Source organism: Acinetobacter genomosp. 33YU (genome assembly GCF_001990725.1).
Lineage (GTDB): Bacteria > Pseudomonadota > Gammaproteobacteria > Pseudomonadales > Moraxellaceae > Acinetobacter > Acinetobacter seifertii.
On the sequence record NZ_LFZQ01000004.1, the window covers coordinates 288,358 to 377,850 of the forward strand.

Genomic DNA, 89,493 nt, shown 5'->3' on the forward strand with positions numbered 1-89,493 from the left:
TAGAAATTATCTTGGATAGCTTGATCACATTTATTAAAAACTGTATTACGAATTTGCCCCTTTGAATCCAAAAATAGTACTTCGATATCCTTTAATGCTTCCCTATGGAAAAAAATTTTAACTCCATCTTTCTTAATCTGCCGAATAATTCGGGATAGCCCTGTTTCAAAAATCAAGTGAAAACGATCTTTAGCAAAAGCTTTTTTATTAATGAACTTGTAATATTGTCCATCAAGTAAATAATAATCTTTTAATCCGTCCCAGTATATTGAAGGAGCTTGTGCTAATTTATTCAAAGCAATCTCAAATTCAGCGGTACTAAAAACAGGTAAATCCACTGGCTTAAAATAAGCTGAACTAAAACTTAAACTTTCTTCGACTAATTTGATATAACTTTCAGTAGACTTAAGTTCACCACTCATATACAAAAAATCAATCACAGTTTGAGGCTGAGACTGTATCCATTCACGTAGTACATCATGAATCAGTTGGCGGCTATAGGTTTTAGCATCATCGGTAATTTGAGCACGTTCAATTTTGCCGCTCTCAAAAGCAAACTCACGTAATAGTTTTTGGCTAAAGCTATCGAGTGTTCCGACAAATAGCTCATCTAGCTGATCGATGACAAGCTTTAAACGTTCACAGGCATAGGCAATACGTGTCGCAAAATGCTTGAGAACATGTTGCAGTAATAAGTCAGATTCTTGCTCGGCCTGTAAAAGAATCTCTTTCTCAGTCAAGCTCCGCTTAGCATCTAAATAACGGTAGGTTTCGACTAAACGCGCACGAATTCGGCTTTTCAACTCGGCCGCAGCAGCACGGGTAAACGTGGTTGCAATGACTTGTCTAGGCAAATATTTCTCAAGAAAAATACGTACCATCAAACTCGACAGTGTATAGGTTTTCCCTGTGCCAGCCGAAGCTTCAATTAAATGCAATCCGCTAAATTCAATATCAGTAATAGGTTGATAAGACACCTGTACTCTTGAGTTCATGCCTTACTCCGAATATTGAAATTGAAAAACTGGATGATACAAATCATATGCAAACTCATCACAAGCGTGTTGAAGCAATGCTTGTGCATCTTGTTCTTGCAAAATAAAACGCCAGTCCTTATGTAACTTACACGCTTCATTTTGAGTCATATCGATAGCGGTAAATGAACCAGTTTCATTCCAGTATTTTAACAGCTCGGTATAGCTCTTCTCATCCAGTTTTATTTTTTCTGTCGGATTTGTTATTTCCCACTGATATGCCTTGGCTTTTTCCAGAGGCTTTAGCATCAAAGCTGCTGGTAGCACCAGTGGTTGCTGTTGAGCATAACGCCAGATCTTAAACCACGGTTGTAAATACTGCCGAGCTTGCTCAGAACTAATACCTTTACAGATTACGGTTTGGTCACTAAAAACCACTATACGGCGTCTTTCAGTTCCTGCACTTCCCTCATTTAAATAGGCCAACCAAAGCAGGTACTCTAACCAGACTTTTGCACGTCTTTTGGCCCGAGCACTTGATGCTTCCATACTGACCCAATCCTGAGTTTCAGATTTAGGCACTGTAATATTCATGTGCAGCTGTTTGGCAATTCGCCAGACTCGCTGCGTGGTTTGTGTCACGGCTGGTGCATAATGATGAAGACGTTCAAGCAAACATTCCTGTTCAAAAATACCCTGTTGCCATGCGCTGTATTGAACTTTGCCTACAGGTAATTGATCAAGTAGAGCCTCAGGCTGCGCCTGTTGTTCATTTTGCTGTAAAAAATGTCGAATGGTATAACGGCCTAAACCATCTAAAAGCAAAGGTTCATTTTGATCTAACTCCCCAACAGTTCCTAAGTTTTCTACACCTAAAGTTTTTAAATATAAGCGTGCGGGGAAAGTCACATCCTGTATCCACTGATGGCTATCTAAAACCAGCATGTCAGGTATTTCTAAAGGATAAGACGTATTCGCCCAAGGCTTAAGAACACCAGATGCTTGCTGAATTTGCATAGCTACATTAAACCAGTGATCTTGGTAGCGAATATAGTTGTTCTCGGCCACAAAACCCTTCGGGTCAAACGGCTGTAAATAATGTAAATGGTAGAGTTGTTTTAATTGAGACGGAATTTCAATGCCTTCAATGACTTCACGCTCAGGTGCATTTGGCTCCGGTTTTACAATAAGCGCAAGATGCTCACGGAACTCTTGAAGAATACTAGAAGGATCTCTCACCTCACCGTCATTGACATCAAAACCGTTATAAAACAGCCATAGATTTTCTTGGGCTAAAAGTAAGGCATCTAAGAAAGCGCCTTGGTCATCCTCAAGACGGGAACGATCACCTAATTGTTGACGTAAGGCATCCATCAAATCAAATGGTACATGCGTATCACGGTTTGGAAACTGCCCTGCATCCAGATTTAACATCACGATCAAGCGATAAGGTAAGGGGCGAATTTGTCCAATTTGGGCAAAAGTAATTTGTCCGGTCGGTTCAGCTTGAGCTGTCTGGTTTTCTAAAGTTCGCTGAATCTCATCCAGAATATAAGGCAAAGGCAAGGTAATTTTACGTAAGGTGCCTGTTTCTGCTTCGGCATAGTAACTTGCGAGCGTTAGCATACGCTCTTGTTTTTTTACAATTTCCCGAGCAGTTTTTAAAGCAGCCACACCAGCCTGTTCAAACTCGACTATATCTTGCGACAACACTTGCAGCCAGTATTCTACTGTATGTACTTTTCTTTGCTCGTGCATAATGAGCCAGTCACGGCGCTCATTTAAATCTTGGTAAATCTGAATGAGTGTACCAATCAGCTCAAAATCGCCCGGCTGAACCTTAGAGTAACTGAGTACCTGATTAAACGTAGCATGTTCAGGAATTGCAATGCCGAGTGCTAACCGTTCTAAAGCAAATTTAAAACTATACCGATAATCATCATCGCCGTCACATAGGCTACGTTTCAGATGCTCTGCATCAAGACCACGTTTAAACCCTGCATCGGCCAGTAATGCCAAAACTCGCTCTACTTGAGCATATTCAAGTGCATAGCGCTGCTGCGTCGCATGTAAACCAAGCCAGTCAGCGAAATCATCAAAGCTAAATCGCCCTTGCATAAGGTGAATACGCCCAATCACGGCACGCCATGCATTAAGTGCATCAAGTGAGGCAATACCTGCAATTTTTACGGGTAAATGCACACCTTGCTCAGTTGCCGTAGCTGGAAAAACACTTCGTATTAAAGGCTCAACTTCTGCCAAATTAGGCACTAAAACCAGAATATCATTTGGACGACGCGGCTGTTCATGCGGTTTAGCCAACCAGCCAATCAAATGCTCTTTCAAGACTTCAAGTTGGCGCAATGTTGAGTGGCAAACATGAATCTGGATAGAGTCATCTTTCAGTACAAGTTCATATTGCTTAGGCTGTGGTTCCACCAAATGCAGAATATCTGACTGAACTTTGCCAAGTAAACTTTCAGGAAAATCATCTACAAAGGCGTCCACCCACTTACCTTCCTCACCTGTAGACAGGTTCGAAAGTAATGAGAAGTGATCGCGGGCTTGTTTGCCCAGTCTTGTTAAAAGTGGATGCCTCGACTCACGCGCCTCAGCATTAAAGTTAAGCGTAAATTTATCAAAGAAATCGGCAATTTCAGCATCGGTCGCTTGAGGATTTTTCGCTATAAAACGCTCTTTCACACCCAAGTCATAACGCTGTTTCCACAGCGGATCGACACTATCGGCCCAATATTCCTGTGAAGGGTTATAGTGCAAAATCAAAACATCAATGTATTGCCCTAAACGGCGCAAAAATTGAAGCTGGCTAGGCGGTAAATCTAGCAAAGTAAAAACGACAATTTGCTCTGGCAAACGAGACAGTGCTTTCTTCTTACGCTCAGGATGATCTAATTCCTGCCAAAACAGCTCGTCAATTTGCTGCATTTGCATAAAATCATCATGAAAATGCTGCTGCCATAACCAGCGCTGCCAACGCTCTAGCTCTTGTGTTTGCTGCAAAGTAAATGCAGAAATTTCTTTATCTTTCTGCGCAATATACTTTTCGATATCAAGTGCTCTGCCTTGTCCCCACGCTGCTAACCAGTTATTTGGACAAGTACAGGTATTTTCACAACCATGTTGGCACTGTCCCCGATAGACCATGTAGTTACTAAATAAATCGGCAACCTGCTCGGCCACCCAATACAACATTTTTTGTTTTTTTAGCTGTTTCTCAATCCCTTGTTCAAGTCGATCTGCGCTGTCGTAAATACGCTGAACAATAGAGTGCAATGGATGTGAGTCATCTATACTCATTTCATCAGGCTGAATAAATTCTTGTAAGGCTTGATGTACACGCCATTTAAAAATCAAGCGTGGAATATTCGCTTTACGAACCTGTTCTTTATGCGCAGTAAGAACCTGTTGATAGGCGTACCACTGAAAACCGCGAACTCGTTGATGGAACTGGTAATTGGCCGTCATTCCTTGTTGTTCTGCAAGTTTTTGTATCAGCCACTGCTCAACTGCAGGACTAGGTACAATAAAATGCTGGGCTTTCAAAACCTGTAAAGGATGCGTAGAAGGTTGGGACGTAGACGCAAGTACGCCCTGCAACAACACATCAATACGTTGACTTTGAATAACATGGATGCCCATTTATTTCATACCCTACTCGCATAATTTATGCACAAAATCATAAACATTCATTACTATACAACTGAATCTGACTATGTCACGTTGGTTTAAACACAGCATAATCTAACTTTAGGTGTCACTTGCCTTGTGTTTGGAAGGCACCATTAAGGAACCCATTACAGGTAAACATTATGAAAATTGATAACATTCCTGACTATATTGATCCTAGCCTAAATCTGGAACAAATTCGCGATGAGTGCCACGATCTCATTCAGAAAAGAGCTTACGTGTCTGCTGGTGCAGCAATTGTACCGATTCCTTTTTTTGACGTGGTCGTAGATTTGGGAATTTTGACACAGCTTATTCCCGATATTAATGCTCGCTTTGGCTTAGCACCTGAACATGTCAGCGTCTATGATCCAAAAACAAAAACCATTCATTGGGATGAATTGCGTAAACGTGGCTTTCAATTTTCAGGTTTTATGGTCGCGCGTACAACCGTTAAAAAAACCTTTAATGGTTTCTTTGGCAAAATCGTCACTAAACAAGTAACCAAATTTATACCATTAGGCGGACAAATTGTTGCAGCAAGTTTAGGTTATTTTATGATGAAAAAAATAGCCCAAACTCATCTAAATGATAGCTACAACCTTGCTAAACGCATTCAACAAAAGGGAATCAACTCAACAGTACTTGAGAGTTAATACAATCCTATCGTAATTTTTTAAGGCACGTGACTGTGCCTTATTTTTTGCTTTTAAAATTTACACAATAAAACAAAAGATATGTTCAAAACTTTAATCTTCACTTATTTTTTTAAGTTTTACTAAAGTTTAAAAGTCTATTATTCAATCTACAATGCCAAATGAAATACGGAGAGTCATTGTGGAATATGGACAATCAACATCCCGTTTACGTGCCATTTTTAATGTAACCAGTGGTAACTTCCTAGAACAATATGACTTTTTCCTCTTCGGTTTATATGCAAAAGCGATAGGTGAAACTTTTTTTCATTCTGATAGCAGCTATGCCGCACTAATGAAAACTTTTTTGGTATTTGCCGTTAGCTTTCTGATGCGACCAATTGGCGCACTCGTGTTAGGTCCATATGTCGATCGAATTGGCCGCCGAAAAGGATTAATGGTCACCTTAAGTATTATGGCACTTGGTTCCTTGTTAATTGCATTAACACCCGGATATGCCACCATCGGCTTTACAGCCACTGTCTTAATATTTGTTGGTCGTCTAGCCCAAGGTTTCTCAGCTGGGGTTGAGTTAGGTGGTGTCTCCGTTTATTTATCTGAAATTGCTGAACCACATAACCGTGGGTTTATTACCAGTTGGCAATCTGCTAGCCAACAAGTTGCTGTAATTTTTGCTGCCACATTAGGCTATTTAGTCAGCCTAGCATTTACGAAAGCACAAGTTGATGCTTGGGCTTGGCGTATTCCATTTTTTGTCGGTTGTGCAATTATTCCGTTTATATTCTGGTTACGTAAATCTTTAGCCGAAACCGAAGCTTTTGCCTCTCGAAAAGAGCATCCAACTACTAAACAAATTATGTCAACGCTTGCAGCGAATTGGAAAATTGTAGTCGTTGGAATGTGTATGGTTGCAACAACTACAACCATGTTCTATTTCATTACAGTTTACACCCCAACTTATGGAAAAGAAGTTCTACATTTAACAACTGCAGAAAGCTTATTTGCAACGGTAATGGTCGGGGCAAGTAACTTTATTCTATTACCTATAGGTGGTTATTTATCAGATAAAATTGGTCGAAAACCATTATTGATTACCACAACAGTTTTAATTTTTGTAAGTGCTTATCCGCTATTAAGCTGGCTGACTCAAAACATTAGTTTGGCACACATGTTAATTTCACTACTTTGGCTATCTCTGCTCTATAGTTTCTATAACGGCGCATTGGTCGTTTCCCTCACTGAAATGATGCCAAGCTCTGTAAGAATTGCTGGGTTCTCTGTAGCGTATAGTCTTGCCACTTCTATATTTGGTGGGTTAACGCCTATGATTGCCACATATCTTGTACAAGAATCTGGCAGCAAAAGTATGCCTGCTTTCTGGTTAATGTTTGCCGCAATCATTAGTTTAATTGCAACGCTTGTTGAATTTCGCAATCGGAAAACTCTTGCTATAGAATCCCCATCAATCAAGGATCAACTTGCATAATCAAATAAGCACTAATATTTAAACAGTTAAAGGAGACCTTAGTCTGCCTTTAACTGTTTTAAAATCGCTCTTAATACCTCTAACCGAGCTGTATATTTGTCATCAGTCGCAACAATATGCCAAGGTGCATACTCAGTGCTCGTTCGTTCAAACATATCTGCCGCTGCTTTTAAATAGTCATCCCATTTATCACGATTACGCCAGTCTTCTGCGGTAATTTTAAAGCGTTTATGCGGTGTCTCTTCTCTGGCTTTAAAACGCTGTTCTTGCTCATCTTTACTAATCGCTAGCCAAATTTTCACAACAATGGTTTGACTATCAAACAAATCTTTTTCGAAGCGGTTAATCTCATCATATGCCCTTTGCCACTCTAAAAGTGACGCAAACTCTTCAACTCGCTCAACGAGTACGCGACCATACCATGTCCGGTCAAAAATCGTAATTTTTTCAGCTTCATTAATACGGTTCCAGAAACGCCATAAATAAGGATGTCTCGCTTCAAAACGTTCAGGGGCTCCAATACAGTGAATTTCATATTCACGCGGATCTAAATTTTTAACAATTCGTTTAATGGCACCACCTTTACCTGCGGCATCCATTCCTTCAAACGCAATCACCACATTTCGTTTATCAAAGCGCATGCTATCTGCAATTCTTTTGCTCAGTTTATCGAGCTCTTTTTTATATTCGGCTTTATCAAGCTTTTCCTGAGCAGGTTTTAACAAACTTTCAGGAATCTTTGCTTGCTGCCATTTTCCTTTGACTTCACTTTCATGCTCAGGTAAATCACGCATATTTTGCAAAAGATATTGGGCAAAAAACTGATCACGCTGTGTTTCATCTTCTCCATCAATAATGTACCAATCATCGGTAAAACGTCGGCGTAAATTTTGCAAAGTGTCATATTGTTTTTTATTACGCCAGTCTAAGCCGTGGAGTTTATGCCAGTGCTGTTCAGAAGGGTCTATTTTATCTAACCGTTTTTGCAATGATTTCCAAGAAAGATCAAACCAGACTTTAATCACATCGACATAATTATTTTTTAGGTCTTGCTCAAATGAACGCATATTTTCAACATAGGCATCAAAACGTGCTTCATCCAAAGGCTCTGCAACATGAGTTGCAGTAACCAACAAGTCGCTATACCAATTGCCAAACATCACCACAATTTGGCCTTCAGTTGGAATAAATTCTGAATAAAACTGCCAAAATGCTTCTGTATCGGTGAGCATACGTGGCGCATCTGCTTTTACGCGCAAATATCTCGGGTCTAACCATTCGCGAAGCTGCTTAACTGCTTCCCCCTTTCCAGCAAGCTCAATACCACTCATTAATATCAATGTACTTTTAGCATTAGGCTTACCTCGACTATCTTTTAAAGCATATTGTGCTTCAATCAAATCGACTGAAAGCTGTTCTTTATCTCGAATTTCGAATTTCGGTTGTTGTTTACTCATAGTCTGGAGCTCTAATCTTTTATTGTTTAATTTCGATGATCTTTAACTTATGCGCTTAAATGATGAATTGCTATACAAATTATGTCATTGCAGCAAGATTTCACTTAAAAATTGACGCATAAATCATTTTTTTTACATCTACTCGCCATAGTAGAAGGTTACAATGCCTCTTATGATTTTTTGTAAATAGCCCAATATTAGAGCCTTACATGTCTAAACTCGCTGCTTTTGATGATCTTTTACAACAATATAAAACATTTAATTATCATGATAATCCTGTGCTTGCCCAACGTTTGCAAGATGTACAAACATGGCTAAAAGAGCGGATGAAAGATACCCATCATGACTTTTTTAATTTGCCAGAGCATAAGCTCATGTCAGAGTATTTTTTAAACCGTTTATATGGTGGCCCAGAGTTCGATGCACTTGCTGCACAAATTGAACGTCTATTGAAATATGCCCATAAAGCCGAAAAAGTATTACCTGAAAATGCGATTAAAACCGGAACTAAATCGGTAAGTTTGGCTGTGCTTGCAACTCAACTTGATGAGCAAGTGGCCATGCAACTTCTCGCAGACCACCCAGCAGATACCGTACTCACCGACGAGATCATGCGCTTAACCTTAATCAAGCTTGATCAAGCAGAAGCCCGTTATCAACAGCTTGCTCTTCTTGACGATCTAGGGATCGCTTTAGATAAATACATGCGTTCATTTATGATGTTCACTGCATTTAAAATGTGTAAAGGAATTGCTCAAAAATATCATTTCGAATTGATGTATGATTTTATTCAAGATGGTTTTAGTGCGATGAAACCGTTAAAATCTGCCGAGAGCTTTATCAAGACTTTTACGGAAAAAGAACGCCAAATTGTTGAAAATGTACATTCAGGGCATCCGAATCCGTTTAGAGTGTGATAAGGTCGGCACATAGAAAAACTCAACCTCACGAAGTTGAGATTTTATTCATTATATTTGCATGATGATGCCTGTAAAAATAGACAAAATCTGTCATCATGCAGAACTTATTCCGTTTCACTTGAGTTTGAGTCTAGGAGAGACAATATGTCTAACGAAAACCAAAAGCCAACATCTCCAACTGAGCAGGCACAAAGTTCAGACAAAGTTAGCCCATTCCTAAGCTCACCTTTACCGCAAGGTACACCTCAAGGGCAACAACAATCTTTACAGCAAACACTAACAGATACACCTGTTAGTGGTTCTGTACCTAAATATAATTTACCACGTGGCGCGGGTAACACTGGCAACGTTGGTGAAACAACACACTTTGGTTACTCAACAGTTAGAACTGAAGATAAAGCTCAAAAAGTTGCTGAAGTTTTCCACTCGGTTGCAAGCAAATATGACTTGATGAATGACTTGATGTCATTTGGTATCCACCGTCTATGGAAGCGCTTTGCAATTAATATGTCTGGTGTTCGCCGTGGTCAACACGTATTAGACATTGCTGGCGGTACAGGTGACTTAGCAAAAGTATTTAGCCGTGAAGTAGGTCCTCAAGGTCATGTGGTACTTTCAGACATTAACGAGTCTATGCTGAATGTTGGTCGTGACCGTCTGATTGATGCAGGCTGTACCAATGTAGATTTCGTTCTTGCCAATGCAGAAACATTAGAGCCATTTGCAGACAACAGCTTTGATCTTGTTACTATTAGCTTTGGTTTACGTAACGTAACTGATAAAGATGCAGCACTTGCTTCTATGTTCCGTGTACTTAAGCCAGGTGGTCGTTTACTGATTCTTGAATTCTCTAAGCCTGTATTTGAGCCATTCTCAAAACTTTATGATCTTTATTCATTCACTGCTTTACCGATTATGGGTAAATTGGTTGCTAATGACTCAGAAAGCTATAAGTACTTAGCTGAATCAATTCGTATGCATCCAGACCAACGTACTTTAAAAGGTATGATGGAAAATGCTGGTTTCCAGAACTGTGACTATCACAACTTAACTGCTGGTATCGTTGCCGTTCACCGTGGCTTCAAACTGTAAGGTATAGCGATATGTGGTCGATTCTGGCACTTGGTGCAGTCGAACGTATCATTCATCATCTGATCGATCTGGATGCATTAACCCGCATTCAGCTCAATCAGTTACAGGGCAAAATGTTGCGTGTTGTCATCGATAGCCCGCAGCTTTCTGTCGATGTATTCTTTGACCAAGAAAAAGTACGTCTTGAACCTACTGCAACTGGGCATAGCGAAAAACCTTCTATTTTTGAACAACGCCCTTTTGATCCGCAATTCAAAATTTCTGAAGCAACAGCAACTTTGCATGTCAAAGATGTGGTTGAACTCATCAAACTATTGGTGAGTGATGCAGACCAGATTGGTAATATCCCACTAGAAGGTGACTATCACCTATTACAAGATATTCAAAAAATTATGCAGCAAGCTGAACCTGATTTAGCTGCGCATTTATCAAAATGGGTTGGTCCTCAACTCGCTCATGAAATTGGCAAGATTCAGCTTGCACCAAAGCATTTAAAACGTTCTCTTCAAAGCCATCTATTTTTTGCTGAAGATGCTTTAAAAGAAGACAGTGGTTTATTTGCCCCACGTTGGGAAATGGACAATTTAAATCAAGCTACGCGTAAGCTTAATCAAGATATTGACCGTCTAGAAGCTAAATTGCAGCAGCTCAATGCACAACTACAACCCACTCAAGATTAGGTAAGACTGTATATGATTCCGCACGTTTCACGTTTACTCGAACTTTGGCGTATTGCAGCGCACTATAGACTCGATACGTTATTCCCTGCGGATGAATTACCTGTTAAAGCTCAGCGTGCATTAAGTGTTATTAAAATGCATCCTGCTGCATGGTCGAGTCGCGAACGTAAAAATCCTTTAAAGCTCAAAGAAGCTTTAGAAGAGATGGGTCCACTTGCAATCAAACTTGGACAATTACTGTCAACTCGACGTGATTTAATTCCACCTGAAATACTCGCTCAACTGGTCTTACTTCAAGATCAAGTCAAACCTTTTGATAGCAATGTTGCCAAACAACGTATTCAAGAATCATTAAAAGCTGACGTAAATACCTTGTTTGCACGATTTGATGACCAGCCATTAGCTGCTGCTTCAATTGCACAAGTTCATACTGCTGCTTTGCACGATGGTCGAGAAGTCGTTGTTAAAGTGACTCGCCCCGACATTCGTAATCAAATTTTGCAAGACTTTGAGATTTTGGCATGGTTAGGCAACACACTAGAAAGTCGCCTTGAAGCTGCTCGTGCCTTACATCTCTCTGAAATTATTCAAGACTACCGCCAGATTATTTTAAATGAGCTGGACTTGAGTATCGAAGCAGACAACACTCGTCGTATGCGCCATTACTTTACTGGCTCAACCATGATGTACGTGCCTGAAGTCTACATGGATACCAAAGATGTCATGGTGGCTGAACGTATTACTGGTGTGCCTATTTCAGATACGGCAACCTTTGACCGTCTAGGCATGGATCGCGCACAACTTGCAGAAAAAGGACTAACCATTTTCTTTACGCAAGTATTCCGCGATAACTTTTTCCATGCTGACATGCATCCCGGCAATGTCTTTGTAGAAACAATTAACCCAAGCAATCCACGCTTTATTGCACTCGACTGTGCAATTATGGGTGAGTTATCTAAGCATGACCAGATGACCATTGCCCGCATGTTGCTTGCTGTAATGAACAGCAACTTTATGCAGCTCATTCAAATTGTGCATCAAGCTGGCTGGATTCCACCAGGTACAGACCAAGATGCGCTATCGCGTGAAATGCGTCGCACAGTTGGTCCAATGGTATCTAAACCAATGGATCAACTTGATTTTGCGGGCATCTTGATTCAAGTAATGGATATTGCTCGTCGCTTCCATTTAGAGATTCCACCACAGCTCATGCTGCTACTCAAAACTTTAGTGCATGTCGAAGGTCTAGGGACCGATCTTTACCCGCAGCTCGATATCTGGAAATTGGCAAAACCTATTTTGACTGAATGGGTCAAAGCCAACATGAACCCAGTCAAAAATATAAAAGAGTTAGGACAGCAACTACCTGACCTGCTTTTAGGTGCCCAAGATTTCCCAAGCTTAATTGTTGACAGTTTAAATGGTTTAAAAAATCAGTCTGCTTGGCAAGACCGTCAGTTACGCGAAATGCAACAACTTCGTTTGCAAATGGAACATCAACAACGCCGCAGTTGGATATTTGGCAGTACCATGCTGATTTTGCTCACCATCGCGATTATTAGCCCTTGGTTTGTTTCTATTATTTTAATTGTGCTGAGTAGTTTATTAGCGCTTTGGCGTATATTGAAATAATTAAAAAGGTTCTTAATTTATTCAAGTTTTTTTAAGACTTGAAAATAAATGATGTATATGATTTATTCAGTTCATATGCATCAGATTAAGAGAATGCCAAGTGCTTATTTCATCGGAATGGTTTAGCATCAATCAGATAGAATGTTCTCGCACAATTGCTTGCAATGATGCCTATCCACGTCATGTGCATGATGAATATGTAATTAGCGCTAATATTTCAGGAATTGAAGAAATTTGGCTAAATGGCAAACAAGATTCTGTAAAAGCAAAACAAGTTACTATATATAATCCTACATCAATACAATCTTCTCGATTTAGTAACAATCAAGTTGAATTTTTTAGTATTCATCTTCCCCAGTGCGCACTACGTGCTTTTGTATCTGAAAATAATATCTATAGCAGTAATACTGCTCCAGTATTAAAAGAAGGAATTATAAAAAATACTGAGTTATTCAATGCCATTATTTCATTTAATCAAAAAGATGACTCACCTTTTAATAAAGAACAACAGTTATTATTGCTTTTAGGCCAACTTGTTGAAGACAAAATTTATCTCGATGCTCAAGCCAAATCGGCAGTATTATTTATTCAAGAATATATGCGCGCGCATTTGACGGCAAAGCTGTCACTCGATGAACTTGCTCACATGAGTGGTTTAAGCAAATATTATTTCGTGCGTGCATTTAAACAACATGTTGGAATGCCACCACTGCAATATCACATGCAACTACGCTTAAATGCAGCAAGAAACTTACTAAGAAACAATATGAACTCTGTAGAAGCCGCCATGAGCCTTGGCTTTTATGATCAAAGCCATTTTATTCATGCTTTTAGAAAAACGATGGGGGTAACCCCCCACCATTATTTGACACAAATTAACTCAGGAAAGAATAAATTCTTTATAACCTGAATAAATCACATAAAATGAGAAATAAGCAAAAATCACAGCAGAAGCAATATAAGAATACTTTAAAATATTTTTGCCTAATATCTTACTGCCAAAGCCACCAACACCAGATAGTACTGCAGCCCAGAATATACCTGCTATAAAAAAACCTACCAGAAACCATGAGACTGCAAAAGAACCATTGTTTCCCATTCTAGAAATGAGTGCTCCACCTACTGTAGCAAACCATAAAATTGCTGTAGGAGAAGACATCGCTAATATCATCCCCTTACCAAAAGACTTAAAGGAAGTCTCCTCTTTAACAACTTTTTGTAGTTGAATCTCTTGTTTTTTTTGTAAGGCTTCTTTTAGCATTTTGATAGTAAACCAGATGAGTATTGCTCCACCACCAATCCATAATAACCATCGTATTGGTTCATATTGCAGTAGAATACTCATACCCGCCAAGGCTAAAACAGCATAAATCAGGTCACCGACACAGGTTCCGATACCTAGCCAAAGTCCTTGAAAATAGCCACGTTGCATTGCTAAATTAATAATCGCAATATTAGCAATACCAATATCTAAACAGAGTGACAAACTAAGAAGAAAACCATTTGAAAACGGTTCCATTAAGCGCACTCCTTAACTCTTTGACTATATTCAATTACATCTACTGTTTTACCAAGACGGATTATAATTTCTTCAGCATCTTTTTTATTATGATGAGGAGAGTATTTTTGAATGAACATCAATCCCTTTTCAATATCATCACTCAAAACAGTTTCACTCAACTCTTTTACTAACTTTTCAAAGGCAGGAATAAGAATATTAAGATTAATATTTATATGATTATTAGAAATATCAATAACTTTTTCTTCGATTAAATACTTTAATTGGATATAAGCAGAGCCAGCATCAGGAAAATCGCACGCTCCTCTTCTTAAATAACGGAATAATTCTAAAAGGTAAATTTTCCCTAAAATTTCTTTATCTAAATCAAGTTCATGTTTTGTATGTTCCGTTGTACACATTAAAAATCCAAAAAGATCTGCTAGAGATTCTTGAATTACCATTGATCCCCATCGATCCATTTTACTTAGCAGATCAAATCTCGTACAAGAACGAACAATAGAATGACCTAAATCATGCCCCCGAAACCATGCTATTAAATATCGAGAACATATACTAATATCAGGAATTTCTATTTTATCCCACCCAAATAATTTCGTCTCTTTACGAGAAAATTTTTCAAACATTGTTAGATATGTATTTGCAAATACCACTGTTCTTTTAACAGGTGAATATTTAATGCCTTCATCTTCTGGAAAGAAGTAAGCAAAATGTTTTGGGTAACCATTAGCCTCACCAGCGACTGCTAATAGATCAACTATTTTATAAGAGCAAAATGGTAGTGCTATAAGGTCCTCATTAATTGTATTTTTTAGCCAGCCAAGGTTTTTGTTGAACAATTTATCTACAGTGTCTGAAATATTCTGTAACTCATTATTAGGAATTCCAAACCATGCCGAATGATACTGGGATTTTGATTTTCCTATCCAAGTTGACATATATCCTATACCTTGAAGAAGCTCATTTTCATTAAGAGCAGCAATTCTTGGTAACAGTTCACTCTGTAATTTTTCATCTTGCAAAATTTCTGCTCTCATCATTAATGATTTTTTTGTGTCCTCATCATTAAATTCTTGTGTCAATCTCAAGCATATAAAAGCCAGCTTTTCTTTCATTATTTTAATTAAGCCATCATGATTTTCTTGATTAAGAGGTTGAATATTATTAATCGCATCACTAATACGAATTGCTTGATTTATTAGCTCTAGCGCCTTTGGAGAAAAATTATTTGGAAGAGGAATGTCCATCATATGGACATGGTAATGAGAAGATAAAGGCCAAAACTTAGTCGAGAACATGATTTGCTCCGTTGTATTAAATTATATTTTCAACTAAACCACGCCATGCCTTAATCTGTATTGGAAAAAATTGCCACACTACAAAGTTCAATTATCTACTCATTAAATACTCGGTGCTGTTCCTTTTGAAATGAAATAGAAATATAGAAAGAATTATTCCTAAACACAGCTTTCATACCGTAAACTATAGTCACCGTTTTTACGGTTCATTTTTACTCATATAACACTTTTGGTGATTCCTCATGAACAATACGCAATGGCTCGATGAAGTAAAATTTAACGAACAAGGTCTTATCCCTGCCATTGCTCAACATCATCAAACCGGACGTATTTTGATGGTAGCGTGGATGAACCGTGAATCACTTGCGCTCACAGCAGAAAAAAATCAGGCTGTATACTTCTCTCGCTCTCGCCAAAAACTCTGGCACAAGGGCGAAGAATCAGGCCATTTTCAAACAGTTTATGAAATTCGTTTAGACTGTGACGGCGACGTAATTATTCTACAAATTGAACAACACGGTGGTATCGCGTGCCATACAGGTCGTGAGTCTTGTTTCTACCGTAAACTTACCCCACAGGGTTGGGAAATTGTTGATGCACAATTAAAAGACCCTACTGCAATTTATGGTGACAAAGCTAAAACTGAAAGCCACGATCACGCTCATACCACTGAACAAGTTGATGTGCTTGCTCACTTAGGGCAATTAATGCAAGAGCGTAAGCAAGCAGAAGCAGACACTTCATATGTGGCAAGCCTCTACAAAAAAGGCATAAATAAAATCTTAGAAAAAGTCGGCGAAGAAAGCGTAGAAACTATTATTGCTGCGAAAGACTACGCTGCTCAAAATACAGAAAGCAATTTAAATGACTTGATTTATGAAACTGCCGATTTGTGGTTCCATAGCATTGTCATGTTGGGTTATTTCGATCTTAATCCACAACTTATTATTGACGAATTAGCTCGTCGTCAGGGTTTATCTGGTTTAGTTGAAAAAGCTAACCGTAACAAGGTTTAAAATCACTCAGTGTCGAATATCGAAAAACCTAAAGCCACCTATGAGCAAGCAATTGCCATAGATAATGGACGTCTTGGGCAATCATTTAAAGTGATTGCCTATGCGGGTACAGGTAAAACTACTACATTACAAATGATTAGCGATGCTATGCCTGAACGGCGTGGTATGTACCTAGCATTTAACAAAGCAATTGCTGGTGAAGCACAAAACAAATTTCATCGTAATGTAGATTGTCGTACTTTTCACTCACTCGCTTTTCGCAGTGTGCCACGCGGCGTAACTGATAAATTACGCTTGCCGCGCTTAAGTCCAAGCTTCATTGCAAAAGAATATCGACTAGAACCGATTACCTTACGACGCATGATGGGTGGGCGTTATGAAAAATACGTCTTAATGCCAAGTCGCCTCGCAAGTCTTGTCGCCAATGCGGTGAGTTATTTCTGTTCGACTAGCTCACAATACCCCGCTCCTCGACATATTCAGGCACCCAACTGGTTACATCCAGACGACATTACCGAGCTACAAACCCACCTTTACCCTGCTGTTGAACGGCGCTGGTTAGAGTCTATCGACCCGAACCATCAGGCCGGAATTGGTCACGATATTTATCTCAAGCTTTGGGCCTTGTCTGAACCTAACATTCCAGCCGATTATGTCTTATTTGATGAAGCCCAAGATGCCGATCCTTTAATGCTGGGGATTTTACTTCGTCAAAAAAGTACGCAAGTTATTTATGTAGGCGATGCACATCAGCAAATCTACGCGTGGCGCGGTGCAGTAAATGCCATGCAACAACTACCTTTGCCAGAGTCTCGTCTCACCACTTCTTTCCGTTTTGGAGAGGCAATTGCCGATGTTGCCAATGCTTTGCTAGGTGGCTTAAATGAGACAGTTCCTCTGCTTGGCAATCCGAATCAAAAATCAAGTGTCGTCAATAAGCCTCATACTAAAATGCGTGATGCAATTTTGTGTCGTACCAATGCTCGGGCAATGGAGCTTTTATTAGCTGGTTTAGTTCACGGTGATAAAGTAAGTTTGCAGGCAGATCATCAAAAACTAAACCGTTTTGTAGATGCTGCAAGCCTCTTGAAACAAGGAAAACGAGTTACTGACGTTCCCGAGTTGGCATGGTTTAACTCATGGCATGATGTTCATGAATATTGTGAAACCAATGAAGGAAGTGATATTAAACCCTTGGTTAAACTGGTAGATGATCACGGCACTGACCCACTGAAAAAAGCACTTGCAAAGATCACTCCACTTGAGCAGGCTGACTATGTCATCTCTACCGCCCATAAAGCAAAAGGACTAGAGTGGAATCGTGTCCATATTGAAGATGACTATCAATTTAAAATTAATGGCTTAGAGCATAAGATTACAGATGAAGAATTAAGATTACTTTACGTGGCCTGTACTCGTGCTAAAGTAAGTCTAAACATCCATCATCTTTATGATCTGATACAACAATTAAAAGTAAGGGCGCCTTTAAGTCTTCGAAAGTCGGTTGGTTGAAGCGCTCATAATTAGGTGAGCCTATGAGACTTGAATCTATCCAATTTAAACATGTTGCTCTGTTTCATGATCTAAAGATCCAGTTTGAATATGATAAACAACCAATTACTTTAATTTTAGGTGAACAGGCAACTGGAAAAAGTATGCTGCTTAAGCATATTTACAATGCCTTAACATGGTTTCCTGCTCGCTTGAAAGATGTCCGTACTCCGGGCGTGGTTATGCCTGATCAAGACATTACCCTTTCTCGTTTGCAGTCTAAAATAGAAGTCAGTATTCATATTCCTTCAGAGTTTGGTCAACTCCCTGAAACAACTTCAGCACAGCAGACTGACACATCACTTTGTAGCTGGAAACTGTTTAAGACCTTAAATTCGAGTGGAATAGGCATGAGTCAAGTCGAAACTCAACAACTCGATCAAGCCATTGCACTTTATCATCAAGTAACGAGAAAAGACCCACTTCAAGGTCTGCCCTTACTTGCCTATTATCCATCTGAGCGCTTTGTTAACGATATAAGTTTGCTCAACAAAAACCTACCGGGCATTACCCAATCTATTTCTGCTTACGATATTAGTTTAATTCCATTTACAACGTTTACTCGCTTTTTTGAATGGTTACGTGAAATTAGCGATATTGAAAATGCGCAAGCAGCTCATGTTGTGCAAAAAATTATTTCACAGCAATCAAATCCAGAAGATCAGGACGAACTTTTACGCCAACTTCAAATCGAATTGGCAGGACAACCAAAGCAACTCCCCTCTCCAAATTTATATGCACTCAAATCAGCGTTAAAAACTGTTTTTCCAGAGCTTTCTGAGCTCTATTTACAATATCACCCAAAGCTTCAACTTATGGCCCATTACCAAGGTGAGGTTTTAACGTTTCAGCAACTTTCAAATACCACAAAAACATGGATTGCTTTGGTAGGTGATATTGTTCGTAGACTTTGTCTACTCAATCCATTAAGTCTAAACCCTTGCCTTGAAGGCGAAGGAGTTTTGTTAATTGACCAGATTGATTCGCAATTAGATGCTCTGCATTGTTCTGAAATTTTAAATCGTCTGCATCAAGCCTTTCCGCGTTTACAAATTATAGTGACTGGAAGCCGTGAAGAATTACTTGAACATGCAGTTACCTACCAATGTCTTAAATTAGAACATGGCAAGGTTACTCAACTTGATTTAAATACCACTCAACAGCAGCTTGAGCACCTTTATACGCTATTGCAAAGAGATGAAACAGTTCCTCATGTCGATACGCTACCGCTTGATACTCAACCTTCAATAACTCAAATCGACAGTTTGTACCAACAAATCCAAAGCTTAAATGAACAGCAAAAAATTGAATTATTACGTATGATTCATACAGGAGATACTTCAGAAGAAACTTCTTCTCTTTAAAACGTTATTATTCATTTAGTGCAATTTTTATAATAAAAACCTCATTCGCTAAATATACGATGAAATCTGGTTTTTAAGCTGAAAAATCACTAGATGTTGTTACCGCATGTAATAACATCAGATTTTTAATGATTTTTTAGTGTACAATAAATTTCATTTTGCGTTTTTATTATTCAAGTTGCGCAATACAACTTGTTTCTCGCTTTATTTTTCTAATTTGGTCGGGTTTTCAGAATATAAGCTTTGGAAATCTCTTTGAATTCCTATCTATTCTGAAATGAAAATTTCACCTTTAGGCTTCGGTCTAAATTATATATGGATACGAGTGTGCTACCGATAATTATCTTATTACCGTTAATATTAGGCACCACCCTTGTTTCATTGCTTCAACGGTTTTCACGTGGAGTAACGGCTTTAGGGGCAATCGGAGTCAGTTTAACCAGTTTTGGTTTATTACTGACTCAAGCTAAAACAGTGCTTAGTGGTGCAAGCATTCAACAAAGTTGGGATTGGTTACCACAACTTGGGATTAATCTGAGCTTTAGACTTGATGCCCTTGGTTTATTATTTTCTCTTCTTATTACCGGTATCGGTACACTCATTTATATTTATGCCTATTACTATTTAGGCCCTAAAAATTCACTAAGTAAACTATATTTATTACTCATGCTGTTTATGGCAGCTATGTTGGGTATTTCTCTTTCCAATAATTTAATTATTTTATTAGTCTTTTGGGAACTTACCAGTATTTCATCCTTCTTATTAGTAGGTTACTGGAGTCATTACGAAGCAGCCCAGCGTGGCTCACGTATGGCACTTACCATCACAGGAATGGGTGGACTCGCTATGCTAGGTGGATTTGTCTTATTAGGACAAATCACAGGTACCTACGAAATTAATGACATTGTCGGAATGAAAGATCTCATTCAAAGTCATCATCTTTTCGTTCCAGCGCTTTTACTTATTTTACTCGGTGCTTTTACAAAAAGTGCGCAGTTCCCTTTCCATTTTTGGTTACCCAATGCAATGGCTGCACCCACTCCGGTGTCGGCTTATTTGCACTCAGCAACCATGGTTAAGGCTGGTATTTTCTTATTAGCTCGTCTTGCACCTATCTTTATTGGTGCCGCGCTTTATCACAACATCGTTACTTTTGTAGGCCTATTTACGCTCTGTATGGCCGCATGCTTTGCAATCTTTAAAGAAGATTTAAAAGGACTGTTAGCCTATTCAACCATTAGTCATTTAGGTCTGATTGTCTGCTTGCTTGGTATTGGCTCACCTTTAGCTGTTGCAGCAGCGGTTTTTCATATTATTAACCATGCAACATTTAAAGCTGCGCTGTTTATGATTGCAGGGATTATTGACCATGAAACTGGTACACGTGATCTTAGAAAGTTAAGTGGGGTATGGCAATTACTGCCGTTTACCGCAACACTTACCATGATTACTGCAGCATCAATGGCAGGTGTTCCGCTCACCAATGGCTTTATTTCGAAAGAAATGTTCTTTACCGAACTGTTAGCAAACCTTTCAGGTTCAACGGTTATCTTTGCCAGTATTATTGCGACTCTTGCAGGTATTTTTGCAGTGAGTTATTCAATCCGATTAGTACACGGCGTGTTCTTTGACGGTCCAATTGGTAAACAAGTACCAAATAAAAATGCGCATGAACCACCAATTGGCATGCGAGCACCAGCCATACTACTTGCAACACTCTGTATTTTAGTGGGTATTTTCCCATCCTTACTGGTCGAGCCTTTAGTTAACAGTGTGACACGCGCAAGTCTCATGCAGCCTGATTTTGCAGGAACTCATCTTGCGATCTGGCATGGATTCAATGCACCTTTAATCATGAGTATTATTGCCTTAGTGGGCGGTACACTTTTCTATTTTGCTTTAGCAAAAGACGGCATGATTCGTAAAATTGACCTCGATCCAAGACTTGGTCGCTTACAAGGTCGTATTTTATTTGATTTGTTTTTAAAACATTTATTATTAACTAGCCGTAAAATCAAACAAAAAACTGAGAATGGTTCCCTACAAAGTTACCTGTTCCTCATCATTGCTTTTAGCATCATCATGGTTACCCTGCCTTTAATCAATCAAGGACTTACAACAGGTACCCGTGAACTGACACATGCACCATGGATTGCTATTGTTCTTTGGCTAACATTATTCTCTGGTTGTTGGATGATGCTCTGGTTTCATCATGAACGTATCAAAGCAGTACTGATTAGCGGTGCAATTGGTCTTGTGGTTACCATGGTATTTGTCACCATGTCGGCACCAGACTTAGCGTTGACTCAAATTACAGTCGATGTAGTTACTACTGTATTACTGTTAATGAGTTTATCTCTACTTCCCCAACTTACACCGTATGAATCTCTTCGTTCTCGACGTTTAAGAGATGCAGCTTTAGCAATTATTGGTGGTTTAGGTATCGGCTGGATTACGTGGCTCATTTTAACTCGTGATCACAATTCAATTTCATGGTTCTTTGCGCAGCAGTCTTTACCACTAGGTGGTGGTTCAAACATTGTAAATGTCATTTTAGTCGACTTCCGTGGCTTCGATACCTTCGGTGAAATTACTGTACTCGGCATTGCTGCGATTGGAGCACTTTGCTTAATGGATGGTATGCGGGTACACGGTACCACCATGACACAAGGCCTCACCTATCGCTTTAACCCATCTCCGCTCATGTTCCGTATTACGGCATCATGGGTACTGCCTTTAGCACTTGTCGTAAGTGTCTACATCTTTATGCGTGGACATAATTATCCTGGCGGTGGCTTCATTGCAGGTCTAATTACCTCAATGGCACTCATTATTCAGTACATTGCTTTAGGTCAAGATCAAGCGGAACAAATGCTAAAAGCACAATCTGGTCGTCTATACGAAGTCTGGATTGGTTCGGGTTTAACAATTGCAGGCTTAACTGGTATTGCCGCATGGTTCTGGGCACGTCCATTCTTAACTAGTGCTCATGTCTATGTTGAGTTACCAGTTTTAGGAAAACTACATCTGGCTTCAGCAGCAAGCTTTGATTTGGGTGTGTATATCACAGTGGTAGGTGCCACGATGCTACTTATCTCTGTATTAGGGGACTCTCGCCACTCGAGTATGTCTGGTCCTGTACCTCATGGGGAGAAATCATCATGATCAGTTTAGAATTCTTACTGGCCTCTGCCATTGGGCTACTTGTTGCGACAGGCATTTATCTTATTTTACGTGCACGTACATTCCCTGTTGTATTGGGATTAGCCGTACTCGGTTATGCAGTTAACCTATTTTTGTTTGCGATGGGCCGCTTACAAGTGAGCTCACCTGCAATTTTAACTGAAACGACGAATATTACCGACCCACTTCCTCAAGCACTTGTTTTAACTGCGATTGTTATCGGCTTTGCGACTACAGCTTTTATTGTGCAACTAGCATTACGAAGCCGTTATGAATCAGGTAGTGATCATGTTGATGCTAAAGAAGATATTTCCCCAACATACGACCCACGTGAGGATGAGCCGTGATGTTTGATTTTTTATCTTTTTGGCAAGCAAATACACCTATTTTCAGCATCCTCATTCCTGCTTTTACTGGTTTTATCTTATTACTTTTAGGTAATCCTGGCGCTGGCGCATTGAAAGAAGATTGGCGACAACCTTGGCGTCGTGGCATTAGTTTAGTCTCAGCAGTTGCAGGCTTAGTCACTGCTGTTAATTATCTTATTGTTGCAAATACCGGACAAATTACGGTTTACCAGTTGAGTGAGTGGTCAGCTCCTTTTGGTATTGTCTTGGTACTCGACCGACTCTCTGCCTTTATGCTGGTTTTAACCTATGCATTAGCAGTTCCAGTTCTATGGTATGCCAGCGCAAATTGGGATACACGTGGACGCTATTTCCACGCCATATTTCATTTTCTTTTAATGGGGTTATGCGGAGCATTTCTCACAGGTGACTTATTCAACCTGTTTGTTTTCTTTGAAATTTTGCTTATGGCGTCTTATGTCCTGCTGCTACATGGACAAGGGAAGCCACGATTTCAACTTGGCGTACACTATGTCATTATCAATCTTTTAGCCTCTGCCCTATTCTTAATTGGCCTTGGTATGATTTATGGCAGTGTAGGCAGTCTAAATATGACTGATGTTTCACGCCTTCTTCCCACTTTAGATGCAGACCAGCATAAATTAGCAGTTGCTGGCGCCCTACTCTTATTTGTTGTATTTGGTATTAAAGCTGCCATGTTACCAGTGGGTTTTTGGCTACCAAAAACTTATGCCGTTGCAAGTACGCCCGTTGCAGCAATTTTTACCATTATGACCAAAGTGGGGATTTATGCCATTTTACGTGTCAATGGAACAGTATTTAACGATGTAATCAGTCAGGAAATCTTTAAAGGTTGGCTCCTTCCAATTGGTTTAGTCACTTCTTTATATGGTGTGATTGCAGCAATTGGTGCAGATCGTCTCAGACGTTTTGTTGGTTTTATGGTGCTGTCTTCGATTGGTACTCTATTGACCGCAATAGCAATGTCAAACACGCAAGCATGGTCAGGAGCATTGTTCTATCTCGTACACAGTACATTGATTGGCGCTGCGTTTTACCTGTTCTGTGGCTGGATGACTTCACAACGTGGTGACTTTAAAGATCACTTAAAGATTGCTCCAAGAATCAAGCAAGAAAAAGCAGCGATGCTGACTTATTTTTTAATTGCAATGATGCTTGCCGGGTTACCGCCTTTTAGTGGCTTCTTTGGGAAAGTATTTATTCTACAAGCGACTGTTGAAACTGCATATCAAGGCTGGATCATTGGAGTCGTGCTTGTTGTAAGTCTATTAAGCATTATTGCGTTAACACGTATCGGGTTTATTTTATTCTGGAGAGCTTCAGTACCAGAAGAAGACCCAAAAAATCCTGCTTACATGAGTTATCAAGCTCTACCTGTACAAGCACCACCACGTAATGACTCAGTCATTTATATTCTGCTTGCAGGCTTGATCACTTATGTAGTGTTTGCTTCACCCATATTGCACTACACCACTGGTACGGCTCAACAAATTCAAAACCATGCGCTCTATCAGCAGTCTATTCTTAAGATTGACCAAAATAGCGAAACTATTAGTGTTCAGCCTTATGACTCATCTTATTTACCAGAAACAAAGTATGGTGGAGAAGTTGAAGATCATAATGCCTATCTCGTTCCTGACATTATTTCTAAAGACACTTTTAACGGTGAGCATATTTCCGAATATAAGCGCCGCCAAATTCAGCAGCAAGAAAAATTGCTAACACCAACGATTGCTGATGAAAGTCAACTGAAACCTATGGAGCCTTAACAATGCAGCTATCTAAATTGCTTGAACGTTGGTTCCCACATCCATTTGTTTCTTTTTTGATTATTATTTTCTGGTTAATGCTCTCGCACAGTCTTGATGCCAGCGACCTACTTATGGCTGTAATTTTGGGTCTTGTGATTCCTCGTTTAGTTCGACCTTTTATTACCAGAACACCGCACATCCATTGGCAACCAGCAATAAAACTATTTTTTGTTGTACTTTGGGATATTGTTATTTCCAATTTTCGTGTTGCAAAACTGGTATTAGGGCCGCCTAAAAAATTACATCCTAAGTGGTACCGTGTGCCTTTAGAAACGGAACATGAACAGGTGAATTCATTACTGGCAATGATTATTACCACAACACCGGGAACTGTCTCAGCTGGTATTGATCAAGAGCGTGGTGATATTCTGGTGCACTCACTCAGTACAGAAAATACCGAAAGTGATGTGCAAGACATCAAACAACGCTATGAAGCTCCGCTCATGGAAATTTTTGATGTAAAAAGCAAATCGGAGGACAACATATGACCATCCTACCTTATGCTCTTGGTATTAGCATGATTGCTATCACAATCTCTATGCTGCTTTGCTTGTTTCGAATGGTGATGGGGCCATCAATTGTAGATCGTCTTTTGGCGCTCGATACGCTTTTTCTAAATGCAACTTGTCTGATTGTTGTATTAGGCATCTATTGGACAACCACCTCTTTATTTGAAGGGGCATTATTGGTTGCCATGCTAGGGTTTGTTTCGACAGCTGCTTTGGCACGCTATTTCACAACTGGTCATGTGATCGATTAAAGGGAGGTCAAAATGCAATTTACAATGGAAATTATTGTTTCGATCTTTCTGGTTTTCGGTGCATTCTTTATGTTAGTCGGATCGATCGGAATGGTACGCCTACCCGATCTATTCATGCGCTTACATGCACCTACCAAATCGAGCACGTTGGGTTTAGGTAGCTTTTTAATTGCTTCAATGATCTTTTTTGCTTTCCAAGGCCGCTTTGGTTTTGCCGAACTATTGATCACGCTTTTGGCTTTTATTACAGCTCCTGTTTCAGCCAATTTAATAGCACAAGCGGCACTACATCTACGCTTACGCTCACTCAGTGGCGAGGTTCCTGAAGCAATAGAACGTCCATTACCATGGGATCGATATAAAATCGGACAACGCTTTTCACAGAATAAACCTCCGATGGATCCACCTAAACATTAAGTAAAATGTTGAATAATAAAAAAGCCACCCCAAGGTGGCTTTTTTATTTTGAGTTTTAATTACTCTTGGTCATCTGACTTACGTTCCGGTAAATCTTGTACCGCTTTTTCAATAAGACCAAACATATAGTTACCATATGCGTTCGTCTTATCGTAATGGAAACGTAAACGAGGCGTAATACGAGTTTTGATACGACGGCTTAACTCATGACGCAAGAAACCAGAAGCTTTATTTAATACATCTAAAGTTTCTTTATTTGCTGCTTCACTTTGTTCATCACCTAGCTCACGTCCCATAACAGTAACGTAAACTTCAGCATATCCCATATCCGCACTGACTTTCACCGCAGAGATGGTCACTAGACCACCTAAGCGAGGATCTTTAAGCTCTTGACGGATTAGCTCAGACAACTCGCGTTGTACTGAATCCGCCATGCGCTTTAAGCGTTGGCTACCCGCCATTAAAGACTCCGTTTAATCAATTGAACATCGTATACTTCAATCTTGTCTTGTACTTTGATGTCTTTATAACCTTTCACTGCAAGACCACATTCCATACCGGCACGAACTTCCTCAACCACATCTTTATAACGACGTAATGATTCAAGTTCACCTTGGAACACAACCACGTCATCACGTAATACGCGAATCGGTTTATTACGATGTAATGTGCCTTCAAGTACCATACAGCCTGCTGCTGCACCAAACTTACTTGAGTGGAATACTTCACGTACTTCAGCAACACCCAAGATTGTTTCACGGTGTTCAGGAGCAAGTTTACCGCTCATGGCATCTTTCACATCATCAATTAATTCATAAATGATGCTGTAGTAACGAATATCGATACCGTCTTGGTCACTGCGTTGACGAGCAGCTGTATCAGCACGAACGTTAAAGCCTAACAATACAGCTTCTGAAGATTCAGCAAGAATCACATCAGACTCAGTAATCGCACCAACACCTGAACTAATTACACGAACTTTTACTTCATCAGTAGATAGTTCATATAAAGCTGCATTTAATGCTTCTAAAGTACCACGTACGTCAGTTCTTAAAACAACATTCACTGTAGGAACGTCTTTTTTGCCCATTGACGACATAATATTTTCAAGACGCATTGCACTTTGACGGTCAATACGTTTTTGACGTTCACGGTCAGCACGAGCATCAGCAACTTCACGTGCTTTCTTCTCGTCATTTACAACAAGAACTTCATCACCAGCCATTGGAGCATCTGGAAGACCCAGAATTTCTACTGGAATAGATGGTCCTGCTGATTTAATTGGCTTACCGTTTTCATCAGACATTGCACGGACACGACCATAAGATGAACCTGCAAGAACAAGGTCACCAATATTTAATGTACCGTTTTGAACAAGAATAGAAGTTACTGCACCACGGCCTTTATCAACACGTGCTTCAATAACAACACCTTGTGCAGCACCTTCAGCAGATGCTTTTAATTCCATCAATTCTGATTGAATAAGAATTAAATCAAGGAGTTCATCAATACCTTGTCCAGTATGTGCAGAAACCTTAGCAATCGGAACATCACCGCCCCATTCTTCTGGAACGATTTGTTTCGTTGTTAATTCATTTAACACACGGTCTGGATCAGCAGATTCTTTATCCATTTTGTTGATTGCAACAATAATTGGAGTACCTGCTGCACGAGCATGGTCAATTGCTTCTGCAGTTTGTGGCATTACACCGTCATCTGCCGCAACAACCAATACCACGATATCTGTCGCTTTAGCACCACGTGCACGCATTGAAGTAAACGCAGCATGTCCCGGTGTATCAAGGAATGTAATGATTCCTTTGTCTGTTTCAACGTGATACGCACCAATATGCTGGGTAATACCACCTGCTTCACCAGCCGCCACTTTTGAACGACGGATACGGTCAAGCAATGATGTTTTACCATGGTCAACGTGACCCATAATCGTAACAACTGGTGGACGAGTTGTTTGCTCACCACGTGCTTCTTCAGCCGCTTCAAGCAAGTTATCTTCCGCTTGTGTATCAGAAACTAGAACAGGGTTATGGCCCATTTCTTCTACAACAAGTGCTGCTGTATCTTGGTCAATCGCTTGATCTTGGTTAACCAACTCACCCATTTTCATAAGTGTTTTGATAACTTCACGTACTTTAATCGCCATTTTTTGAGCAAGATCGGCAACAACAATACTTGAACCGATTTCTACATCGTAGACTTGCTTTTTAACTGGCTTTTCAAATCCATGCTTATTTGCTTGGCTTGATTTTAAACCACGTTTGTTATGGTTAACGAAGCTTTGCTCTTCTTGACCACGACGACCGCCTTTCTTACCAGCACGCGGGTTAGTAGTTGCACCACCACGTTTAATTTCACGGTCTTCTTGCTTGAATGAATCTTCATAAGCTTGGCCAACAAGACCTGAAGCAAGTGGAGAATCATCAATTACGCGAATTGTTGTCGTTGTATCATCATTTGAATACTTAGACGCCATTTTGCGCATTTGTTCAAGTGTACGTTGTTGAGCTTCTTCAGCCGCTTTACGACGTGCAGCTTCTTCAGTTGCTTTTAACTGAGCTGTCTGTGCTTCGCGTGCTTTCTTTTGCTCTAGAGTTTCTGCTGGCTTTGGTGCAGGTTTTACTGTACCACCACCACGTTTTTTCACTACAACAGCAGCTTTAGGTGCTGACTGTGCAGCGCTATCTTGTTGGTGAGCAGCACGCATCGCATCTAAAGTTGCTTTTGCTTTTTGCTCTGTTTGAAGACGCGCTTTTTGCTCTGCAGTATCACGCGCTTGTTGATCTGCACGTGTTTTAGCTTCTGCTTCTGCACGCGCTTTAGCTTCTGCTGCAATTTGTTCTGGGTTTGGCTTAGCAAAAACCTGTTTTTTACGTACTTCTACGTTAATTGTTTTTGCTTTACCTGAAGTACTTGCAACTTTAGCGGTACTGGTTGTTTTACGTTTCAACGCAATTTTTCCTGTGTTACCACTTTCCTGACCATGTACTTTTTTCAAATGATTGACCAAAGTATCCTGTTGTTCAGTGGTAATAATGTCGTCTGCTGTACGTTGAGGCAAACCTGCTTCACGAGCCTGTTCTAGGAGCTTCTCAACAGGACGTCCTACAGTGAGAGCTAACTCTTTAATCGACTTGTCCGTCATATTTCATCTCCTAGTTAAACCATGATTCGCGAGCTTTCATGATCAATTGACCAGCTTTTTCATGATCAAGACCTTCAATATCAGAGATATCGTCAGTAGCCTGATCTGCCAAATCATCAACGGTAATAATACCGCGAGCGGCAAGCGAGTAAGCGATCTCAGAAGTCATGCCTTCCATAGTGAGGAGGTCTGCGCTCGGTTCTTGAATATTTTCTTGCTGTTTCAAAGCATCAGTAAGAGCTGCTTCTTTTGCACGACTTTGCAATAACTCAACCAATTCAGCGTCAAGCTCAATTTCGTCAAAAGTTTCAGCAGGCACATAAGCAATCTCTTCTAAAGAAGTGAAGCCCATTTCTACCAATGCCATTGCTAAATCTTCTTCAATATCTAAACGTGATACAAACATGTCAAGATACTGCTGAGCTTCATTTTGCTGACGAGCACGATACTCTTCTTCAAGCATCATGTCGAGTTTATAGCCAGTTAAATCAGAAGCCAAACGAACGTTTTGACCTTGTGAGCCAATCGCACGAGCCAATTGATCGCTGGTTGCAAAAATAATGTCGGCACTTCTTGCATCTTCATCAAGCACGATGCCTGAAACATCAGCTGGTTCTAATGCACTTGCAATGTATTGAGCTGGATCATCAGACCAAACCACTACATCAATACGTTCACCATTTAACTCTTGTTGCACAGCTTGGATACGCGTACCACGCATACCAATACACGCACCTACAGGGTCAATACGGTGATCATTTGTTTTCACTGCAATTTTAGCACGAACACCCGGTTGACGTGCTGCTGCTTTAATTTCAATGATTTCTTCAGAAATTTCAGGAATTTCTTTTTTCATTAAAGCAATTAACATTTCAGGCTTAGCGCGTGATAACAACAACTGAGCGCCACGACCTTCACGGTTAACATTATATAAAATAGCGTTTACACGTTGCTTTGGACGAAGAATTTCTTTAGGAATCATTTCTTCACGTGCAAGATAAGCTTCTGCGTTGTCGCCTAAGTCGATAATAAAGCCATCTTTGGTTTGTTTTTTCACTTCACCGTAAATCAACTCACCAACTTTAGACTCGTATGCATCAGCAACTAAAGCACGCTCAGCTTCACGAATTTTTTGTACGATAACTTGTTTTGCAATTTGTGCAGCAATACGACCAAACTCGATAGATTCCACTTCGAGCTCACGTACATCACCAATTGACCATTTAGATGGGTCAAGATCAGAAATCGCGTCTTGGCAAGCTGGCATTTCATGATCTTCATCTGCCACAACAGTCCATTGACGGAATGTACGGTAATCACCTGTTTTACGATCAATTTCTACACGAAGCTGAGCTTCTTCAGCATGTGTACCTTCGTAAAATCTTTTCTTCGTTGCAGCAACTAGAGCTTGTTCTAAAGCCTCGAAGATCGCTTCACGACTAACACCTTTTTCATTACTAACCGTTTCTACAACGGTAAGAATTTCGCGGCCCATAAGTCACCTACCGATTTCTTATATAATTTAAATAAATTTAATCTTGATAGATCAAGTTTGCTTTATCGATATTGTTGCTGTCGATATCAAGCACATGCTTTCCTTCAACTTCAACCTTAATCTCTTCATTTTCAAGGTCTACAGCAAGGAGTTTTGCTTGAAATTTACGGCGATTTTCTACTGCTGCAATTAAACGCAAAGCAACCTGTTGTCCAATGTAACTTTGCAACTGTTCGAGTTGAAAAAATGGGCGATCCCAACCTGGTGAAGAAACTTCTAATGAATACTCACCTGAAATCGGGTCATGAACATCTAACATTGCGCCGACTTGTTGTGTAACTCGTACACAATCTTGCACACCAATACCACGACCTTGTTCTACTTCACCATCTTCATTAATCACTGGTTCAGCATTTTCATCAACTGGTCTATCGATATAAATACGCAATAATGAACGTTTACCTTGTGGAAGGAATTCGATTCCCCACAGGTCAACACCACATGCTTGCACTGCTGGGGCAATCATGTCATACAATGCTTGGGATTTATTTGATAATTTCATTTACTCTCGTCATTCTCGTGCGATTCAATCGGTTGTTTTAACCGACACAGACCTACTATAGTGAAGCATGACTATTTGACCAATTGATGTCGACACTACACGATAGCGATACGATAACCAATAAAAAAGGGCGTTAATCGCCCCTATGTAGCACAGAAAACAATAGTCCACTGTGCAAAAAGGCCCACTTTTCTGTGAGCCTCTTTTAAGAAACTTGGTAGCGGGAGCTGGATTTGAACCAACGACCTTCGGGTTATGAGCCCGACGAGCTACCAGACTGCTCCATCCCGCATCAACGTGCAAAAATTATATACAAATATCAAAAAAAGTCAATGTAAACTTATCTAATATTCGCTTGATTAAGTTGCACCTTAATCAAATTGGTAGCGGGAGCTGGATTTGAACCAACGACCTTCGGGTTATGAGCCCGACGAGCTACCAGACTGCTCCATCCCGCATCAATAAACTGCTTGCACTCAACTTTCTGGTTCAAAGTTGGTGCGGAAGGGGGGACTTGAACCCCCACGCCCGAAGGCACTACCACCTCAAGGTAGCGTGTCTACCAATTCCACCACCACCGCAGCTTGTGGGACGCATTCTAGTCCTTCCAACTGCAAAAGGAAAGCCCTATTTCGAATTATTGACCCGTTTTTGGTGCATTTGGTGAAGTTTCAGGCGATGTTGTTTGAGCTGGTGCTGTTGTTTGTACAGTTTTCAAGCTATATGCTTCCGTCGTCTGTTTTTTCGCAAAAACAGCAAGAGTTAAACTCGTTACAAAGAACAATGCAGTTAAAACAGCAGTTAGACGAGTCAGGAAATTACCCGAACCCGATGCACCAAATACAGTTGCTGCACCGCCGCCGCCAAAAGAAGCACCAGCATCTGCGCCTTTACCGTGTTGCACTAAAATCAATGCAATCATCAGTACAGCTAAAATAATATGTACAACAAGTACAAAAGAGTGCATACCCTATCCTCGTTATTTGCTTTGCGCGAAGGCTTGTACAATTTGATAAAAAGATGCTGCATTTAATGAAGCACCGCCAACCAACGCACCATTAATGTCTGGACATGCAGCTAATTCAACAGCATTTTCAGCTTTTACACTACCACCATATAAAATAGCAATATCTGAACCCGCCGAAGTAAGCTGACATAAGCCTTCACGAATTTTAGCGTGCATCGCTTGTGCATCTTGTGGAGAAGCAGTTTTACCTGTACCAATTGCCCAGATAGGTTCATAAGCAATTACGACTTGGTTTTGCCATTGTTCAGCAGTTACTACAGGTGCAATATCACAAATTTGCTGTAAAACAACTTGCTCTGCCTGACCATTCTCACGCTGATCAAGACTTTCACCCACACAATAAATGACAGTCAAACCCGCATTTAATGCATTTTGGAGTTTCGCCTTCAAAATTTCAACGTTGTCGCCAAAAATATCACGGCGTTCAGAATGCCCGACCAATACGAAATTAATTTGGCTATCTTTTAATAATTCTGCACTAACTTCACCAGTATAAGCACCTGTACCCGCAACACGCGATACATCCTGCGCAACCGTATATACTGTTCTTACAGCATCCTGCAATTGCGACTGTACTGTTGTAAGTGCAATAGCAACAGGGGCAACGCCCACATGGCAGCTTTCATCTGCAATTTGGTTTTGTTGCAATAATTGTTTAAATTCTTCTATAAGTTGGTTGGCGTTAGCACGCATTGGATTCATTTTCCAGTTGCCAACTACCCAAGGCGTAATCGTCGTACCCGACATACTGCTCACCTTTCATCAAAAATGCAGCACATTCTACACGCATTTATACAAATTTCAGATACTTTTCTTTAATGGGATTACTTATATCTTTTCTACTCTTTGAAATTAAAAAAACTTTATAAGGGCTCAAACTTAAACATTCTAAAAATTAATCCATAAAAACTTCGACTGGTTCAAGCTTTAACAGTCTGAGTAGGACTAGAGCAACATTTTATAAGGTAGTAATTTTACATAACAAAAGTATAATTTTTCATATACCAATTATAAACACATTAGCATAGGCAGGCAGATGTCAGCATTACATACATCTCCAAAATTTACGGGGTTTTTTCGGCGTTTAGTCGAAGAAGAACATGTGTCGGCAGCGACCATGCAAAATGCATTAGATGCAGCAAAGAGAGCTAAGCAGGATACAGTCGCATATTTAATTGAAGAGGTTCATCTCTCCCCTTCTTTATTGGCTGAAACAATCTCTGCTGAGTTTGCTGAACCATATTTTGATCTTGATGTTTATGACACATCTCAGATTCCAAAAGATTTGGTCGATCAAAAACTGATTTTAAAACATCGGATTTTGCCACTTATTCAAAGAGGGCAAATTTTATATGTCGCAACCAGCAATCCAAGCAATATTGAAGCGATTGATGCGATCCGCTTTAACAGCAAACTGATGGTTGAGCCTGTCATTGTCGAGCATCATAAGCTGGAAAAAGTTTTAGGCCAGCATTTTGCAGAAGAAAGCAGTTTTGATTTTAATGATGAAGAGTTTGATCTTGACGTCAGCCTTGATAGCCCTGCCACTCAAGAAGATGAAGACGAAACACCTCAAGGTGATGAAGCTCCCATTGTTAAATATATTAATAAGTTGCTCATTGATGCAATTCGTATGGGGGCTTCAGATTTACATTTTGAACCGTATGAAAAGTCATATCGGGTTCGATATCGTGTCGACGGCGTGTTACGTCAAATTGCCAATCCTCCTTTACAATTGGCAAACCGTTTGGCTTCACGTTTAAAAGTAATGTCTCAAATGGATATTTCCGAAAAACGTGTCCCACAAGATGGTCGTATCAAACTTAAGCTCTCAAAAACTAAAGCAATTGATTTTCGTGTGAACTCACTTCCGACGTTGTTTGGTGAAAAGCTAGTTCTACGTATTCTTGACCCATCAAGTGCGATGCTGGGGATTGACGCATTAGGATACGAAGAAGAACAAAAAGCTTTATTTATGGAAGCTTTAGATAAACCACAAGGCATGCTTTTAATTACTGGACCAACAGGTTCCGGTAAAACTGTATCTTTATATACAGGTTTAAATATTTTAAATACTGAGAGCTCTAATATCTCTACTGCCGAAGACCCTGTAGAAATTAACCTTGAAGGGATTAATCAGGTTAACGTGAACCCAAAAGTAGGTCTCACTTTTGCTGCTGCACTTAAATCATTTTTACGACAAGACCCTGACATTATTATGGTGGGTGAGATTCGTGACTTGGAAACAGCAGAAATCGCGATTAAAGCTGCACAAACGGGTCACATGGTGATGTCAACACTGCATACCAACAGTGCACCAGAAACACTGACTCGCTTACGCAATATGGGGGTTCCTTCTTTCAATATTGCAACATCAGTCAACTTGGTTATTGCTCAGCGGTTAGCACGCCGCCTTTGCTCTCAATGTAAAATACCTACAGATGTTCCAAAACAAAGCCTATTGGAAATGGGCTTTACCGAACAGGACCTAGCACATCCAGACTTTCGCGTTTTTCAACCTGTGGGTTGTCCCGAATGTCGTGAAGGCTATAAAGGCCGTGTCGGTATTTATGAAGTAATGAAAGTTACACCTGAAATTTCCAAGATTATTATGGAAGATGGCAATGCTCTAGAAATCGCGGCCGCTTCTGAAAAATTGGGGTTTAATAATCTACGTCGTTCAGGTTTAAAAAAGGTAATGCAAGGGGTGACCTCTCTACAAGAAGTCAACCGTGTGACTAGTGAATAAGACACTATTTAAAATAAGGATAATCTAATGGCTGTCAAAAAGGCACAAATGATGCCGACTTTTGCTTATGAAGGGGTTGACCGTAAGGGCGTAAAAATTAAGGGGGAACTTCCAGCCAAAAATATGGCTTTAGCTAAAGTGACCTTACGCAAACAAGGAGTTACTGTTCGAACCATACGTGAGAAACGTAAAAATATTCTTGAAGGTTTATTCAAGAAAAAAGTATCAACGCTTGATATTACGATTTTTACCCGACAACTGGCGACCATGATGAAAGCTGGTGTACCTCTGGTACAAGGCTTTGAAATTGTAGCTGAAGGCTTAGAAAATCCAGCAATGCGAGAGGTGGTACTTGGTATTAAAGGTGAAGTTGAAGGTGGCAGCACTTTTGCCTCAGCTTTAAGAAAGTATCCTCAATATTTTGATAATTTGTTTTGTTCACTTGTTGAGTCTGGTGAACAATCAGGTGCACTCGAAACTATGCTAGACCGTGTGGCAATTTACAAAGAAAAAAGTGAATTGCTCAAGCAAAAAATCAAGAAAGCAATGAAATATCCTGCAACGGTTATTGTGGTAGCGATTGTGGTGACCATTATTTTGATGGTTAAAGTCGTACCCGTGTTTCAGGATCTATTTTCTTCTTTTGGAGCAAAGTTACCAGCCTTTACACAAATGGTCGTAGACATGTCGAAATGGATGCAAGAATACTGGTTTTTTATGATTATCGCGATTGGTGTAATAATTGCCGCTTTTTTAGAAGCTAAAAAACGTAGTAAGAAATTTCGTGATGGCTTAGATAAACTTGCGCTTAAATTACCTATTTTTGGGGACTTGGTCTATAAAGCAATTATTGCCCGTTATAGCCGTACGCTTGCGACCACATTCGCAGCGGGTGTTCCACTGATTGATGCACTTGAGTCAACCGCCGGTGCAACCAATAATATCATCTATGAACAAGCTGTGATGAAAATTCGTGAAGATGTCGCAACAGGACAACAACTTCAGTTTGCCATGCGTTTATCTAACCGTTTTCCTTCTATGGCTATACAAATGGTTGCAATTGGTGAAGAATCTGGGGCGCTAGACAGCATGCTCGATAAAGTTGCGACCTATTATGAAAATGAGGTTGATAATGCTGTTGATGGTTTAACTTCAATGATGGAACCTTTAATCATGGCGGTTTTAGGGGTGTTGGTAGGCGGTCTAGTTGTTGCCATGTATCTTCCAATTTTCCAAATGGGCTCAGTTGTATAATGCAGGACATCATCGCTTATTTTATTCAAAATTTAACTGCACTTTATATTGCAGTTGCACTCGTGAGCCTATGTATTGGTAGCTTTCTAAATGTAGTGATTTATCGCACTCCTAAAATGATGGAGCAAGACTGGCAACAAGAATGTCAAATGCTCCTAAATCCAGAGCAACCCATTATTGACCATGGGAAACTAACATTAAGCAAACCTGCTTCATCATGTCCAAAGTGCCATCAATCGATTCGTTGGTATCAAAATATTCCTGTCATAAGCTGGCTTGTGCTAAGAGGAAAATGTGGTCATTGCCAGCATCCGATTAGCATTCGTTATCCAGCAATTGAACTACTCACCATGCTATGCTCTGTAGTTGTGGTCATGTTTTTTGGCGCAACCATACAAATGCTTTTTGGACTCGTCTTGACTTGGGTCCTGATTGCCCTCACTTTCATAGACTTTGATACTCAGCTGCTACCTGACCGTTTTACCTTACCTTTAGCTGCGCTTGGTTTAGGTATTAACACCTTTAATATTTATACCTCACCCAACTCGGCCATTTGGGGTTATTTAATCGGCTTTTTATGTCTTTGGATTGTGTATTACTTATTTAAAGTGATTACTGGCAAAGAAGGTATGGGCTACGGTGACTTTAAATTGCTTGCCGCATTGGGTGCATGGATGGGGCCATTGATGCTGCCATTAATTGTGTTATTGTCATCTTTATTGGGTGCAATCATTGGCATCATCTTATTAAAGTTAAGAAATGACAATCAGCCTTTTGCTTTTGGGCCATATATTGCCATTGCGGGTTGGGTTGCCTTTTTATGGGGTGATCAGATTATGAAGATTTATTTAGGAGGTTAAGATGGCTTTTATTCTGGGAATCACAGGTGGTATTGGCAGTGGAAAATCTGCTGCAACACAATGGTTCGAGTCCCAAGGAATTCAAGTCGTCGATGCCGACATCGTTGCGCGTGAAGTCGTTGAAAAAGGCCAACCTACGCTTCAAAAAATCCAACAAACTTTTGGAGATTGGGTGCTTCAACCCGACGGCAATCTAGACCGCCGTGCACTACGTGAATATATTTTTCAAAACCCTGAAGCTAGACAAACGCTTGAGAAAATCACGCATCCAGCCATTCGCCAATCTATTATTCAACAGCTACAAAACCCAAAAAGTCCTTATGTGATTTTAGTTTCACCCCTACTTTTTGAAACCAACCAGCATGAATTGGTTAATCACACTCTATTAGTTGATGCGAGTGAACAAACTCAAATTCAGCGTGCAAGCCAGCGAGATGGGCAAAATCAGGAACAAATCCAGAAAATTATTGCTGCACAAATGCCACGCGAGCGTAAACGTGAGCTTGCCAATGACATTGTGTTTAATGACGGATTACTCGAACATTTATATCAGCAACTAGAGCCTTTACATCAAAGCTATTTGAAGCGCACCAACTAATCTTACATATTTTGCTGCTTAATTTTTTGTGTCAGGCTATCTTGTCTAAACCAGCGCCAAGGCTGTAAAGCGCCTATTCCCATACCTACTAAGCCCACAACAATTGATGGGCTTAATGACTCACCAAGTAAAGGTACAGCTAAAATAGCGGCAATGAACGGCGCCAAAGTGACAATACTTCCCGTTTTAAAAGCACCAAGACGTTGAATGGCAGCAACATAAGTCAAAGTTGCGATAATAACGACAAATACACCATGGAAAATGCCCTGTATCGCTAAATGAACAGGACTAACTTCCATGAAGTGCTTAGGCAAAAATAAAACATAGATGGGTAAATAAATAATTGCAGACCAAATCGCAACACTTGCCATAGAATGCCAAGCAGAGAGCTTCCACTGTTTAAGTAAAACAGTGAAGATACCCCACCAAATCGCACTAATAAAAAGGAGTATGTCTCCAACTCCAAACGCAGAGGTACTTGTACGTAGCATCAAAATGCTCATGAGTGCTAAGGCAGCGATCATGATTGCGAGACTCGCCCAAGTGTGTTTATCAAACGGCTGTCTAAACAAAATATAGGCAGCTATAGCAGTACAGATTGGTATGCAGCCATTTAAAAATATTGCAGCATGTGCGGCTGGAGCATAAAGAAAAGCTGTATAAACAGTCAGACAATAGATGACACCGCCAATGAGCGCCAAAATAACCGCATGCTTACTCCATAAAAAAGCGAGATCTTTTTTATAAATTAAGATAGGCATTAAAATTAGAAAAGCGATAGAGAAGCGCAGTGCGGCAATGTCCCAAGCACTGATGTGCCATTGTGCATTTAAACGAGCGAAAAGTGTAAACCCGCCCCAAATGCACATGGTCACCAATACAAAGAAATAACCTTGCTTACGGGGAGACATATGAAGACTGCTTAAAAACTAGAAAGGCAGCTCAATTATACCTCAGAACGCTGACGACAAGCCTCGTAAAGTGCCATACCTGTTGCCACGCTTACGTTTAGACTCTGTAAATTTCCAGACATCGGAATATAAACTTTGTGATCACACTGTGCCTGAGTAATTGGGCGCAAACCTGTATCTTCAGCTCCCATCACAATCACGACTGGGCCAGAGAAATCACACTTTTGGATTGGCATTGCACTTTCATCAAGCATAGTACCAATTACACGTATATGAGTTGTTTCTTTCAGATGAGCCAATGTACGAGCTAAATTTGTGACTTGAATAAATTTAACTTTTTCAGCTCCACCCGCCGCAACTTTACGAGCCGTTGGGGTTAAGCTTGCCGAACGATCACGAGGCACAATCACAGCTTGCACGCCCATTGCAGCAGCGGTACGGATACAAGCACCTAAGTTATGTGGATCTGTTACCTGATCTAATGCGAGCAATAAAGCATCTGGAGTTTCGGCCAAGATCTGATCTAGATCTTTTTCATTTAAAATCGGATGAGGACGCACCGCTGCTACTACACCCTGATGAAATGGCAAACCTGCAAGTTTTTCAAGACTGTCACGACTTGCCTTTTGTACACTAATTCCAAAAGGCTCTGCCAATTGCAAAATCTTTTGCAAACGTTGGTCATCCCGCCCTTTTAAAGTAAACAGGGTTAGCACACGTTCCGGCTCAAGTTCTAACAATGACTCCACTGAGTGAACGCCATAATAATATTCCGGTTTTGCCATGCTTGACCTCTAACAACGTTTGAGCAAAAAAATAAAAATCCTGCAAAGCCAACTTCACAGGATTTCTTTGAGCATAGTGTACCCGATTTAAACAGGAATTTCTTAGCCTTCTAAATGGCACACATAATCGAGCACTTCATCAGTCTCAATTTTAAAAACACTATTTCCAGGAACATAAAATGATTGACCAGCGCGGAACAATTCACTTTCATTGCTGTCTGCAATTTTCACGCGACATTCACCTGAAATAATTTCCATACGCTCAGGAACATGTGTTTCAAATGTTAAAGGCTGCTCAGTCGGCAAAATAACACCTAATGTTTTTTTCGTTCCATCTTCAAATTGCACGGTATGGCTGATACATGCTCCACCAAAATAAACATTTGACTTTTTGATGACCGTTACATGATCAAATTGGGTTGAACTCATGCACATTCTCCAGATAATGCAGCATTTATATAAATTATGTTGAATGTAGTTTAATTGTGCCTAAATAACTAATCAATCAGTTTTCATACGGATAGACTTGTAATTTCCACTGCTCGGCCTGAATTTTTTTGGCAAAAGTATAAGGTAAATTAATCTCAATATTTCGACTATTCGATACAATTGAATCATATCTACAAACTTCATCACTGTTTTCATCGAGTAAAACCCAATAAACTTTCTCTGCTGTTGGGTGAGTAACAGCAGTTATAATCATTGGTGAGCCATTATCCATGCCAACATGAAAATTATCTGGCTCATCTTGCATTGAAGCTGATTCATAAGCCGGAAAACTGACACTATTTTCATCAAATTGCTGGCTATCATGTACAAGCACACTTTGTTTTAAAGTTGGCCAAATACAATAACGCAGATAATGTTGATCTATAACTCGATTGTCCGCATACCTTCCAGTGGCAACATAATCCCTGATATGTGCTTCAATATTATGAAAATACTGATATATTTTTTACTCTTCAAAAATAAACTGGCAAGTAAAAAATATCTTTCTACACAATTAAATAAATGTATCTATGAATAATTCTGATAATTTTTGATATCGACGATTATTGCCAAATAATAAACGAACAAGAATCTTGGAGTTCTATAATTTCAGTTAGAATAATAGATCACTTGTAGCAAATTCAAAACTTCTCTATCTTTAACCCATAATTTGGCGCGTTGGATGCGTTTATGCTCACACATTTAACTTTAATTAATTTTGCATTAGCTGATCATTTAGCTATTGATATAGAACAAGGATTTAATGTTCTAACAGGTGAGACAGGTGCCGGAAAATCATTATTACTGGATGCACTTTCTGCCTGCTTAGGTGAACGTACAGATACAAATTATGTCCGCTATGGTTCGGACAAAGCGGATGTAACCGCTGTTTTTACTTATCAGGACAATAGCCCTGAAGCGAAATGGCTACAAGACCATGAACTAGATGATGATTCTGGGGAAATTCATTTACGACGTGTTATTTTCGCAACTGGTCGCAGTAAAGCATGGGTCAATGGACGTCCGAGCAGCCTCTCTGAGCTTAAAGAATTAGGACGTTTACTGGTTCAATTATATAGCCAGCACAGCCAACAACAGCTACTTGAGCCACCTTATCCAAAGCATTGGTTAGACCGTTATAACAATTTTTATGTAGAAGCGAATGATGTTCGTGAGGCCTATAGCACATGGCAACGCACAATTCGTTTACACCAAGCAGCTTTAGATGCTCAAGCAACCCGTCTACAACGTATTGCGACCTTAGAGCTGCAAATTGAAGAGCTTGAAGAGGTTATTCAAACTGATTACAAAGAAATCGAGCAAGAGTTCGATCGTCTAAGTCATCATGAACATATCATGCAAGATTGTAGCTATAGCCTGAATGCGCTTGATGAAGCTGAGCAAAACATTACTCAAGAAATGTCGTCGATCATTCGTCGTTTAGAATCTCATGCTGGACGTAGCGAACAGCTTTCTGAAATTTATAACTCATTATTAAATGCACAAAGTGAAATTGATGATGCCACATCAAATTTACGTCAGTTCATTGATCGTCAAAGTTTTGACCCTGAAAGAATGGAAGAACTAAATTCCAAGCTTGAAGTTTTTCATCGTCTGGCACGTAAGTACCGTACTCAGCCAGAGACGCTCAAAGAAGAATACGAAACTTGGCAAAATGAGCTTGAACAATTGCACCAACTTGAAGACCCAGAGACTCTGGCAGAGCAAGTAGAAAAGTCACATGAGGAATTTTTAGAGAAAGCTCAGCATTTAGACAATATTCGTCGTGAAGCTGCTGCTCCACTTGCAAAACAGTTAACCGAACAAGTGAAACCCTTAGCACTACCAGAAGCCCACTTTGAGTTTAAGTTTGAACCCCTAGAACAACCAGGTGCAGAAGGCTTAAGCTTTATTCAACTTTTATTTACGGCTAATAAAGGTATACCACCACAACCATTGGCTCGTGTGGCATCGGGTGGTGAACTGTCACGTATTGCACTCGTCATGCAAGTCATGAACGCGGAAAAAACAGAAGCAGAAGTTTTAGTGTTTGATGAAATTGATGTGGGGATTAGCGGTGGTACGGCTGAAGTGGTTGGGCGTTTACTTGCCGACTTAGCTCAACATGTCCAACTTTTATGTATTACTCACCAAGCACAGGTCGCTGCGCAATCTGATCAACATTTGTTAGTTAAAAAGCAGCAAACTAACCCAGCCAGTAGTACCATTGTACAACTTGATGAAAATCAGATTATTTCTGAATTAGCACGTATGTCTGGTGGTGTTGAAATTAATGAAACGACCTTACAGCATGCTAAACAATTACGACAACTTAAATTTCAGGCTTCTTCAAATTAATAAAGAAAATGAGAGAAAAAGATTGGCGAAATCCGATTAACTCTTGTATGTTGATAAAAAGAACCTATATAGATAAAAGGGTCGTGAGACCCTCTAGCGACATTTTTTGAGGGAGAACCGCTTAGGTGACCAAACAATACATGACTCACCGTTGTCTGATTGCCCCGCCAGAACTGGCAGATGACTTTTTTGCAAATACAGTAATTTATCTTGCCCGTCACGATGAAGAAGGTGCTCAAGGCATTATCATTAATCGTCCTGCTGGCATTCAAATTAAAGAACTCCTGAATGATTTAGATATTGATGCAGACAATGTAAATCCACATGAGGTTTTACAAGGTGGGCCTTTACGCCCAGAAGCTGGCTTTGTCCTTCATACTGGCCAACCAACTTGGCACTCTTCTATTGCTGTGGGTGAAAATGTCTGTATTACCACCAGTAAAGATATTCTTGATGCAATTGCACATAACGAAGGTGTGGGTCGCTACCAAATCGCACTAGGTTATGCGAGTTGGGGTAAAAATCAGTTAGAAGATGAAATCGCTCGTGGTGACTGGCTTATCTGTGATGCCGATATGGATCTAATTTTTAACTTACCATACGATGACCGTTGGGATGCAGCCTATAAAAAGATTGGTGTAGATCGCACATGGCTGGCTTCTGAAATCGGACATGCTTAATGACTGTGACACAATCCAAATCAATTATGGCGTTCGACTTTGGCACTCAAAAAATGGGGATGGCGATAGGTCAATCTGCAATTGAAAGTGCTAACCCACTACCGTTATTTGTAATGAAAGATGGAATTCCTAACTGGGACCAGCTTTTAAAAATTGTAAAAGAGTGGCAACCTGATTTGTTTATTGTTGGTCTTCCATTAAATATGGATGATAGTGAGTCAGAGCTTTCTACACGTGCCCGCAAATTTGCAAGACGTTTACGCCATCAAACCAATATTGAAACTTGGATGGTGGATGAGCGCTTAACGACGCGTGAAGCAAGAGAAGAGCTCGGCTTCTATCAAGAACAAGGACGCGCAAAGAAATTATCAGCAGATAGTTTTGCAGCAGCCTTGCTGATCCAGAGTTGGTATCGAAATCCAGTCGGCTTAACACCATAAAAATAAAAAAGCATGTTTTACACATGCTTTTTTATTGAGTAGAAAAACTTAAGCTTTTTATTTTTCAATAATATGTACTGTCGCAGTACGGCCAGAAACAAAAGCAAGCTGATTTTTTGGCGCTTCGTCTAACACAATTTTCACAGGTACGCGCTGCGCTAAACGAACCCAGCTAAAGGTTGGGTTTACGTTTGCAAGCAATTTAGAACTGCTTGAACGCTCACGGTCTTCAATACCCGATGCAATACCTTGTACATGACCTTTAATTTTCTGACTATCACCCATTAACTGTACACTCGCTTCATCGCCAATATGAATACGGTCTAATTTTGTCTCTTCAAAATACCCTACAACATAGAGTTGTTTACGGTCTAGTAATGCTGCAACTGCTTGTCCAACTTGAACATAATTACCAGGGCGCATATCAAAGTTAGAGAGTGTTCCATCTGCGGGTGCCACCACAGCAGCACGATGCATATTAAGTTCAGCTAAATGCAAGTTACTTGTCGCAGCTTCAACGAGTGCCTGTTGCTGCTTAATAGTTGCTTCTGCTTGTTCAATCGCAGCTTGAAGTTGTTCATGCTCTGCAAGGGATTGATCGCGAGTTGCAAAAACTTGATCTTGTTCTTGTTTAGAAATAGCGCCATCCATTAAGTTTGAATAACGGTTTGCGTTTTTCTCGGCTAACTTAATGTTCGTACTCGATTTAATTAAGTTTGCCTTCGCTTGTGCTAAACCTGCTTGTGCTTGAGCAAATGCTGCTTTTGCTTTTGCCAAATCAGACTTTGCTTGCTCTACATCTAAAGCTCGGCGAGAAACATCAATTTTAAAAAGTACCTGACCTTTTTTGACAGTCTGGTTATCTTGAACTAATACTTCCGTTACAAGCCCTGCTACATCTGAAGAAACTTGAATGACGTCACCACGAACGCGACCATCGCGTGTCCACGGCGCTGCATTATAGTAATTCCACAAATGCACAATGGTATAGACCGCAATCATTAATGCGACAATCAAAATCACTGGACGGATGACTTTTTTCAACTCCAATTGATTCATTTCACTCACCTAACTCAATCTTTAATCTGGCAATCATCTTTAAGCACCTAACCCAACAAAAACTTGGTGTATCACCAAAAGTAATAAAAGGTAAAAACACAAATTGAAAATGCTGGGCAATGCAATCCAGCCTTGTGCAATCCATTTGTTAGTTAAAGGGCTTAACAAGCGGAAACATATATATGCAAATAAGGCTTGGACGAGCAAAGCGGGCACGTAAATACCGTAAACATTAAACTCACCCATGCGCTGTGGCTCCTGTAAGCGTACGATCTGCATTCATTTGGTTTGATGAAACATGACACATGCTATAAGCAATATTATTTAGTGAAATAAATAATCTTTGGCGAATAGCCATATCTTCTATATTTGAAGCAAGCTGTTTTAGTTCAAACAAAGTCTGATGAATATGTTGTATTAATACATCTGCTTCATCTTTTTCATTCTCTTTAGCTCTAAATAGCTCATCTAAATCTTGTTGCAAACGCCCAATATGATGAGCCAGTTCTGAAGATGACTGAACCTGATTTGCTAACTCTTGCAAACGGGTTAAATCAACAATTGCACTTGATTCAACAAGTGCCTGATGAATTGATTTTTTAATCTCTTCTGACTGCACCATTTTAGTGTTTAAGACACCAACACGGTCTAACATACCTCTCAAATGAACTTTGAATTCAATACCATAAGGGATATAAATCGCTTGGCGCATCGCACGATAATGTAAAGCTAAAATACGATTTGCACTGGTATCGGGTGACATGGCACGTACCACATCTATCACAATGAGAGATACCAATACACCCATGACCATACCAAATGAACTGTCTAGGTAAGACACTGCATCCATGCTATAAGCATTGTGCAAGTTCAGACCCATCATGGTATTAATACCGAGCACCATACCTACAGGCATGAGTGCCTGATTTGCCATCATAGAAACCGCAAATAAGAACATCGGTAACAAAACGAGTCCCAGTTCCCAAAATGTGGTGACATGAGGAAAAACACCAAAAGCATAAATAAACACTAAAACAGCCGATGCCACACTGCCCCATATAAAAATACGCAAGACAGGAACAGGGTTATCTAAGGCTGTTAAAATACAAGCAGTTACTGCACCAATCTGTGCCATCATAAATCCAGCCTTCCAGCCAGACAGAATCCACACACCTGTCACAATAAATGTAATGAGTACCGCACTAATACCGCCTCTGACCGCTACCCCGTGATCTCGGTGTAAACTTGGGTAGGTCGTAGTCATTGGAGTAATGTTATCTGGTATCTCTTTATTACCCTGCTTAATGCGTTGCCATAAAACTTTTACAGCCAATACATTACTAATAAAGTGGCGGACATCCATTTTCATGGCAGCCAATAAAACTTGCTGATGTTCAGAAGCCGAGTCATTTAAGTTCAAAAAGTCATTTTCAAACTCGTCAGGTAACTGCAAAACATTTTCATCAGTCATCTGGTCTTTTTGTTCGAGAAAATGAATCACATGACCTGAAAGCTGTTTTAATTTATCCGCATGACTTTCAACAAAATTCAGTTCTTGTAACTGTTTAATTCGTTCAGACAAAGCAACCAAGTTTGCAACTACCATCGACATTTGATGGAGCATTTCTTGCAAAGGCTTGGTCATGCCATGCAATTCACCTTTTTCATAACTCAAGTGAACTGCCAAAGCATGAATATCAGTTGTATCACGAGTAATTGCGGCTAAAAGCTGTGTATTGTTTTGCTGCTGGTCTGCATTTAACAAATTTGCAAATAGGTTTTCTGTATCTTTGAGTGTTTTAGTTACACGCTGCTTAATGGCTGAACCAATATGCATAGGCAAAATAGTTGCGGAAACCACTGCACTTGAAATCACACCAATTGAAATCTCAAGTACACGCGCCAAAGCAATATCAAAAATATTGTACTGATCAATATAAGTAATCGCGTTGTACGCAATCATTGCAGTTGAATAACCCGCCAACATAAATGCATAACTGCGAGGCGTCCGGTCGAGTAAGGATACATAAAGCGCAAAGCCTACCCATAGTGATAACACCACCGTAAAGATCCACGGCGTATTAATCAGATGAGGCGTGATTGTTAACGCAACAATGGCGCCACCCACCGTCCCTAAAACACGATAGACACACTTAGACGACACCATACCCGAATAAGGGTTGGCGATAATCAAGACAGTACCGATCGACCACATTGGATTAATCAGGTCTAATTCAAACGAGACAAATAATGCCAACATGCCGGCAATAAATGTCTTTATTGCAAAAATTAGATCAAGCTTACTCGGGCGAAAAGCCAGTATTTGCTTTAATAACATGAACTCATCTCAAATACAGATTTGAACTGATGAGCATGCTCCTCAGCGTGCCCTTGCTTTTTAAAAAGACAACACGACTTTGTCATTTGCCTTATAGACAAATGAGTTAATGAGAGCATCCTTCAATACAATGATTTTTCCTACATCTTTGCATGATATGCCTAGATGATTTCAGTTTGACCGCTATTTAGGCGACCAAGCTTAGGAAAGGAGAGACATCGAGAAAGCTGGCAGAGTAAACCAATTTCTCGATTAGATATTTTGTTGCACAATTTTTTCAAATTAAAGTTATTTAGTCAACTAAAATATCTTTATTTGATAATTTGATATGTTTTTAGTTAATCATATATGATGTACGAATCAAGAGAACTTTTCTGATTCTGAGCGTAAAATATTTAAATCAGGTAGTTATCTTGCAATTGAGACAAAGCTTCAATTTTTCTGTTATAAGAACTCAAGTGCGACTCTTTATTAAGGATACGAATAAGACATCATGGCAATTTCAAGTTTTGGCAAAATTTTAACCGTACTGGATTTATTTTCAGTTTCACGACCAGTGATTAATGTCGATATTATTTGCGAAGAACTTGGCTTGTCTAAACCGACCAGCTACCGTTATTTGAAAGAACTCGTATCTGCTGACTTATTAAAACGTATTAATGGTACTTCTGGCGATTACACTTTAGGCTCAAAAATAGCAGTTCTTGACTATGTATCCAGAACAACCGATCCACTCGTCCAAATCAGTACGCCGTTTATGCGCAATATCGTTGAGCGCACTGAACTTTGCTGTTTACTCACCTATTTAAATGACGACTATTGTATTGATATTCATCATGAGATTTTTAAAGATACTGAATTACTTTCATATGGCCGAGGTTGCCCGCGTCCAATCTATGTTGGAGCTTCACCAAAAACAATGGTGTCACATTTAAGTAAACAGCGCATGCATGACTACTATGAACGTTTTCAGAATGAGCTATCGCAGTCAGGTTTTGCTCTAGACGAAACAAGCTTTATTCAACGCATGCGTAAAATAAAAAAACAAGGCTTCTATTTCTCACAAGGTGAGATTGACCCTAATGTTTCAGGCCTTGCCGTTCCCGTTCGTTTTTCGAGTAAAGAAGTTCCTTTGGCTTTAACATTAGTCGCATCAAAGAATCGTTTTGACTTTTTAAATATTCAAAAACTGATTGAAATTTTGCAAGAAAATGCTGGATTGATTGAGCAGCGGTTTATGGAACTCTCAGAAAAAGGTGAGATATAAAATAGTATTTTTGATAATTTAAAGTTTTTTTACATTTTTAAGCATTGAAAAAACCAAAATATTCTCATATTATGATTTTAGCACCTATTGATGATTCTTTTCATCAGCAGCTCATCAATAGAAGGCTCTCCCTCAGAGGAATAAGCTCATGCAGCCATCATGGGCTTTTTTCTTGCCTAATTTTTAGCAAAAACTTATGAAAATTTGAACTGACGGAATGTTAGATTAATACGTGGCTGTAAAATTTTTGTCGAACGATTTAAATGGTGTTGCCAATATTGTTGAGTTTCACCGCGCATCACAATAAGTTGCCCCGGCTGTAACCACATTTCAACTTTTTCTTTAGTGTGAATATGTCTAAAAGAGAACTTTCTGGTCGCTCCAAAACTTAAAGAAGCAATAGTGGTTGTTCTAGCTAAAGACACATCTGAGTCGCTATGCCAAGCCATACCTTGCGTTCCATCTTCATAAAGATTGGCTAAGCAAGAATTAAATTTTTCTGAAAGAATTTGTTCTACCTGCTGTTTCAACTTAGCAAGCGCTTTGTCCCACGGCAAAGAATCCCGAAAAACACCAGAATACTTATATCTATAATGCTCGTCACCATACCAAGCAACTTTGCGGGGAGTAATGAAGTGCTTGCCGTATAACTTCGCTTCATCATGTCGCCATGCTAAATGTTGATACAAATACTGAAAATATTGCTCGGCCTCTTCAGCACCTAAAATACATCCATAGTCCTGAACTTCGCCATCATAAGGTAATAAATTTTCACAAGGTTCCGGAGAAAATAAATCTAGAGTCATGCAATCTCCCCTTGCTGCTTAGCTATCTCTCAAGCTAACAATGCCAGTTTAGTGCCGTTTTGCCAATGGTATTTACTCCTCATACCAATTACGTGAGTTACGCTATTTTTGCGCTTTGCAATAAAAAAGCCTTTCTCAAGGAAAGGCTTTTTAGAATCTTATTTGGTTTTATGGCTGCTTTAGATATGGCCACGCGGCTTTTAAATAAATAAACATTGACCACAAAGTAAGAATGACTGCTGTATATAACAAAGCATAAGCCAACATTTCTAAAGGCTGCCAGTTGAGTAAGAACACACTAATCGCAATCATTTGAAATGCAGTTTTATATTTACCTACAGTTGACACTGCTACACTGGTTCGCGCACCCAGTTCTGCCATCCACTCACGTAGAGCAGAAACAGTAATTTCCCGTGAAATAATAACAATGGCTGCAAAAGCCATCGCAATGGTAGGTTTCCACTGTACTAAAACAATAAGTGCAGCTGCTACCATGAGTTTGTCTGCAACTGGGTCTAGAAATCGGCCAAATGCTGAAGTCTGGTTTAAAGATCGTGCCAAATAGCCATCAAACCAGTCGGTTATAGCAGCCAGCACAAAGATCGCAGTCAAGATAATATGACGAGTCATACTTCCTACGTGCTCACCAATACCTATTGCAGGCGGCCAATATGCAATCACCAAAAATACTGGAATAAGCGCGATACGCGCCAAAGTTAGGATATTTGGGATATTCAGGATTCGCCCTGTGGTCATAAACACCGCCAATTTAGTCTTCACGCATCTTTTAACAGACAAAGACACATACTTCAATATTGTATCTATCTGTAACAGCCACTTTATACGAAATATGTGAATCGAGAAAGTAGATTGCTTAGGTAAATACCGTAACAGTTTGCCTCAAAATTGCAATTAAATGATCACTTTGATCCCAAAGATATGCATATTCTGTCGAGTAACCTTCACTTGCATATTCCGTGACGACTTTATATTTAAACCAGTCACTCAATTGATGCTGGACTGGGTTCACATACGTAATGTGCCACGTTAAAGAACTTGCAGGTGCAACTTGCTTAAACATTGGCAATACACCCGGCGGCCAAATGTCCATGAGAACAATCAAATCAGGCAATGTTAGTTGACGATTTTCATGTTGCTCTGGTGAGAACCTTGACCAACCACCAAAGTCTGGATGCTCACTTGCTGTCACCGGATAATTACCCTCAGCCCAACACACTTCAAAGTGCTGAAAGCATTCAGGCATATGCTGACCAAAAGGAATGACAGATAAATTTTCAGGTTGTACATATGCAGGAGCAACGGGTTCTTGTTTAACCTCAATACTCGATGCACGAGATGCCCCAAAACTTGCAACCAAAATGGTTTGCACTGCGTCATCTTGCCATAAACGTGCCTCAAGCGTAGTGACTGACTTCCCCTCTCTTAAAACCTCAATAGTCAATCGGGCAGAACCTTGCTGTACAGGACCCACAAAAGTAACACTACAACTTAATAATCTTTTATTTGGATCTTGAATATGGGAGCATGCTTTTTGCATTAATAGCCCAGCAACAAGGCCACCAAAAACCGTACGGCCCTGTAACCACCCTGCGGGTATATCAATCCATTCATTTTGTTTTACATCTTCAAATAGCTGTAATAATGACATGCATATCCCTAAGTCATGTGCGTGATTAGAAAGTATCTTTCATTATTTTGACCATCATGTGAATGGTCATGATGCTATTAATTTATGAGTGCTTTTGTCACTCAAATTTTAAATACGTGGCTACTCATGCAAAATTTTATAAATCGTTCTTGCCATCACTTCCCCTAAGCCTGGCACGACTGTCAGTTCTTTTTCCGATGCTTTTAACACGCCTTGAATCCCACCAAAATGTGTTAACAAATCTCGACGGCGTTTAGGCCCTAAGCCTGGAATGGCCTCTAAAACTGAGGTACTACGGCGTTTATCACGCTTAGCGCGGTGTTTAGTAATCGCAAAACGGTGAGCTTCATCACGAACCTGTTGAATCAAATGTAGGGCTTTATGATTTTCAGGTAACTGAGTTTTTGTGCCGTCAGTAAAATGAAGCGTTTCAAGTCCCGGTTTACGCCCTTCACCTTTTGATACACCAATCATGAAAGCCTCAAGTCCAAGTTCTTGCATAACTTCCATTGCCATATGAAGTTGGCCTTTACCACCATCAATTAAAAGCAAATCAGGCAGCATTGCCTTTTTATAGCGACGCGTTAAAGCTTGTCGCATCGCAGCATAATCATCGCCCGCAGTAATATCTTGAATGGCAAATTGTCGGTAGTCACGTTTACGCGCACCGCCTTGGTCAAACACCACGCATGATGCGATCGGTGCTTCGCCCATGGTATGACTAATATCGAAACATTCGATACGATCAATTGGACGGCCAACCACCTGCTCAAGCTGGTGGAAACGCTCATTGAGTTCTAAATGGTTACTCAACTGCCCTTTAATTGCATGCTGAACGTTCATTTCAGCAAGCTCTAACCATTCAGCACGTGTTTCTCGCACATTGCTCTTAATCTGGACTTTCTTTCCAAACTGCTGTGCTAAGGCTTCTTCAAGCTCTTTATGGTCAGACAAAGCAGTATTTACAATCAGTTCACTTGGTACTTCATCAGCAACCTGAAAGTAAAAGTTTGCCATAAAGTCACTTAGCATTTGTCCGAGGTCATCACCCAACATATCAGGGAAATAACTTTTACCACCTAGCATACGTCCGTTACGTACATGCATAATCTGCACACATGTCACACCAGCCTGATAGGCAATGGCCAAAATGTCAGCTTCACCTTTCACTTTGAAAACAGCTTGTTGCGCTTGTACTTCACGAAGCAAAGACAATCGATCTCGATAAAAAACAGCTTTTTCAAATTCAAGATCTGCCGCAGCTTGCTCCATTTTCGCAATCAGCTCTTGGTTTAATTCTTTGGTATCACCTTGTAAGAACCGAATACTGTTATTCACATCTTCTTTGTAATCTTCAGGTGAAACCAAGCCTACACATGGGGCCGAACAGCGTTTGATTTGATATTGCAAACATGGACGTTTGCGCTGTGAGAAGTAACTGTTTTCACACTGGCGCACATTAAAAAGTTTTTGTAAAACCAGTAAAGTATCTCGGGCACTATAAGCGCTTGGATAAGGCCCAAAGAACTTCCCGATTTGATGCTTACCTTTGCCACGTCCACTGGCAATTCGCGGATATGGTTTATCTGCCGATACAAAAATATAGACATATGATTTGTCGTCTCGCAGCATGATGTTATAAGGCGGACGATGTTGTTTAATTAAGTTTTGTTCTAAAAGCAGCGCTTCTGTTTCTGAACGCGTGACGAGCGTTTCAATATCATAAATTCTGGCAACTAAAGCTTGAGTTTTCGGATGCTCAATGGTTTTGACAAAATAACTCGATACCCGATTTTTTAGGTTTTTTGCTTTGCCCACATATAACAACTCACCATCTTTCCCTAGCATTTTATAAACGCCTGGAAGCTGGGTCATATGGGCTAAAATTTTTTCAATATGAGGACGAGCGTTTTGATTCACTATTGGTATGCATGGCTTAATACTGAATACCTAATGTGATGTTTTCATCCTTACTTTTCAAGTGCTTTACTGTGCCAGAACCTAAATTTGACAAGCGATGACGAAGTAGACCGACAAAGTGTGTCGTACGTCTTTAGGAATCGAGACGATAGTAACTATATTTCACGTCTTTTTCTTTATAGACCGCATAGGTTTTTTGACGAAAATCTGAGAACCAGCCATTGCCAGTATAGCCAGCAATGTGTCCATAGGTATGGCCACTGGTACGTTCAATAATATAAATATCGCCTTCTTGAGGACGGTTGAATGCTGGTTTGATTTTCTTATAGCCGTTCTTTTCTAGAGTATGCCCCCAGTCAGATGCAGCTACTGGATGCTTTGAAACATCTGCGCCAGCCGCTTGTAAAGCAATCCGAATATTTTTGGCGCATTTTTCTTTACTGTGCTTTGCTGACATGCTTTCAAGTTTGCTTGAGAACTTATGCAGATCGATATTTTGGTCTTCTACCTTATGTCTTTTAGAAGTCGATCGGCTATGCTTTTTAGTCTCAGCCGAAGCTTTATTTAACATCGCTTTCGTTTTTAAGTCACCCTGAGAACTTTCTTCTTTTCTCAATTTAATGTGGTGAACATGTGCATGAGCTACGTGATGAGCATGAGCCATTTTGAAACCTACTTCCGCTAACCAGTCTTCGAAAAAACGGAGCAATTGTAGAATCAAAATTATGCGTTGGCTTTTAATAGTTGTAACAAATTCCTAGCATTGTGAAATGAGTCACAAAAAAAATTATCGAATTTATTCTATAGAAAATCCCTTTCGAGCTTACTATAGATTGGTCAATCCCATCTATTTCAACACGATTGACCAAGCACTTATAGAGGGTTTCAGATTAGTTTAAAATATTTAAATAAACCGTACGCTCTGCAGTTTTTTGAATAAAGCACTGGGTATATTGCATCTCTTGATTTTGCTTACGCATATCAGCAGTCCAATAATCGGATTGCTTCTGGTAAGTTTCTAAGTCCTTTTCAGGAATTTCTTCCACACTTTTTTGTGCCAGTACTTTACATTCAACATCACGTTTTTTAAACCAATCCGATTGATCTTGTTTAAATTGAGTTTTTTTATCGGCACTCAATTTATCCCAAGTCTGATTTAAGCGTTCCACTTGCTTCGCTTTGTCGCTATCCAATTCTTTTTTACGAACATCCATGGCTTCTTGAGCCAAAGCAGTCTGCTCTTCATTATTTTGTTCAGACATTTGTCGATTTTCTTCAATATTTTCGTCAATCAACTCATTTTCTTTAACATAAGCCGCATATTGCACAGCTTTAGTGGCAACGAAAACCAATCCTTCAATCACAGTGTTTTGACTTGGCAGATCAAACACCAACCCCTCTTTATCTGTTTTTGTGATGTTATAGAAAAATTCACCTTTCAATTGGTCATTTTCAAGAGTCAAAGATGATTCATTATCCGAAAAATAGTCATTAAGCGTTTGCGATTCTTCATTAGAGTGACGCAGTTCTTCAACATATGCTTTTTCCGCACGTTTTTGTAAACCTTTAGGAAATGAAACAACCAATTGGCTTTCACAGCTGAGTTGTGTATTTTTTTGGCTTTCATCTTCTAACGGTAAAGTACGAATATTTTTAATTTCAAATTTCAAACCTTGATTAATTTTATTAAGAATATCAGCATCAACCTGATATTGACTTTGTCTTAAGCTACGTTCGATTTGCTTCAAATATTCTTTTTTCAAAGAGGTTTGAATCTGATTTAAATTATCAGGGTGCGTACAGCTCCAATCCGAAATTGCCTCAACTTTTTCTGTTTTTGATTTTGGCTCTGGCTTGGATTTACCACATCCAGTTAATATTACTGCTGCACTAAATGTAGTTATTACTAAAGCTTGTTTCATCACCGTATTCATTTATGTTCCACGCAAATTTTTAAAATTTATTAAGTACAAGAAAGGTATATATTTACCAGCCGCATTATGATCCCAATAATTAATATAAAATTCACCTAAAATTTTAAATAAAATACTCCCTACGCTAATAATCAGCGTTTTAAATGCATAAAAATAAATCTAAATGATTTAAATAATCACAATAAAAAACGCCCTTTCGGGCGTTTTAATTAAAATACATATGGTCGCACAAAAATCAGGAAGAAAATTCCAAGCATGAGGAACCATTTTAAGAAGTAATATAATTTACGGTTTTTCGCTTTTAACGCTTTAGCTTTAATACGAATTTGGTACACATAACCAAAAGCTTTATTTAAACCACCCGTTTGGTCACCTGTTTCATTCGGTGAGCTTGCTGCAGTCATCACGTTACGGCCAAACCAATGGTTGAAACGTTCCATCCATTTCACTTTCATTGGACGCTCAACGTCCGCGAAGAAAATGATACGGTTTTGATCGGTCTTATTTTCAGCATAGTGAATATACGTTTCATCAAACACAACGCTTTGACCGTCACGCCAAGAGTATCTTTCACCGTCTACATCAATAAAACAACGATCATCATTCGGCGTAATTAAACCTAAGTGATAACGAAGTGAGCCTGCATAGGGGTCACGGTGTCTAACCAAGCGGCTATCAGGAGCAAGTTCGGTAAACATTGCCGCTTTAATGGTTGGTAATGTTTTGAGTAAAGCAGTGGTTTTCGGACAAAGCTCAGCAGCCGAAGGATGGCTTGACTCATACCATTTCAGGTAAAAACGCTTCCAACCTGTTTTAAAGAACGAGTTAAACCCTAAGTCATTGTAGGTACTTGATGCTTTAATCCCACCTTGGTCATATAAAGCTTTCGCTTCGTCTCGAATCATTTCCCAATTTTCATCTAACACTTTTAAATCTTTGAAGTGTTGAGTATCGATATAAGGCTGATTCGGTACCTTTGAAAAGATGTACATTAAAAAGTTAATCGGTGCGAGCAAGGTTGAATGGTCAAAAAATTGACGATAAAACGAGTGACGCACTTTGCCGCGATGTTGGATATACAATGCAGATATTACAAAAATCGCTAATACGATCCACTTAATCATATTGCTACTCTTTCAAAAGTTTAGGGCAACCTTACCTTAGTTTTCAAAGGTAATCGCAGCCGGAAGATTATTAATTGGCGCAAATTTTAACAAAATTGACTTATAAAAAGCGAATGTCAAAAAATTAAGTTAAATAGTAGACAGCCCTATTGTAATAAAAATTTAAAATATACTGTATTTTTCCATAACATCCAGAAGGTTAAAATTCATCACAATTGTTACTGTTATTTATAGACGATTCTACGAACAATTGACATTTTTGACAGAAAATTAACTTTTAAAAATTACTCATTTTTATATAAAAATTTCATAATCCTAATGCCTTATAAACAAAAATTTAAATTAAAACAAATATCTTTGATTAGAACCTATCTTTATGATTTCTTTTATGCATTTAATAAAGATGAATTGAATAATAAATAAGATGACCCTTGCGTCACGGCTTGATACAACTTGTCAGGTTTTTTTTAGATATAGTTATCGTAAGATTAGCGAAGCATAAATGTGTACCGAAGTTGTGCACACGCTTCATAACATCAACTTAGAAGTCCTCCAAAACTAAGGAGATCAGGCATGATCCACGCTGGCAATGCCATTACCGTCCAAATGCTTTCGGACGGAATTGCAGAATTCCGCTTTGACTTACAAGGTGAGTCGGTCAATAAATTTAACCGTGCAACAATTGAAGATTTCCAAGCAGCGATTGCTGCTGTAAAAGCCAATAACGATATTAAAGGCTTAGTTGTAACTTCGGGTAAATCTACATTTATTGTTGGTGCAGATATTACTGAATTTGGCGAAAACTTCGCCCAAGGCGAAAAAGCAATTGTTGACTGGCTTATGCCTGTTCACGAGATCTTCAATAGCTTTGAAGATTTAGACCTTCCGAAAGTTGCTGCTATTAATGGCATGGCTTTAGGTGGCGGTTTTGAAATGTGCTTAGTGTGTGACTATCGCGTGATGTCAGAAGCTGCACAAGTGGGCTTACCAGAAATCAAACTCGGTATTTATCCTGGTTTCGGTGGTAGCGTTCGTTTAAGCCGTGTTATCGGTATCGACAACGCAGTTGAATGGATGGCAATGGCTGTTCCTAAAAAACCGGCTGCTGCACTTAAAGATGGTGCTGTAGATGCGGTTGTAGCTGCTGACAAATTACTTGAAGCTGCAACTGACTTGGTTAAACAAGCAATTTCTGGTCGTTTAAACTGGAAAGCAAAACGCCAAGAAAAACTTGATGCTGTAAAATTGAACCCGCTTGAACAAATGATGGCGTTCAACACAGCAAAAGGCGCAGTACTTGCTAAAGCAAACCCTGCTCAATACCCTGCTCCAAAATTATTACTTGATTCATTACAAGCAGGTGCAAGCCTTGCACGTGATGAAGCGTTAAAAGTTGAAGCTGAAGGCTTTGCAAAAGCAGCAATTACACCACAAGCTGGTGCATTGATTGGTTTATTCCTCAATGACCAAGTTGTTAAGAAAACTGCTAAAAAACATGAAAAAGGTGCACACCCTGTAAACCAAGCAGCTGTACTTGGCGCTGGTATTATGGGTGGTGGTATTGCTTATCAAGCGGCAAGCAAAGGCACACCAATTATCATGAAAGATATTGGTAACCCACAACTTGCATTAGGTATGTCAGAAGCGAACAGCTTGTTAACTAAACAAGTTGAACGTAAGAAAATGAAACCTGCGCAAATGGGTGAAACTCTTGCACGTATCCGCCCTACTTTAAGCTACGACGAGTTTAAAGAAGTTGATATCGTAATCGAAGCAGTTACAGAAAATCCAAAAGTTAAAGAAATGGTACTTGCGGATACTGAAAAGAATGTCCGTGAAAATACGATCATTGCTTCTAATACGTCTACAATTTCAATCACACGTTTAGCGAAAGCATTACAACGTCCTGAAAACTTCGTTGGTATGCACTTCTTCAACCCAGTTCACATGATGCCGCTTGTAGAAGTTATTCGTGGTGAAAAAACTTCTGAAGAAGCGATTGCAACGACTGTAGTGCTTGCTCAAAAAATGGGTAAAACACCAATCGTTGTAAACGACTGCCCAGGATTCTTGGTTAACCGTGTATTGTTCCCTTACTTTGGTGCGTTTGACCTTCTTGTAAAAGACGGCGCAGACTTCCAACAAGTTGACAATGTAATGTCTAAGTTTGGCTGGCCAATGGGTCCTGCTTACCTCATCGACGTTGTTGGTATCGACACAGGTGTACATGGTGCAGAAGTCATGGCAGAAGGTTTCCCAGACCGTATGAAGCCAGACTACAAAGGTTCAATTCAAGCAATGTACGAAGCTAAACGTCTGGGTCAAAAGAATGACGTTGGTTTCTACAAGTACGTACTCGACAAGAAAGGCAAGAAAGCAAAAACTGTTGATCCAACAGCATATGAAATCATTGCTCCTTTCGTGACTGGTGAAAAACGCGAATTTGATAACCAAGAAATCATTGACCGTATGATGCTTGCTTTCTGTAACGAAACAGTTCGTTGCTTAGAAGACAATATCGTTGCAACTGCCGCTGAAGCAGACATGGCAATGATTATGGGTGTAGGTTTCCCTCCATTCCGTGGTGGTCCATGCCGTTACATCGACCAAACAGGTGTTGCTGAATACGTTGCGCTTTGCGACAAATATGCACACTTAGGTAAGGCTTATGAAGCGCCGCAAATGTTGCGCGACATGGCTGCTAACAACAAAAAATTCTACGGTTAAGGAGCGACGTGAATGGCTACTTTAAATCCACGTGACGTTGTGATTGTTGATGGCGTTCGTTCTGCCATGGGCAAATCTAAAAACGGTATGTTCCGTAATGTACGTGCCGACAGTTTATCTGCTGAACTTGTACGTGCGCTCGTTGCTCGTAACCAGTTTGATGTAAATGAAGTTGAAGATCTGATCTGGGGCTGTGTAAACCAGACTCTAGAACAAGGTATGAACATTGGCCGTAACATCGGTTTATTGGCTGACTTGCCTAAAACTGTTGCTGGTCAAACAGTGAACCGCCTTTGTGGTTCGTCTATGCAGGCAATCCACACTGCGGCAGCACAAATTGCGACTAACCAAGGTGATATTTTCATTATTGGTGGTGTAGAGCACATGGGCCACGTAGGTATGATGCACGGCATCGACCTTAACCCAGAAGCATCTAAACACTATGCGAAAGCATCTAACATGATGGGCTTAACTGCTGAAATGTTAGGTCGCATGAACGGCATTACTCGTGAAGAACAAGATGCGTTCGGCGTTGAATCTCACCGCCGTGCTTGGGCTGCAACTCAGGAAGGTCGCTTCAAAAACGAAATCGTTGGTGTTGAAGGACACGATGCAAATGGCTTTAAAATCCTTTGCGACATTGACGAAGTAATTCGTCCAGATGCAAACCTTGAAGCGTTCAAAGCATTAAAACCTGTATTTGACCCTAAAGGTGGTTCAGTAACAGCAGCAACTTCTTCTGCTCTTTCTGACGGTGCTTCTGCAATGTTGCTTATGTCTGCTGAACGTGCTCAAGCATTAGGTTTAAAACCACGTGCTGTCATTCGCTCTATGGCAGTTGCAGGCTGTGATGCAGCAATCATGGGTTACGGTCCAGTTCCAGCAACTCAAAAAGCACTTAAACGTGCTGGTTTAACGATGGCTGATATTCAAACTATCGAATTAAACGAAGCATTTGCTGCTCAAGGCTTGTCAGTAATGAAAGGCTTAGGCGTTTATGACAAACAGGACATCATTAACTTAAATGGTGGTGCGATTGCTTTGGGTCACCCACTAGGCTGTTCTGGTGCGCGTATTACCACTACGTTATTAAACGTAATGGAACAACAAGATACTCAAATTGGTCTTGCGACTATGTGTATCGGCCTTGGTCAAGGTATTGCAACGATTATCGAACGTGTTTAATTAACACCAAGATAAAAAAATCCCCGCTCAGTGCGGGGATTTTTATTTTAAGAAATATTTAGATACAAACTAATATCCGACACACTTAGTTTGTATCCTTTTTTTATCATCATTAGATGCTATATTTAGTATACAAATTTTTCTTAGAGTAAACTTATGCAGCATACGCTTCATAGCATGAATTGGAATGAGTTAAATCAAGTTCCTTGTGAAATCTTACAAGGGACGGATGCTAACAACAAACTTCATGAGCTTGGGCTTGATATTACGGATGAACTACAGCTTGCTTTTCGGTTGTCTAATAACGGATACGCAATTCGTAAGAAAAAGAACCCTGGTCGTGCTATGGGACGATGGGGTGATATCTGTGAACATGCAGATACGATCCTAGAACCATTCGGATGGACTTTAATTCGTAAGAACGGTCAACCCTGTCTTGTTAATTCTGAGAAAAATTTACAACTTATATTTATGTCTCCAAATGATGAAGCATTTGGAAATGAGTTAAATGTAATTACCTCAAAATGTCATAAAGGTCATGCAACTGAGTTAAAATTATTATCAAATAAATCTCATTATGCAGATGAAAATTTTTTCAGAACTTTTATTGTTTACTATCAACCAAGTAACCTAATCGATTCTGAAAATAGTAGTTTCTTACCATTTGAAATTGCATATGCTACTGGTGTTTATAAGGTATCTGCTGAGGATGAAAAAACTAAGTGCTACCCTATTAATCATACATTAAGATTAATTATGACTGAATCTCCAAATGCTCCAGAGGCATATAAAGCACCAATTCCGGATGAGAACAATCCTATTACCGAAGATGACTTCGGAGACTTACAAGCTATTTAACTTCAAAGAGTTAAATAATTTGCTTTAATGAGAATTTGTATGTACCAACTTGATCGTATCAAAGCCGCGCAAAATTTGCGCGGTTTTAGTCATTCGAGAACAGCTGAAGCTCTTGATATTCCCTTAGCCACTTTTAAAAAATACTTAAGTGGAGAAAGAAGTGTACCCCATGACTTTTGGAAAAAATTATCTCAGATTTTTAATGTCCCTTTGTCTTTTTTTTACGAAAAGAACTCTACACATTTCGGAATGTCAGAAGTCAATTTTAGAGCAAGAGCTAGAATCAAAGCATCTTATTCGAATTCTATCGCCGAATATATTTCTTTAGCAGAATCGATTAGCTCTTATTTTTCAAGAAATATTAAGAATCTTCCTGTCTTTAATATATTGGATGATTATAATCTTGATCCTGATAGTGATGACTCCCCTGAAATTACTGCTTTACGTATAAGAAGTGAATGGGGACTAGGTATACAACCTATTAATAATATAATTTCTTTAATGGAACTAAAGGGTATAAAGGTATTCTCTCTTCCATTAAATGTTAGAGAGGTAGATGCGCTTTCTATTTCACTTGATGGACAACCATTCGTATTATTAGATACTTTTAAATCTGCAGAACGATCAAGGTTTGATGCTGCGCATGAACTAGCCCATATTTTTTTGCATATTTATGATACACAAACACCAACCGACGATATTGATTACAAAAAACGTGAAAGTGAAGCTGATAGATTCGCTTCTTGTTTTTTAATGCCGAATGAAAGTTTCCGTGAGTTAGCGCCAAATGAAATGAGTATTGGCAATATGGTAAAATATAAAAGTTATTGGCGTGTTTCATTACAAGCGATCAATTATAAATCCCATAAACTTAATTTAATTACAGATTGGGTTTATAGAAGTAATTGTATGAAAATTAACTCATTGGGCTATCACAAAAATGAGCCTCAGCCAACTCACCACGATCAATCAATTCTTTATCTAAAATTATTAAAACTTTTAGATGCGAAAGGCAATTTTTCAATAAATGAAATGCTCAATGATATAGGTATCTCTTGGGAAGATTTTGATAACCTAACTTTTCGTTCACTCACCTTATTTACAGATTATAAAGAATCAAAAAGACCAAAATTGACTATTGTTAAATAAAGCTCTTCGGAGCTTTTTTATATTAATTTTTTGATTTTCTATATCCACAATTGGATTAAATTTGAATTCGAAAGCTTATTTTTAAATAAAAAAATCTTGCAAAACAATTATATTAAATGATAAATTTAAATAGATATCGGTGATTAGAAATTGAGTTGTGTATCACAACTTGCTGACTAATGTTAGCAGAACTGCTTAACTACGTACGACCTTTTAATGGTTGAACTTTGATAAATAACTGGTGTCGCCATTTGAGTTTTCACCGATATCACCTTTATATTTATGAATATTTTAAAATTTCCTATATCAAAATTAGCATTAGCAAGTGATAAAAAAGACTTATCAAATTTTTTAAACTATGATTACAAAGATTTCTGTTGGATTTTATATTCTCAGCCTATTCATATGAGATATAAATTAATTGAAATACCTAAAAAAAATGGGAAAATAAGGATAATTCATGCACCTGATTCACATTTAAAGCAGTTACAAAAAAATTTAGCAATTCAACTCAATAAAATTTTTGAGGAAAAAAATTTATATAAGCCTGCTTTTTCATTTGCTTTTAGAAAAAATAATAATAAACAGAAGTTTGGTATTTACTTTAATGCAAAAAGACATAGAAATCGTAAATTAGTTATTAATATTGACTTAAAAGACTTCTTTCATACAATTGAATTTAAAAGAATTGTTGGCTATTTTAAAAGAAATAAGTATTTTAATTTTCCTATTGATGTAGCGATAGGTATAGCCCAAATAGCATGCTATAAAGATCCTAAGACAGGAAAAACATTTCTACCACAAGGTAGTCCTGTTTCTCCTATTATTTCAAATCTAATAACAGAAATACTTGATGCAAAATTTACAAAGTTAGCAAAAAAATATAAATTTTATTATTCACGATATGCTGATGATCTGACTTTATCCTTTGATACAAATAATATCCCCTCTGAAGTTGTAAAGTATAATGAAAGTGATTATTCACTAGGTAGAGAAGTTATTAAAGCAATTAAAAGTAGTGGTTTCAATATTAATAATGATAAAGTGAGCTTTAGAACTAACTTTGATCGTCAACAAGTTACAGGATTAGTAGTAAATAAGAAGATAAATATACCTAGAAATTACTATGATTTTTCTAAAAGTATGGCCTACAATTATTGCCAATATGCTACATTTAAAAAGTCGTCTTACCATACTTTCGCTAAAAAAAATTCTAACCAAGGTGAATCAATTATAGGAATTCTGAACTATATTTATAATATAAAAATGGAGTACAAAAATAGAACAGCTGACAAACCACCTTATATTTATACTGAATTTAAAATAGACAAACCTAAATCACCTGAACAATTATTTTGGTCAAAAAATAGTTTTATTCGCCTATTATTACAAACTTATTTTCAGGAAAGTTTTGTTTATAGAAAAAAAATACATTTACTTTGTGAGGGTAAAACAGATCCTTTACATTTTAAAAATTACATTTCAACCTTACCCCCAGAAATTCAATCCTACTATGACTTTACAGCTTTCAAAGAAGAAAATTTAACGATTTTTCAAAAAGAATTAAATATTCGTTCTGGGACGCCAAATTTAAAACGTTTTATTGAGATTTATTCAACACTTTATATTTCAAAAATGATATTTGTAAATCCTACTATTTTAATAGTCGATAATGACAAAGCAGGAAATGAGGTTTTCCAATGTGCTACTGGTCGTTATAAAAAAACTAGCAAAAGTGATAAAGTTATAATAAATAGTATAGAAATAGAATATGCTTATATTTGCAAGAATCTTTTTATCATAAAACTTCCAAAGATTAACTCTGAAACTACTATTGAAGATTTATATGATACAACTCTAACTTCAACTATACTTAATGGAAAAAGCTTTACTAAAGATAATGTTTATGATCCCAATATTCATTATGGTAAAGTTGATTTTTTTAAAAATGTTATACGAAAAAATAGAGCTACTATTGATTACAAAAATTTTGAAGCCATAATTGAAATAATCAATAGGATTTTTCGCCTAAACTTTTACTTAAATTTAACCAATATTAATTAAAATTTTTAAGAATATATAAAAATAGCTCCCCGCTCAGTGCGGGGATTTTTATTTTATCGCCCTTTTAACCCATCTTGTATTTGCTGCTGTAATTTCATGAGGTCACTAATATTTACTTTCATCGTACCATCGCGATAAGCATCGACATTAGTTCGGTTAATGTTCAACGGCTTTAACATTTCAAAAAGACCATTGGTTGGGTCAGAAGATTGGATTCCACCTGCTACCGCTAAAATATATTGTTGTAAAAATGGGGAAAGTTGCGACAAATCAGGCTGCGGCATAACGGGCTGATAATCTACGGTCGTCATACCTTCTGGGACTAAAGCATTCTGTATATCGTTATGTATTTTATATTCATGGTGTTGTAGTGCTTGACGTACATTCTTATCTTCTTGAAACGGCACAAAGCCCACCTCGTCACGTAGCTCTGATTCAGCCATAACGCGAATAGTGGGTAAAGTCGTTACCTCTTCTGCCTGAACAGTTGGTAAACCCATAAAAGCAAATGCAGCGATTAAAGCTGATTGTTTTAGAAAGTTCATAACTAGCTCCAAAAAATCAGTCATCCTATTTCAATCAAAAGATGAAGATTCAAATAAAAGTCTCTATAAATAGGCTACAACAAACTGCTTTTTGATTCAGTAAGGCTCAGATAAACGGTAAATATAATTAAAATTTTTAATGTAATAGTAAGGAACTTTATTAATAGAAAGCCGAATAGAAAAACCACCCTATAAATTAAATATAATCATTTATAGAGTGAGATTTATCTTATAAATTTTTAGTCGTTCTCTAACATTTCTTTTAAAGAATTTACGACTTGCGGAAATGCCGTATAACCTTCCCGACCTAAAAAGTGCCCGCCATTAGGAACAGTAATGTACGGCGCATCAATATCCTTAGCTAATTGAACTGTCAGTTTTGGTGGAACCAAATCATCATTATCAGATAAATACACCAGCTTTTTCTTTATGTCTTTAAAGTAATTGGTGTCGACTTTGCTTTTTGCTATATAAGCATCGAGTGGAGAAATGTCTGAAAGTGGCCCAGAAAACCCAGATACTAAAATCATTCCTCCAATATTTTGATAACCATGTCTTTGCAAAAAGTGCAGCAAAGTAATCACACCCAAACTATGTGCCACAAAATAGGTATTTTCATTAACGTTAGGAATCTGTTCATCTAGTACCTTCTGCCAAGCATCTACATCGGGATGCTCAGAATCTGGAAATGGTATTAGGGTCACAGCCGTATGTTCATCTTCTATTTGATGTTTTAGGTCCAAAAACCAGTGATCATGTATAGAAGCTGAATAACCATGAAGTACAAATATTTGACGCATGTTCTTCTCCTGCAGTTCCAGTGTATTGGCATTTGCAACAAATGACATCAATCCGAATAACACCAATAAAATGAGTTTTCTGATCATTGAACAAGTACCATTTTGAAAGATAAAAGCATGCTAAACTATGACACCACTGTTAAGGTCAAGCCTATTTTATGAACCTCGCTAAAGTCGCCGAACTTACAAAAGTTAGTCCGCGTATGCTGCGTTATTATGAAAGTTTAGGGCTAATACAACCGCATCGCGCAAGTAATAACTATCGCAGTTATATGCAAAAAGACATTGAAAATATTAAGAAAATTAAAATATTAAATGATGCTGGTATGACGTTAAAAGATATCCAAGTGTTATTACCGTGTTTTGATTTAGATGAAAGGGTATTTATGCTCTGCCCTATTGTTCAAGAAAAGCTACAAACCGAACTGATGCATGTATGTGAGCAGTTAAACAAACTACAAACTTCTCAAAGTTTATTACAATCTTTCTTGATAAAAGGCAAAGCTGAGAGCACCAATACATAGTAGTTGATGCTCATGTTGTCATTATTCTTCTAGCTCATTTTCTAAAGCAGCCACGTTCTTTTTCTTAATACTTTCAATTTTTGCATTAAGCTTTAAAACATGCTGGTAAAGCTCGTTAAATTTTTTAACTTGGGCATTTTCATGAAAAAGAATCATATGATCTTTCTTTTGCCACGAATAATTTTTTAGAAGTTTAAACATTTCTTCTGCGTCATCTAAAATTTGTAACTCAATCACAAAAATTGCATGATCCTGATCAGCCTTTTGCTGAGTTCCCAATTTCATTTCAAGAAGTTGTCTCGTATCTGCATCAACAGATAATTCCTGAATTTTAGCGAGAAAAGTCTTATGAATTGATTCATATTCAGATTGATATTTATCTGAAGCTTTTCGAACATCTGCCAACATCTTTTCTGTTTCGGCATATTTTTGTTTTTTATCAATATCCAAACGGTCAACATTTAAAAAAGTGTCCCATTTCGCAGCTTTTAGTTCTCTTAAATATTCATTGCGCGCATTTACGTTTTGAACCCAATAATTTAAAAGAAACTCGGAGACTTGCTTGTAGTGTCCTGCAAGCCGTTTATCATGAATATCGAGTTGTACAGGTTTGGACCAATCTTGAGCCTGTTCATAAAGTTCACTCATTTTTTCACTCATCACCACATCGAACATTTCGCTACTGTCTTTAGCTTGTTGCTGTTTAATATGTTGATAGGAAAAAAAGACAATAGCTGCAATGACGACCAGACCTGCAATCGCAATCAAAATTCGGCGCATACGCACCTCCTATTTCCATTCTTATAGTTTTGCTCTTTATAGTTATAAAATAGAGCTCTTCGTTCTTTATATGCCATTTATTTCACAATACGCAACACTCTATTCGCTATTCAATGCTTTAAATCCTGATACATCACCCCTATTATGATGGGTAATTAAAATTTATGAGATTCTCCCATGCGTGTTGATGTTTGGTCTGATGTAGTTTGTCCTTTCTGTTACATCGGCAAAAAACGCCTTGAACATGTCGCGGCTGAAGCTGGTATTGAACTTGATATTCATTGGCATAGTTTCGAACTAGATCCAAATGCACCAGCAACACATGACACTTCAAATACTGAGCGTTTAGCGAAAAAATATGGCCGTACCTATGAAGAGATGGAAGAAATGGAGCGCAACATTGCGGCCATGGCTGCCTCTGAAGGAATCGACTTCCAATGGCAAAAAGCCAACTCGGGCAATAGCTTTAACGCTCACCGCATTATTCACTTAGCCCAAAGTAAAGGCTTAGGTAACCAAGCGAAAGAAGCCTTTTTCCATGCTTATATGACTGAAGGTTTAGCGATTGGTGAACGTGAAGTGGTAGAAGAAATTGCTTCTCGTATTGGCCTTGATAATGCCGAAGTTGAATTCGTATTAGATACAAATGAATTGGCTGATTTCGTTCGTCATGACGAAAAAATTGCGCACGAGCAACTCAACGTAACTGGCGTACCATTCTTTGTATTTGATCAAAGAGTTGCGCTTGCAGGTGCACAGCCTCGTGAAGTGTTTTTACAAGTGTTAGAACAAGCACAGCTCAAGGCAAATACTCAAGAAATCGAGCAAGATGATGCGGCTGTTTGTAATGATGAAACATGTGATATTCCACAAAATAAACAGTCTTAACTGTAAAATGTGAACAAATCGTATGTTTTATCACCGTTTTAGCAATAGAGCGTTCTAAAAAAAGAACTATTCAATTGTTTAAAATGCGTTTATGATTGCCACTTAGAATATTCGCGCTGTAATGTTCTGTTTTTTATGTGTTTAATGATCGGAATTTGAAGTTTCCCTGATCTAAAATCCCCCTAGTTTGGGGGATTTTTTTTGCTTAAAAATTCTCGCTACTAGCTTAAACTTTTTCATTTAATTCAAATATGTAAAAAAAGTTAAATTTACTTAACTTTTGTGTCGTCCTCTTGATTTTATTAGAAAAATCAACAAAAGTGACAATAACAACAAAACATAAAGATAGATATGAAAACATTTCACGTTATTACGTATCGGCAGCTTTTTGCACTTGTAACATTAGGATTTGGTTCAGTGTGCATGGCTCATGCAGAAATAAATTCTTCGTCAACTCAGCAAGTAGAGAGTTTGCCATCTGGAGCTCAAACTCAAGAAAATAAAGATGAAAATCTTTTAGACCAAATCCCAAGGTGGATTGATGCAACTCCAACGATTTTTCCTGAGCAGTCCAATCACCCTATTGTTCCACCAATGGAACAAACTGAAGACCAGACTTGGTTTGATCGCAAGCAAAAGAAAATCCGCAATTGGGCCGATCATACATCTGAAAAAATTGACAACTGGTTTGGTGAAGTCGACCCTCAAAAACCAGCAACAGCAACGATTCGTGTCATGGTTGATAACTATTGGAATGAGTACGATAACTTTGAAATCAAGCCCAGAATTCGCGGTAAGATCAAGCTTCCTACACTAGAGAAACGTTTGAGCGTAGTATTTGGTGATGACTCATTAGATAATGAATTTAATAACAGTCCAGCCAATATCAACCAGAATCCAAATCAAGATTCAAACAAGAAAATTGATGCTAAACGCACACGAGATGACAATAGTTCAATCGCGTTACGATGGTCAAATTTCTCTAAAAAATTACCGTTTGAAACAGATGCCGACTTGGGTATACGTTCTGGAGACGACGTGTATGTCCGTTTAAAAGCATCAAGAGATTGGCAACTCCGTAATGATTTTAAATTTTATGCAGAAGAAATTTATCGATATGGTATTCATAGCGAAAATTATTTACGTACTAACCTAGAACTCACCCATGCTCGTCCAAATCAGCCAATATTATCAAATCAGTTCAGCTTAACGTATGCCGATGATCAAGATGATGATTTAACATGGGAGAACCGACTTTTCCGTGAACATAGTTTCTTTGCAAACAACCGTTTTAACTACGGTATTTATACCGGCGGTTATTACAATAGTAACGATTTACGTTTAAATAGTTGGGGACCATTTGTCTCATGGCGCCAACCTCTTTTACGTGAATGGTTCTTTGTACAAGGCGACGTCAATTACTTTAATGACCACCGTGAAGATCGTAATCATTTCGTGAGTACTTTCTTGCGTTTAGAAGCGCTGTTCTAATTGCTACGGACCACCTTGGAGGTTGCCTCCAAGGTGGTGAAAAATAAAATACTTTTAAATAAAAATTTAAGCTTTTTCACTTACAATACTGAGCTAACTTTTGATTCCTGATTTTCAGAAAAATGAATCAATTCTCTTCTTTCCCATTTGAATATAAATCTAAAGCCTTACTTTGTATTTATAGTTTAGGTATGCTGGTTTTAATTCCTCATACGCAACTTTTCTCTACTTCTTTCAAGCATCCACGCTCTACAAGACGATCTCTACATTCTTCTACGCTATTTATCAAAACTCCAAGATTCTCAGCTTTTTCTACCCACTCGCCCTGTGAAGTAGAAACAAATAATGATTCAGATGCCGCACTGATTCAGGACTTAATGGCCGTATTTGGAAATGATACGTTATGGAATCGTGCAAGCCAACATAAGCATCCTTATAAAACCTTGGGTAAGAAAAAGAAGAAAGCTTCGACCCCTCGTATTTCAGTCAGTAATCCACTTACTGCAAGTTGGGATACGATTTCAACATGGATCCCTTTTGAAAATAATCTTGATTTAGGCTCAAACTCAGAAAACGATGTTTATGTACAATTTTTGGCAAAGAAAAAATGGAATTTGAGACATAATATGAGCTTAGATACAGAACAGGTATTTCGCTACGGTTCTACTAGCCGGAACTACACCGAAACAACGCTAAACTTAACGCAGAAAATGCAGGACAATACTCTTTTTGCTAGTAAATTTAATATTAATAAAAGTGAAAATGAAGACTATAGTTGGGGTAATTGGACTTTTCAGCAATACGAGTTTGTAAAAGATAATCGTCTCACTTACGGCGTTTATAGTGGTGGCGTATATGCTAAAAATGACATTCGAGTAAATAGCTGGGGGCCTTATATTTCATGGCGCCAACCTATATGGCGAGATTGGATTTTTATGCAAAATGATCTTAACTTTTTTAACCATATTGATGATGACCCTAAGCATCAATTGAGTGTGCAAATGAATCTAGAAGCTAGTTTTTAGCCAAAAATCATTAAGTTGTGGATAACTCTTTCTTTATCCACAAAAAAGCCCCTGACAGTTCAGAGGCTTTTTTATATCGAAAAATTATTTCAACAACAAGCTATTAATACGCTTCACATAAGCAGCTGGGTCTTCTGGTAAACCACCTTCAGCAATCACAGCCTGATCAAAAATCACGTTCGCCAAATCATCAAATTGTTCCGAGCCTTCAAGTTTTTTCACCAAAGGATGCTCAGGGTTAATTTCTAAAATTGGCTTGATTTCAGGAACAGCTTGACCTGCTTGTTTCAACATACGAATAAGTTGAGGAGACAATTCACCTTCACTTGTTACTAAACACGCTGGAGAGTCGACCAATCGGGTTGTTACACGTACTTCTTTAGTTTTGGCTTTCAATGAGTCACTTAGCTTTTCAACCACAGGCTTAAATTGTTCAGCCGCTTGCTCAAGTGCCTTTTTCTCTTCTGCATCTTGCAAGTCACCTAAATCAACTGCACCTTTAGAGACATTCTTCAATGGTGTACCGTCAAACTCTTGAACAAAGTTCATTGCCCATTCGTCAACACGCTCTGCCATTAACAATACTTCAATGCCTTTTTTCTTAAACAACTCAAGCTGTGGTGAGTTTTTAGCAGCAGCTAAGCTGTCAGCAGTCACATAATAAATAGCTTTTTGGCCTTCTTTCATGCGAGCTTTATAGTCTACAAAAGAAGTTACGACTTCATCATTTGTTGAAGTTGCATAACGTAATAATTTTAAAATACGTTCGCGATTACCAAAGTCTTCACCCAAACCTTCTTTAAGTACTGAGCCAAACTCAGTGTAGAACGCTTTGAACTTTTCTTGGTCTTTTTCATCTTCTGATTTAGCCAAACCATCAAGTACAGTCAATACACGGCGTGCATTACCTTCACGAATTGTTTTAACGTCACGGCTTTCTTGCAATAACTCACGGCTCACATTCAGCGGTAAATCTGCACTATCCACCACACCTTGTACAAAGCGTAAATAGTTTGGAATTAAGTTATCTGCATCATCCATAATGAAGACACGTTTTACATATAGCTTAATTCCCGCTTTTGCTTCACGTGTAAAAATGTCATGAGGGGCTTTGCTTGGAATATAAAGTAATTGGGTATATTCAGTACTACCCTCAACTCGGTTATGCGCCCAAGCGAGTGGTGCATCAAAGTCATGCGTTAAGTTTTTATAAAACTCAACATATTGCTCATCTGTCACTTCACTTTTGTTACGAGTCCATAAAGCACTTGCAGAGTTAATCGCTTCCCACTCGTCAGTTTTGACCATTTGGCCACCTTTAGGCTCTTCACCCTCAGCGACTTCCTCTTCTTGCCAAACTTCTTTTTGCATTTCAATTGGCAAACTAATGTGGTCAGAGTATTTGTTAACGATCTGCTTAACTTTATAAGATTCTAAATAATCAAGCGCGTCATCACGCAAGTGAAGAATAATGTCAGTACCACGTGAAGCTTTATCAATTTGCTGAACTTCAAACTCGCCAGTACCACCACTAATCCAACGTACACCTTCAGATGCATCTGAGCCTGCACGACGTGATTCAACCGTAATTTTGTCGGCAACAATAAAACCTGAGTAGAAACCAACACCAAACTGACCAATCAACTGAGCATCTGCTTTCTGGTCACCCGTCAATTTTGACATGAAGTCTTTAGTACCAGATTTTGCAATGGTACCCAAGTTATCAATTGCTTCTTGTTGGCTTAAACCAATACCGTTATCAGAGATCGTTAAGGTTTTATCTTCTTTATTTAAGCTGATTCGTACATGTAAATCTGGATCATTTTCATAATATTCAGGATGATTGATTCCTTCAAAACGTAACTTATCACATGCATCAGATGCATTAGAGATCAGCTCACGCAAGAAAATTTCAGGGTTAGAATAGAGAGAATGCGTCACTAAATGTAAAAGCTGTGCTACTTCTGCTTGGAAACTATAATTTTGTGATGCTTGTTCACTCATAAATCACTCCTTAAATTTTGAAGTCTGTTTGTTCTCGAATGCTTTATGAATGGAGTATTTCTAGAATTTTTCAATCCTGAATATTAAAAAATTTTACTTTAATTAAAATGGGCCATGGCTTAACACTCTATCTTGCAGGATAGAATCCAACTGTTGTTGTCTCTGCTGATAAGCTTTGGAAATACAACTAACGTTGGCAGCACAGGCATTTCTTTTTTTCAACCATTGTTGTTGAGTATCTTTTTGATTATCTCTGCCTCCCATCGGTAACGCATGTAAAACAATTTGATAGGTCGTTGCCATTTTCACATCTGCATCATTTAAAGAACGGTTTTTACAAATACTCAGTTCTGTCTTAGTTTTTGCAGCATTACACGAAAAACTAGCAGCCTGTACATTATGGGCAAAAGCCATACCACTAAAAAGTGCTAGAGCTATGGCAAATTTTCTATTCATGAGATTATTCCTTTAAAGATATATAAAAAATAGTTTAAAAATAAAAGGTGAAAGAATATGTAGAAAACTGTCTGTTTTATGCTTTTTTTTAGTGATATTAAAAATAAAAAACCTCACATAAAATCTATGTGAGGTGCCTGAGTCTAGGTTTGTTATTATATTCTTTCTATTTATTATTATGCTTAAAATCTATAGCTATAACCTAAAGTATAAACAAACGGATTAATATCTAAATCAAACTTAGCACCATTTGTTAAAGTAACTTCTGGACTAATATCGGCATAACGAACATCTACAAATACTCCCCAGTTTTTCGCATCAGCAGGCTGAAAGTTAAAACCAACTTGCCCTGCTACACCAAAATCTTCTTTTACTTTGTCAGCAACGCCTTGCTCATCCCAAGGAATAAATGCTGTCGCCCCGATACCAATATACGGTGTGAAACGAGTTGAATTTTTAAAATGATATTTTGCAGTAATTGTTGGTGGTAATTGTTTAATACGCGCAACATTCTTACCATCTAATAAAACATCATGATTGACTGGCGCTGCTAATAATAATTCAGCCGAAAAAGGAGATTCGCCAAAAAAGTATTCAACTGATGGTGTAAATGCATATTCATGATCAGCTTTTACTACACCTAAAGCAGTTGTTGTATCGTCAGATGGAGCAATAACACTACCACCAAATTTTACTTGCCAATTACCAGCAAAAGTAAATGAAGACATCCCCATTAATGCAATAACCAACGCTTTTTTGAACACTTTAATATCTCCAACCTTATTTATATTTATAATAAACATTTATTTTAAATTGATGCAACACCTATTATAAAATTATTTTTATATTTATTTTTAAATAACTGTTTTAAATAAAATTATATATTAACCAACTATTTTAATTGGTTTTTATTCCAACCTTATTAATCAGAATTATTTTATATAACCAACCTTTTTAATATACTTTTAATTCCGAGCATTTTAATATAATTTATTTTGAATACATGTTTTATTTATTCCATAAAAAAAGCCTTCTTAATGATCACCTTTAGATAATTATTAAGAAGGCTTTAAATTTAATATATTATGAAAAATTATAAAATCATAGCTGCAATCCAGCCAAAAATGAGTAGAGGGATATTAAAATGAATAAATGTTGGAATAACAGTATCCCAAATATGGTCATGTTGCCCATCAACACCTAAACCAGCTGTAGGCCCTAGCGTTGAATCAGAAGCTGGAGAGCCTGCATCACCTAAAGCCGCAGCTGTACCTATCAGTGCAATCGTTGCTAATGGTGAAAAACCAAACTGTACGCATAAAGGAACGTAAATCACTGCCAAGACAGGGACACTAGAGAAAGATGAACCAATACCAATCGTGACAAACAAACCAATACAAAGCATTAAGAAAGCAGCCAGGGCACGATTGTCCCCAATAATTTCAACCACACCTTTTACCAGTTGATTAATATCACCCGTATGCGTCATGACTGATGCAAAACCCGCAGCAGAGATCATAATAAAGCCGACTAGTGCCATCATTCGCATACCTTGTACGAACACATCATCTGCATCTTGCCATTTAAAAATGCCTGCTGTAGACAAAATTGCGAAGCCGACTAGGCCACCTAAAATCATTGAGCCAGAATAAAGCTGTGCAACTAAAGTGAGACCTATCGCCAGTAAAGCCATGAAAATTGTTTTTTTCGCAATGACAGGAGCTTGTTCTGCTTCATGTTTAAGTTCTTCTGCATCTGCTTTTAGATCTGCTGTTTCATCTTGTACTGTTGCACGTAGAGGTTTATCTAAATCAATCGTGGTTACAGGAGTAATAGCTCGATCAGCATAAATTCTTGGTTTACGGTAACTAATAAATACCGCAACTAAAGTGCCTAACACCATACCTAAAACTGGAATTGCCATACCAATTGGCATCATGCCTCGTTCTACATGTAAACCATAAGCAGCACCGATTTTGTTGATATTTCCCATCAAAATTTGTTCAAGGAAAATCGCACCAAAACCAACAGGTAGAAAAATATAGGTACCTACCAAGCCCAAAGTCAGAATACAAGCTGCTGCGCGGCGGTCTAGTTTCAAGTGATTCATGACTCGTAATAATGGCGGTACGAGTACAGGAATAAATGCGATATGAACCGGAATCAGGTTTTGAGAGAAAATCGCAGAAATAAGTAGAATACCTAAGAGTAAATATTTTACCTTGGTTTCACGGCTTTTCCCCGCTTCCATTCCTAATAAACCAATCAGCTTATGGGCAAGTAGGTCAGGTAAACCCGATTTAGAAAGAGCAAGTGCAAAGGCACCTAATACGGCATAAGCGAGCGCAACTTCAGCACCATCACCAAGGCCTGCATTAAAAGCATCAACCGTTTGAGAAAGACTTAAACCCGAGACAAGACCACCAACAATGGCAGAAACCACTAATGTCAATACGACAGAAACGCGTGCTAGTGAGAGTAAAAACATCACAGCAATCGCCACAACAACAGCATTCATCAACAAATTCAGAACAAAATAAAAGGCGATATTCTATCAGATTCGCATCTACGAAGCCGAAAATATCGCCAAATTAGCAGTTTTGTATATTAAACAGTCACTTATTTGCTTTGTGATTGAATAAACTGACGAATATGAGCTGCTACTTTCTCAGCTTGACTTAAAATAGCCCAATGGTTTGCTTCAAGCTCAACATACTCAAAGTTTTCAACCCATTTTGGCATCGCTTCCGTAATGTATTCAGGGCTCACAAAAGTATCGTATTTTAAAATAATTGCTTTAACTGGACACTGTGCATAACGCTGACGGGGTGCTGTTAAGCGAGGAATAAAATTAGCACGATATAAATTAATCCCGTATTTACCATCAGCAGAAATATTATTATTTAACGGTAAATTATCTTTTCGCTCTAAGTCTTTTAATATTTTACCCCACTTTTCTGGGCTAAAAAGAGACCATACGGTTGGCGCGACAAATGGTAAATGGAAGGCACCGATATACCATGATTTTGTTAAAATTTTTAAGATCTTTGCAGGAGACGTTTTAAATTTATCTCTTAAGAACAACGCAGCGTGATCTAAACAAGGACCAGAAATGGTTGTATAAGATAACAAGCGGCCTTTAAATTTAGGTTCAGTTGCAGACTCCCAAGACTGAATCGAACCCCAATCATGTGCAGCCATATGGAACTGTCGATTTGGCAGTACTTCATCGACGACTTCTTTTAAATCTAAAGATAAGCGCTCTAAACGATAATCGCGTATCCGTTTAGGAATAGATGACAAACCCGCTCCACGGACATCATAAGTAACGATATAAAAATCATTAATTAAATATTCAATGACCGATTCCCATACTTCCTGATTATCAGGATAACCATGTACTAAAACTAAAGGGGTCTTTTTCTCATCGCCCCAAGCCTTGGCACATAGGGTTTGTTGATCAGTTGTTGTTACTGTATAAATCTTTGGCTGCATAATCATTTCCTATTTTGTTTTTCAATTGATCATGTCGTTAATCGGATAAAGCATTGCCATCAATATAAAAAAGATGATACTTATCTAGTATGACCAGTGTTGCAATAAAAAAAATTGACTATTATGGCTATTTTAAAAAAACTTCAGAACATTCCTTCTATCTCTAAATTCTTATTTAATTATTATCCTCCCTACCGTGGTGCAGGGATTCATATTGAAATCATGAATTTAGAACTTTGCCACGTTCGAGTAAAAATGCCCCTTAGCTGGAAAAACCAAAATTTAGTGGGAACACATTTTGGCGGTAGTCTTTATTCAATGGTAGACCCGTTCTATATGCTTATTCTTATGCACCATCTAGGACCAAAATATATTGTTTGGGATAAAGCAGCTGAAATTAACTTTTTATCACCTGGACGAAGTACCGTTTACGCTGACATTCGAGTCGACTTAGCAGAGATTGAGCAGATTCGAGAACTCGCCGAGAACTATGCGCCAGTTCTTAGAACATATCATCTCAATATTTTTGATGAATCTGGAGTAAGAATTGCTGAAGTACAAAAGACTCTTTACATCCGCCGCAAAAAAGCTAAAGCTTTCCACCAATAAAATAAGCGCTCAAAAGCGCTTATTTTATTTCAATAAATTCTATCTTTTCTCTTCATAGGCTGCACCAGCACCACCGCCGAGTGCACCACCAATTGCAGCGCCCGTATCACCACCAAAAATTGCTTTACCTACGACAGACCCAATACCGGCACCAATTGCGCTGCTTGTTGTCGAACTTTTATTACTACCTTTAGCATTTGCCCCCACACCGGCGCCTGCTGCTGCACCAACACCCGCACCTAGACCACCACCTACATGGTTACCTACGCCACCACCCACAGCCCCGCCTAATGCAGCAGCACCAATACGCTGATCAGATGGGCTCATATTCTGACAGCCAGTAAACATAACCGCAGATAATACTAAAGTAGACACTAAACCAATTGTTTTCTTCATGACCATACTCACTCCATTGTGCTCTATTCCAAGCATAATCTTCTTTTATGAGGGATTTTATGAGTTTGTGTTAATACACTGTTGTGGACGATTGATATTTTGTAAAAGCCTTATAGAATCGATAATTAGTTCATCTTAATGCGCTTAAATTAAGCAAAAAAAGAAGCCCTTAAAAACCTAAGAGCTTCTAATTTAGATACGATCAACGTAACTTAGTACTTCCCTTTTTTTTCCTCATAAGCAGCTCCAGCACTACCACCAAGTGCGCCGCCAGCGGCAGCACCCGCCTCACCACCAATGACTGCTCCACCTAAAAGCGCCCCTACACCTGCGCCAATTGCACTATTACGCGTAGTTTTACTATTCGAACCTTTTGCATTTGCAGCTACACCTGCACCTAATGCGGCTCCTAAGCCTGCACCAAGGTTACCACCCAAGCTTTTACCCACTGCACCACCAGCACCACCACCAATCGCAGCAGAACCAATACGCTTACTTTCTGGACTTGCGTTTTGACAACCTACAAACAAAGTGCTCGACATTAAACCCACACCTACAATCATCATCATTTTTTTCATTCGATTTACTCCAGTTTTCATAAGTAGGTAGCCTAATTTGCTTATGTGGAGTCTTTATCCCGCTTAAGTAATAAAATATTTGCTCTTTAATATTCTTATGTAATTACAACTTAAAATTGTTAAATAACTTTAAATAAAAAAGGCACCCTGAGGTGCCTTTTTTAATGCCAATCTAAACTTAGAATTGTTCTGAGTTTAATGCTTGGCTAAATGCTTGGTCTACTTCACTGAAGTCATTATGAAGCTCATGTTCTGCAGCTTCTGCTTCTTGACGACGACGCTCTAAGTGGTACGCAAGACCAGTACCAGCTGGAATCAAGCGACCAACAACAACGTTTTCTTTCAAGCCACGTAAATCATCTTCTTTACCTGTTACAGCAGCTTCAGTTAACACACGAGTTGTTTCCTGGAACGATGCAGCAGAGATGAACGAGTCAGTAGAAAGCGATGCTTTCGTAATACCCATCAATTGACGTTCAAACTTAGCTGGGAACTTGTTCTGAGCCAATACAGCTTGGTTCTCTTGAACAACGCGGATGTAATCCACTTGCTCGCCTTTGATAAAGCTTGTATCGCCACCATCAGTGATATCAACTTTACGCAACATTTGACGTACGATAACTTCAATGTGCTTATCGTTGATTTTTACACCTTGGAGACGGTAAACGTCTTGAACTTCGTTCACGATGTAGTTTGTTAAAGCAACTTCACCTTTCAAACGTAAGATGTCATGCGGGTTTTGTGGACCATCAGAAATAGTTTCACCACGGTTCACATGCTCGCCTTCAAACACGTTGATTTGACGCCATTTTGGAATCAACTCTTCGTAAATTTCAGAGCCGTCATCTGGTGTAATCACTAAACGGTTCTTACCTTTAGTCTCTTTACCAAAGCTTACGATACCAGACACTTCTGCCAAGATTGCATGCTCTTTAGGTTTACGCGCTTCGAACAAGTCAGCAACACGCGGAAGACCACCGGTAATATCACGAGTACGCGATGTTTCTTGTGGTACACGACCGATAACGTCACCCACACCAATTGTTTCGCCATCACGGACAGTTACAATTGTATTTTGTGGTAAGAAGTAGAACTGTTCAGTGCCATCAGTCATATCTAATACGATTGCTGGACGTAAATCTTTACCAGAAGCAGGACGTGCTGTTACAGGTAAGATTTCAACAGTTGTCATACCAGTTGCATCATCAGTTTTCGATGTTGCAGTTACACCATCAGCAATTTGGCTGAAACGCGCTTTACCAGCAACTTCTGTTACTAATGGATGTGTATGCGGATCCCAAGTTGCAACGATACCACCAGCCTCAACCATTTCACCATCTTTCAACAAGATGCTTGCACCGTAAGGAAGTTTATAACGTTCGCGCTCACGACCTAGCTCATCAGCAATACCAATTTCACCTGAACGTGAAACTGAAACTAAATGACCTTTCGCATGTTGTACAGTTTTCACGTTGTGGAAACGTACAGTACCTTTGTTACGTACTTGAACACTGTTTGCAGCAGAAGTTCGGCTCGCAGCACCACCAACGTGGAAGGTACGCATCGTTAACTGTGTACCTGGCTCACCAATTGATTGCGCAGCCATTACACCTACTGATTCACCTGGGTTCACCAAGTGACCACGTGCAAGGTCACGACCATAACAACGAGCACATACACCGAATGTAGATTCACATGCGATTACTGAACGTACTTTAACTTCATCGACACCAGCTTCTTCAAGCTGAGCTGCGATTTTCTCGTCAATTAACGTACCGCGAGGTAATACAACTTCATCATCAGATGCACGACGTACGTCTTCAGCAGTTACACGACCTAATACGCGGTCACGTAATGGCTCGATGACATCACCACCTTGAATGAATGGAGTCATCACCAAACCACCCGCTGTACCACAGTCAGGCTCGGTAATTACTAAATCTTGCGCTACGTCTACAAGACGACGAGTCAAGTAACCAGAGTTCGCAGTTTTTAATGCTGTATCGGCCAAACCTTTACGCGCACCGTGTGTAGAAATAAAGTACTGAAGTACTGTTAAACCTTCACGGAAGTTCGCTTTAATCGGTGTCTCAATAATCGAGCCATCTGGTTTTGCCATCAAACCACGCATACCAGCAAGCTGACGAATCTGCGCCGCACTACCACGGGCACCAGAGTCAGACATCATGTAAATGCTGTTAAATGATTTTTGCTTCTCATCTTCACCTTGTTTGTTTTTAACAACAGTGTAAGACAAGTTATCCATCATCGCTTTCGCAACTTGGTCGTTTGTACGCGCCCAGATATCGACAACTTTGTTATAACGTTCACCAGCAGTTACGAAACCTTGTTCGAACTGTTGTTCGATTTCACGAACTTCTGTTTCCGCTTTATCAATAATTGTGTGTTTCGTAGGTGGAATAAGCATGTCTTCCATACCTACCGATACACCTGAACGAGTCGCTTGACGGAAGCCCAAGTACATTAACTGGTCAGCAAAGATAACTGTATCTTTCAAACCAAGTTTACGGTAGCAAGAGTTGATTAACTTAGAGATGTTCTTTTTAGTCATCTCAAGGTTGATCATATCAAAGCTTAAACCTTGTGGAACAACTTCCCAAAGTAAGCAACGACCTGGTGTCGTATCAACGATAATCGTTTGGTGTTCACGCTCACCATTTTCATTGATAACAGTTTGATGCACACGTACTTTAACACGCGCATGAATCGCAACTTGACCAGTTGCAAGTGCACGGTTTACTTCGTGAGTATCAGCGAACACCATGCCTTCACCTTTGGCATTTACTGCATCACGAGTGATGTAGTAAAGACCCAAGACAACGTCCTGAGAAGGAACAATGATTGGCTCACCGTTTGCTGGTGACAAGATGTTGTTTGTTGACATCATCAATGCACGAGCTTCTAACTGTGCTTCAAGTGTCAATGGAACGTGTACCGCCATTTGGTCACCGTCGAAGTCGGCGTTAAACGCAGCACAAACGAGTGGGTGAAGACGGATTGCCTTACCTTCAATAAGAATAGGTTCAAATGCTTGAAGACCTAAACGGTGAAGTGTTGGCGCACGGTTCAACATCACTGGATGTTGACGAATTACAGATGCAAGAACGTCCCAAACTTCTGGAGTTTCACGCTCAACCATTTTCTTCGCAGCTTTAATGGTTGTTGCCTGACCTGAAGCTTGTAGTTTCGCGAAAATAAATGGTTTGAATAATTCAAGTGCCATTTTCTTCGGAAGACCACATTGGTGAAGACGTAAAGTAGGACCTACAGTAATTACCGAACGACCAGAATAGTCAACACGCTTACCTAACAAGTTCTGACGGAAACGACCTTGCTTACCTTTGATCATGTCTGCCAAAGATTTTAATGGACGTTTGTTAGAACCAGTGATTGCACGACCACGACGACCGTTATCAAGCAATGCATCTACAGACTCTTGTAACATACGTTTTTCGTTACGTACGATAATGTCTGGTGCTGCAAGGTCAAGAAGACGCTTCAAACGGTTGTTACGGTTAATCACACGACGATATAAATCGTTCAAGTCAGAAGTCGCGAAACGACCACCTTCAAGTGGAACTAATGGACGTAAATCTGGTGGAAGCACCGGAAGTACATTCATTACCATCCATTCAGGCTTGTTGTTTGAATCTTTGAATGCTTCCATCAATTTCAAGCGTTTAGACGCTTTTTTCAACTTCGTTTCAGAAGTTGTTTGAGGAATTTCTTCACGTAAACGTGAAATTTCAGCTTCAAGATCGATGTCTTTCAACAAGTCTTGAACAGCTTCCGCACCCATTTTTGCAACAAATTCGTCACCGTGCTCTTCTAGAGCTGTAAAGTATTCTTCATCATTAAGAAGCTGATACTTTTCAAATGGCGTCATGCCAGGATCAGTAACAACGTATGATTCAAAATACAAAACGCGTTCGATATCACGAAGAGTCATATCAAGTAATAAACCGATACGGCTTGGTAACGATTTTAAGAACCAGATATGCGCAACTGGTGAAGCAAGTTCGATGTGACCCATACGTTCACGACGAACTTTCGCTGTAGTTACTTCAACGCCACATTTTTCACAAATGACGCCTTTATATTTCATACGCTTGTATTTACCACACAAGCATTCGTAATCTTTTACTGGACCAAAGATTTTGGCACAGAATAAACCATCACGTTCTGGTTTGAACGTACGGTAGTTAATTGTCTCAGGCTTTTTAACTTCACCATGAGACCATGACTTAATCATTTCTGGTGACGCAAGACCAATACGGATACGGTCGAACTCAATTGGTGCATGACCATCTGAATCCGTTTTCTTACGCATGATATCGAGCAAGTCTTTCAATTTTTTTCTCCGTGTGTCGGGAAGCCTCGCTTACCCGACTGGGTCACAAATATTGTTTTTTCCTAAAAAATCGTGAGTCTTACGACTTAGTCACCATTTTTCAGTTCAATGTTGATACCTAAAGAACGGATCTCTTTGGTCAATACGTTGAACGATTCAGGCATACCCGGATCCATATAATGGTTACCATCTACAATATTCTTATAGATGCGAGTACGTCCTTCAACGTCATCCGACTTCACTGTAAGCATTTCTTGAAGGGTATATGCTGCACCGTATGCTTCAAGTGCCCATACTTCCATCTCACCGAAACGCTGACCACCGAATTGTGCTTTACCACCAAGCGGCTGTTGTGTAACAAGTGAGTAAGAACCAGTTGAACGCGCATGCATCTTGTCATCAACCAAATGGTTCAACTTAAGCATGTACATGTAACCAACAGTTACTGGACGATCGAACTGTTCACCTGTACGTCCGTCAAACAATACTGTTTGACCTGTACGTGAAATGTCAGCTAATTCAAGTAAATCTTTAATTTGACTTTCTTCAGCACCATCAAATACCGGAGTAGCCAAAGGCACACCAGCGCGCAAGTTGCCTGAAAGTGCTAGGATTTCGTCATCCGTTAAGCTATCAAGATCTTCTTGCTCGCCACCGACTTTGTTATAAATCTTGTCTAAGAATTCACGTAGCTCTAAAACTGTACGTTGTTCTTTCAACATTTTTTCGATTTTGTCACCAAGCCCTCTAGCCGCCATACCCAAGTGAGTCTCAAGAATCTGACCCACGTTCATACGAGATGGTACACCCAGTGGGTTCAATACGATATCTACTGGCACACCGTTAGCATCGTGTGGCATGTCTTCAACAGGTAAGATGTTAGAAACAACACCCTTGTTCCCGTGACGACCAGCCATCTTATCACCAGGCTGAATACGACGTTTAACAGCTAGGTAAACCTTAACAACTTTCAATACACCAGTTGTTAACTCGTCACCTGTTGCAAGCTTACGTTTCTTCTCAGCAAATTTTTCATCGATTTCTGCGCTCTTCTCTTTCAAGAATACTTGAATTTGAGTTAAACGCTCAGCGATTGCTTCATCTGTTGGTTGGATTTCAAGTAAATCAACAAGCTCTAAACCAGATAATAAATCTTCAGAAAGTTTATCACCGCGTTTAGTTGAACCACCGCCATTAGACTCTTGGCCTTTAAGTAAACGAATTACACGTTCACGAGCCGCTTCTTCAAAGATTTTATATTCTTCTTTCAAGTCTTTACGGTAAGAATCAAGCTGTGCTTTTTCAATCGCTAATGCACGGTCATCTTTCTCTAAGCCATCACGAGTGAAGACTTGAACATCGATAACTGTACCTTTAGTACCAGATGGAACACGTAAAGATGAATCTTTAACGTCAGCAGCTTTTTCACCAAAGATTGCGCGAAGCAATTTTTCTTCAGGAGTTAACTGAGTTTCGCCTTTAGGCGTTACTTTACCAACTAAGATGTCACCAGCAGTAACTTCAGCACCGATATAAACGATACCTGATTCATCAAGTTTAGAAAGCGCAGCTTCACCTACGTTAGGAATATCGGCAGTAATTTCTTCTGCACCTAACTTAGTATCACGTGCTACACATGACAATTCTTGAATATGAATAGAAGTTAAACGGTCTTCTTGAAGAACACGCTCAGATAACAAGATCGAGTCTTCATAGTTGTAACCATTCCATGTCATGAACGCTACACGCATGTTTTGACCAAGCGCAAGTTCACCCATGTCTGTAGATGGACCGTCTGCCAAGATGTCACCACGAGCAACTTTGTCGCCCAAATTCACGATAACATTTTGGTTAATACAAGTATTTTGGTTTGAACGTGTATATTTGATGAGGTTATAGATATCTACACCCGCCTCACCAGCAACCATTTCATCTTCGTTTACACGAATAACGATACGAGAAGCATCTACAAATTCAATTGCACCACCACGGTTTGCGATTACACACACACCAGAGTCACGTGCTACGTTCGCTTCCATACCAGTACCAACAAGTGGCTTGTCAGCACGTAAAGTAGGAACAGCCTGACGTTGCATGTTCGAACCCATCAATGCACGGTTCGCGTCATCGTGTTCAAGGAATGGAATAAGTGATGCAGCAACAGATACAACCTGCTGTGCAGAAACGTCCATATGCGTCACTTTTTCAGGTGGCATACGTACGAATTCACCTTGGTGACGAACAGAAACGAAGTCTTCTGTTAAGTTGCCATCTTTATCTACAGCAGAATCGGCCTGTGCAATAACAGTGCCTACTTCTTCAATAGCAGATAAATATTCAACCGCATCAGTTACACGGCCATCTACAACTCGGCGGTAAGGTGTTTCCAAGAAACCGAAATCATTCGCTTTTGCATATACAGAAAGCGAGTTGATCAAACCAATGTTTGGACCTTCAGGAGTTTCAATTGGACAAACACGACCATAGTGAGTTTGATGTACGTCACGTACTTCAAAGCCAGCGCGCTCACGTGTTAAACCACCAGGACCAAGCGCAGATACACGACGCTTATGTGTAATCTCAGATAATGGGTTGTTTTGGTCCATGAACTGAGATAACTGGCTTGAACCAAAGAATTCTTTGATTGCCGCAGCAACTGGCTTAGCGTTAATCAAGTCTTGTGGAGACAAGTTATCTGTTTCTGCTTGGCTTAAACGTTCTTTAACAGCACGCTCAACACGAACTAAACCAACACGGAATTGGTTCTCTGTCATTTCACCAACAGAACGTACACGACGGTTACCTAAATGGTCGATATCGTCTACTTCGCCTTTACCGTTTCGGATTTCAACCAATGTACGTAATACATCGATGATATCTTCGTGCGACAAAATACCTTCAACTTCACGAGACTTCTGATCAGTACCAACTTCGTAAGGACGACCTAAACGACGGTTGAACTTCATACGACCTACTGGAGATAAGTCATAACGCTCAGAAGAGAAGAATAAGTTGTTGAATAAGTTTTCAGCAGCTTCTTTTGTTGGCGGCTCGCCTGGACGCATTACTTTATAAATTTCAACTAAAGCTTCTTCACGTCCTGCTGTTGTGTCTGCACGCAATGTATCAGCAACAAAAGAACCACGATCGATGTCGTTTGTGAACAGGATGTTAAATTGCTTAACACCACCTTCCGCTAACTTCACCATCACTTCATGGCTTAATAACGTATTTGCAGCAATTACTTCACCATCACGTAAAGTAATATCTTCAGCAGTAATACGCTCATATAAGTATTCATCAGGAACTGAAAGCTTAGTTAAACCTGAAGCTTCCATTTGACGTACATGGCGCGCGTTAATACGTTTACCTTGCTCAACAATGACTTTACCTTCATTGTCAGTAATATCAAATTGAGCCATTTCACCACGTAAACGCTCAGGAACAAGGTCAATTTGATAACTGCCCATGTCTAGGTACACAGGTACTTTTTCGTAGAACAAATTCAAGATTTGTTCATTGTTATAACCTAGTGCACGTAACACAACAGTAGCAAGTAATTTACGACGACGGTCAATACGTACGTAAACTAGATCTTTCGCATCGAACTCGAAGTCTAACCATGAACCACGGTAAGGAATGATACGTGCTGAATATAACACTTTACCACTTGAGTGAGTCTTACCTTTATCATGGTCGAAGAACACACCTGGTGAACGGTGTAATTGAGATACGATTACACGCTCAGTACCATTGATTACAAAGGTACCATTTTCAGTCATGAGTGGCATTTCACCCATGTAGACTTCTTGTTCACGTACGTCTTTAATTGATTTAGTTTCGCGATCTTTAATAATCAAACGAATTTTTACGCGCATTGGTGCCGCATAAGTCGAACCACGTAAAATACATTCACGCACATCAAACTCAGGCTTACCAAGGCTATACTCAACAAATTCTAAAGCAGCATTGCCAGAATAACTTTCTATAGGAAAAACTGAACGAAATGCGGCCTGGAGACCGATATCTTCACGGTTTTTTGGAGATTTGCCACCTTGCAAGAACGTTCTATACGAATCGACCTGAATCGAGAGTAAGTACGGTGCTTCCATTACTTGGGGCAACTTACCAAAATTCTTACGGATCCGTTTCTTTTCGGTATATGAGTATGCCATCTGGAGTCCTCGGAAAGTAAACCAAGCCCGCCTGCAGAACGGGCTCAGAAGGAATTACACAGGCCGATATGGCCACCACTGCTTACAAATGCTGCAACTTTTAGTGGTACTAAAACACTTAACAATATTTTTTAAAAAGAAAAATATTGGTAAGCATTTGAAATTAATTGATTTATTTAGTTTTTTCTAAAAAATAAACAAAACTAACAAAAATCGAGCCGATTATTGTAACGCAAAAAGGCTGATGACCCAAGAGCCATCAGCCATTTTATGGAGCCGATTTAAAAACCGACTCCTTTTACAATTACTTAAGTGTAACTGTAGCACCAGCTTCTTCAAGTTTCTTCTTAAGTTCTTCGCCTTCTTCTTTAGAAACGCCTTCTTTAAGAACTTGAGGAGCACCTTCAACTAGGTCTTTAGCTTCTTTAAGACCAAGGCCAGTTGCTTCACGAACTGCTTTAATTACAGCTACTTTGTTAGCACCGAAAGAAGTCAACTCAACGTTGAATTCAGATTGTTCTTCAGCAGCAGCAGCAGCGCCACCAGCTGGAGCAGCAACAGCTACAGCAGCTGCAGATACGTTGAATTTCTCTTCGAAAGCAGAAATTAATTCAACAAGTTCAAGAACAGTTTTTTCAGCAACTGCATTTAAGATTTCTTCGTTAGTTAAAGCCATGAGAATAACTCCAAATGGATATTGAATGGTGTGTAAAATTGATTAAGCAGCTTCTGACTCGTTTTTCTCTTTGAGTGCTGTAATGAGGCGACCCAATTTCGAAATAGGAGCTTGAAGGACAGAGGCAAGCATAGTAAGCGCTTTCTCTTGGTTCGGAAGATTAGCAATAACGCTAACATCAGCACCTTGATAAACTTTGCCGTCAAATGCAGCAGCTTTTAATTCAAATGCTTTGTTAGTTTTAGCAAATTCTTCGAACAAGCGTGCAGCTGCACCCATGTCATCTTCAGAAGTTGAAAAACCTAGAATTGTTGGACCAACAAGGTTGTCGTTCAAGATATCAAACTGAGTACCTTGAAATGCGCGTTTAGCCAAAGTGTTACGTACAATACGTGTAGTTACACCTAACTTACGAGCTTCAACACGAAGTGTTGTTAATTGCTCTACGCTTAAACCTTGATAGTCAGCAACAACGGCTGCAAACGCTTTAGAAGCAACTTCACTTACTTCTGCAACGATCTGTTTTTTGTCTTCAATAAGAAGAGCCATTGTAAAACCTCCTAAGGTGATTTATGTACCCAATGGGCACACTCCCAGTTCGTAAGTCTTTCGACTTACACGCGGAGGAGGAACAAATCACACCACCGCGTCTACGCAGGCTGGTTTATTAAGAAAATCGCTATTCGAAAATAACGTCTTTTCGCCTGAGGTCTTTGACGCTGATAAATTCTCATTTATCAATTCAAAGTCCGCCTGATAAGTAATAGATAAAGCTTTACTCTACCGAAGCAAAAGCAGAAATAACTTTTCTGTTTTATGCTTAATCCTCATCAGGACTTTAAAATTCTTTACTTAACCAAGTTAAAACTTAGTTAGAAACGTTGTTTACATCAACAGTAAGACCAGGACCCATAGTTGAGCTCAAAGTGATCTTTTTGATGTATACACCTTTAGAAGTTGCAGGTTTTAACTTTTTCAAGTCAGCAACTAAAGTTTCAACGTTTTGACGGATAGCAGCAGCATCGAAGCCTAATTGACCGATCGCAGCATGGATAATACCCGCTTTGTCTACACGGTAACGAGCCTGACCAGATTTAGCGTTTTTAACAGCATTAGCTACGTCAGGAGTTACAGTACCAACTTTAGGGTTTGGCATTAAACCACGTGGACCAAGAATTGTACCGAGCTTACCAACAACACGCATAGCGTCTGGAGCAGCGATTACAACATCAAAGTCAAGGTTTCCACCTTGGATGCTTTCAGCTAGGTCATCAAAACCTACAACATCAGCACCAGCTTCTTTAGCAGCTTCTGCTTGCGCGCCTTGAGCAAATACAGCTACACGTACAGTTTTACCAGTACCTGCAGGTAATGTAGTTGCACCACGAACAACCTGATCAGATTTACGTGGGTCTACACCAAGATTTACAGCAACATCCAAAGATTCTTTGAATTTTGCAGCAGGTAGGCTGTTAAGAACTTCTACCGCTTCTTCCAAAGTGTAAACTTTGTTTGCTTCAACAGCAGCAGCAATGGCTTTTTGACGTTTAGTTAACTTTGCCATGTCTTATAGCTCCACTTCCAAGCCCATAGAACGTGCAGAACCAGCAATGGTACGAACACGTGCGTCTAAATCAGCACCAGTTAAATCTGGCTCTTTAGTAGTCGCAATTTCTTCTAACTGAGCACGAGTCAACTTACCAACTTTAGTTTTGTTTGGTACAGATGAACCCTTTTGGATACCAGCAGCTTTCTTAAGAAGAATAGACGCTGGAGGAGTTTTCATGATGAATGTGAACGACTTGTCGTTGTACACAGTAATCACTACAGGAATTGGAAGACCTGGTTCAACTTTTTGTGTAGCAGCATTGAATTCTTTACAGAATGCCATGATGTTTACACCGCGTTGACCTAATGCAGGACCAATTGGTGGAGATGGATTTGCTTTACCAGCTGGAACTTGCAGCTTGATATAGCCGTCAATCTTCTTAGCCATTTTAAAATACCTCTGGGTACAAGCGCCGCTAGGCTCCCCAATCTTTACGCAACACTACTGTTACAACAACAATGCCCGATAAAATCGGGCGCTTTTCAACCAATTGAGATTAAATCGTTTTTTCGACTTGACGAAATTCGAGTTCAACCTGAGTTGGTCGATTAAATACATTAATCGTCAACGTTAAACGTGACTTTTCGTATTGAACCTCTTCCACCACACCCTTAAAGTCAGTGAATGGGCCATCAATAACGAGTAATTCTTCACCTGGTTCAAACATCGTCTTAGGACGTGGAGCTTCACCAGTATTACGTACACGCGCAAGAATCGCATCTGCTTCACGTTGAGTGATTGGCGCAGGTTTTTCAGGTGTACCACCGATAAAACCTAATACTTTCGGACATTCTTTAACAATATGCCAAGTATCGTCATTCATTTCCATTTCAACTAACACATAGCCAGGAAAGAATTTACGCTCAGACTTACGTTTCTTACCATCCTTCATTTCCACCACTTCTTCGGTAGGAACAAGGACATCACCAAAGCTATCAGCAACAGCGCTACGCTGGATTCGTTCTGTAAGCGAACGCAACACTTGTTTTTCATAGCCAGAGTAGGCATGAATAATGTACCAACGTTTCATAGCTCTTTTACCCGATAATCAACTTAATTAACCAACCCAAACCATAGTCAAAGCACCATAAAACCAATGATGCAACAACTACAACCAATAGAACCTGCCACGATGTAGTGACTGTTTCTTGTTTTGTTGGCCAAGTTACTCGACGCAATTCGACTCGTGCATCTTTTAGCAAACGAACGAAGCCTTTACCTTGATGGGTGGCGTATAATAAACCTAAAGCCACAACGATACAAGCTAAAATTGCACCAACGCGGACCCAAACATTATTTGCAGGTGCCCAATACGCTGGCAAGTGCTGATTCACCATAGTAGCCGAAAGCAACAATGCAATTGCAATCACCCATAGAACAATATCTAGAGGCGAACCAGAACGAACAACTTCAGCAGAATTATTTCTTTGAGGAATTGGCGCGTCGCTCAATGCGTCACGCGATTTATCATTCGACATTTTTGTACTCGTCGTAGAACTCGCGACTTATTATATGAACAACTAAGCCAGCATCAAGCTTTTTATTTCAAAATATGGCAGGTCAGGAGGGACTCGAACCCCCAACATTCGGTTTTGGAGACCGACGCTCTACCAATTGAACTACTGACCTATAATGCAAGTTGAGAGCCAAAGCCCTCAACTTGAGACGTAATTCGTCACTATATTATGCTTATGCAGTTACTTTCGCAAC

At 39.2% G+C, this 89,493-nt stretch carries 76 protein-coding genes, 4 tRNA genes and 2 pseudogenes (1 of these 82 only partly in view); 34 read left to right on the forward strand and 48 right to left on the reverse strand.

Features of this window, described 5'->3' with window-relative positions; genetic code table 11:
* On the reverse strand, positions 1–995 hold the start of the coding sequence (locus tag AC056_RS04260) for a UvrD-helicase domain-containing protein (RefSeq protein ID WP_213033469.1). The gene continues 2,713 nt to the left of window position 1, outside the view; 995 of the gene's 3,708 nt are visible here — the first part of the coding sequence; the start codon lies at positions 993–995; its stop codon lies off the left edge, out of view.
* Positions 996–998: 3 nt separating this feature from the next.
* Positions 999–4,634: an exodeoxyribonuclease V subunit gamma gene (locus AC056_RS04265; RefSeq protein WP_077162832.1), complete on the reverse strand. Its 3,636-nt coding sequence runs from the start codon at positions 4,632–4,634 to the stop codon at positions 999–1,001.
* A gap of 170 nt (positions 4,635–4,804) precedes the next feature.
* Between AC056_RS04265 and AC056_RS04270 the strand changes: the two genes are divergently transcribed.
* Positions 4,805–5,317, forward strand: a complete 513-nt coding sequence (locus tag AC056_RS04270; RefSeq protein WP_004699033.1) for a hypothetical protein — start codon at positions 4,805–4,807, stop codon at positions 5,315–5,317.
* A gap of 181 nt (positions 5,318–5,498) precedes the next feature.
* Complete coding sequence (locus tag AC056_RS04275) at positions 5,499–6,803, forward strand: MFS transporter (protein WP_077162833.1); 1,305 nt, start codon at positions 5,499–5,501, stop codon at positions 6,801–6,803.
* A 38-nt stretch (positions 6,804–6,841) separates the two neighbouring features.
* Here AC056_RS04275 and AC056_RS04280 read toward each other — a convergent pair whose 3' ends face one another.
* Positions 6,842–8,260: a phosphate--AMP phosphotransferase gene (locus AC056_RS04280; RefSeq protein ID WP_077162834.1), complete on the reverse strand. Its 1,419-nt coding sequence runs from the start codon at positions 8,258–8,260 to the stop codon at positions 6,842–6,844.
* A gap of 209 nt (positions 8,261–8,469) precedes the next feature.
* Between AC056_RS04280 and AC056_RS04285 the strand changes: the two genes are divergently transcribed.
* The 5 genes from AC056_RS04285 to AC056_RS04305 all read left to right on the forward strand — a co-directional run bounded on the left by AC056_RS04285 (position 8,470) and on the right by AC056_RS04305 (position 13,494).
* Positions 8,470–9,177: an FFLEELY motif protein gene (locus AC056_RS04285; RefSeq protein ID WP_077162835.1), complete on the forward strand. Its 708-nt coding sequence runs from the start codon at positions 8,470–8,472 to the stop codon at positions 9,175–9,177.
* A gap of 147 nt (positions 9,178–9,324) precedes the next feature.
* Positions 9,325–10,272, forward strand: coding sequence for a bifunctional demethylmenaquinone methyltransferase/2-methoxy-6-polyprenyl-1,4-benzoquinol methylase UbiE (ubiE, locus tag AC056_RS04290; RefSeq protein WP_004699042.1), 948 nt, complete (start codon positions 9,325–9,327; stop codon positions 10,270–10,272).
* Positions 10,273–10,283: 11 nt separating this feature from the next.
* Positions 10,284–10,952 (forward strand): ubiquinone biosynthesis accessory factor UbiJ, encoded by a 669-nt coding sequence (locus AC056_RS04295; protein ID WP_004699044.1) that lies wholly within the window; start codon positions 10,284–10,286, stop codon positions 10,950–10,952.
* Positions 10,953–10,964: 12 nt separating this feature from the next.
* Positions 10,965–12,584: an ABC1 kinase family protein gene (locus AC056_RS04300; protein WP_004699046.1), complete on the forward strand. Its 1,620-nt coding sequence runs from the start codon at positions 10,965–10,967 to the stop codon at positions 12,582–12,584.
* A gap of 100 nt (positions 12,585–12,684) precedes the next feature.
* Positions 12,685–13,494 (forward strand): helix-turn-helix domain-containing protein, encoded by an 810-nt coding sequence (locus AC056_RS04305; RefSeq protein ID WP_019456885.1) that lies wholly within the window; start codon positions 12,685–12,687, stop codon positions 13,492–13,494.
* Here AC056_RS04305 and AC056_RS04310 read toward each other — a convergent pair.
* Together AC056_RS04310 and AC056_RS04315 are read right to left on the reverse strand one after the other, a co-directional pair.
* A complete protein-coding gene (locus AC056_RS04310; RefSeq protein ID WP_077162836.1) occupies positions 13,465–14,103 on the reverse strand; it encodes a LysE family transporter in 639 nt (212 codons plus the stop codon). The genes AC056_RS04305 and AC056_RS04310 overlap by 30 nt on opposite strands.
* Positions 14,103–15,401 carry a hypothetical protein gene (locus tag AC056_RS04315; protein WP_077162837.1) on the reverse strand — a complete coding sequence of 433 codons (1,299 nt, stop codon included), beginning with the start codon at positions 15,399–15,401 and terminating at the stop codon, positions 14,103–14,105. Before AC056_RS04315 ends, AC056_RS04310 begins: the two co-directional genes overlap by 1 nt.
* Positions 15,402–15,643: 242 nt before the next feature.
* Here AC056_RS04315 and hisIE point away from each other — a divergent pair, with 242 nt between their 5' ends.
* From hisIE to AC056_RS04360, 9 genes are all read left to right on the forward strand, one after another.
* Positions 15,644–16,417, forward strand: coding sequence for a bifunctional phosphoribosyl-AMP cyclohydrolase/phosphoribosyl-ATP diphosphatase HisIE (gene hisIE / locus AC056_RS04320; protein ID WP_004699051.1), 774 nt, complete (start codon positions 15,644–15,646; stop codon positions 16,415–16,417).
* A gap of 9 nt (positions 16,418–16,426) precedes the next feature.
* The gene (locus tag AC056_RS04325; RefSeq protein WP_016803971.1) at positions 16,427–17,929 is read left to right on the forward strand and encodes a UvrD-helicase domain-containing protein; all 1,503 of its coding nucleotides are present in this window, start codon (positions 16,427–16,429) and stop codon (positions 17,927–17,929) included.
* A 23-nt stretch (positions 17,930–17,952) separates the two neighbouring features.
* Positions 17,953–19,332: an AAA family ATPase gene (locus tag AC056_RS04330; protein ID WP_077162838.1), complete on the forward strand. Its 1,380-nt coding sequence runs from the start codon at positions 17,953–17,955 to the stop codon at positions 19,330–19,332.
* 315 nt (positions 19,333–19,647) lie between these two features.
* Positions 19,648–22,497, forward strand: coding sequence for a monovalent cation/H+ antiporter subunit A (locus tag AC056_RS04335; RefSeq protein ID WP_077162839.1), 2,850 nt, complete (start codon positions 19,648–19,650; stop codon positions 22,495–22,497).
* The gene (locus tag AC056_RS04340; protein WP_000624229.1) at positions 22,494–22,862 is read left to right on the forward strand and encodes a Na+/H+ antiporter subunit C; all 369 of its coding nucleotides are present in this window, start codon (positions 22,494–22,496) and stop codon (positions 22,860–22,862) included. Before AC056_RS04335 ends, AC056_RS04340 begins: the two co-directional genes overlap by 4 nt.
* Entirely contained in the window at positions 22,862–24,673 is a 1,812-nt protein-coding gene (locus tag AC056_RS04345; protein WP_077162840.1) for a monovalent cation/H+ antiporter subunit D, read from the forward strand. Before AC056_RS04340 ends, AC056_RS04345 begins: the two co-directional genes overlap by 1 nt.
* A gap of 2 nt (positions 24,674–24,675) precedes the next feature.
* Positions 24,676–25,203 carry a Na+/H+ antiporter subunit E gene (locus AC056_RS04350; protein ID WP_039251201.1) on the forward strand — a complete coding sequence of 176 codons (528 nt, stop codon included), beginning with the start codon at positions 24,676–24,678 and terminating at the stop codon, positions 25,201–25,203.
* Complete coding sequence (locus tag AC056_RS04355) at positions 25,200–25,475, forward strand: monovalent cation/H+ antiporter subunit F (RefSeq protein ID WP_019456876.1); 276 nt, start codon at positions 25,200–25,202, stop codon at positions 25,473–25,475. The genes AC056_RS04350 and AC056_RS04355 overlap by 4 nt, the downstream gene beginning before the upstream one ends.
* Positions 25,476–25,487: 12 nt before the next feature.
* Complete coding sequence (locus AC056_RS04360; protein ID WP_004699064.1) at positions 25,488–25,892, forward strand: Na+/H+ antiporter subunit G; 405 nt, start codon at positions 25,488–25,490, stop codon at positions 25,890–25,892.
* Between the two features lie 59 nt (positions 25,893–25,951).
* On the opposite strand, the gene AC056_RS04365 is transcribed toward AC056_RS04360, so the two are convergent.
* From AC056_RS04365 to tpiA, 9 genes are all read right to left on the reverse strand, one after another.
* Positions 25,952–26,353 (reverse strand): ribosome-binding factor A, encoded by a 402-nt coding sequence (locus AC056_RS04365; protein ID WP_002114836.1) that lies wholly within the window; start codon positions 26,351–26,353, stop codon positions 25,952–25,954.
* Positions 26,353–29,052: a translation initiation factor IF-2 gene (infB, locus tag AC056_RS04370; RefSeq protein ID WP_004699066.1), complete on the reverse strand. Its 2,700-nt coding sequence runs from the start codon at positions 29,050–29,052 to the stop codon at positions 26,353–26,355. Before infB ends, AC056_RS04365 begins: the two co-directional genes overlap by 1 nt.
* Before the next feature lie 10 nt (positions 29,053–29,062).
* Positions 29,063–30,547, reverse strand: a complete 1,485-nt coding sequence (gene nusA / locus AC056_RS04375) for a transcription termination factor NusA (RefSeq protein ID WP_004699068.1) — start codon at positions 30,545–30,547, stop codon at positions 29,063–29,065.
* 37 nt (positions 30,548–30,584) lie between these two features.
* Entirely contained in the window at positions 30,585–31,109 is a 525-nt protein-coding gene (gene rimP / locus AC056_RS04380) for a ribosome maturation factor RimP (protein ID WP_002157009.1), read from the reverse strand.
* A gap of 215 nt (positions 31,110–31,324) precedes the next feature.
* Positions 31,325–31,401 (reverse strand) — tRNA-Met (locus AC056_RS04385).
* 89 nt (positions 31,402–31,490) lie between these two features.
* A tRNA-Met gene (locus AC056_RS04390) sits at positions 31,491–31,567 on the reverse strand.
* 38 nt (positions 31,568–31,605) lie between these two features.
* Positions 31,606–31,690 (reverse strand) — tRNA-Leu (locus tag AC056_RS04395).
* 56 nt (positions 31,691–31,746) lie between these two features.
* The gene (gene secG / locus AC056_RS04400) at positions 31,747–32,076 is read right to left on the reverse strand and encodes a preprotein translocase subunit SecG (protein ID WP_002156913.1); all 330 of its coding nucleotides are present in this window, start codon (positions 32,074–32,076) and stop codon (positions 31,747–31,749) included.
* 12 nt (positions 32,077–32,088) lie between these two features.
* Positions 32,089–32,883 carry a triose-phosphate isomerase gene (gene tpiA, locus AC056_RS04405; RefSeq protein WP_039251205.1) on the reverse strand — a complete coding sequence of 265 codons (795 nt, stop codon included), beginning with the start codon at positions 32,881–32,883 and terminating at the stop codon, positions 32,089–32,091.
* Positions 32,884–33,172: 289 nt separating this feature from the next.
* Here tpiA and pilB point away from each other — a divergent pair, with 289 nt between their 5' ends.
* Genes pilB through coaE form a run of 4 tightly spaced genes read left to right on the forward strand, consistent with a single transcriptional unit; the run spans position 33,173 to position 37,597 of the window.
* Entirely contained in the window at positions 33,173–34,885 is a 1,713-nt protein-coding gene (gene pilB, locus AC056_RS04410; protein ID WP_039251207.1) for a type IV-A pilus assembly ATPase PilB, read from the forward strand.
* A gap of 27 nt (positions 34,886–34,912) precedes the next feature.
* Positions 34,913–36,139, forward strand: coding sequence for a type II secretion system F family protein (locus AC056_RS04415; RefSeq protein WP_039251209.1), 1,227 nt, complete (start codon positions 34,913–34,915; stop codon positions 36,137–36,139).
* A complete protein-coding gene (locus AC056_RS20010) occupies positions 36,139–36,999 on the forward strand; it encodes a prepilin peptidase (RefSeq protein WP_039251210.1) in 861 nt (286 codons plus the stop codon). The genes AC056_RS04415 and AC056_RS20010 overlap by 1 nt, the downstream gene beginning before the upstream one ends.
* 1 nt (position 37,000) lies before the next feature.
* Positions 37,001–37,597, forward strand: a complete 597-nt coding sequence (gene coaE / locus AC056_RS04425; RefSeq protein ID WP_039251211.1) for a dephospho-CoA kinase — start codon at positions 37,001–37,003, stop codon at positions 37,595–37,597.
* 2 nt (positions 37,598–37,599) lie between these two features.
* On the opposite strand, the gene AC056_RS04430 is transcribed toward coaE, so the two are convergent.
* The 4 genes and pseudogenes from AC056_RS04430 to AC056_RS04445 all read right to left on the reverse strand — a co-directional run.
* Complete coding sequence (locus tag AC056_RS04430; RefSeq protein ID WP_077162841.1) at positions 37,600–38,508, reverse strand: DMT family transporter; 909 nt, start codon at positions 38,506–38,508, stop codon at positions 37,600–37,602.
* Positions 38,509–38,543: 35 nt separating this feature from the next.
* Positions 38,544–39,293 (reverse strand): 23S rRNA (guanosine(2251)-2'-O)-methyltransferase RlmB, encoded by a 750-nt coding sequence (gene rlmB / locus AC056_RS04435; RefSeq protein WP_004699084.1) that lies wholly within the window; start codon positions 39,291–39,293, stop codon positions 38,544–38,546.
* Positions 39,294–39,395: 102 nt separating this feature from the next.
* A complete protein-coding gene (locus AC056_RS04440; RefSeq protein ID WP_000099685.1) occupies positions 39,396–39,722 on the reverse strand; it encodes a pyrimidine/purine nucleoside phosphorylase in 327 nt (108 codons plus the stop codon).
* A 76-nt stretch (positions 39,723–39,798) separates the two neighbouring features.
* Positions 39,799–40,233 (reverse strand): annotated as a pseudogene (locus tag AC056_RS04445) (tetratricopeptide repeat protein); the annotation flags it as partial.
* Positions 40,234–40,472: 239 nt separating this feature from the next.
* Between AC056_RS04445 and recN the strand changes: the two are divergent.
* The 3 genes from recN to ruvX all read left to right on the forward strand — a co-directional run bounded on the left by recN (position 40,473) and on the right by ruvX (position 43,260).
* Complete coding sequence (gene recN / locus AC056_RS04450; RefSeq protein WP_039251215.1) at positions 40,473–42,140, forward strand: DNA repair protein RecN; 1,668 nt, start codon at positions 40,473–40,475, stop codon at positions 42,138–42,140.
* Positions 42,141–42,265: 125 nt separating this feature from the next.
* The gene (locus AC056_RS04455; RefSeq protein WP_004699090.1) at positions 42,266–42,820 is read left to right on the forward strand and encodes a YqgE/AlgH family protein; all 555 of its coding nucleotides are present in this window, start codon (positions 42,266–42,268) and stop codon (positions 42,818–42,820) included.
* Entirely contained in the window at positions 42,820–43,260 is a 441-nt protein-coding gene (gene ruvX, locus AC056_RS04460) for a Holliday junction resolvase RuvX (RefSeq protein ID WP_004699093.1), read from the forward strand. The genes AC056_RS04455 and ruvX overlap by 1 nt, the downstream gene beginning before the upstream one ends.
* Positions 43,261–43,317: 57 nt before the next feature.
* Here ruvX and AC056_RS04465 read toward each other — a convergent pair whose 3' ends face one another.
* From AC056_RS04465 to AC056_RS04475, 3 genes are read right to left on the reverse strand one after another with little or no spacing between them, the layout of a single operon-like run.
* On the reverse strand, positions 43,318–44,319 hold the full coding sequence (locus AC056_RS04465) for an HlyD family secretion protein (protein WP_019456779.1): 1,002 nt from the start codon (positions 44,317–44,319) through the stop codon (positions 43,318–43,320).
* Positions 44,320–44,358: 39 nt separating this feature from the next.
* A complete protein-coding gene (locus AC056_RS04470; protein WP_004699097.1) occupies positions 44,359–44,565 on the reverse strand; it encodes a DUF1656 domain-containing protein in 207 nt (68 codons plus the stop codon).
* A complete protein-coding gene (locus AC056_RS04475) occupies positions 44,558–46,657 on the reverse strand; it encodes an FUSC family protein (protein WP_077162842.1) in 2,100 nt (699 codons plus the stop codon). Before AC056_RS04475 ends, AC056_RS04470 begins: the two co-directional genes overlap by 8 nt.
* Positions 46,658–47,150: 493 nt before the next feature.
* Here AC056_RS04475 and AC056_RS04480 point away from each other — a divergent pair, with 493 nt between their 5' ends.
* Positions 47,151–47,924, forward strand: coding sequence for an IclR family transcriptional regulator (locus AC056_RS04480; RefSeq protein WP_004699103.1), 774 nt, complete (start codon positions 47,151–47,153; stop codon positions 47,922–47,924).
* A gap of 194 nt (positions 47,925–48,118) precedes the next feature.
* Here AC056_RS04480 and AC056_RS04485 read toward each other — a convergent pair whose 3' ends face one another.
* The 8 genes and pseudogenes from AC056_RS04485 to lpxO form a co-directional block, all read right to left on the reverse strand.
* A complete protein-coding gene (locus AC056_RS04485; RefSeq protein WP_039251217.1) occupies positions 48,119–48,730 on the reverse strand; it encodes an alpha-ketoglutarate-dependent dioxygenase AlkB family protein in 612 nt (203 codons plus the stop codon).
* 168 nt (positions 48,731–48,898) lie between these two features.
* Positions 48,899–49,486, reverse strand: coding sequence for a CDP-diacylglycerol--glycerol-3-phosphate 3-phosphatidyltransferase (gene pgsA / locus AC056_RS04490; RefSeq protein ID WP_004699108.1), 588 nt, complete (start codon positions 49,484–49,486; stop codon positions 48,899–48,901).
* A gap of 118 nt (positions 49,487–49,604) precedes the next feature.
* Positions 49,605–50,399, reverse strand: a complete 795-nt coding sequence (locus AC056_RS04495) for a thioesterase family protein (protein ID WP_039251218.1) — start codon at positions 50,397–50,399, stop codon at positions 49,605–49,607.
* Between the two features lie 120 nt (positions 50,400–50,519).
* Entirely contained in the window at positions 50,520–52,319 is a 1,800-nt protein-coding gene (gene uvrC / locus AC056_RS04500; protein WP_077162843.1) for an excinuclease ABC subunit UvrC, read from the reverse strand.
* A gap of 133 nt (positions 52,320–52,452) precedes the next feature.
* On the reverse strand, positions 52,453–52,983 hold the full coding sequence (locus tag AC056_RS04505) for a CHAP domain-containing protein (RefSeq protein ID WP_077162870.1): 531 nt from the start codon (positions 52,981–52,983) through the stop codon (positions 52,453–52,455).
* Between the two features lie 226 nt (positions 52,984–53,209).
* The gene (locus tag AC056_RS04510; protein WP_077162844.1) at positions 53,210–54,253 is read right to left on the reverse strand and encodes a lysozyme inhibitor LprI family protein; all 1,044 of its coding nucleotides are present in this window, start codon (positions 54,251–54,253) and stop codon (positions 53,210–53,212) included.
* Positions 54,250–54,382, reverse strand: a pseudogene (locus tag AC056_RS19670) (hypothetical protein). The gene AC056_RS04510 and the pseudogene AC056_RS19670 overlap by 4 nt, the downstream one beginning before the upstream one ends.
* A gap of 80 nt (positions 54,383–54,462) precedes the next feature.
* Complete coding sequence (lpxO, locus tag AC056_RS04520) at positions 54,463–55,377, reverse strand: lipid A hydroxylase LpxO (RefSeq protein ID WP_004699120.1); 915 nt, start codon at positions 55,375–55,377, stop codon at positions 54,463–54,465.
* 573 nt (positions 55,378–55,950) lie between these two features.
* Between lpxO and fadB the strand changes: the two genes are divergently transcribed.
* The 5 genes from fadB to AC056_RS04550 all read left to right on the forward strand — a co-directional run bounded on the left by fadB (position 55,951) and on the right by AC056_RS04550 (position 63,360).
* On the forward strand, positions 55,951–58,104 hold the full coding sequence (gene fadB / locus AC056_RS04530; protein WP_004699123.1) for a fatty acid oxidation complex subunit alpha FadB: 2,154 nt from the start codon (positions 55,951–55,953) through the stop codon (positions 58,102–58,104).
* A 12-nt stretch (positions 58,105–58,116) separates the two neighbouring features.
* Positions 58,117–59,289, forward strand: a complete 1,173-nt coding sequence (gene fadA / locus AC056_RS04535) for an acetyl-CoA C-acyltransferase FadA (RefSeq protein ID WP_019456791.1) — start codon at positions 58,117–58,119, stop codon at positions 59,287–59,289.
* Between the two features lie 156 nt (positions 59,290–59,445).
* Complete coding sequence (locus AC056_RS04540; protein ID WP_077162846.1) at positions 59,446–60,147, forward strand: hypothetical protein; 702 nt, start codon at positions 59,446–59,448, stop codon at positions 60,145–60,147.
* A 39-nt stretch (positions 60,148–60,186) separates the two neighbouring features.
* Entirely contained in the window at positions 60,187–61,296 is a 1,110-nt protein-coding gene (locus tag AC056_RS04545) for an ImmA/IrrE family metallo-endopeptidase (protein WP_077162847.1), read from the forward strand.
* Positions 61,297–61,578: 282 nt separating this feature from the next.
* The gene (locus AC056_RS04550; protein ID WP_077162848.1) at positions 61,579–63,360 is read left to right on the forward strand and encodes a reverse transcriptase domain-containing protein; all 1,782 of its coding nucleotides are present in this window, start codon (positions 61,579–61,581) and stop codon (positions 63,358–63,360) included.
* A gap of 53 nt (positions 63,361–63,413) precedes the next feature.
* On the opposite strand, the gene AC056_RS04555 is transcribed toward AC056_RS04550, so the two are convergent.
* Positions 63,414–63,905, reverse strand: coding sequence for a hypothetical protein (locus AC056_RS04555; RefSeq protein ID WP_213033470.1), 492 nt, complete (start codon positions 63,903–63,905; stop codon positions 63,414–63,416).
* A 239-nt stretch (positions 63,906–64,144) separates the two neighbouring features.
* Positions 64,145–64,792, reverse strand: a complete 648-nt coding sequence (locus AC056_RS04560; RefSeq protein WP_077162849.1) for an RBBP9/YdeN family alpha/beta hydrolase — start codon at positions 64,790–64,792, stop codon at positions 64,145–64,147.
* 71 nt (positions 64,793–64,863) lie between these two features.
* Between AC056_RS04560 and AC056_RS04565 the strand changes: the two genes are divergently transcribed.
* Complete coding sequence (locus tag AC056_RS04565) at positions 64,864–65,229, forward strand: MerR family transcriptional regulator (protein WP_077162850.1); 366 nt, start codon at positions 64,864–64,866, stop codon at positions 65,227–65,229.
* Positions 65,230–65,250: 21 nt separating this feature from the next.
* Here AC056_RS04565 and AC056_RS04570 read toward each other — a convergent pair whose 3' ends face one another.
* Positions 65,251–66,009: a hypothetical protein gene (locus AC056_RS04570; protein ID WP_004699140.1), complete on the reverse strand. Its 759-nt coding sequence runs from the start codon at positions 66,007–66,009 to the stop codon at positions 65,251–65,253.
* 177 nt (positions 66,010–66,186) lie between these two features.
* On the opposite strand from AC056_RS04570, the gene AC056_RS04575 reads away from it, so the two are divergent.
* The 3 genes from AC056_RS04575 to AC056_RS04585 all read left to right on the forward strand — a co-directional run bounded on the left by AC056_RS04575 (position 66,187) and on the right by AC056_RS04585 (position 69,413).
* Complete coding sequence (locus AC056_RS04575; protein WP_039251221.1) at positions 66,187–66,897, forward strand: DsbA family oxidoreductase; 711 nt, start codon at positions 66,187–66,189, stop codon at positions 66,895–66,897.
* A gap of 351 nt (positions 66,898–67,248) precedes the next feature.
* Positions 67,249–68,388, forward strand: coding sequence for a hypothetical protein (locus tag AC056_RS04580; RefSeq protein WP_004699144.1), 1,140 nt, complete (start codon positions 67,249–67,251; stop codon positions 68,386–68,388).
* 122 nt (positions 68,389–68,510) lie between these two features.
* Positions 68,511–69,413 (forward strand): selenocysteine synthase, encoded by a 903-nt coding sequence (locus tag AC056_RS04585; RefSeq protein WP_077162851.1) that lies wholly within the window; start codon positions 68,511–68,513, stop codon positions 69,411–69,413.
* 84 nt (positions 69,414–69,497) lie between these two features.
* On the opposite strand, the gene htpG is transcribed toward AC056_RS04585, so the two are convergent.
* From htpG to AC056_RS04615, 5 genes are all read right to left on the reverse strand, one after another.
* Positions 69,498–71,417 carry a molecular chaperone HtpG gene (gene htpG, locus AC056_RS04590; protein WP_077162852.1) on the reverse strand — a complete coding sequence of 640 codons (1,920 nt, stop codon included), beginning with the start codon at positions 71,415–71,417 and terminating at the stop codon, positions 69,498–69,500.
* A gap of 102 nt (positions 71,418–71,519) precedes the next feature.
* Positions 71,520–71,873 carry a lysozyme inhibitor LprI family protein gene (locus tag AC056_RS04595; protein WP_004699150.1) on the reverse strand — a complete coding sequence of 118 codons (354 nt, stop codon included), beginning with the start codon at positions 71,871–71,873 and terminating at the stop codon, positions 71,520–71,522.
* A gap of 182 nt (positions 71,874–72,055) precedes the next feature.
* Positions 72,056–72,637 carry an OmpW/AlkL family protein gene (locus AC056_RS04600; protein WP_004699152.1) on the reverse strand — a complete coding sequence of 194 codons (582 nt, stop codon included), beginning with the start codon at positions 72,635–72,637 and terminating at the stop codon, positions 72,056–72,058.
* A 329-nt stretch (positions 72,638–72,966) separates the two neighbouring features.
* On the reverse strand, positions 72,967–74,391 hold the full coding sequence (locus tag AC056_RS04605) for a Na+/H+ antiporter family protein (RefSeq protein ID WP_039255244.1): 1,425 nt from the start codon (positions 74,389–74,391) through the stop codon (positions 72,967–72,969).
* 101 nt (positions 74,392–74,492) lie between these two features.
* Entirely contained in the window at positions 74,493–75,374 is an 882-nt protein-coding gene (locus tag AC056_RS04615) for an alpha/beta fold hydrolase (RefSeq protein WP_077162853.1), read from the reverse strand.
* 117 nt (positions 75,375–75,491) lie between these two features.
* Between AC056_RS04615 and AC056_RS04620 the strand changes: the two genes are divergently transcribed.
* A complete protein-coding gene (locus tag AC056_RS04620) occupies positions 75,492–75,977 on the forward strand; it encodes a DUF4442 domain-containing protein (protein ID WP_077162854.1) in 486 nt (161 codons plus the stop codon).
* Between the two features lie 39 nt (positions 75,978–76,016).
* Here the strand turns inward: AC056_RS04620 and AC056_RS04625 are convergent, their stop codons facing one another.
* From AC056_RS04625 to AC056_RS04675, 11 genes are all read right to left on the reverse strand, one after another.
* A complete protein-coding gene (locus AC056_RS04625; protein WP_025469071.1) occupies positions 76,017–76,373 on the reverse strand; it encodes a hypothetical protein in 357 nt (118 codons plus the stop codon).
* A 212-nt stretch (positions 76,374–76,585) separates the two neighbouring features.
* Positions 76,586–76,951 (reverse strand): hypothetical protein, encoded by a 366-nt coding sequence (locus AC056_RS04630; RefSeq protein WP_039255247.1) that lies wholly within the window; start codon positions 76,949–76,951, stop codon positions 76,586–76,588.
* A 178-nt stretch (positions 76,952–77,129) separates the two neighbouring features.
* On the reverse strand, positions 77,130–81,323 hold the full coding sequence (rpoC, locus tag AC056_RS04635; RefSeq protein ID WP_004699163.1) for a DNA-directed RNA polymerase subunit beta': 4,194 nt from the start codon (positions 81,321–81,323) through the stop codon (positions 77,130–77,132).
* A gap of 86 nt (positions 81,324–81,409) precedes the next feature.
* A complete protein-coding gene (rpoB, locus tag AC056_RS04640; RefSeq protein WP_004699165.1) occupies positions 81,410–85,498 on the reverse strand; it encodes a DNA-directed RNA polymerase subunit beta in 4,089 nt (1,362 codons plus the stop codon).
* 304 nt (positions 85,499–85,802) lie between these two features.
* A complete protein-coding gene (rplL, locus tag AC056_RS04645; RefSeq protein WP_001229360.1) occupies positions 85,803–86,174 on the reverse strand; it encodes a 50S ribosomal protein L7/L12 in 372 nt (123 codons plus the stop codon).
* A 42-nt stretch (positions 86,175–86,216) separates the two neighbouring features.
* Positions 86,217–86,723, reverse strand: a complete 507-nt coding sequence (gene rplJ, locus AC056_RS04650) for a 50S ribosomal protein L10 (protein WP_001196213.1) — start codon at positions 86,721–86,723, stop codon at positions 86,217–86,219.
* A gap of 319 nt (positions 86,724–87,042) precedes the next feature.
* On the reverse strand, positions 87,043–87,738 hold the full coding sequence (gene rplA / locus AC056_RS04655) for a 50S ribosomal protein L1 (RefSeq protein ID WP_004699173.1): 696 nt from the start codon (positions 87,736–87,738) through the stop codon (positions 87,043–87,045).
* A 3-nt stretch (positions 87,739–87,741) separates the two neighbouring features.
* Positions 87,742–88,170, reverse strand: a complete 429-nt coding sequence (gene rplK, locus AC056_RS04660) for a 50S ribosomal protein L11 (RefSeq protein WP_001074682.1) — start codon at positions 88,168–88,170, stop codon at positions 87,742–87,744.
* 109 nt (positions 88,171–88,279) lie between these two features.
* Positions 88,280–88,813 carry a transcription termination/antitermination protein NusG gene (gene nusG, locus AC056_RS04665; protein WP_003654499.1) on the reverse strand — a complete coding sequence of 178 codons (534 nt, stop codon included), beginning with the start codon at positions 88,811–88,813 and terminating at the stop codon, positions 88,280–88,282.
* Between the two features lie 7 nt (positions 88,814–88,820).
* A complete protein-coding gene (gene secE, locus AC056_RS04670; RefSeq protein ID WP_004699177.1) occupies positions 88,821–89,261 on the reverse strand; it encodes a preprotein translocase subunit SecE in 441 nt (146 codons plus the stop codon).
* Positions 89,262–89,336: 75 nt separating this feature from the next.
* Positions 89,337–89,412: transfer RNA gene (locus tag AC056_RS04675), tRNA-Trp, on the reverse strand.
* Positions 89,413–89,493 lie beyond the last annotated feature (81 nt).

What these genes read in the sequence shown, in the direction of transcription:
- ruvX (WP_004699093.1), top strand. Translation starts at nt 42,820, where the DNA reads ATGACTGTGACACAATCCAAATCAATTATGGCGTTCGACTTTGGCACT.
- pilB (WP_039251207.1), top strand. Translation starts at nt 33,173, where the DNA reads ATGTCAGCATTACATACATCTCCAAAATTTACGGGGTTTTTTCGGCGT.
- AC056_RS04300 (WP_004699046.1), top strand. Translation starts at nt 10,965, where the DNA reads ATGATTCCGCACGTTTCACGTTTACTCGAACTTTGGCGTATTGCAGCG.
- AC056_RS04335 (WP_077162839.1), top strand. Translation starts at nt 19,648, where the DNA reads ATGGATACGAGTGTGCTACCGATAATTATCTTATTACCGTTAATATTA.
- AC056_RS04615 (WP_077162853.1), bottom strand. Translation starts at nt 75,374, where the DNA reads ATGATTATGCAGCCAAAGATTTATACAGTAACAACAACTGATCAACAA.
- AC056_RS04565 (WP_077162850.1), top strand. Translation starts at nt 64,864, where the DNA reads ATGAACCTCGCTAAAGTCGCCGAACTTACAAAAGTTAGTCCGCGTATG.
- AC056_RS04540 (WP_077162846.1), top strand. Translation starts at nt 59,446, where the DNA reads ATGCAGCATACGCTTCATAGCATGAATTGGAATGAGTTAAATCAAGTT.
- pgsA (WP_004699108.1), bottom strand. Translation starts at nt 49,486, where the DNA reads ATGACCACAGGGCGAATCCTGAATATCCCAAATATCCTAACTTTGGCG.
- recN (WP_039251215.1), top strand. Translation starts at nt 40,473, where the DNA reads ATGCTCACACATTTAACTTTAATTAATTTTGCATTAGCTGATCATTTA.
- AC056_RS04415 (WP_039251209.1), top strand. Translation starts at nt 34,913, where the DNA reads ATGGCTGTCAAAAAGGCACAAATGATGCCGACTTTTGCTTATGAAGGG.
- AC056_RS04355 (WP_019456876.1), top strand. Translation starts at nt 25,200, where the DNA reads ATGACCATCCTACCTTATGCTCTTGGTATTAGCATGATTGCTATCACA.
- htpG (WP_077162852.1), bottom strand. Translation starts at nt 71,417, where the DNA reads ATGAGTGAACAAGCATCACAAAATTATAGTTTCCAAGCAGAAGTAGCA.
- AC056_RS04605 (WP_039255244.1), bottom strand. Translation starts at nt 74,391, where the DNA reads ATGAATGCTGTTGTTGTGGCGATTGCTGTGATGTTTTTACTCTCACTA.
- rplA (WP_004699173.1), bottom strand. Translation starts at nt 87,738, where the DNA reads ATGGCAAAGTTAACTAAACGTCAAAAAGCCATTGCTGCTGCTGTTGAA.
- AC056_RS04495 (WP_039251218.1), bottom strand. Translation starts at nt 50,399, where the DNA reads ATGTCATTATTACAGCTATTTGAAGATGTAAAACAAAATGAATGGATT.
- AC056_RS04550 (WP_077162848.1), top strand. Translation starts at nt 61,579, where the DNA reads ATGAATATTTTAAAATTTCCTATATCAAAATTAGCATTAGCAAGTGAT.
- coaE (WP_039251211.1), top strand. Translation starts at nt 37,001, where the DNA reads ATGGCTTTTATTCTGGGAATCACAGGTGGTATTGGCAGTGGAAAATCT.
- AC056_RS04505 (WP_077162870.1), bottom strand. Translation starts at nt 52,983, where the DNA reads ATGGCTCATGCTCATCACGTAGCTCATGCACATGTTCACCACATTAAA.
- AC056_RS04315 (WP_077162837.1), bottom strand. Translation starts at nt 15,401, where the DNA reads ATGTTCTCGACTAAGTTTTGGCCTTTATCTTCTCATTACCATGTCCAT.
- AC056_RS04295 (WP_004699044.1), top strand. Translation starts at nt 10,284, where the DNA reads ATGTGGTCGATTCTGGCACTTGGTGCAGTCGAACGTATCATTCATCAT.
- AC056_RS04265 (WP_077162832.1), bottom strand. Translation starts at nt 4,634, where the DNA reads ATGGGCATCCATGTTATTCAAAGTCAACGTATTGATGTGTTGTTGCAG.
- lpxO (WP_004699120.1), bottom strand. Translation starts at nt 55,377, where the DNA reads ATGATTAAGTGGATCGTATTAGCGATTTTTGTAATATCTGCATTGTAT.
- AC056_RS04430 (WP_077162841.1), bottom strand. Translation starts at nt 38,508, where the DNA reads ATGTCTCCCCGTAAGCAAGGTTATTTCTTTGTATTGGTGACCATGTGC.
- AC056_RS04570 (WP_004699140.1), bottom strand. Translation starts at nt 66,009, where the DNA reads ATGCGCCGAATTTTGATTGCGATTGCAGGTCTGGTCGTCATTGCAGCT.
- AC056_RS04485 (WP_039251217.1), bottom strand. Translation starts at nt 48,730, where the DNA reads ATGACTCTAGATTTATTTTCTCCGGAACCTTGTGAAAATTTATTACCT.
- AC056_RS20010 (WP_039251210.1), top strand. Translation starts at nt 36,139, where the DNA reads ATGCAGGACATCATCGCTTATTTTATTCAAAATTTAACTGCACTTTAT.
- AC056_RS04360 (WP_004699064.1), top strand. Translation starts at nt 25,488, where the DNA reads ATGCAATTTACAATGGAAATTATTGTTTCGATCTTTCTGGTTTTCGGT.
- AC056_RS04560 (WP_077162849.1), bottom strand. Translation starts at nt 64,792, where the DNA reads ATGATCAGAAAACTCATTTTATTGGTGTTATTCGGATTGATGTCATTT.
- rpoB (WP_004699165.1), bottom strand. Translation starts at nt 85,498, where the DNA reads ATGGCATACTCATATACCGAAAAGAAACGGATCCGTAAGAATTTTGGT.
- fadA (WP_019456791.1), top strand. Translation starts at nt 58,117, where the DNA reads ATGGCTACTTTAAATCCACGTGACGTTGTGATTGTTGATGGCGTTCGT.
- AC056_RS04625 (WP_025469071.1), bottom strand. Translation starts at nt 76,373, where the DNA reads ATGAAGAAAACAATTGGTTTAGTGTCTACTTTAGTATTATCTGCGGTT.
- AC056_RS04475 (WP_077162842.1), bottom strand. Translation starts at nt 46,657, where the DNA reads ATGTTATTAAAGCAAATACTGGCTTTTCGCCCGAGTAAGCTTGATCTA.
- fadB (WP_004699123.1), top strand. Translation starts at nt 55,951, where the DNA reads ATGATCCACGCTGGCAATGCCATTACCGTCCAAATGCTTTCGGACGGA.
- AC056_RS04620 (WP_077162854.1), top strand. Translation starts at nt 75,492, where the DNA reads ATGGCTATTTTAAAAAAACTTCAGAACATTCCTTCTATCTCTAAATTC.
- AC056_RS04345 (WP_077162840.1), top strand. Translation starts at nt 22,862, where the DNA reads ATGTTTGATTTTTTATCTTTTTGGCAAGCAAATACACCTATTTTCAGC.
- secE (WP_004699177.1), bottom strand. Translation starts at nt 89,261, where the DNA reads ATGTCGAATGATAAATCGCGTGACGCATTGAGCGACGCGCCAATTCCT.
- AC056_RS04465 (WP_019456779.1), bottom strand. Translation starts at nt 44,319, where the DNA reads ATGAATCAATTGGAGTTGAAAAAAGTCATCCGTCCAGTGATTTTGATT.
- rplJ (WP_001196213.1), bottom strand. Translation starts at nt 86,723, where the DNA reads ATGGCTCTTCTTATTGAAGACAAAAAACAGATCGTTGCAGAAGTAAGT.
- rplK (WP_001074682.1), bottom strand. Translation starts at nt 88,170, where the DNA reads ATGGCTAAGAAGATTGACGGCTATATCAAGCTGCAAGTTCCAGCTGGT.
- AC056_RS04630 (WP_039255247.1), bottom strand. Translation starts at nt 76,951, where the DNA reads ATGAAAAAAATGATGATGATTGTAGGTGTGGGTTTAATGTCGAGCACT.
- AC056_RS04270 (WP_004699033.1), top strand. Translation starts at nt 4,805, where the DNA reads ATGAAAATTGATAACATTCCTGACTATATTGATCCTAGCCTAAATCTG.
- AC056_RS04365 (WP_002114836.1), bottom strand. Translation starts at nt 26,353, where the DNA reads ATGGCGGGTAGCCAACGCTTAAAGCGCATGGCGGATTCAGTACAACGC.
- AC056_RS04580 (WP_004699144.1), top strand. Translation starts at nt 67,249, where the DNA reads ATGAAAACATTTCACGTTATTACGTATCGGCAGCTTTTTGCACTTGTA.
- ubiE (WP_004699042.1), top strand. Translation starts at nt 9,325, where the DNA reads ATGTCTAACGAAAACCAAAAGCCAACATCTCCAACTGAGCAGGCACAA.
- rplL (WP_001229360.1), bottom strand. Translation starts at nt 86,174, where the DNA reads ATGGCTTTAACTAACGAAGAAATCTTAAATGCAGTTGCTGAAAAAACT.
- nusG (WP_003654499.1), bottom strand. Translation starts at nt 88,813, where the DNA reads ATGAAACGTTGGTACATTATTCATGCCTACTCTGGCTATGAAAAACAA.
- AC056_RS04285 (WP_077162835.1), top strand. Translation starts at nt 8,470, where the DNA reads ATGTCTAAACTCGCTGCTTTTGATGATCTTTTACAACAATATAAAACA.
- AC056_RS04555 (WP_213033470.1), bottom strand. Translation starts at nt 63,905, where the DNA reads ATGAACTTTCTAAAACAATCAGCTTTAATCGCTGCATTTGCTTTTATG.
- infB (WP_004699066.1), bottom strand. Translation starts at nt 29,052, where the DNA reads ATGACGGACAAGTCGATTAAAGAGTTAGCTCTCACTGTAGGACGTCCT.
- AC056_RS04340 (WP_000624229.1), top strand. Translation starts at nt 22,494, where the DNA reads ATGATCAGTTTAGAATTCTTACTGGCCTCTGCCATTGGGCTACTTGTT.
- AC056_RS04310 (WP_077162836.1), bottom strand. Translation starts at nt 14,103, where the DNA reads ATGGAACCGTTTTCAAATGGTTTTCTTCTTAGTTTGTCACTCTGTTTA.
- AC056_RS04480 (WP_004699103.1), top strand. Translation starts at nt 47,151, where the DNA reads ATGGCAATTTCAAGTTTTGGCAAAATTTTAACCGTACTGGATTTATTT.
- AC056_RS04510 (WP_077162844.1), bottom strand. Translation starts at nt 54,253, where the DNA reads ATGAATACGGTGATGAAACAAGCTTTAGTAATAACTACATTTAGTGCA.
- AC056_RS04350 (WP_039251201.1), top strand. Translation starts at nt 24,676, where the DNA reads ATGCAGCTATCTAAATTGCTTGAACGTTGGTTCCCACATCCATTTGTT.
- AC056_RS04440 (WP_000099685.1), bottom strand. Translation starts at nt 39,722, where the DNA reads ATGAGTTCAACCCAATTTGATCATGTAACGGTCATCAAAAAGTCAAAT.
- AC056_RS04545 (WP_077162847.1), top strand. Translation starts at nt 60,187, where the DNA reads ATGTACCAACTTGATCGTATCAAAGCCGCGCAAAATTTGCGCGGTTTT.
- AC056_RS04330 (WP_077162838.1), top strand. Translation starts at nt 17,953, where the DNA reads ATGAGACTTGAATCTATCCAATTTAAACATGTTGCTCTGTTTCATGAT.
- tpiA (WP_039251205.1), bottom strand. Translation starts at nt 32,883, where the DNA reads ATGTCGGGTACGACGATTACGCCTTGGGTAGTTGGCAACTGGAAAATG.
- AC056_RS04470 (WP_004699097.1), bottom strand. Translation starts at nt 44,565, where the DNA reads ATGGGTGAGTTTAATGTTTACGGTATTTACGTGCCCGCTTTGCTCGTC.
- AC056_RS04575 (WP_039251221.1), top strand. Translation starts at nt 66,187, where the DNA reads ATGCGTGTTGATGTTTGGTCTGATGTAGTTTGTCCTTTCTGTTACATC.
- secG (WP_002156913.1), bottom strand. Translation starts at nt 32,076, where the DNA reads ATGCACTCTTTTGTACTTGTTGTACATATTATTTTAGCTGTACTGATG.
- AC056_RS04595 (WP_004699150.1), bottom strand. Translation starts at nt 71,873, where the DNA reads ATGAATAGAAAATTTGCCATAGCTCTAGCACTTTTTAGTGGTATGGCT.
- rlmB (WP_004699084.1), bottom strand. Translation starts at nt 39,293, where the DNA reads ATGGCAAAACCGGAATATTATTATGGCGTTCACTCAGTGGAGTCATTG.
- nusA (WP_004699068.1), bottom strand. Translation starts at nt 30,547, where the DNA reads ATGGGCCGCGAAATTCTTACCGTTGTAGAAACGGTTAGTAATGAAAAA.
- AC056_RS04585 (WP_077162851.1), top strand. Translation starts at nt 68,511, where the DNA reads ATGAATCAATTCTCTTCTTTCCCATTTGAATATAAATCTAAAGCCTTA.
- hisIE (WP_004699051.1), top strand. Translation starts at nt 15,644, where the DNA reads ATGAACAATACGCAATGGCTCGATGAAGTAAAATTTAACGAACAAGGT.
- rimP (WP_002157009.1), bottom strand. Translation starts at nt 31,109, where the DNA reads ATGAAATTATCAAATAAATCCCAAGCATTGTATGACATGATTGCCCCA.
- AC056_RS04280 (WP_077162834.1), bottom strand. Translation starts at nt 8,260, where the DNA reads ATGAGTAAACAACAACCGAAATTCGAAATTCGAGATAAAGAACAGCTT.